At 64.9% G+C, this 115,343-nt stretch carries 89 protein-coding genes, 2 tRNA genes, 10 pseudogenes and 1 riboswitch (2 of these 102 cut by a window edge); of the genes and pseudogenes, 69 read left to right on the forward strand and 32 right to left on the reverse strand.

The window, feature by feature from the left end:
* From MSPGM_RS21960 to MSPGM_RS21990, 7 genes and pseudogenes are all read left to right on the forward strand, one after another.
* Window positions 1-104, forward strand: the 3' portion of a protein-coding gene (locus MSPGM_RS21960; RefSeq protein WP_261925913.1) for a DUF3320 domain-containing protein. The gene continues 4,384 nt to the left of window position 1, outside the view; 104 of the gene's 4,488 nt are visible here — the last part of the coding sequence; its start codon lies beyond the left edge, outside the window; its stop codon occupies window positions 102-104.
* 694 nt (window positions 105-798) lie between these two features.
* Entirely contained in the window at window positions 799-2,064 is a 1,266-nt protein-coding gene (locus MSPGM_RS21965; RefSeq protein WP_261925914.1) for a flavin monoamine oxidase family protein, read from the forward strand.
* A pseudogene (locus tag MSPGM_RS21970) lies at window positions 2,027-2,362 on the forward strand (integrase core domain-containing protein); the annotation flags it as partial. The gene MSPGM_RS21965 and the pseudogene MSPGM_RS21970, both read left to right, overlap by 38 nt.
* Window positions 2,363-2,541: 179 nt before the next feature.
* Complete coding sequence (locus MSPGM_RS21975) at window positions 2,542-2,763, forward strand: hypothetical protein (RefSeq protein ID WP_261925915.1); 222 nt, start codon at window positions 2,542-2,544, stop codon at window positions 2,761-2,763.
* Between the two features lie 517 nt (window positions 2,764-3,280).
* Window positions 3,281-3,685 carry a helix-turn-helix domain-containing protein gene (locus MSPGM_RS21980; RefSeq protein ID WP_261925916.1) on the forward strand — a complete coding sequence of 135 codons (405 nt, stop codon included), beginning with the start codon at window positions 3,281-3,283 and terminating at the stop codon, window positions 3,683-3,685.
* Between the two features lie 2,137 nt (window positions 3,686-5,822).
* Window positions 5,823-6,206, forward strand: a complete 384-nt coding sequence (locus MSPGM_RS21985; RefSeq protein WP_261925917.1) for a nuclear transport factor 2 family protein — start codon at window positions 5,823-5,825, stop codon at window positions 6,204-6,206.
* A gap of 157 nt (window positions 6,207-6,363) precedes the next feature.
* Window positions 6,364-6,636: a hypothetical protein gene (locus MSPGM_RS21990; RefSeq protein WP_261925918.1), complete on the forward strand. Its 273-nt coding sequence runs from the start codon at window positions 6,364-6,366 to the stop codon at window positions 6,634-6,636.
* Window positions 6,637-7,303: 667 nt separating this feature from the next.
* Here the strand turns inward: MSPGM_RS21990 and MSPGM_RS22000 are convergent.
* Window positions 7,304-7,792, reverse strand: a complete 489-nt coding sequence (locus tag MSPGM_RS22000) for a hypothetical protein (RefSeq protein ID WP_261926427.1) — start codon at window positions 7,790-7,792, stop codon at window positions 7,304-7,306.
* 54 nt (window positions 7,793-7,846) lie between these two features.
* On the opposite strand from MSPGM_RS22000, the gene MSPGM_RS22005 reads away from it, so the two are divergent.
* On the forward strand, window positions 7,847-8,275 hold the full coding sequence (locus tag MSPGM_RS22005) for a hypothetical protein (RefSeq protein WP_261925919.1): 429 nt from the start codon (window positions 7,847-7,849) through the stop codon (window positions 8,273-8,275).
* A gap of 84 nt (window positions 8,276-8,359) precedes the next feature.
* Here MSPGM_RS22005 and MSPGM_RS22010 read toward each other — a convergent pair whose 3' ends face one another.
* The gene (locus tag MSPGM_RS22010; RefSeq protein ID WP_261925920.1) at window positions 8,360-13,681 is read right to left on the reverse strand and encodes a beta strand repeat-containing protein; all 5,322 of its coding nucleotides are present in this window, start codon (window positions 13,679-13,681) and stop codon (window positions 8,360-8,362) included.
* An 840-nt stretch (window positions 13,682-14,521) separates the two neighbouring features.
* On the opposite strand from MSPGM_RS22010, the gene MSPGM_RS22015 reads away from it, so the two are divergent.
* Entirely contained in the window at window positions 14,522-15,550 is a 1,029-nt protein-coding gene (locus tag MSPGM_RS22015) for an IS110 family transposase (RefSeq protein WP_261925921.1), read from the forward strand.
* Window positions 15,551-16,934: 1,384 nt separating this feature from the next.
* On the opposite strand, the gene MSPGM_RS22025 is transcribed toward MSPGM_RS22015, so the two are convergent.
* The 3 genes from MSPGM_RS22025 to MSPGM_RS22035 are packed head-to-tail and all read right to left on the reverse strand — an operon-like array spanning window position 16,935 to window position 17,822.
* Window positions 16,935-17,138: a hypothetical protein gene (locus MSPGM_RS22025; protein WP_261925922.1), complete on the reverse strand. Its 204-nt coding sequence runs from the start codon at window positions 17,136-17,138 to the stop codon at window positions 16,935-16,937.
* A gap of 9 nt (window positions 17,139-17,147) precedes the next feature.
* The gene (locus MSPGM_RS22030; RefSeq protein ID WP_261925923.1) at window positions 17,148-17,324 is read right to left on the reverse strand and encodes a hypothetical protein; all 177 of its coding nucleotides are present in this window, start codon (window positions 17,322-17,324) and stop codon (window positions 17,148-17,150) included.
* A 48-nt stretch (window positions 17,325-17,372) separates the two neighbouring features.
* Entirely contained in the window at window positions 17,373-17,822 is a 450-nt protein-coding gene (locus tag MSPGM_RS22035) for a MarR family winged helix-turn-helix transcriptional regulator (protein ID WP_261925924.1), read from the reverse strand.
* A 661-nt stretch (window positions 17,823-18,483) separates the two neighbouring features.
* Between MSPGM_RS22035 and MSPGM_RS22040 the strand changes: the two genes are divergently transcribed.
* The 3 genes from MSPGM_RS22040 (at window position 18,484) to MSPGM_RS22050 (ending at window position 19,804) form a co-directional block, all read left to right on the forward strand.
* Window positions 18,484-19,227, forward strand: coding sequence for a Crp/Fnr family transcriptional regulator (locus tag MSPGM_RS22040; protein WP_261925925.1), 744 nt, complete (start codon window positions 18,484-18,486; stop codon window positions 19,225-19,227).
* Window positions 19,227-19,472, forward strand: coding sequence for a hypothetical protein (locus tag MSPGM_RS22045; RefSeq protein ID WP_261925926.1), 246 nt, complete (start codon window positions 19,227-19,229; stop codon window positions 19,470-19,472). Before MSPGM_RS22040 ends, MSPGM_RS22045 begins: the two co-directional genes overlap by 1 nt.
* A gap of 98 nt (window positions 19,473-19,570) precedes the next feature.
* On the forward strand, window positions 19,571-19,804 hold the full coding sequence (locus tag MSPGM_RS22050; RefSeq protein WP_261925927.1) for a hypothetical protein: 234 nt from the start codon (window positions 19,571-19,573) through the stop codon (window positions 19,802-19,804).
* A 33-nt stretch (window positions 19,805-19,837) separates the two neighbouring features.
* On the opposite strand, the gene MSPGM_RS22055 is transcribed toward MSPGM_RS22050, so the two are convergent.
* The gene (locus MSPGM_RS22055; protein ID WP_261925928.1) at window positions 19,838-23,113 is read right to left on the reverse strand and encodes a GAF domain-containing protein; all 3,276 of its coding nucleotides are present in this window, start codon (window positions 23,111-23,113) and stop codon (window positions 19,838-19,840) included.
* A 398-nt stretch (window positions 23,114-23,511) separates the two neighbouring features.
* Between MSPGM_RS22055 and MSPGM_RS22060 the strand changes: the two genes are divergently transcribed.
* Complete coding sequence (locus MSPGM_RS22060) at window positions 23,512-26,010, forward strand: PAS domain-containing protein (protein WP_261925929.1); 2,499 nt, start codon at window positions 23,512-23,514, stop codon at window positions 26,008-26,010.
* A gap of 170 nt (window positions 26,011-26,180) precedes the next feature.
* Window positions 26,181-28,604 (forward strand): PAS domain S-box protein, encoded by a 2,424-nt coding sequence (locus MSPGM_RS22065; protein ID WP_261925930.1) that lies wholly within the window; start codon window positions 26,181-26,183, stop codon window positions 28,602-28,604.
* Here the strand turns inward: MSPGM_RS22065 and MSPGM_RS22070 are convergent.
* Window positions 28,601-31,390 carry a PAS domain S-box protein gene (locus tag MSPGM_RS22070; RefSeq protein ID WP_261925931.1) on the reverse strand — a complete coding sequence of 930 codons (2,790 nt, stop codon included), beginning with the start codon at window positions 31,388-31,390 and terminating at the stop codon, window positions 28,601-28,603. The genes MSPGM_RS22065 and MSPGM_RS22070 overlap by 4 nt on opposite strands.
* Window positions 31,391-31,721: 331 nt before the next feature.
* Between MSPGM_RS22070 and MSPGM_RS22075 the strand changes: the two genes are divergently transcribed.
* Window positions 31,722-33,947: a CHASE3 domain-containing protein gene (locus MSPGM_RS22075; RefSeq protein WP_261925932.1), complete on the forward strand. Its 2,226-nt coding sequence runs from the start codon at window positions 31,722-31,724 to the stop codon at window positions 33,945-33,947.
* Window positions 33,948-33,950: 3 nt separating this feature from the next.
* On the opposite strand, the gene MSPGM_RS22080 is transcribed toward MSPGM_RS22075, so the two are convergent.
* The gene (locus MSPGM_RS22080; RefSeq protein WP_261925933.1) at window positions 33,951-34,913 is read right to left on the reverse strand and encodes an HWE histidine kinase domain-containing protein; all 963 of its coding nucleotides are present in this window, start codon (window positions 34,911-34,913) and stop codon (window positions 33,951-33,953) included.
* Between the two features lie 1,137 nt (window positions 34,914-36,050).
* Between MSPGM_RS22080 and MSPGM_RS22085 the strand changes: the two are divergent.
* From MSPGM_RS22085 to MSPGM_RS22140, 12 genes and pseudogenes are all read left to right on the forward strand, one after another.
* Window positions 36,051-36,357: pseudogene (locus MSPGM_RS22085) on the forward strand (ArdC family protein); the annotation flags it as partial.
* A gap of 168 nt (window positions 36,358-36,525) precedes the next feature.
* A complete protein-coding gene (locus MSPGM_RS22090; protein ID WP_261926414.1) occupies window positions 36,526-37,020 on the forward strand; it encodes a zincin-like metallopeptidase domain-containing protein in 495 nt (164 codons plus the stop codon).
* Window positions 37,017-37,616: a hypothetical protein gene (locus MSPGM_RS22095; protein WP_261925934.1), complete on the forward strand. Its 600-nt coding sequence runs from the start codon at window positions 37,017-37,019 to the stop codon at window positions 37,614-37,616. Before MSPGM_RS22090 ends, MSPGM_RS22095 begins: the two co-directional genes overlap by 4 nt.
* Window positions 37,617-37,974: 358 nt before the next feature.
* On the forward strand, window positions 37,975-38,622 hold the full coding sequence (locus tag MSPGM_RS22100) for a tetratricopeptide repeat protein (RefSeq protein WP_244413843.1): 648 nt from the start codon (window positions 37,975-37,977) through the stop codon (window positions 38,620-38,622).
* 33 nt (window positions 38,623-38,655) lie between these two features.
* Window positions 38,656-40,419 (forward strand): serine protease, encoded by a 1,764-nt coding sequence (locus MSPGM_RS22105; protein ID WP_261925935.1) that lies wholly within the window; start codon window positions 38,656-38,658, stop codon window positions 40,417-40,419.
* Between the two features lie 12 nt (window positions 40,420-40,431).
* Window positions 40,432-41,787 (forward strand): hypothetical protein, encoded by a 1,356-nt coding sequence (locus MSPGM_RS22110; protein WP_261925936.1) that lies wholly within the window; start codon window positions 40,432-40,434, stop codon window positions 41,785-41,787.
* A 50-nt stretch (window positions 41,788-41,837) separates the two neighbouring features.
* Window positions 41,838-44,948, forward strand: coding sequence for a virulence factor SrfB (locus tag MSPGM_RS22115; RefSeq protein ID WP_261925937.1), 3,111 nt, complete (start codon window positions 41,838-41,840; stop codon window positions 44,946-44,948).
* A gap of 2 nt (window positions 44,949-44,950) precedes the next feature.
* The gene (locus tag MSPGM_RS22120; RefSeq protein WP_261925938.1) at window positions 44,951-47,602 is read left to right on the forward strand and encodes a putative virulence factor; all 2,652 of its coding nucleotides are present in this window, start codon (window positions 44,951-44,953) and stop codon (window positions 47,600-47,602) included.
* A 25-nt stretch (window positions 47,603-47,627) separates the two neighbouring features.
* A complete protein-coding gene (locus tag MSPGM_RS22125) occupies window positions 47,628-48,710 on the forward strand; it encodes a hypothetical protein (protein ID WP_261925939.1) in 1,083 nt (360 codons plus the stop codon).
* Between the two features lie 233 nt (window positions 48,711-48,943).
* Window positions 48,944-50,602 (forward strand): hypothetical protein, encoded by a 1,659-nt coding sequence (locus MSPGM_RS22130; RefSeq protein WP_261925940.1) that lies wholly within the window; start codon window positions 48,944-48,946, stop codon window positions 50,600-50,602.
* A 37-nt stretch (window positions 50,603-50,639) separates the two neighbouring features.
* Entirely contained in the window at window positions 50,640-51,224 is a 585-nt protein-coding gene (locus MSPGM_RS22135) for a tetratricopeptide repeat protein (protein WP_261925941.1), read from the forward strand.
* Window positions 51,225-51,228: 4 nt separating this feature from the next.
* Complete coding sequence (locus tag MSPGM_RS22140) at window positions 51,229-51,630, forward strand: hypothetical protein (protein WP_261925942.1); 402 nt, start codon at window positions 51,229-51,231, stop codon at window positions 51,628-51,630.
* A 22-nt stretch (window positions 51,631-51,652) separates the two neighbouring features.
* Here the strand turns inward: MSPGM_RS22140 and MSPGM_RS22145 are convergent, their stop codons facing one another.
* Window positions 51,653-52,081, reverse strand: coding sequence for a hypothetical protein (locus MSPGM_RS22145; RefSeq protein ID WP_261925943.1), 429 nt, complete (start codon window positions 52,079-52,081; stop codon window positions 51,653-51,655).
* A 98-nt stretch (window positions 52,082-52,179) separates the two neighbouring features.
* Between MSPGM_RS22145 and MSPGM_RS22150 the strand changes: the two genes are divergently transcribed.
* Window positions 52,180-52,767: a hypothetical protein gene (locus MSPGM_RS22150; protein WP_261925944.1), complete on the forward strand. Its 588-nt coding sequence runs from the start codon at window positions 52,180-52,182 to the stop codon at window positions 52,765-52,767.
* Between the two features lie 4 nt (window positions 52,768-52,771).
* Here the strand turns inward: MSPGM_RS22150 and MSPGM_RS22155 are convergent, their stop codons facing one another.
* Entirely contained in the window at window positions 52,772-53,611 is an 840-nt protein-coding gene (locus tag MSPGM_RS22155) for a lytic transglycosylase domain-containing protein (RefSeq protein WP_261925945.1), read from the reverse strand.
* A 251-nt stretch (window positions 53,612-53,862) separates the two neighbouring features.
* On the opposite strand from MSPGM_RS22155, the gene MSPGM_RS22160 reads away from it, so the two are divergent.
* On the forward strand, window positions 53,863-54,255 hold the full coding sequence (locus MSPGM_RS22160; protein WP_261925946.1) for a hypothetical protein: 393 nt from the start codon (window positions 53,863-53,865) through the stop codon (window positions 54,253-54,255).
* Window positions 54,237-55,109 (forward strand): hypothetical protein, encoded by an 873-nt coding sequence (locus tag MSPGM_RS22165; RefSeq protein ID WP_261925947.1) that lies wholly within the window; start codon window positions 54,237-54,239, stop codon window positions 55,107-55,109. The genes MSPGM_RS22160 and MSPGM_RS22165 overlap by 19 nt, the downstream gene beginning before the upstream one ends.
* 30 nt (window positions 55,110-55,139) lie before the next feature.
* On the opposite strand, the gene MSPGM_RS22170 is transcribed toward MSPGM_RS22165, so the two are convergent.
* Both MSPGM_RS22170 and MSPGM_RS22175 read right to left on the reverse strand, forming a co-directional pair.
* Window positions 55,140-55,898 carry a hypothetical protein gene (locus tag MSPGM_RS22170; protein ID WP_261925948.1) on the reverse strand — a complete coding sequence of 253 codons (759 nt, stop codon included), beginning with the start codon at window positions 55,896-55,898 and terminating at the stop codon, window positions 55,140-55,142.
* A gap of 41 nt (window positions 55,899-55,939) precedes the next feature.
* Complete coding sequence (locus tag MSPGM_RS22175; protein ID WP_261925949.1) at window positions 55,940-57,349, reverse strand: hypothetical protein; 1,410 nt, start codon at window positions 57,347-57,349, stop codon at window positions 55,940-55,942.
* 1,036 nt (window positions 57,350-58,385) lie between these two features.
* Between MSPGM_RS22175 and MSPGM_RS22180 the strand changes: the two genes are divergently transcribed.
* From MSPGM_RS22180 to MSPGM_RS22210, 8 genes are all read left to right on the forward strand, one after another.
* On the forward strand, window positions 58,386-58,889 hold the full coding sequence (locus MSPGM_RS22180) for a helix-turn-helix transcriptional regulator (protein WP_261925950.1): 504 nt from the start codon (window positions 58,386-58,388) through the stop codon (window positions 58,887-58,889).
* Between the two features lie 109 nt (window positions 58,890-58,998).
* On the forward strand, window positions 58,999-59,214 hold the full coding sequence (gene csgH, locus MSPGM_RS25550; protein ID WP_410007716.1) for a curli-like amyloid fiber formation chaperone CsgH: 216 nt from the start codon (window positions 58,999-59,001) through the stop codon (window positions 59,212-59,214).
* Window positions 59,215-59,338: 124 nt separating this feature from the next.
* Window positions 59,339-60,064, forward strand: a complete 726-nt coding sequence (locus tag MSPGM_RS22185; RefSeq protein ID WP_261925951.1) for a hypothetical protein — start codon at window positions 59,339-59,341, stop codon at window positions 60,062-60,064.
* Between the two features lie 56 nt (window positions 60,065-60,120).
* Window positions 60,121-60,567 carry a curli assembly protein CsgF gene (locus MSPGM_RS22190; protein WP_261925952.1) on the forward strand — a complete coding sequence of 149 codons (447 nt, stop codon included), beginning with the start codon at window positions 60,121-60,123 and terminating at the stop codon, window positions 60,565-60,567.
* Between the two features lie 104 nt (window positions 60,568-60,671).
* On the forward strand, window positions 60,672-61,664 hold the full coding sequence (locus tag MSPGM_RS22195) for a CsgG/HfaB family protein (protein WP_261925953.1): 993 nt from the start codon (window positions 60,672-60,674) through the stop codon (window positions 61,662-61,664).
* A 59-nt stretch (window positions 61,665-61,723) separates the two neighbouring features.
* On the forward strand, window positions 61,724-62,035 hold the full coding sequence (locus tag MSPGM_RS22200) for a hypothetical protein (RefSeq protein ID WP_261925954.1): 312 nt from the start codon (window positions 61,724-61,726) through the stop codon (window positions 62,033-62,035).
* Window positions 62,036-62,515: 480 nt separating this feature from the next.
* Complete coding sequence (locus tag MSPGM_RS22205; protein ID WP_261925955.1) at window positions 62,516-62,965, forward strand: tetratricopeptide repeat protein; 450 nt, start codon at window positions 62,516-62,518, stop codon at window positions 62,963-62,965.
* A 605-nt stretch (window positions 62,966-63,570) separates the two neighbouring features.
* Complete coding sequence (locus tag MSPGM_RS22210; RefSeq protein ID WP_003600131.1) at window positions 63,571-64,581, forward strand: 2-hydroxyacid dehydrogenase; 1,011 nt, start codon at window positions 63,571-63,573, stop codon at window positions 64,579-64,581.
* Between the two features lie 28 nt (window positions 64,582-64,609).
* Here MSPGM_RS22210 and MSPGM_RS22215 read toward each other — a convergent pair whose 3' ends face one another.
* The gene (locus MSPGM_RS22215) at window positions 64,610-65,563 is read right to left on the reverse strand and encodes a LysR family transcriptional regulator (protein ID WP_015857505.1); all 954 of its coding nucleotides are present in this window, start codon (window positions 65,561-65,563) and stop codon (window positions 64,610-64,612) included.
* 173 nt (window positions 65,564-65,736) lie between these two features.
* Here MSPGM_RS22215 and MSPGM_RS22220 point away from each other — a divergent pair, with 173 nt between their 5' ends.
* Window positions 65,737-65,994, forward strand: a complete 258-nt coding sequence (locus MSPGM_RS22220) for a hypothetical protein (protein ID WP_003607233.1) — start codon at window positions 65,737-65,739, stop codon at window positions 65,992-65,994.
* A 31-nt stretch (window positions 65,995-66,025) separates the two neighbouring features.
* Complete coding sequence (locus tag MSPGM_RS22225) at window positions 66,026-66,778, forward strand: sulfite exporter TauE/SafE family protein (protein WP_003607231.1); 753 nt, start codon at window positions 66,026-66,028, stop codon at window positions 66,776-66,778.
* 69 nt (window positions 66,779-66,847) lie between these two features.
* On the opposite strand, the pseudogene MSPGM_RS22230 reads toward MSPGM_RS22225, so the two are convergent.
* Both MSPGM_RS22230 and MSPGM_RS22235 read right to left on the reverse strand, forming a co-directional pair.
* Window positions 66,848-67,770: pseudogene (locus MSPGM_RS22230) on the reverse strand (AprI/Inh family metalloprotease inhibitor).
* On the reverse strand, window positions 67,767-68,741 hold the full coding sequence (locus MSPGM_RS22235; protein WP_003604547.1) for a 2-hydroxyacid dehydrogenase: 975 nt from the start codon (window positions 68,739-68,741) through the stop codon (window positions 67,767-67,769). The pseudogene MSPGM_RS22230 and the gene MSPGM_RS22235 overlap by 4 nt, the downstream one beginning before the upstream one ends.
* Window positions 68,742-69,015: 274 nt before the next feature.
* On the opposite strand from MSPGM_RS22235, the pseudogene leuC reads away from it, so the two are divergent.
* The 3 genes and pseudogenes from leuC to MSPGM_RS22250 all read left to right on the forward strand — a co-directional run bounded on the left by leuC (window position 69,016) and on the right by MSPGM_RS22250 (window position 72,402).
* Window positions 69,016-70,424, forward strand: a pseudogene (leuC, locus tag MSPGM_RS22240) (3-isopropylmalate dehydratase large subunit).
* Window positions 70,425-70,573: 149 nt separating this feature from the next.
* Window positions 70,574-70,658: transfer RNA gene (locus tag MSPGM_RS22245), tRNA-Leu, on the forward strand.
* Between the two features lie 100 nt (window positions 70,659-70,758).
* The gene (locus tag MSPGM_RS22250; RefSeq protein ID WP_261925956.1) at window positions 70,759-72,402 is read left to right on the forward strand and encodes a DUF6538 domain-containing protein; all 1,644 of its coding nucleotides are present in this window, start codon (window positions 70,759-70,761) and stop codon (window positions 72,400-72,402) included.
* 329 nt (window positions 72,403-72,731) lie between these two features.
* Here the strand turns inward: MSPGM_RS22250 and MSPGM_RS22255 are convergent, their stop codons facing one another.
* Complete coding sequence (locus tag MSPGM_RS22255) at window positions 72,732-72,932, reverse strand: hypothetical protein (protein ID WP_012753082.1); 201 nt, start codon at window positions 72,930-72,932, stop codon at window positions 72,732-72,734.
* 233 nt (window positions 72,933-73,165) lie between these two features.
* Between MSPGM_RS22255 and MSPGM_RS22260 the strand changes: the two genes are divergently transcribed.
* The 10 genes from MSPGM_RS22260 to MSPGM_RS22300 all read left to right on the forward strand — a co-directional run bounded on the left by MSPGM_RS22260 (window position 73,166) and on the right by MSPGM_RS22300 (window position 81,740).
* On the forward strand, window positions 73,166-74,056 hold the full coding sequence (locus MSPGM_RS22260; RefSeq protein WP_261925957.1) for a 3'-5' exonuclease: 891 nt from the start codon (window positions 73,166-73,168) through the stop codon (window positions 74,054-74,056).
* Between the two features lie 113 nt (window positions 74,057-74,169).
* A complete protein-coding gene (locus MSPGM_RS25555; protein ID WP_410007698.1) occupies window positions 74,170-74,316 on the forward strand; it encodes a DUF4113 domain-containing protein in 147 nt (48 codons plus the stop codon).
* A 69-nt stretch (window positions 74,317-74,385) separates the two neighbouring features.
* The gene (locus MSPGM_RS22265) at window positions 74,386-75,231 is read left to right on the forward strand and encodes a DUF1837 domain-containing protein (protein WP_261925958.1); all 846 of its coding nucleotides are present in this window, start codon (window positions 74,386-74,388) and stop codon (window positions 75,229-75,231) included.
* Entirely contained in the window at window positions 75,228-77,351 is a 2,124-nt protein-coding gene (locus tag MSPGM_RS22270; protein WP_261925959.1) for a DEAD/DEAH box helicase, read from the forward strand. The genes MSPGM_RS22265 and MSPGM_RS22270 overlap by 4 nt, the downstream gene beginning before the upstream one ends.
* Window positions 77,352-77,749: 398 nt before the next feature.
* The gene (locus MSPGM_RS22275; protein ID WP_261925960.1) at window positions 77,750-78,451 is read left to right on the forward strand and encodes a hypothetical protein; all 702 of its coding nucleotides are present in this window, start codon (window positions 77,750-77,752) and stop codon (window positions 78,449-78,451) included.
* 45 nt (window positions 78,452-78,496) lie between these two features.
* A complete protein-coding gene (locus MSPGM_RS22280) occupies window positions 78,497-79,159 on the forward strand; it encodes a tyrosine-type recombinase/integrase (protein WP_261925961.1) in 663 nt (220 codons plus the stop codon).
* 35 nt (window positions 79,160-79,194) lie between these two features.
* Window positions 79,195-79,407, forward strand: coding sequence for a hypothetical protein (locus MSPGM_RS22285; protein ID WP_261925962.1), 213 nt, complete (start codon window positions 79,195-79,197; stop codon window positions 79,405-79,407).
* Between the two features lie 760 nt (window positions 79,408-80,167).
* Complete coding sequence (locus MSPGM_RS22290; RefSeq protein ID WP_261925963.1) at window positions 80,168-80,620, forward strand: hypothetical protein; 453 nt, start codon at window positions 80,168-80,170, stop codon at window positions 80,618-80,620.
* Between the two features lie 108 nt (window positions 80,621-80,728).
* The gene (locus tag MSPGM_RS22295; RefSeq protein ID WP_261925964.1) at window positions 80,729-81,064 is read left to right on the forward strand and encodes a DUF3768 domain-containing protein; all 336 of its coding nucleotides are present in this window, start codon (window positions 80,729-80,731) and stop codon (window positions 81,062-81,064) included.
* A 73-nt stretch (window positions 81,065-81,137) separates the two neighbouring features.
* Window positions 81,138-81,740 (forward strand): hypothetical protein, encoded by a 603-nt coding sequence (locus tag MSPGM_RS22300; RefSeq protein ID WP_261925965.1) that lies wholly within the window; start codon window positions 81,138-81,140, stop codon window positions 81,738-81,740.
* Window positions 81,741-81,748: 8 nt separating this feature from the next.
* On the opposite strand, the gene MSPGM_RS22305 is transcribed toward MSPGM_RS22300, so the two are convergent.
* Window positions 81,749-82,003, reverse strand: coding sequence for a helix-turn-helix domain-containing protein (locus tag MSPGM_RS22305; RefSeq protein ID WP_261926415.1), 255 nt, complete (start codon window positions 82,001-82,003; stop codon window positions 81,749-81,751).
* A 482-nt stretch (window positions 82,004-82,485) separates the two neighbouring features.
* Between MSPGM_RS22305 and MSPGM_RS22310 the strand changes: the two genes are divergently transcribed.
* Window positions 82,486-82,857, forward strand: coding sequence for a hypothetical protein (locus MSPGM_RS22310; protein WP_261925966.1), 372 nt, complete (start codon window positions 82,486-82,488; stop codon window positions 82,855-82,857).
* A gap of 74 nt (window positions 82,858-82,931) precedes the next feature.
* Here MSPGM_RS22310 and MSPGM_RS22315 read toward each other — a convergent pair whose 3' ends face one another.
* Window positions 82,932-83,759, reverse strand: coding sequence for a hypothetical protein (locus MSPGM_RS22315; protein WP_261925967.1), 828 nt, complete (start codon window positions 83,757-83,759; stop codon window positions 82,932-82,934).
* Between the two features lie 840 nt (window positions 83,760-84,599).
* On the opposite strand from MSPGM_RS22315, the gene MSPGM_RS22320 reads away from it, so the two are divergent.
* The 3 genes from MSPGM_RS22320 to dinB all read left to right on the forward strand — a co-directional run bounded on the left by MSPGM_RS22320 (window position 84,600) and on the right by dinB (window position 88,665).
* The gene (locus MSPGM_RS22320; protein WP_261925968.1) at window positions 84,600-85,418 is read left to right on the forward strand and encodes a hypothetical protein; all 819 of its coding nucleotides are present in this window, start codon (window positions 84,600-84,602) and stop codon (window positions 85,416-85,418) included.
* Window positions 85,419-85,640: 222 nt separating this feature from the next.
* Window positions 85,641-87,371, forward strand: coding sequence for a DUF927 domain-containing protein (locus MSPGM_RS22325; protein WP_261925969.1), 1,731 nt, complete (start codon window positions 85,641-85,643; stop codon window positions 87,369-87,371).
* A 226-nt stretch (window positions 87,372-87,597) separates the two neighbouring features.
* On the forward strand, window positions 87,598-88,665 hold the full coding sequence (gene dinB, locus MSPGM_RS22330) for a DNA polymerase IV (RefSeq protein ID WP_261925970.1): 1,068 nt from the start codon (window positions 87,598-87,600) through the stop codon (window positions 88,663-88,665).
* 221 nt (window positions 88,666-88,886) lie between these two features.
* On the opposite strand, the pseudogene MSPGM_RS22335 reads toward dinB, so the two are convergent.
* A pseudogene (locus MSPGM_RS22335) lies at window positions 88,887-89,051 on the reverse strand (metallophosphoesterase); the annotation flags it as partial.
* 315 nt (window positions 89,052-89,366) lie between these two features.
* Here MSPGM_RS22335 and MSPGM_RS22340 point away from each other — a divergent pair.
* Complete coding sequence (locus MSPGM_RS22340) at window positions 89,367-89,507, forward strand: hypothetical protein (protein WP_261925971.1); 141 nt, start codon at window positions 89,367-89,369, stop codon at window positions 89,505-89,507.
* A gap of 271 nt (window positions 89,508-89,778) precedes the next feature.
* Here MSPGM_RS22340 and MSPGM_RS22345 read toward each other — a convergent pair whose 3' ends face one another.
* The 3 genes and pseudogenes from MSPGM_RS22345 to MSPGM_RS22355 form a co-directional block, all read right to left on the reverse strand.
* Window positions 89,779-96,807, reverse strand: a complete 7,029-nt coding sequence (locus MSPGM_RS22345; protein WP_261926416.1) for a peroxidase family protein — start codon at window positions 96,805-96,807, stop codon at window positions 89,779-89,781.
* A 327-nt stretch (window positions 96,808-97,134) separates the two neighbouring features.
* Window positions 97,135-97,284: pseudogene (locus MSPGM_RS22350) on the reverse strand (transposase); the annotation flags it as partial.
* 65 nt (window positions 97,285-97,349) lie between these two features.
* A pseudogene (locus MSPGM_RS22355) lies at window positions 97,350-97,973 on the reverse strand (transposase); the annotation flags it as partial.
* Between MSPGM_RS22355 and MSPGM_RS22360 the strand changes: the two are divergent.
* On the forward strand, window positions 97,937-98,068 hold the full coding sequence (locus MSPGM_RS22360; protein ID WP_261926428.1) for a hypothetical protein: 132 nt from the start codon (window positions 97,937-97,939) through the stop codon (window positions 98,066-98,068). The pseudogene MSPGM_RS22355 and the gene MSPGM_RS22360 sit on opposite strands and share 37 nt — an antisense overlap.
* Window positions 98,020-98,211 (forward strand): annotated as a pseudogene (locus MSPGM_RS22365) (integrase core domain-containing protein); the annotation flags it as partial. The gene MSPGM_RS22360 and the pseudogene MSPGM_RS22365, both read left to right, overlap by 49 nt.
* A 115-nt stretch (window positions 98,212-98,326) precedes the next feature.
* Here the strand turns inward: MSPGM_RS22365 and MSPGM_RS22370 are convergent.
* A tRNA-Tyr gene (locus MSPGM_RS22370) sits at window positions 98,327-98,413 on the reverse strand.
* Window positions 98,414-98,695: 282 nt separating this feature from the next.
* Here MSPGM_RS22370 and MSPGM_RS22375 point away from each other — a divergent pair.
* From MSPGM_RS22375 to MSPGM_RS22390, 4 genes are all read left to right on the forward strand, one after another.
* Complete coding sequence (locus tag MSPGM_RS22375; protein ID WP_261925972.1) at window positions 98,696-99,034, forward strand: hypothetical protein; 339 nt, start codon at window positions 98,696-98,698, stop codon at window positions 99,032-99,034.
* A 187-nt stretch (window positions 99,035-99,221) separates the two neighbouring features.
* The gene (locus tag MSPGM_RS22380; protein ID WP_261925973.1) at window positions 99,222-99,629 is read left to right on the forward strand and encodes a helix-turn-helix domain-containing protein; all 408 of its coding nucleotides are present in this window, start codon (window positions 99,222-99,224) and stop codon (window positions 99,627-99,629) included.
* Window positions 99,630-99,743: 114 nt separating this feature from the next.
* The gene (locus MSPGM_RS22385; protein ID WP_155773747.1) at window positions 99,744-99,989 is read left to right on the forward strand and encodes a hypothetical protein; all 246 of its coding nucleotides are present in this window, start codon (window positions 99,744-99,746) and stop codon (window positions 99,987-99,989) included.
* Window positions 99,990-100,066: 77 nt separating this feature from the next.
* A complete protein-coding gene (locus tag MSPGM_RS22390) occupies window positions 100,067-100,996 on the forward strand; it encodes an IS1595-like element ISMdi18 family transposase (RefSeq protein WP_261925974.1) in 930 nt (309 codons plus the stop codon).
* 49 nt (window positions 100,997-101,045) lie between these two features.
* On the opposite strand, the gene MSPGM_RS22395 is transcribed toward MSPGM_RS22390, so the two are convergent.
* Both MSPGM_RS22395 and MSPGM_RS22400 read right to left on the reverse strand, forming a co-directional pair.
* On the reverse strand, window positions 101,046-101,903 hold the full coding sequence (locus MSPGM_RS22395; RefSeq protein WP_261925975.1) for a hypothetical protein: 858 nt from the start codon (window positions 101,901-101,903) through the stop codon (window positions 101,046-101,048).
* 49 nt (window positions 101,904-101,952) lie between these two features.
* Complete coding sequence (locus tag MSPGM_RS22400; RefSeq protein ID WP_261925976.1) at window positions 101,953-102,465, reverse strand: DUF6932 family protein; 513 nt, start codon at window positions 102,463-102,465, stop codon at window positions 101,953-101,955.
* 35 nt (window positions 102,466-102,500) lie between these two features.
* Here MSPGM_RS22400 and MSPGM_RS22405 point away from each other — a divergent pair, with 35 nt between their 5' ends.
* Entirely contained in the window at window positions 102,501-102,815 is a 315-nt protein-coding gene (locus tag MSPGM_RS22405; RefSeq protein WP_261925977.1) for a hypothetical protein, read from the forward strand.
* A gap of 267 nt (window positions 102,816-103,082) precedes the next feature.
* The gene (locus MSPGM_RS22410) at window positions 103,083-103,250 is read left to right on the forward strand and encodes a hypothetical protein (RefSeq protein WP_261925978.1); all 168 of its coding nucleotides are present in this window, start codon (window positions 103,083-103,085) and stop codon (window positions 103,248-103,250) included.
* A gap of 683 nt (window positions 103,251-103,933) precedes the next feature.
* Here MSPGM_RS22410 and MSPGM_RS22415 read toward each other — a convergent pair.
* The 3 genes and pseudogenes from MSPGM_RS22415 to MSPGM_RS22425 all read right to left on the reverse strand — a co-directional run.
* Window positions 103,934-104,209: pseudogene (locus MSPGM_RS22415) on the reverse strand (transposase); the annotation flags it as partial.
* A gap of 245 nt (window positions 104,210-104,454) precedes the next feature.
* Window positions 104,455-105,101, reverse strand: a pseudogene (locus MSPGM_RS22420) (response regulator).
* A 20-nt stretch (window positions 105,102-105,121) separates the two neighbouring features.
* Window positions 105,122-106,636 (reverse strand): histidine kinase, encoded by a 1,515-nt coding sequence (locus MSPGM_RS22425; RefSeq protein WP_261925979.1) that lies wholly within the window; start codon window positions 106,634-106,636, stop codon window positions 105,122-105,124.
* A gap of 185 nt (window positions 106,637-106,821) precedes the next feature.
* On the opposite strand from MSPGM_RS22425, the gene MSPGM_RS22430 reads away from it, so the two are divergent.
* From MSPGM_RS22430 to MSPGM_RS22440, 3 genes are all read left to right on the forward strand, one after another.
* Complete coding sequence (locus MSPGM_RS22430) at window positions 106,822-107,307, forward strand: cupin domain-containing protein (RefSeq protein WP_261925980.1); 486 nt, start codon at window positions 106,822-106,824, stop codon at window positions 107,305-107,307.
* A 1,112-nt stretch (window positions 107,308-108,419) separates the two neighbouring features.
* Window positions 108,420-108,776, forward strand: a complete 357-nt coding sequence (locus MSPGM_RS22435; protein WP_261925981.1) for a DUF3817 domain-containing protein — start codon at window positions 108,420-108,422, stop codon at window positions 108,774-108,776.
* On the forward strand, window positions 108,773-109,177 hold the full coding sequence (locus MSPGM_RS22440; protein ID WP_261925982.1) for a CopD family protein: 405 nt from the start codon (window positions 108,773-108,775) through the stop codon (window positions 109,175-109,177). Before MSPGM_RS22435 ends, MSPGM_RS22440 begins: the two co-directional genes overlap by 4 nt.
* 239 nt (window positions 109,178-109,416) lie before the next feature.
* Here the strand turns inward: MSPGM_RS22440 and MSPGM_RS22445 are convergent, their stop codons facing one another.
* The 4 genes from MSPGM_RS22445 to MSPGM_RS22460 form a co-directional block, all read right to left on the reverse strand.
* Window positions 109,417-110,856, reverse strand: coding sequence for a PepSY domain-containing protein (locus tag MSPGM_RS22445; RefSeq protein WP_261925983.1), 1,440 nt, complete (start codon window positions 110,854-110,856; stop codon window positions 109,417-109,419).
* A 3-nt stretch (window positions 110,857-110,859) separates the two neighbouring features.
* Window positions 110,860-113,085 (reverse strand): TonB-dependent receptor, encoded by a 2,226-nt coding sequence (locus MSPGM_RS22450; protein WP_261925984.1) that lies wholly within the window; start codon window positions 113,083-113,085, stop codon window positions 110,860-110,862.
* A 115-nt stretch (window positions 113,086-113,200) separates the two neighbouring features.
* Window positions 113,201-113,396: riboswitch (cobalamin riboswitch) on the reverse strand.
* A gap of 451 nt (window positions 113,397-113,847) precedes the next feature.
* Window positions 113,848-114,153, reverse strand: a complete 306-nt coding sequence (locus MSPGM_RS22455; protein ID WP_261925985.1) for a hypothetical protein — start codon at window positions 114,151-114,153, stop codon at window positions 113,848-113,850.
* Window positions 114,153-115,343 carry the 3' portion of a methyl-accepting chemotaxis protein gene (locus MSPGM_RS22460; RefSeq protein ID WP_261925986.1) on the reverse strand. 450 nt of this gene lie beyond the right edge of the window, so 1,191 of the gene's 1,641 nt are visible here — the last part of the coding sequence; its start codon lies off the right edge, out of view; its stop codon occupies window positions 114,153-114,155. The genes MSPGM_RS22455 and MSPGM_RS22460 overlap by 1 nt, the downstream gene beginning before the upstream one ends.

Genomic DNA, 115,343 nt, shown 5'->3' on the forward strand with positions numbered 1-115,343 from the left:
TCATCGGAGCGCAGATCGAAGGGCTGACGCAGGACTGCACGCTGACTGCGCAAGGATCGCTGCTGACAATGGCGAGCTTGTCGCCAGCGCCACAGGCGGTGTGAGCGCCGATGGTGGTCGGTAATAGGGAAGAGTTTGGAGTGGCGCGCGCCGCTGCACCCCCCTAGCTCCGGCAAGCTCCCCGCCGCCCGTAGCCGGCGTGGCGGCAGCCGACACGCTCGCTGACGTAGCAATTCGCGCCGTCGAGCTACTACTTCGCTGTGCGGTCGCAGTCGTGATCACGCAGACGACCTCGCGGCTGGACGGGCTGGCAGGTCGACGTCCACGACGCCAAGGGGCGCCGGGCGCTGCTGCGAGCGCTCACTGACGTGCGGGCGTGAGGGAGCTAGCAACGTGGCCATGAGGACGCGCTTCGTGGATCTACTTTCGCCGCCGTGAAGCAACGGCCGCTCGCCCAACAGATGGCTCCGGTCCTGCGAGCTGTAAAGTACCCCCGACCTGCCATGGGCAATCCACAACCACCCGGGAGCAATACTCCACCACGGGGCTCTCACAACACTCTAGCTTACTGCACCAAAAGGAATGCGCTGGTGGCGTCTGAGATGCGCCATGAGCGGACCTCCGACCGAAGACACTGGAATGGCCGCTTGAAGGCCAACTGCTGCCGTTAAGATCGAATGGTTGGTCCGGCGGCCACAACGTCCTCAGGTATCCACCTCGCATCGCGCCGGCACCCTCCCGTGCGCCGAGCGTCTCGCAGACCTTGGAAGCCGGGACGACCGCCCTCACCTTCGGCGCATGCATAGCGAGTACGACGTCATCATCGTGGGGGGAGGCGCCGCCGGCATCGGCGCGGCACGGCGGCTCGCGGCCAACGATGCATCGGCCTTGCTGCTGGAGGCGTCTTCACGTCTCGGAGGCCGTGCCTTCACGCAGGACCTCGGTGGGTATCCGCTCGACCTGGGCTGCGAATGGCTGCACTCGGGCGACCGCAACGCCTGGGTCGGCATCGCCGAGGCATCAGGCTTCCCGGTCAACCGCGGCGATCCGCCGTGGGCTCAGTCGCATCCCGGCATCGCCCGGACCGAGGACGACGAGCAGGCGGCCCGGAGGGCGTTCGGCGGTTGGGAGGAGCGGCTCCGCCCGGTCGCGCGTGGCAGCGACCGGGCAAGCGACGCCCTGGAGCCCGGCGGCGCCTGGAACGCTTATGTGCGGGCCATCGCCGGCTTCATGAGCGGGGTCGCACCCGAGCGCATCTCCGCCTCCGACTACCTGGCCTACGACGATGCCTCGACGGGCAAGAACTGGAACCTGCCGCTGGGCTACGGCACGCTCGTCGCCGCCAGCCTGCCCTCCTCGACGGACCTGCGCCTTGCGACCCCCGTCGAGCGGATCGACCTGACGACGGACGGCGTCGCCGTCTCGACGCGGGCCGGCACCGTCCGCGCCCGAGCCGCCATCCTCACGGTCTCGACCGCAGTCCTGGCCAGCGACGCGATCCGCCTGCCTCCCGGGACCGAGCCTTGGCGCGAGGCGGCCGTCGCCCTGCCGCTCGGCCGCAACGAGAAGGTCTTCCTTGAGATCGGGCGCGATGCCGCGTTCGAGGCGGACTCCCACGCCTACGGCAACCTGCGCGACGCGCGGTCCGCCGCCTACTCGATCCGGCCCAACGGATGGCCAGTCATCGAGGCGTTCCTCGGCGGAGATGGCGCCCGCATCTTGAAGGAGGAAGGGCCGGCCGCCGGGTTCGCTTTCGTGTCGGCCGAGCTGACCGGCCTGTTCGGCAGCGACGTGGCGTCGGCGGTCCGCCCGCTCGCGGCGACTTCCTGGAGCTGGATGGCGTCCATCGGCGGCGCCTATAGCTGTGCCCTCCCGGGCGAATCACAGGCTCGGGCGCGGTTGGCCCGGCCCTTCGAGGAGCGGCTCTTCTTCGCGGGGGAGGCGACGCACCCCCACGACTTCACGACGGCCCACGGAGCTCACGACAGCGGCCATAGGGCCGCCGACGAGGCCTTGGCGGCGCTTCGGCATCCCAGAGCATATCCGCTGCGACAACGGCCCTGAGATGATCTCGAAGGCGCTGCGCAAGTGGGTCACAAAGACCGGATCGCAGATCCAATATATCACCCCGGGCTCGCCGCGGGAGAACGGGTATTGCGAGAGCTTCAACGGCAAGCTTCGTGACGAGTGCCTACGCCAGGAGATCTTCTACTCGCTGAGAGAAGCACAGGCAGTAATTGGCCTATGGCAGAACACCTACAACCGTGTCCGGCCGCATTCGTCGCTGGGCTACCGGCCGCCCGCGCCTGTCAACTTCCCGGATCTGGCCTACCGGCTACCCATGGCCACTGCCTTGCAGTAGCCTCCCATCTGGCCCGGTCCAAAATACCGGTCAGGTCATGGTAGGGTCAGCAGATGCGGGGGGATCGGCATCAAGGCGGACCGGATCTCATTCGGCAACCTGATCCGCTATCGCGGCGTTCCGGGCACCCCGGTTGGCATGCCGATCTGGGAGTTTGTCGGTCGGGCGCGGAAGGCTTGATGTTCCCTTTGGACTACACCATCGAAGAGAGCGCCAACGGCCAGTTCATCGTGAGGGTCGGCAAGGACGTGGCAGGCCACGTGTCCAAAGATTCCGAGTACCCGGGCCTCTGGGTTCTAGAGGATGCCGACGGCCACCTCGTGGGTCGGCATCACGATCGAGAGGACGGCGCTGCGTTTCTGGCCCTGCGGTTTGCGGCAGAAGGCCAGGACCAGCAATAACCAACGACGAACGATCCGCCGCCGAAATGCGCGGCCTACTCCGGTTCGCGCAGGGCCTCGGCCTCGACGAAGCCACACAGCCTTGTGACTCGCGTTTAGCAGCGGCTTCGGCACCTAAGCAGCATGAGGCTTCTTGCGGAATATTTTCGAGCACAAGCTGAGCTCTGCCGCGAGATGGCAGATGCGCTATCCCGTCAGGACGCCCCGGTCATATCGAAGCTCCGCGACATGGCTGCCGAGTTCGACCACAACGCCGGTGCGCTTGAACGGTGGCTTGCAGAAGATGCCACGAGCGAACCCCTCCAAGGAGGTGCCCCGGGCCTTCATTGATCGCAGGCCGCGACGGCTGACGTCGGTGATGACGACCGCATGGCCGAAATCCGGAAGCGGTTGCTTGCGACGGTCATCTAACAGGTACAGCTATTAGTGGGAACAGAAATGCTCACGTTAAAGTTGTTTCTCACGGATTGCTGGCAATAGAGTTGCCGTGTAGCCCCCCGGCGCAGAGCATGCTCCTATGTATCCCCCAAACGAACCAAAACGTGTGACCGAGCAGGACCGTCGTGTTGGACAGCGCATCAAGATGCTGCGCAAGTCCAAGGGAATTTCGCAGACTGCGCTCGGCAGGGCCATCGGCGTGACGTTCCAGCAGATCCAGAAGTACGAGAATGGCGTGAACCGAGTCGGCTCCAGCCGCCTGAGCGAGGTTGGGCGGGCACTTGAGGTACCGGTCTCGACCTTCTTCGAGGAGGGAGGCGGCCTAGTCGAGCAGGACCAACAAGAAGTGTTCGAGCTCCTCCGCGTCCGCGGCGCCGTCGATATGCTGAACGCCTTCATCACGATCGAGGATGCCCGGCTACGCCGCGAGGTCCTCGCCATCGTTCAAAGCGCGGCCCGCATGGAACAGGATCAAGGCACCTGAGCCAGCGGAGCCACGAGTTAACGGCCCCGGCGAACGCCGAGAGGACGGAGATCCCCTCAGCTCGGGTCACGAAGCCATGCGAGGTGAACCGATACGACCGCATGGCCGAGGTGCGGAAGCGGATGCTCGCGGCCGTGCGGTAGCTCAGGCCAATGGCGCGCTCGAAGCAGGCGTCCTCAGTGGCTGGGCGGTTCGGACGCGAAGACTGCTCGTCGCCACAACCACTTATGGCAAACGGTTCCCGCCCGTCGATGCCCACCAAGCAGTGGAGAAGCTGGTAACAATTTGTGAACCCACGCTCGGTTCTCGGGAACGCGCGAGTCGTTTATGGTTTCGTAATGCGAGGGCGCGACCCTCGTATGGCTCAGCTTGTGACGCGGTGGAATTCTGTCAGCCGTAGCCGCAGCCTTCGGGAAGGCAGCGGAGATTGTAGGGTTTCTGACAGGCCCTACCAAGCCGAGAAATGGTGGGCGCTCCTACCCAGGGGCGCCCGCCTACCTCAATTCATCAGCGGTGATGACAGAGAAGCGGCCATTTAGCCTGGCGCTGCTTAACTTTCTTTGGGTTCGTATGATGGTAGGTAGAGATCCACAGTTCTCCCGGTCCGACACGCTTAAGGGCCAGGATGTACGGGCGCCCTGTGACGCAGCTATTATATACTACCGATAAGCATTCCGGCCTTTTTGGATCCCGATAATACTGACCTTTCTCTACTGCAAAAGTAAGAAGCATCATATCATCACCGCCTATGTCGTCGTGGCTGTCGAATATGTGCCTCGCTTCTCTCCACCCGAGATTGACAATTCCCGGAAAGCAATTGATCTTAGTTGCTACTTCACGGGGCACCGATCCAATGTGCAAGACTTTTCTCTGTCCGGCGATCAGCTGAAGCAACTGACTCAATTCAACTGACATCTATGACGCAGGCCCGCGGTGAGTATCCGCTTTTGTAGGGGCCGCTCGCCTAGGTCGGTTGTGCAGCTTCTACGGATGGAGATCCAACACTAGCGCTTGCGGCAGGGGAGGCAATCCCGAGACTCCAGCGCGTCCAGATGCCAGACACGGAAAAACCCCGCCGTGGCTGAGCCGGGCGGGGCAAGTATGGATCGATGTGAAACACCCGCTGGAGGGCGGGCATGAGGTAGACGGGTGGCGGTGGGTGGATAGTCCGCCTCAGCTCGGCGACGACCCTCCAATCGGGAGCACCCCGGTCCGCCACCAATCCCCAATGTAGGGCCGCATGCGCTCGATCGCCGAGCCAATGTCCGGCCTGGTGGCGCGCACGAAAAACCCCGCCGCGGTCGGGGGCAACCGGGCAGGGTTCTTCGAAGGTAACGACGGAGAGTCGTCACAAGTGGAACGAGGCGCACCGTAAATTGTTCAGGCTTGGTCCGACACCGGACCGTTCTCAGACACGAAAAAACTTTGCTGCGGCTGAGCCGGACGGGGTACGCGACTTATGTAGTTCGCGTGGACGCTTCGGACCGACCCCTGTTGTCGTTGGTAGCCGGAGACTCGATCGCAACCTGCGTTCGGCCATCCTTGCGCTGTGATCGCCGGATCGCTTCGGCTGTGCGGAATGAGCGTCTCTCAATCCAGGCTTCGTGACGGCGTCGCAGCACCCGCCCTTGATTTCTTTGCTCTAGGCTCATGAAGTCCGCCGTTCACGTGTCGGGATAGGAGACCTAGACAGTGACGCCGTCGGCGCGGAGTTGTGCCGTCATTTGATCAACCGGCGTCTCAAATAGTAGCCCAAGCGTCTCAGGCTCGCGGACTGAAGTCTGCACGGGGTAAGAAAATCCCCGCGCCGGCGGCCCGGGCGGGGCAAGGTAGGAGTTGATACCCGCTGGAGGGCAGGCATGATGTAGACGGGTGGCGGCGGGCGGATAGTCCGCCACGTCACCTCGGCACCGAGCCGCCGTCCCATATCTCCCCCGTCCGCCACCAATCCCCAATGTAGGGACGCGTCCGTTCAACCGCTGGGCCGATGTCCGGCCGGGCGAGTAGTGGGCACTTGCCCACTCCGTCTCGCGGTGTGCCAGTACGTCGGTCGCAGACTTTTGCGTTCTAGACGCTTCGCTTCAGCAGGCTGCAAAACGCCGCAGCCACGCCCTGCGCCGAACGTTACGGAGATGGCATGCCAGATCTTGCGCAGAACAAGCTAACCGTGATCGCCTTCTATGAGCTGATGTTCAACGCGTGTCACCCGCGCGACGCCATCGAGCTTTATGCCGGCGACGACTATATCCAACACAACCCGCATGTCGCGAGCGGCAAAGACGGCTTCATCACCTATTTCGAGCGCATGGCCCGTGAATGGCCGGGCAAGCGGGTCGAGGTGAAGCGGGCAATCGCCGAGGGCGATCTGGTTGTACTGCACTGCCTCCAGCACTGGCCGGGAGACCACGATTACGCGGCTATCGACATCTTTCGACTCGATGAGAGAGGCCGGATCGTGGAGCATTGGGACGTGCTGCAGATCCTGCCCGAGGCCTCGGCCAACTCGAACGGGATGTTCTAGATCCCGCCTGCGCTACCAATGGGCTGGGAGCGGCCCCCGCATCGATGCTTGATCGTTCCTCCTTTGGCTCATGCTCTACACAAGGTGCCCTCATCACCTCGTCCGGCGTCTCCCGCGCGAACGTCGTGATCGGCCCGATGGTGATCTCTGACCGCGCGTGCGGCCGGTCACCCTTGGTTTCTACCTTCAAGCCAGCCATGTCCCCGGTATGGCTTACCGAATCGAATTCCGAAAAGATGGCGTCGTGTCCGGCGAGATCCACGACCTTGAAGACCGCGAGACGGCGAAGCTCGTCGCCGTCGAGCAGATGGCGCGCTTCGATGCCGAGATAGCCATCGTGATCGACGTGGATGGCCGCGGGGTTGAGGTCGCATCCATAACCCGAGAGGCCATGGCCTGGGACGACGAGCAGACACCTGGACCGTTATGAGCCGCGGTCGGCTTCACGGCTTCCGCTCGAATTGGAACTTCACTGCTAATTATTGGCTCAGTGCCGGGGCCGCCCGAGATATAGCTGATACCCGAATTTTCGACCTCAACGCCACATCGTCGGCCAATCCGTGGGTTCGATTGACAGTGAGAGATTCGAACTCACGGAGGCCTTTGGCGCTCGTCAGCTGCCGGCCGCTCAGACGAGTCACTAGACCGCAACACCTCCACCATTCTTGTGAAGTGGGGCGCCGTCCTCTCCAAAACCGTCAAGGTTTGGCTATCAGGCTGATCCGGTCACCTCGTGGTTGATTGCCGTCATGCTGTCCGTCTCCCGCGCCGTCGTGTCCAAGCATCGTGAGATTTCCGCGCTGCTTGCAAACTATGCCATGTTCCTCAGCCGCATGCTGGTTCTGGCCTGGGCCGCGGCATAGGCCCGATGGTCGAATTTGACGGGGTTTCTGACGTGGCAAACCGAGCGCAACGCCCGCAGTCACGGACGGCCTTGGTCGCCTCTGTCGCCTTTGCCATCATTCTCGCCGCAGCCGCTACGGTCGGCTGGCGCTGGTACCACTACGTCACTGCCGGAGCCTCACCCTACGATGAGGTCGGGATCGAAGTGAACCGAAGGCTGCCTGAGTCCCTGCGCGACTGGGGCTGCGCACGTATCAAGGAGCGATTTCCGCGGGCAGTACCGCCCTACGGATGTCAGCCGGGGCAGGTCTGAGGCTTCGACACTTCGGCATCTTCCTCGTGAGCGTCTGCCGCAGGTTCTCTGCGATCTGCAGAGCCCTCGCCGTGGCTGCGCCGGCCTCTTCTTTGAACTCGGCATTTTCGGCCGACGTGCGCCTGTGGGTAGTTTGCCGAGGCTCTGCCTCGACCCATCGGGCTGCCACCATGCGTTCGATTTCCGCGAGCGTCGTGTAGACGCGCCCGCCGATCCTCGCATGCCCCAGATCGCCGCGCGTGGCGGCGTTCCGCAGTGAAAGCCTCGACATCGAGCCGTCAGGGAAGGCGATGCGGGCGGCCACGTCGAGCGATAGCGGCGTCGCGTCGGTGATCCCCGAACGGTCTGGGATGCGAACGCCCCGCCTCATCCGAGCCTCCCGTCCCGGCATGCTGACGGCGATTTCGGCGAGCACCTGATCGGATGACAAGGTGCCGCCGGTCGCCTACGCAGAAGCGTAGCCATTGGCCTGCGATCCCCTGCCATGCCGATCCGGCGCGAGCATCGGTTCTTCTATCCGATTGATTGGCCGCAGCTCTCCGCGGTGATCCGCTTCGGCCGCGCCAAGGGTCGGTGTGAGGCGTGCGCGTGTCCGCATGGCCGCGTGGTGTTCTGCCTCGGAGACGGGCGGTGGTGGGACGACGAAGCGGCTTCCTGGCGCTACGGTGCCGGCGGGCTCGTCTGCATCGAGGTCGGCGCGGCCGATGTGCTCGGCGAGATTTGGACGACGTGGGTTGTGCTCGCCACCGGCCACCGGAACCACGACACGGCCGACAACAGCTCGGCGAACCTCGCGGCGTGGTGCCAGCGCTGCCACATGCTGCACGACGGGCCGGAGCATCGGCGGCGGCGGTGGCTGACTCTGTTCCGGCGGAAGGCGCTCGGCGACCTGTTCCGCGGCCCCTACGGGTAGCTGGGCACGCCAGCCGGACACGAAAGGGGTGAACGCGGCGGCGGGTCGGCAGAATCGAGGCTTGCCGACGGCCGGCTTCGATCTTCAGAACTCACCCGCCATACCGGCGCGCACACCTTGCTGATTGGCTTGGCTGTAGCTGTATCCGGCCGTCACCGCGATCGGGTTTGCCGTGTCGAGCCGATGCGCGAGACCGATGCCACCGGCCCACTCTCCTCGGAACGTTGCGCCGTTGACCGTCCAGCTGGTCCGCCCAGGCTGTGAAGGCATTGAGGCTGAAGTCATTGCCATGGCCGCCGCGACGCCCTGGCGTGCCTCGCGCCGTGTCGCCGTGGCGTATTGGCCAAGGCCGCTGATCTGTGCTCCCAAATTTTCGACTTGGGTCGCCAGTCCAGCGATCTGACCCGGCCCGTAGCCCGAGGTGGCCAAGTTGCCGGAGGCATCCGCCGTCACGAATGTGGTGAGGCCGGTCTGCGCCGCCCGGCTTTGGGATGAACCGACGCCTGCCAAGGTGTAGCTGCTGCGTTGGGAGCCGATAGCAATCTGGTTGGCGCGCGTCGTCGTCACGCCGGCGCCGATGGCGACGGCGTTATCCTGCTTCGCCACGGCACCCCGTCCCAAAGCCACCGCGTCGATGCCCCCGGCGCTGGCGCTGACACCGAGGACGGTGGTGCCCGCGGCACCGGCGTTGGACGAGCGGCCGATCGCCGTGCTGTTCTCACCCGTGGCGGCGGCGAAGGCGCCGAAGGCCGAGGCCTCGTTCCCGCCCGCGAGGGTCATGTAGCCGACAGCCGTGGTCGGGTCGGCGATGGCCCGTGCGCCGTAACCGATGGCTGTCGACCCATCCCATGTCGCCTGGGAGTCCGTGCCGATGGCCGTCGTCGCGGCAGCCATCGCTTGGCTTCCCTGACCGAACGCGGTGCTATCCATGCCGCTCGCGACGCTACTCGCCCCGACCGCCGTGGTCCGGTCCCCTATGGCCGTGCTGTCGTGGCCGATGCTGGTCGTGCCAGAACCCTGCGAGGTTGTCATGGACCCGACGGCGACGCTCGCGATCCCCACGGCCGCGGCGCCGTAGCCGCTGGCATAGGCGTCGGACCCCGAAGCGACCGGCTTGGCAGCACTGCGGGTGTTGTTGGCCCGCACTGGGAAGTCCTGCATCTTCGCGTCGATGGCCTGAGCGGTCGTATTGAGCTGGCCGAGATTGACGGCGTCGCCGGCCGCCTTGCCGTTGGCCACGCCGCTCACTTGGCGCGGTCCCTCCAGGCCGGCCAGATTGACGACCGTACCGGCGGCCTGGGCCGCGACCGTGACGGTGCCGCCCGTGCCCGTGGGCTGCAGGGTGACCTGCCCTCCGGCCGAACCGACCTGCAGCGCGGCGACCTGCTGCGTCACCGCGCGAATGTCGGTGGCATTGCGGGCCAGAGCCGTGTCGACCGCGCTCAGCGCGCTACCGACGTCAGCGAATGTACTGCCGCGGATGCTGTAGCTCGGCGCAGTCCAGCCTCCGACGGCATCGAAGCGCGCGCCGCCGCCCAGCAGGGCCGCCATCTGACTGTTGGCGGCAAAGATCTGCCCACCGTTGACGGCCTCGGTCGAACCGCTGCTCAAATTGCCTGTGGCGACGTTGACGATGCGCCGCTCGGCTCCGATACGCCCGATCGAGATCGTGTCGGCCTGATCCGCGATCGAGCCGTTGCCGATCGCGACAGCACGGGTCGCCGTTGCCGTGGCGCCATGCCCGAGGGCCAGCGCGTCACGGCCCGTCACGGACGGCGCGGTCAGACCGGCTGGATTGCTCGTGGCCAGCGGCAGATCGGTGATGCGCGCGCCGACATTCGTCATCGCTGCGTTCAACTGAGCCAAATTGACTGCATCGCTGTCAGCGGTGCCGGAGGCCAAGCCGGTCAGCTTGCGGCTGCCCTGCTTGCCGGTCAGATCGACGAAGGTGCCGCCCGTGTGCCCCGCCACGGTGATATGGCCGCCGGCAGCGTTCTGTTGCACGAGACCGATGCTGCCGTCGTCCAGGCTGCCGCGCAGGGCCGTCAGCGACGTCGAGAGCGAGGCCACCTCCCGGTTCGTGCTGTGGAGCTGCCCGCCATTGACCGCATCCGTCGAGCCGGCGGCCACCGTGCCGCCGGCCACGTTCACGACGCGCCGCTCAGCCCCTACGCTGCCGACCGATACCGTGTCGGCCTGGGTCGCAACCGATCCCGCGCCGAGGGCGACCGAGCGAGACGCCCGCGCCGATGCGCCGGAACCGAGGGCGGCTGCGTCGCCTCCGGTGGCCGAGGCGGCGGGCAAGCCGGCCGCGTTGCTGAAAGCTACGGCAGGGGAACTGCCGACGCTGAGGTTGGTCAAGGCCGCGCTGAGCTGCCCGACATTGACGGCATCGTTGGCGTTGAGGCCGGTGGCGACCCCCGTCACGCGGCGGTCCCCGGCGCTCCCGGTCAGGCTCAAGACCGTGCCGTTCGTGGCGGCCCCCACGCTCAGGGTCCGGCTCGCCGGATCCTGCTGCACGAGGCCAATCGTGCCGCCCGCTAGTCCCGCGTGGAGGCTCGTCAGGCCGGCTCCGGCGGCCGTGATCGCCGTTGTGTTCGTGCCGACCTGTCCCTGAAGGCCGGCGACGGCCGTGCTGGTGCCCTGGCTCACGGTCTGCAGAGCGCTGATGTCGGCTGCGTTGAGGCCGGCGCGAAGGTCCAACGCGCCGATGGCGCCCGCCACTGTGCTGAAACCCGCCCCTCCGACCGTGAAGGCCGGTCCCGTGAACGTTCCGATGCCCGCGTCGAAGGCGGCACCTCCACCCAAGCTGTTGCCGAGGCTGGTGAGCCCCCCTTGCACCCCCGCGATGCGGCCATTCGCGGCGCCCAGAGCCTCGTTGGTGGCGTGCAATTGCCGACCCGCCACGGCATCACTTGAGGTGGCCGAGAGCGCCGCGTCACCCACGTTGACGATGCGGCGCGTCGCACCAGCCGCTCCGACGGAGACCGTGTCGGCCTGATCGGCTACCGAGCCGGCGCCGAGGGCGACACTGCGCGCGCCCATGACTTGCGAGCCGTAGCCAAGGCTGAGCCCATCGCTGCCGGTCGCGAGCGGCAGGGCGCGGCCCGAGAGGTTGTTGCTGGCAATCGCCGTCGAGCCGGCGCCGCCGATGCCCGCGACGATGGTGTTGAGCTGGGCCAGATTGACCGCGTCGTTGGCGCCGATCGCGGCTGCCACGCCCGTCAGCCGCCGATCTGCGTTGCGGCTCGCGAGGCTGACGAGGCTGCCGCCCGTATCGCCACCGATCGTGACGGGCGCAGCGCTCCCACTCTGCTGGACGAGACCGATGGTGCCGTTGGCCAGACCCGTCTGCAGGCTGGCGAGACTGCCCGCGGTGCTGGCAAGGCCACTCGTGTTCGCGGCCGTCTGACCCTGGACCGTGATCAGGCCCGCGGTAGTGCTGGCGATCTCATCGGCGTGGGCACCGACTTGGCCGCGGAGGCCGGTGAGGGCGGCGGTGTTGCTCGCGACGATCTGGTTCGTCGCGGCAAGCTGGCCGCCGTTGACGGCATCGGCAGACCCGGCAGAGAGCCTACCAGCGGCAATCCCCGTGACCTGTCGGGGACCTGCGGTGCCGGCAAGGCTGATCAAGCTTCCATCGGTCGCGCTGCCGACGGAGAGGTCGCGGCTGATCGCGTCCTGCTGGACCAGACCGATTGCTCCGTTCTGAACGGCGGAGCGCAAACTCATGAGTTCGCCCGTCGTGCTTGTGAGCGACGCCTCGGTCGAGCCGACCTGCCCCTGCAAGCTGCTCAGCGAAGCAGTGAGGCCGCTGGCTGTGGTCGTCAGCTGGCCCTGCACATTCGCGATCGCGGTGATGTTGCCCGCAACCGTCTGATTCACGGCGTGGAGCTGCGATCCGTTGACGGCTTCGGTCGAACTCGCATTCACGGAGCCCGATGCAACACCGCTGAGATGACGAGCACCGAGGGTACCGGCGAGGCTCACGCGTGTCCCGTCCGTGGCCGCCCCCACAGTCAGGGTCCGGCCGGTCGGATCCTGGCCGACAAGGCCGAGCGCGCCGCTGCCGACGAGGGTCTGCAGGGTGGCGAGGTTGGTCGTGTTCGACGCGACCTGCTGATTGGTGCTGTAGAGCTGCGCGCCGTTGACGGCATCCGTCGAGCCGCCCGCGATCAATCCCGGTGACAGGCCGCGGATGCCGACGGCCCCGAGGGTGCCGCCCTTGCTAAGATCGATCGCATTCGTTGCCGCGCCGCTGCTGCCCGGCACATACTGCACCGAAAGCGTGTCGAGAGCGCCGAGGGCACCTCCGACTGACGCGTACGGGGTGCCGCCGACGCTGTAGCTCGGCGCTTGATAGGCGCCCGTAACGGCATCGAAACCGGCACCGCCACCCAATGAGGCTGCGAGATACTGACTGGAGCCGCGCAGCTGACCGAGATTGACCGCGTCATTGCTGTCCACCGCGGCACGCACGCCGCTCAACCGACGGTCACCGGCAGATCCGGCGATGCTCATCACGGCGCCGTCCGTCCCCTTCCCGATCGTCAGCGTGCGAGAGACGGCATCCTGCTGGACAAGGTGGGGCAGGCTCGCGACGTGATCTTGCAGGGTCTGAAGGCCGGCAGCCGTGGATGTAAGCGCCGTCGTGTTGCTCGTGAGTCGAAGATCGAGTGCACCGAGAGCCCCGCCGACGTCCCTAAAGGTGCTGCCCTGAACGGTGAAGCTTGGGGCCGTAAACAGGCCGGTGGTGGCATCAAACCTGGCGCCGCCTCCGAGCCCGCTAGCGAGGTTGTTTCCAGCGGCCGCGAGCTGACGAAGGTTGACGGCATCGGTAGGCCTAGTTCCGCCGGCCACGTTAACGATTTGCCGCTCGGCGCCTGCATCGCCGACCGACACCGCGCCATGGGTCGAGGCGACGCCCGCTCCGCTGAAGCTCTCTATGGCGCCGGCAAGCCCCGACCGCGTGGCGACTGATCCGCTTCCGAGGGCAACGGCACTGGACGCGCTGGCCGTACTTCTCGCGCCGAGCGCGATGCCATCGTCGGCGACGACGCTGCTGCGTAGACCGAGGGCGAGCGCCTGATTGGCCGCCGCACTCGCGCTCGACCCCAGCGAGAGCGCGTTGACTTTGCCCACCGCGGTGACGGCACCATTGCCGAGGGCAATGGACGAGATATCGCCCGCGCTCGCGGCCGTTTCGGTGACGCTGCCAAGGCCGGTGATGTGACCTCCTCCGATCGACAAGCCCTTGCCCGCATCGAGGGTCAGACTTGAGGCGCTAAGATTGCAGTTGCCCGGGCTGTTCACACTGACGAGATGACCGTTTGCGTCGAGAACACCCACGCGCAAGGTGATGTCTGAGAGAGGCGTGATGATTCCTTGGTTGATGTCGCCAACCAAGCCCGTGAGCGTTGATGTTAATCCGCCCACCAGAGGAAACGATGATGTGACCGGCGTCGGCCCGGCAAGATGAGGCAACTGAACGCCAAGTCCAGCGCAGACATTGACGAGATTGGCCGACTGCGCCTGAGCATCGCTTGCACAAAATAAAGCTGATAGGCTCGATGATGATAGGATTGAAAGCAATAAGCGGTGCTTAGGGGCGGGCATCGATAGAGACTTCGACGCTTTTCGATTTTGGGCTCGCAAACGAAAGCTTATCATTGCCTGGCTCTAAAAACCGTTAGCGTCCCAATTCAAGCCGCGCATTCTTAACAACGGTTTAACATCAGAAGTTGAAGAGGCATAACGCTACAAATTTCCGATGACGTGCAAGATTGCAACGATACAATTGCTAATTTCTGCGCTGTCGAGCCAAGACTCTGAAATTTTCAGGAGGCGGCGAAAGGCCACCTACCTCTGAGACAATGATTGTCTATCTGCTCAATAGGCTCTGACGATTTATTTATACAGCTATCTTCATGATTGATTGCGAGGGTTCGGAATTTGATGAATTGAAAATCAAATTAATAAATTTCGTTCAAGATATCGATATGTGCCTGTCTTGAGCAGATCCGCCTTCTTAAGCATCGGACGGATGAAAGTGACGAGGTGCAGCTCGGGCTGGGTGCTGGCGTAACGCTCGCAGTCTTTGATGGGCCGGCGGGAGCAGCTGACTCAGGCGGAGGAGCGCTCGACATGCGCTGATCGCGACCCGGAGCGGGACTGAGTCGGAAGGCTGCCAACCGGTGCGCGATGCGGTCTGATGGCCGCGTCCTCAACCTACGCCGGAGCGCTGCCATGCCCCAGTATGGCGCCCTCGACGTCTCGAACGCAGAGACCACCATCCACGTCATTGATGAGACCGGTGCCGTAATCTGGCGGGGTAAGCGCGCGAGCGATCCTGATGTGTTGACGACCACATTGCGCCGCTACGCACCCGACCTCGTGCGGGTCGGCCTGGAGACGGGACCGCTCACGCCTTGGCTCTACCAGACCTGCAAGGCGCTCGGCCTTCCCATCGTCTGCCTGGACGCGCGGCATGCAAGAGCCGCCACGGCCTTGCAGCGGAACAAGACCGATGCGCGCGACGCCGAGACACTGGCGCAACTCGTGCGCATGGGCTGGTACCGCGAGGCGCGGGTCAAAAGTTACGCCGCCCATGCCGTCTGCCACCTCGTCGGCGCGCGCGCTCAGCGCATGGGCGTGGCGATCGATCTGTCCAACCAGATCCGCAGCACGCTCAAGACGTTCGGCCTGATGGCCGGCAAGGGAGCGGGGCGCGCCTTCGAGAACCGAGTGACCGAACTCATCGAGGCTCGTCCGACCATCGCCGCCATCGTCGAACCGCTTCTGGCCGCGTGGCGGGCCGTGCGTGGCCAGATCGGTGTCCTGGATCGACGGCCCATCGCCCTGGCCAAAGGGGATGCCACTTGTGGTCTGCTGATGACCTGTCCGGGCGTCGGAGTCATCGTCGCCACGAGCTTCGCAGCCGCCATCGAGGCACCCGAGCACTTCCGCCACTCGCGGTCCGTCGGCGCCAATCTCGGGCTGACACCAGCACGTCATCAGTCCGGCGAAGTCGATCGCATAGGCGGGATCTCACGACGCGGCGACCGCCTGATGAGAACCTACTTGTTCGAGGCTGCAGCCAGTCTGCTGGTACGCGTACGAGGGGACTCGGCCCTCAAGACCTGGGGGCGTGCTCTGGTCGAGCGCCTGGGGTTCAAGCATGCCGCCGTCGCGGTGGCGCGCAAGCTCGCCGTAGTGCTGCACGCGATGTGGCAGGCAGGGACGCCATTCCAGCCGTGGCCGGTCGCCACCGCATGAGGTACGGGCAGCCAGCGCGCACGCGGGCCGTTCATCGAGACCCGCCGGTGTAAGGCGGGCAGAGGCGTCCCCGCCGGGACGCGAGCAGGGTCAGCCCGGGTTGGGTCTTGCGGCCGGTGTCGAATTGGACCGCGCGCTCGACTTAGTGAGCCCCGCTTCGAGACGCATGGTGCGGCGGTCAGATGGACCGACCGCGGAAACAACCACGATCCGGCGGTGACCGCTCTCGCCCGACTTGACGCCTGCAACGCGATCAAACAACCACCCAGCGCCTGGGTAGCAGCATGAAGCCGCGCTCAGCCTCGGACAACCTCAAAACTTCCAGTTGATTTCCGAACTAACCCGCAACCTTGATCAATTTCTCGCCGATATAGCCCTGATCAACGAAGGCGACTTCAATGCGGTCGTCAGTAGCCTTCGGCTGTCGAGGATGGCTGCTGACGACCCGCCGCTGTCTTGGGATGCACGGCATCAGAGATCGCTATGCGACCATCGCGAGCTTGATCAGAAGCCTCCGAACATCGATTTGGATCCCAATTCTGAGTACCAGAATTTTAAGGGCTCTCATTCATAGACCGCTAATCATGGCACAACTGAAGCGTGAAAAAACTTCGTGAGCGCGGGAACCACTAAAATTTTACGGATCGAAATCAGGTCTCAGAACAACCACTGATCCATGTTTGCCCCATAACAAGGGGGCAACAATGCAGATCTCTAGCCAATCCAACAATGCCTTCGGTCTTAATCTGGCCGGAAACGCCGGCTCGAATGGGCACGGCAAGAGTTCAGACCGCCTGTCAGGAAGACAGATCGGTCTGCATGTGCTCGGTAAGCCCCTTGAATTGGCTCCCATTGCTGGCCACTCGGCGGCCAAGTCTGCGCAGAATGCCGCTAGTAGCAGTTTCTCGAAAGTGTCCGGCCCGTCTTCCAAGGCAGCGGCAGCGGAACAGGCTAAGGTTGTCCCGAGCCAGGCGATGAAGCAGAGCGCCAGTGCCGCTGTCGCCGCTCTTCTCACGAACGCTTCCCAGAGCACCGCCAGCAAAGCTCCGCAGGCTGCGCAGGTCCAAGCCGTTGCTCAAGCTGGGATGACCGCCAACCAGACGATCACAGCTCCGGCGAAAGTCGAGCAGCCCAGCGCCATCACACCGGCAGCGAGCGTTGCCCCGTCTGCGGCCCCGGCAACTCCCTCGCCGAGCACCAGCGCGGCACCTGCTAGCCCGGCCCCATCGGCCTCCCAGGAGGCGCCTCAACAGTCGGCACCAGCGCCGGCACCCGCGGCTGCCCCGACAAGCCCCGCTAATGCTCCTTCGACCAGCACGACCCCGGCACCCTCGACGAACTCGCTCGCCGCTTCCTCGACCACTTCGAGCAGCCCAAGCACCACTCAGCAGGCGACGGCACCCCAGGCCGTGCCGCAGAGCACCAATCCCACGACGACAACGACCAGCACGCCGGCTGCGGCTCCCGCACCGACGACTGCTCCGTCGCCCTCCACGGGCAGCACGAGTACGGTTCCCCAGACGGCCACGGGTTCCTCGACCAACACGACGCAGACCGGAGCCTCGACGTCCTCAAGCAACCAGCTCACCACCCTGGTTCAAGGAACCACTGCGGCCGTGTCCTCCACCATCAGCGGGACGATCTCGGCTCTGTCGTCGGTCACGACCAGCCTGCTCTCGCCCACCGCCACCAAGACGACGACCACGACGGCTCCGACGAGCACAGCAACGGCGCCGAGCACGTCCACTATGACAGCGACGAAGACCGCGACCACCTCGGTCGTACAGAAGTACCTGTCCTGGTAGTGTCCGCCTAGACCGTCCTACGTCAGGCGGGCCTGTAGGAGGCGGGTGATGCGCGCGACCTCATCGCGCGCCTTCAGGATCGACGCCTCGCCGTCCAGCACGGACAGAAACGCGCAACGCGCCTCCCCAACCAATGGGCGCAGTGCCTGCCCCTGATCCGTCAGTTCGACGAAGAGCTGGCGCTCGTTCTTAGGATCGCGTCCGCGTCGTAGCAGGCCCATCCCCTCTAGCTTCTTCAGCAGCGGCGTGACGGAGCCTGGATCGAGGCCGAGCCGCTCGCTGATGTCCTTGAGTGGAACGCCGTCCTTCTCCCAAAGCGCTAGGAGCACGAGAAACTGCGGGTAGGTGAGGCCGTGCGGGTCGAGGATCGGCTTGTAGGCAGCGGTGAAGGCGAGCCCCGCCGAGTAGATGGCAAAGCAGAGCTGCCTGTCGAGGCCGACGAAATCGCTGTTTGCAGAGTCGCTCAAGGCACGGCTTCCGGTGCTGTTCGGCTGGGTGAGAGAATTACCCGCGCATCGTTAGCACGCCAATCGTTGGGTCACGCATCAAAAAGGGGTGCGGCCGAGAATGTGCGCCCTTCTCCGTCTCACGAGAGGCTGGCAGACGCTGAAAAGAGAACGGCCACGGGAGCCGGAACGAAGGTGCGCGTACATCCGGCGTCACCCCAATCCCGGCATCGTGGCCGCGTCCGATCGAGCGACAGGATCGCGATCGGCATGTCCCTGAGATGGGGGCGGCATGGTTAACAATCAATGAGCAGCCCCGCCGCCCGATCTACTCACGGGCTGGCGGGGCATGACATGCCGTGTCCACACGACGGAGAGCCAATACGCAACGCGGCTCCGGTCCAGGGTGGCAGTAGCTGGTTAGTGGCGCGTCAACTGTGCTCCATTCCACATGTCTCACTTTCGTGGTGTCGCCGCATCTCTCGCCCAGAGATGTGCGCCGCCTGACTGAGGCGGCGGTCGGCTCCGGGCTACAATTTTACTAACCGCATGAAATCCCATCTTAAGCTGTCGTCATCCGAACGCATCGCCTTATGGTGGCACTCATCATCAGCGGGTCCGACACAGGCGCTGATGGCTGGGAGAGCCGAGCGCTTCCGCCTGCCATGAAAGGCGACGCTACATGACTCTGGCCCTCAATCTGGATGCCACGGCCATGCTCATCCGCAAGCTGGAGAGCATCGCCGCCCTTACGGACGAGCAGCGTCACGCTATCGAGAACCTGCCGGTGAGAACCTACAACCTCGCTGCCCGGCAGGACATCATGCGCGATGGCAACAAGCCCTCGTACTGCTGCCTGATCTTCGACGGCTGGGTTTGCCGCTACAAGCTGCTTGGCGACGGCAGGCGGCAGATCTTCTCGTTCCATGTTCCCGGCGACATCCCGGATTTGCAGAGTCTGCACATCCCCACCATGGATCACGGCCTCGCCACCATGACAAAGGCCAGCGTAGCCTTCATCCCGCACGAGAGCTTGCGCGACCTGACGCTGCGCCATCCCAGCATAGGCGCTCTTTTCTGGCGCGACACGTTAGTTGACGCGGGCACCTTCCGAGCGTGGATGATCGGTATGGGCCGGCGCTCGTCCTTCGAGCACATGGCGCACCTCTTCTGCGAGTTGTACCTAAAGCTGCAAGCGGTTGGGCTGGCCGAACACTACCGCTTTCCGTTGCCAATGACGCAGATCGATCTCGCCGATGCGCTGGGTCTCACGTGCGTACACATCAGCCGCGTGCTGAAGGAGATGCGTGGCCGGGGCCTGATCACGCTGAAGGATCACACGCTAATCATCGAGGCTTGGAATGAACTTCGAGGGATCGCGGAGTTTGACCCGACGTACTTGCACCTGGAACAGCAAGCGGCCTGATGAGCCTACGCCTGCAGCCCGTTCAAGTTGCGACGGGTAGCACAGACACCGACAGCCACCTCGTCTTTTCAGACGACTTCCTGGTGGCGGTTCTGGTTCGGCTCTCGGATGGTCACGGGGAGACCGCCGGGATGTGGTTTCTGGAGGCTGGCTTTGGCCCCGTCGATCATCCAGCCGCGCCCATCTTCGCCGACCTTGACCACGCGCAGGGCTGGATCGAGCAGCGGCTGGTAACCACGGTGTAGTCGTCAACACCGTGATTGGCGGCGAGTATGACGCCTCGCCTCGATCAACCAATGCGCAGTCCCGCCGCGCAAATGCAGCCGGTGGAGGAGTGGGCGCCATGAGCGAAGATCTGGAAGCATGCGCGGCGATGCTGGAGCTGCTGGGCTCCCTCCGCAACTGTGCCTTTGTTCTGGAAGCGCTAACGGATGAGGCCGCGCAAATCGCGTCAGAAGTCGCCGACGAACTCGGAGGCGAGGTGTGGCGCGGGATCGCGCGCACTGAGGCCATGCCTTCCAGTAGCCATATCGAACCCTGGGCGCCTCGTCGGCAATACAAGCCGCGTTCCAGATGAAGGACGGTGCCAGGCCCGGAGGCCGGAGGGACGTCACTCCTCCGCTACGAACCCGGCCAGCGGCGCTACCAGGGTGCAGCACACCCCCTCCGGCTGGTAACGCAGTTCGACCTCGCCGCCGACCGTGCTGGCAGCCACGCGCTCGATCAGGCGCGAACCGAAACCGCTGCGCCCGGGCATCGCGACCGGCGGCCCGCCCTGTTCCGTCCACGTCAGCCGGACCGTCGCGGCCTCGCCGACCCCCTCGACGTCCCAGCTCAACGACACCCGCCCGTCCGGGGCGCTCAGCGCACCGTACTTGGCGGCGTTGGTGGCGAGCTCGTGCACCATCAGGGCCAGCGACAACGCCGAGCGCGAACCGCACGGAACGAGCGGGCCGGCGATGTCGAATCGTTGGCTCTCCGGCTCCTCGTGCATGCTCAGCGCGCTCCGGATGACCCCATGGATGTCGGCGCCCTGGATCGCGCCTTCGCCGGTCATCAGGATGTCGTGCGCCTTGCCCAGCGCCACGAGGCGTCCGGCTAGGACCTCCTTGGCGGCCTCGACGTCGGTGGCGCCACGGAGCGTCTGCGTGGCGATGGCCTGCACCATGGCCAGAGTGTTCTTCATGCGGTGCGATAGCTCGTGGTTGAGGAGTTGCTGCTGTTCCTCGGCACGCACCCGCGCCACCGCCGCCTCGACCCGGTCGGCCACGGCACGGAGGAAAGCCAAGTCCTCGGCGGTCCAATCCCGGGGAACGCGGTCATGGACGAAGAACAGGGCCACGGTGCGGCCGCGCTCCCGCACCGGCATGTTAATCAGGCTGGCGACGTCGATGGCCCGGAGTGCCCCATGGTTTGCAACGGTGCGTGGGTCCTGTCTCGCGTCCCTGACGACCACCGGCTCGCCGCGCAGGAGTTCCGGGAGCAGGTCGCCGTAATCCTCGAAGCGGTGCCGGCCAGCGACGCTGCGCAGTCCCCCGGCGGTCCAGTCCGGCTCCAGGAGGACGTACTCGGCCATGGCGTCGAGCCTGCCGAAACCGGCGCGCACGGCATTCAGCGTCCGGCCGACGATGCCGGCGGCCATCAGCGTCATGTCGGGGACGAGCCCGAGGTCCCGCAGCCCGTCGCCGAGTTCCAGCAGAGCGGACTTGCGCCGCTCCTCGGCCTCGCGGGCCCGCTCGGCCAGGACGCGGTCGGTCACCTCCAGGAACAGCACCACGAAGGTCTCGTCACTGAGCTTGTGCGCCCGGCCCTCGTACCAGCGGTCCAGGGTGCCGACCTGGCGGGTGAAGGTGACGGAGCGGCCGGTCGCGACCACCAGCGCGAACTCCTGTACCCAAGCGTCCTCGATGCCCGGCAGGACCTCGCGGATCGTACGGCCGGCGGCCTGCTCGCTCGGCACCCCGACCAGCTCGCCCCAGGCCCGGTTGACCTCCTCGTAGCGCCAGTCCGTCACGCGCCCGGCGGCGTCGCGGACGACCCGCCCGAGGATGAAGCCCTCGCGCAGCTGCTCGAACAGGCTGCGCCAGTAACGCTCGCTCTCGGCCAGCGCCTCGCGCGCGACCACCTGCTCGGTGATGTCGCGCGACACGCCGGCGAAGCGGACGGGACGGCCATGCTCGTCATGTTCGAGGTCGCCTCGGCGCGCGATCCAGCGGACCTCGCCGGTGTCGGGCCGCCGAATGCGGTACTCCACGTCGCGCGGTGCCTTCCCGCTGGCGCGGGTCTCGGCGGTCGAGACGAGTTGGGCGTCCTCGGGGATGACCAACCGCTCGAAGGCGGTGGAAGGGTAGGCATCGCGCTCAGGCAGGCCGTAGAGACGGCAGAACTCCGGGGTCGGGTGTAGGACCGCGTCGGCATCGACCACGAACAGTCCGACGCCGCCCGCCTCCTGGGCACGCCGGAGCTGGTCTTCGGCCTCTTTCAGTCGCTCGAAGCCCAGGCGCTGTTCGGTGCGGTCGCGCAAGATCTTCATGAAGCCGATGGCGGTCCCGTCGTCGTCCCGCAGGGCCATCATCTCGCCGCTCGCCCAGAAACGGCTGCCGTCCCGCTTGACGTGCCAGCGCTCGTCGATGCCGCGCCCTTCGGTCAGGGCGCTGTGCATCTCCATGCTCGGGATGCCTGCCGCTCGGTCCTCGGGCGTGAAGAAGGCATCGGCGGGCCTGCCGCGCACCTCCTCCGCTCGCCAGCCCAGGATGGCGGATGCGCCCTCGTTCCAGTCGGTGACGTTGCCGTCGAGGTCGAGCAGGACGATAGCGAAGTCGCGGGCGCTGTCGAACACCGCCTTGCGCCGATGCTCGCTGCGGGCGGCCTCGCGCCGGGCGGTCGCCTCGCCGGCCTCGGCGAGGCCGGCCGAGACCGTGACGGCGAAGATCTGCGCCAATCGGACGTCGGCCTGCGTGAACGCGTCCGGCACGTTCGATTGCAGCTTGAGGACGCCGACCGGCCTCCCGCCACGCCGCACCGGGACCAGCACGCAGGAGCGTAGGCCCAGACCCTCCACGAGGTCGCGCTTGACCCGGGGGTCGGCGAGGACGTCCGGGACCAGGAAAGGCTCGTCCGCGAGCAGGCAGGCGCCGGCCAGGCTGCCCTGCAGGGGCACCCTCAGGCCGGCGTGCCGAACGAGGCTGCCCCTCGTCGCGGCATAGACGAGTTCCTTGCCCTCGCGCATCTCGATGACGGCGCCCTCGGCATGCGGGACGGCTTCCCGTGCGCCTTGCACCAGCGCGTTGAGGATCAGGCCGAGGTCGCCCCGTGCGCCCGAGACTTCGGCCTGGAGGCGGATCAGGCCCTCACGCTGTTCGACGGCGCGGCGTTGCTCGGCCAGCGCCCGGCGGAGCTCCATCTGCGCCATGACCTGGCCTGCGAGCGCGCGCAGGGATTCGGCCTGGATACAGGTCAGGCCGCCGGGCCTCGGCTCCCCGTCGATCACGCAGAGGCTGCCCAGCACCTTGCCGTCCGGCGTGCGCAGGGGGGCGCCGGCGTAGAAGCGGATGCGAGGTTCGTCGGTGACGAGCGGGTTTTCTCGGGTGCGCGGGTCCTTGGCGAGGTCGGGGATGACGAGCAGGTCGGGCTCGGCCAGGGCGTGCGCGCAAACCGAGGAGTTCAGGTCGGTCTCGCATGGGGGGAACCCGACTCGCGCCTTGAACCACTGCCGGTTGCCGGCCACGAGGCTGACGAGGGCGACCGGTGTCTGGCAGATGTTGCGGGCGAGCAGGACGACGTCGTCGAAGCCCTTCTCCGACGCGGTGTCGAGGATGTCGTAGGCGTCGAGCGCGGCGAGGCGCCCGACGTCGAGGACGTCGGGCGTGGCAGGCGGCGGGACCATGACCGCTGACCGTTCGATGACGCTTCTCCTGGCCCGGTCCCGCGGGCCCGTCGCGACATGGGATGACCGAGGCCCGACCGAGCGACGTGCTTCGATCCATATCCCACAATCGAACGTCGCCAAACACGATGTTCCCTGATTGTCCCTGGATACATCCTCCCCTCGGTCCAGCGAGTGAATACAAAATCGTGTGAATGGCTTGGCCGTTCGGGACGGGTGGGGCGGCCACCGGTACGATGCGTGAACGAGGCCGGCTTGCCTCGCACGTGCCATCCGGTCCGGTCGATGAGCGCCGGCCTCATGCTACCGATAAGACAGAACGCAGTGCCGGACCGGACGTTGAGTGACCTGCCGCCGATCTTCGGCCGCCCGTACCCAGGACAGGGATGCCTTTGAGCGTGGACATCACGACCCTCGACCATCCCGGCCTGTTCGAGGCATCGCCGAACGCCTACCTCGTCCTCGACCGCCGCCTGCACATCGTCGGGGCGAACATGGCCTACCTGGCGAGCGTCAAGCGCGACCTGTCGGACATCGTCGGCCGGTGGGCCTGGGACGCGTTCCCCACGGACCCGGAAACCCTACGGCTCGCCATCGCATCGTTTGAAACGGTGATCCGGACCAAGCGCCCCGACACCATGGCGCTCCTGCGCTTCGACGTGCCCCGGCCGGCCTCCGAGGGAGGCGGCATGGAGAAGCGCTACTGGAGCATCACGCACGTCCCGGTCCTGGGCGCCGACGGCGAGGTGCATCAGGTCCTGCAGCACCCCATCGACGTGACCGAGCTGGAGCGCCTGCGCGAGGTAGTCCAGCGCGTCGGGGACGCGACCGTCCCCGCCTTGATCCCGGCGCAGACCGGGATCTTCGAGCGGGCTCGGAGCGTCTACGCCGACAACCTCGTGCTGCGCGCCGAGCGCGAGCGCCAGCAGCACATGTTGCAGCAGATGCCCGGCTTCGTCTGCCTGCTGACGGGCCCCGACCACGTCTACGAGTACGTCAACGACGCCTATCTCGCGATCTCCGGTCCGCGCACCTTCCTGGGCCGCACGGTCCGCGAAGTGTTCCCGGAACTGGCAGGCCAAGGCTTCTACGAACTCTTGGACCAAGTCTACGCCACGGGCGCGCCCTACGCGGCCCGCTCCTTGCCGATTCGCTTGGCTGGCGAGGGAGAGGGGCGCTTCATCGACCTGCTCTACCATCCCGTCCGCGATCACGCGGGTGCGGTCTCGGGGATCTTCGTCGGTGGCTACGACGTCAGCGAGCAGGTCCGCTCGCAACGCGCCCTAGCTGAGAGCGAGGAACGCTACCGCACTTTGTTCGAGACCATCGACGTCGGCTTCTGCATCGTCGAGATGAAGTTCAAGGAAGGCCGGGCGGTGGATTACCGCATCGCCGAGGCGAATCCAGCCTTCGAGCGGCAGACCGGCGCCAAGGTTGCGGGCCTCTGGGTCAGCGAGTTCGCGCCGAACCTGGAGCGTCACTGGTTCGATACCTATGGGCGCGTCGCCCTCACGGGCGAGCCGGCCCATTTCGAGAACCACGCCGAGGTCTTCGGTCGCTGGTTCGACGTGCGCGCGCTGCGCGTCGGCGACCCGGCCGCTCACAGGGTCGCAATCTTCTTCAGCGACATCACAGAGCGCAAGTCCATGGAGGAGGCGATGCGCCGCCTGAACACGTCGCTGGAGAGCCGCGTCGAGGAGCGAACCGCCGAGCTCATGCGGGCCGAGGAGGCGTTGCGCCAGTCCCAGAAGATGGAAGCCGTGGGTCAGCTCACAGGCGGGCTTGCGCACGACTTCAACAACCTGCTGGCGGGTATCTCCGGCTCGCTGGAGCTGATGCAGACCCGGATGCAGCAAGGGCGCGTCAACGACGTCGAGCGCTACATGGCCGCCGCCCAGGGCGCGGCGAAGCGCGCCGCCGCCTTGACGCATCGGCTGCTCGCCTTCTCGCGGCGCCAGACCCTCGACCCGAAGCCAACCGACGTGAACCGGCTCGTTTCCGGCATGCACGATCTCATCCAGCGCACCATCGGCCCGGCCGTCGCCTTCGAGTTCATCGGCGTCTCGGGCGCTTGGCCCACCTTGGTCGACCCGCACCAGCTTGAGAATGCGTTGCTCAACCTTTGCATCAACGCACGCGATGCCATGCCGGAAGGCGGCGGCATCACCATCGAGACGGCCAACAAGTGGCTCGACGAGCACGCGGCGCGCCGACACGACATGCCAGAGGGCCAGCACCTGTGCCTAAGCGTGACCGACACCGGCTCCGGCATGGCGCCGGAGGTGGTGTCCCGCGTGTTCGAGCCGTTCTTCACGACGAAGCCCATCGGCCAGGGTACGGGCCTCGGGCTCTCCATGATCTACGGGTTCGTGCAGCAGTCCGGAGGGCAGGTCCGGATCTACTCGGAGGTAGGCATGGGCACGACGGTGTGCATCTACCTACCGCGCCACTACGGCGATCTCGTCGAGGAAGACGGCGCCGAACTACCAATCCGACTTCCCCGGTTGGAACAGGATGAGACCGTGCTGGTGGTGGACGACGAGCCGACGGTGCGGATGCTGGTCACAGACATCCTCGACGACCTCGGCTACACGGCCATCGAGGCCGGCGACAGCGCCGCGGGCCTCAGGATCTTGCAGTCGGACGTGCGCATCGATCTGCTTGTCACCGACGTCGGCCTGCCGGGCGGCATGAATGGCCGGCAGATGGCCGATGCGGGGCGGGTCCATCGGCCGGACCTGAAGGTGCTGTTCATCACCGGCTACGCGGAGAACGCCGCGGTCGGCAACGGCCACCTGGCGCCGGGGATGGCGGTGCTGACCAAGCCCTTCCCCGTCGAGACCATGGCCGCGCGCATTCGTTCACTGATCGAGGCACGGCAGGTAACGGCGACGTGAGGTATCGGGAGCGCGTTCGTCGACCGCATGGCCGTCCGGTCACTTTGTCAGAAGTCGGACGTGACATTCGGCCGTCCCGATTGCCGTCCGTTGATGGGAGCCGAAGTGGGGATGGCCCTGTTATGAAACTGGCGGCCAGGCTTGGGGCGACCGGCCGGGATGTAGGTTAAATGGAGACCGAAACGGAGGAGTTGCGGCGGCGGCTCCGAGAGGCGGAAGCCGAGATAGACCGGCTTCGGCGGAGGAACGAGGGGCACGTCCATGCGCCGAGCGGTAACGAGCGCACCTCGGCCGCCGGAACCGACCTGCTGTTCACGGCGGCGGAGAAGACCCGCATGCCGCAGATCGTCACTGACCCGAACCTGCCCGACAACCCCATCGTCTTCGCCAACCGCGCGTTCCAGGAACTCTGTGGCTACGGCGCCGACGAGCTGATCGGCCGGAACTGCCGCTTCCTCCAGGGGCGCGGCACGGACCCGGCTGACGTCGCCAAGGTCCGCGACGCCATCACGGCGCGCCGTGACGTCGTCGTGGAGATCCTGAACTATCACCGTGACGGCACGCCGTTCCGGAACGAGCTCTACGTCAGCCCAGTGTTCGACCCGGACGGACGCCTGCGCTACTTCTTCGCGAGCCAACTCGACGTCACCCGCTTCCGCACCGAGGAAGACCGGCTCGCCGAGAGCGAGACGCGCTACCGGACCCTGTTCGAGGCCGTGGACGCCGGGTTCTGTATCGTCGAGGTACGCTTCGACGAGGTCGGACGCGCCGCCGACTACCGCTTCGTCGAAGTGAACCCTGCCTTCGAGCGACATACTGGGCTCAGGGACGTAGCCGGAAGCTGGGTCAGCGAAGTCGTGCCCGACTTGGAGCAGTCCTGGCTGGACGCCTACGGCGAGGTCGCCATCACGGGGCAGGCCACGCGCTTCGAGAGCGGCGCCGTCTCGATTGGCCGCTGGTTCGACGTCCATGCCCTGCGCGTCGGCGAGCCGGCCCGGCGGCGGGTCGCTGTCCTGTTCAACGACATCACCGAGCGGCGCGAGGCCGAGCGGACCCTGGAAACCACCGCGCGAGATCGCGCCGACGAACGCGACATGGTTTGGCGTACGAGCCGCGACCTGTTCCTCGTCTGCGGCTTCGACGGTCGCTACCGGGCGGTGAACCCGGCGTGGACCGAGACGCTTGGATGGTCCGAGGACGATCTCGTCGGCGCTCACTTCAATGAGTTCATCTACCCGGATGACAGGTCCGCGGTGGAGGGGGTCTTCGGCGACCTCCTGAACGGCGTCGTCCTCGACGGCCTAGATGTGCGCATGCGGACGAGTGATGGCGGCTTCCGGTGGCTGTCCTGGTACGCGATCCCGCGCGGCGACCACTTCTACGCGGCTGGCCGGGACGTGACCGAACGAAAGGCTCTGGAGGAGCAGCTTCGCCAGTCGCAGAAGTTGGAGGCGGTGGGCCAACTCACCGGCGGCGTCGCGCACGACTTCAACAACCTGCTAACGGTGATCAAATCGTCCACCGACCTGTTGAAGCGGCCCAACCTCGCCGAGGAAAGACGGACCCGCTACGTCGACGCCATCTCGGATACCGTCGACCGTGCCGCCAAGCTGACGGGACAGCTTCTGGCCTTCGCACGGCGCCAAGCGCTCCAGCCTGAGGTATTCGACGTTGGGCGCGGGGTCGCTTCGGTCTCGGACATGGTGCGCACACTCACGGGTTCGCGCATCCAGGTCGAGACGCGGGTCGAACCCTTCCGGGATGGTCGAGGGAGGGAGATCCCTTGCCTTGTCGACGCCGACCCTAGCCAGTTCGACACGGCCCTGGTCAACATGGTGGTCAATGCCCGCGACGCGATGGACGGCGAAGGTCATTTGACCATCCGGGTGGCGCCGGTGAACGCGATCCCGGCGGTGAGGGCGCATCCCGCCCAGCGCGGGGACTTCGTCGCGGTGTCGGTTTCCGACACCGGCAGCGGCATCGCCCCGGGGGACCTGGAGCGGATCTTCGAGCCGTTCTTCACCACTAAGGGGGTGGGCCAAGGCACCGGCCTCGGTCTGAGCCAAGTGTTCGGCTTCGCCAAGCAGTCCGGCGGCGAGGTCGTCGCCGAGAGCCGCCTGGGCGAGGGCACGACCTTCACCCTCTACCTTCCGCGCGCCGCCGCCGCTGCCCTCCCCGAGGCGGAGGCGCAGGAGCCGGCAGACTTGGCCGAGGGGCACGGCACCTGTGTCCTGCTGGTCGAGGACAATCACGAGGTGGGAGCTTTCGCAGCACAGGCTTTGGAAGAGCTGGGTTACAGCACCGTCTGGGCGACAGACGCGGAGAAGGCCCTGAACGAGTTCGAGCGCATTCCGTACCGCTTCGAGGTCGTGTTCTCCGACGTGGTGATGCCCGGAATGAACGGGGTCGACCTCGCACGCGAACTGAGACGCCGCCGGCCCGACCTCCCGTTGGTCCTGGCGTCCGGTTACAGCGATGTGCTGGCTGCACAGGGGACGCACGGGTTCGAGCTTCTACGGAAGCCCTATTCCGTGGCTGACCTTTCGCGCATTCTCCGACGGGCTGTCGAGCGACGGGCTTGGCAGGCGCGCTAGTCGACGGCCTGGAAATTCGCCAGCGGCGCCTCGACGACGCAAGTCACGCCACCGGGCGGATAATCGAGGACGAGTTCGGCCCCAACCTGGGCCGTCAGCCCGCGCTCGATCAGCCGTGAGCCGAACCCTTTTCGCGATGGGCGCAGCACCGGCGGTCCCCCATGCTCCGTCCAGGCGATGCGCAGGCAAGGCTCGGTCTCCGTCCGGACGAGCGAGGCCGTCACCGCGACCTCGCCCTCCGGGACCGAGAGCGCTCCGTACTTCACGGCGTTCGTGGTGAGTTCGTGCAGGGCCAGGGCCAGGGAGAGCGCGGCCTTGCCGCCGATTTCGATATCGGGCCCCTCGAAGACGACCCGGCGCCCGGCCGCCTCATGGACACCGACGCCCTGCCGGACCACCGCCGTCAGGGAAGCGCTCTCCGCCGCACCTCCGAGGAGCACGTCGTGGGCCTTCCCGAGTGCCACCAACCGGCTGCCGAGCACCTCCCGCGCCGCATCGATGTCGGTTGCGCCGCGCAGCGTCGAGGTGGCGATAGCCTGAACCATCGCCAGCAGGTTCTTCATGCGGTGCGAAAGTTCGCGGTTGAGTAGGTCCTGGTGAGCTTCGGCGCGCTTCCGTTCGGCGATGTCGGCAAGCGTGACGACCGCCCCCGTGCGCCTGCCGGTCTCGTCCCGCATCGGCGCGCCGACGATCTCAACCCAGGTCAGCGTGCCGTCGCCGCGCCGGTACTCACATTCCAGCTTGGCATGCTCGACGCCGTCCCGGATGATGCGGGTGAGGGGGTACTCGGAGGGTTCGACCTGCCGCCCGTCCGCGTGGAAAGCGACCCAGTCGCGGTAGCTCTCGGAATCCGGGGAAGGCAGGATCGGATGACGCAGCAGCTCCTCGATGCGCCTGTTGCCGCCAACAATGCGCCCTGAGGGCGCTTCGGCGAACAGGATGCCAACCGGCACGGTGTCGAGCACCGCCCGCAGCGACGTCTCGCTCGCCCGCAGGGCCCGCCCGGCACGCCGCTGCTCTGTTAGGTCGAGCATGGCTCCGATCATGCGGCAGGCGCGTCCGTCCTCGCCGCGCAGCACGTAGCCGCGGTCGAGCACGTCCGCGTAGGAGCCGTCCGCCCGCAGGAAGCGATATTCGCCTGTCCAGGCGGAGCTTGTGCCGTCGATGACGGCGTGGATCGAGGCGTCGATGCGGGCGCGGTCGTCGGGGTGGATGTGCGATATCCACCAGTCGCCGGTCGGCTCGACGGCCTCGGGCGCGTGGCCGTAGGCTTCGGTCAGGGCCTCGTTCCAAAGGACATGGTTGGTAACGAGGTTCCAGTCCCAGACGGCGTCGTTCGTGGCCCGGGCCGCAAGCCGGTAGCGCTCCTGGCTCTCCTGCAGGCGGGCGACCCCTTGTTTCTGCTCTGTTCTGTCGCGCAGGATCTTCACGAAGCCGATGGCGGCGCCGTCCCCGTCGCGCAGCACCATCATCTCGCCGTTGGCCCAGAAGCGCTCGCCGTCGCGGCGCAGGTGCCAGCGCTCGTCGATGCCGCGTCCCTTCTCAAGGGCCGCCTGCATTTCCCTGGCCGGGATGCCGGCCGCGCGGTCCTCGGGCGTGAAGAAGGCGTCGGCCGGGTGGCCGCACATCTCCTCGGGCTGCCAGCCCAGGATCTCGGCCGCCCCAGAGTTCCAATCGGTAACCTTGCCTTCGAGGTCCATCAGGACGATGGCGTAGTCGCGCGCGCTGTCGAAGACTGCCTTGCGTCGGTACTCCGTCCGCGATGCCTCACGAAGCGCCTCAGCTTCGCCCGCTTCGGCGAGGCCGGCCAAGATGGTGCCGGCGAAGACCTGCGCGAGCCTGAGGTCAGCTTCCGTGAATGCCCCTAGGCGACTTGACTGAAGCTTCAGGACGCCGACCACGCTCCCGGCCCGCCGGACGGGCACCACGACGCAAGAGCGCAGGCGGAGCGCCCCGACGAGGTCACGCCTAACCCGGGGATCGGCGAGCACGTCCCGAACAAGGGCGGAGCGCCCCTCGGCGACGCAACTTCCGGAGAGCGACCCCGAGACTGGCAGGCGCAGCCCGGCGTGCCCGGCGAGCGAGCCGCGCACGGCCCGGTAGACGAGTTCGTCGCCGTCCCGGGTCTCGATGACGGCGCCCTCAGCATGGGGCATGACCTCCATCGCTCCGGCAAGCAAGGCATCGAGGATGACGTCGAGGTCCCCCTTGGCTTCCGCGACCGTGGCCTGGGTCCGGATCAGAACCTCCCGCTGGTTGAGCACCTTGCGCTGCGCCTCGTTCAGCCGCCGTAGCTCAAGCTGCGCCATGACTTGGCCGGCGAGAGCCCTCAGCGACATGGCCTGCCGGTCTGTCAGGCCGTCTGGACGAGGCTTGTGGTCGATGACGCAGAGGCTGCCGAGGACCGCGCCCTCGGGCGACCGCAACGGCGCTCCCGCGTAGAAGCGCAGGTGCGGGTCGTCCGTGACTAGCGGGTTCGCCAGTGTGCGGGGGTCGCGCGTCAAGTCGGGGATCACCAGCAGGTCGGGCGCGACGAGCGCATGCGCGCAGACGGAGGCGTCGAGGTCGGTCTCGCAACGGGGGAAGCCGGCTCTCGCCTTGAACCATTGCCGCTTGCCGGCCACGAGGCTGACGAGCGCCACCGGTGCGTCGCAGAGTTCGCGGGCAAGATGGACGATGTCGTCGAAGCCCTGCTCGGGCGGTGTGTCGAGGATGCCGTAGCTGTCCAGCACGGCGAGGCGGTCAGGTGCCTCGGCCTCCGTCGTGATCGTGTCGATTGCCGTCATGTTCAGCGGGGGATTGCAGCGGAGCGGGGCGGCAATGGGCGCACCGAATGCCGCGTACCCGCCTCCACATGACAGGAACAAGGGACGATTTCCATAGCGCGCAACCGTTGTCGTGACCTCGCCATGATAGACCTACCCGGACCGTCGTCAGGGGCGGGAAGCCAGGGTGCTGACGGGCATGCCAGGAAGGGGGCATCGTCCTTTCGGGACGTGCGGCCTCAACAATCTCGCAATGGTGAGCGATAAGGTCTGCGACGTGACACGAATGCGGGAGGCCACATGGCCCCGGCTGTCGAGCCACCGGCCACCGACACCCGCGGACCTAAGCATCATGACACGCTACCTCGTCACGCGCGCCAACTTCCTTGTGTTCGGGGTGCTCGTCGTCATCCTGGCGCTGGTCGGGGCGGTGACATGGGAGCGATTGAACGCCTCGCGTGAAGCGCGCGAGTGGTCGCAGCACAGCTACCGGGTGCTCGCCACGACGAAGGATCTCGCCATCGCTCTACGGGATGCCGAGCGGGGCCAGCGCGGCTACCTGCTGACTGGCAGGGACGAGTACCTCGGCCCCTACCATGCGGCTCGCGACCGCATCGGCCTGCTCCAGGGCGAGCTTCAGAAGCTCACCGCCGACAATGCCGCCCAGCAGGAGCGCATCCGGGGGCTCGCGCCCATCCTCCAGCACAAGCTGGAGGAACTCGCCCAGACCGTTCAGGCGCGCCGCGACGGCGGGTTCGAGACGGCCCTGCGCATCGTGAACACCGACGCCGGCCGCCACGACATGCGGGAGGCCGAGACGACGGTCGCGGGCATGCTCGCCGATGAGCAACGGTTGCTGGACGAGCGCCTCGCCCAGAACGATGCCCGGGCCAAGTGGGTACGCTGGCTCGTCATCGGCGGATCGGTGCTCGCCATCCTGACGCTGCTCTGGGCGGCGCGCCTCCTGAACCAGGCATGGTCACGCTCCCACGCGACGGAGGCCGAGCAGCGGGCGCTGGCGATGCGTCTGCGCACCACCCTCGACAGCCTCAGCCAGGGTGTCGGCGTGTTCGGGCCCGACCGCAAGCTCGCGAACTGGAACGAGTGCTTCCAGGTACTGCTCGATCTGCCCAAGGCCATGCTTCGTCCGGGCACTGCCTACGGCGTCTTCGTCGAGCACACGGGAGAGCCGGGCCGGCCAGCCCTGGAGACCGAGGACCAGGTTCGGTACGGTAGCCGGAATCCCGGCGAGGCCGTCACCTACGAGCGGGAGCGCGTCGACGGCCACCACCTGGAAATCCGTCGGACGCCTATGCCGGACGGCGGTTTCGTCCTCACGGTCTCGGACATGACTAAGCGCGCCCAGGCCGAGGGCGTGCTGCGCGAGGTCCAGAAGATGCAAGCCATCGGGCAACTGACCGGAGGCATCGCGCATGACTTTAACAACCTGTTGCAGGTCATCCTCGGGAACCTTGAATTCGTCCGGTCCAAGCTCGACGGCGATGCCAGGATGCAGCAGCGGATCGAGCGCGCGGCCTGGGCGGCGCAGCGCGGGGCAACGCTTACCGGCCAGCTCCTCGCCTTCGCCCGAAAGCAGCCGCTCGCGCCGGCCGCCATCGACCTCGCCGCGACGATGCCGGACCTCATCCCGCTGCTGCGGCGGACCCTCGGGGAGCACATCGAGGTCCGTTACGTTGAGACCGCGGGCCTGTGGCCGGCGATGGCAGACCCGGCGCAGCTTGAGAGCGCGGTCCTGAACCTGGCCCTGAACGCGCGCGACGCCATGCCGGGCGGCGGGCGCCTCACCATCGAGCTCGGCAACAAGGTCCTCGACGAGGACTATGCCAGGAACCACGTAGAGGTCGCGCCGGGCGACTACGCCATGGTGGCGGTTTCCGACACCGGCCACGGCATGACCCCCGACATCGTTAAGAGGGTGTTCGAGCCGTTCTTCACGACCAAGCCCGACGGCAAGGGCACGGGGCTCGGCCTCGCCATGGTGTTCGGCTTCGTCAAACAGTCGGGCGGGCACGTAAAGATCTACTCGGAGCCCGGCGAAGGCACGACCGTGAAGCTGTACCTGCCGCGCGCCCTGGGAACGGTCGCCGCCAATCCCCGCACGAGCGCGCCAATCGATTTGCCGCGCGGCTCCGCGACTGTGCTGGTGGTCGAGGACGAGCCGGCGGTGCGCGAGATCGCCTGCGCGATCCTTTCCGACCTCGGCTACCGCGTCCTTGAGGCCGGCGACGGCGAGGAGGCACTGCGGGTTTTCGGCGCGAACGCAGCGGCCATCGACTTGCTGCTGACCGACGTGGTGCTGCCTGGCATCGTGCGCGGTCGCGAGCTTTCGGAGCGCGTCCGGGCGCTGCGGCCGGAGGTGAAGGTGCTCTTCATGTCGGGCTACACCGAGAACAGCATCGTGCACCACGGCCGGCTCGACAACGGGGTGCAGCTCATCGGCAAGCCGTTCAAGCGCGAGCAACTCGCCCGCAAGGTCGCCGAGGCGGTCGGCGCCCCTGCGGTCCCGGCCGCGGAAGCCGGCAACGTCGTCGCGCTGCGGCCCGGCCGGGAGGCATAGCCCTCATCGGGAGGAGGGCAGCGGCATCCGGACAGAGACCCGCAGCCCATCGGGGGCGAACGCGACGTCCACCGTGGCCCCTGTCTGGGAAGCCAGGACCTTGTTGAGGAGGCGGTGGCCGAAGCCTTCTCGCGTCGGATGCCCCACCGGCGGCCCGTCGTGCTCCGCCCAGTCCCAGCGTAGGGCGCGCCCCGGTTGCCCGTCCTCGATCCACCAAGTCACCTGCAATCGCCCGTCCGGGTCGGCCAGCGAGCCGTGGCGCAGGGCGTTGGTGGTGAGTTCGTGCAAGGCCATGCCGACCGGCACGGCGAGTTCGGAGGGCAGAACCACCCTCGGTCCCTCCAGGCTAAGGCGACCCCGCTCGTCGTAGGGCCCTAGCTCGGCCCGCAGCAGCCCGTCGAAAGAGGCGACCTGGGCAAGGTCCTCGGTGATCAGTGCGTGCGTCCGGGCGAGCGACGTGATGCGCCCCGACAGGGCGCGGGTGAACTCCGGGATGGTCAGCGACGAGCGCACGGTGGCGTTCACCACGGCCTGCACCGTGGCGAGCGTGTTCTTCACCCGGTGGTGAAGCTCGCGCACCATCAGCGTCTGCCGCTCCTCGTAATCGTGCCGTTTGGTGACGTCCCTCTGGGCGGAGACCCAGTGCGCGACGTTGCCGTCGGCCTCATGCACCGGCGTGATCAACCACTCGACCACGTAGGTCGAGCCGTCCTTGCGGTAGTTTACCGCCTCTCCCCGGAACGGCTCTCCGGCGACGAAGGCGACACGCATGCTGTCCAGGATGGCGCGATCCGTGTCGGGTCCCTGAAGGACGCGCGGCGACCTACCGAGGATCTCGTGCGCCTCGTAACCGGTCATGCGCAGGAAGGCGGGGTTGGCGTACTCGATGCGGGGCCCCGGCTCGTCTAGTTCGGCCGACGTAATGATGATGGCCTCGCCCGAGGCCTCGACGGCAGCCAGAAGCACGCCCAAGTCGGGTCGAACCGAGACACTCCGGCTAGGCTGGTGCAACGGGATTTCCTTTGGCGGCGGCACGGGTTGCCGGGCTCCGTGCCCGTCCGATGTACGATGACATGGTCGTCAACCGTCCGTCCGCGTGACGGTTGCCTTGAATTTGCGATCCTCCACGAGGCCCGACGTCGCGGGGAATGGCTCGCGGCGTACTTGCAGGGGTTGCATGCATCATAGGGCCGAGAGTGATGGCCGCACGTTTGAGTGCGGTTGCTTCGGACGGGACCCGCTGGGCGCTAAGCCCAGCTACAACCACGCCCACGAAGAACCCGTACGGTCGCCAATGTGCCCATACCTGCTGATGTCGTGGCCGCCGCTGCTAGGTCCGCTTCCTCCTACTGAGCAGACCTCTGGGCCGGCACGCTTGAATGTCCGCAAGGGGTCACGTGTTCGCATTCACGGTAGTTATTTGCCAGCTCGGATGCGCCGAACACGAGGACAAAATCGATCCTCCGCCTGTACAATATAGAGCAGAGCTTCTTCCTGCCTTAGGGAAAGAGCCATGCTCCCTATGAGCCCCGAGCCTCCACCGCTAGCCATGCGGGATGGGGACCGCCGGGTCGCACGCCGAAGGGCATCGGCCACAAGCGGCTCCGCGTACGCGGGACCGTAGGATGGAGGGAACGGGTCGCCCCAGACCTCCACGACGACCTAAACGCCCAGCGGATCGAGCGAGCGGGTCCGTCGGCGCTGGCCGTCCAAGCTGACGGGAAGCGGTGCGTAAAGGCCGACAGCACAGCCCCGGCCTGCCTGTTACAAGGTTGCACTTCGATCCGCCGGTCGACCGATGGCGTGGCTCCAAGATCCACCTGCCTGGTTCGGTACGAGGCTTTGCCAGCGCCCGGCAAAGCCTTGCCTCCAGCAAGCCGGTCTCCCTCAAACGCTCACCAAGATCCAGAAACAGGCAGAGAGCATAGCACGGCCCCTCACCCAGCAGCAGGCGGGGCCGCAGTGGCACACCCTGCCGCCTCGCCCCATCAGTGACCTGCGAAGTTGTGTTCTAGAACCGATCGCTCCGGTGAACATCGCTCGCCGCTCCGGGAAACACCGACCGAGCCGCTGACGCAACGGCCACCCGGAGCCTCGTTCTTCATGTCTGCCCACGACCTACACGCTCGCGTCGCCACCGCCATCCTCGCACAGCTTGAGACCGCGGACCCTGCTTCGTGGACGCCGCCCTGGCAAGGCGCCGACCCGCTGCCGCGCAACGCTCGCACCAGTCGGCGTTACCGCGGCATCAACCTACTGGCGCTGTGGTGCGCGGCGCAGACCAATGGCTACGCCGACGCGCTGGGCGACCTACCTGCAGTGGTCCGCGCTCGGGGCGCAGGTGCGTAAAGCCGAGCGCGGCACACTGGTGCTATTCTACAAGGACTTGCCGCGCAGCGACCGCTCCGAGACCGGCGAAGCCGACCCAGCTAACGGGGCTCCCTTCGTCGCCCGCGCCGCGCACGTCTTCAACGCCGCCCAGGTAGATACCGCCCTCTCCACCGCCGGCGCCTGCACCGACCCATCTCTACCGGCTCCACTGCCGGCCTTCGATACCTTCGTTGCGAGCACCGGCGCGGTGATCCGCGAGGGCGGCACCCGCGCCTGCTACGTCCCGACCACCGATATGATCCACCTGCCGCCCCGCGCCGCCTTCCGCACGCCCACGGGCTACGCCGGCACGCTTGCCCACGAACTCGTTCACTGGACTGGTGCCCCGCACCGCCTCGCCCGCGACCTTACCGGCCGGTTCGGCGCCCGCGCCTACGCCGCCGAGGAACTGGTGGCCGAGCTCGGCGCGGCCTTCGTGCTGGCCGACCTCGGGCTCTCGCGCACGCCGCTCCCGGACCACGCCACCTACTGCGCATCCTGGGCGCCGCTGCTGCGCGCCGATCCACGCGCCCTGAGCCACGCCGCCGCGCAAGGCTCGCGGGCGGCGGACTATCTCACCGCGTCGCTGCCTGCAGCTCTCAATCAGCCTTCATTCGAGTCGTCCGTCTCTGCTGCAGCGCCGACGGATGCCAGGTCGGCCGACGTAGGGGCGGACGTCGTTCCGCGCCAAGCCACCACATGAGCGCGTTCGTCCCACCCCCCTCGCGCCGTGCGCTGACCACACTGCTCGGCGAAGTCGCCTGGAGCGCCGAGATCGAACCGGGCAATGAGCCCACCTTTGTCGAACGCGCCCTGCGTGATCTTCTCGATGCGCTCGCCGCGCACGAAGCCGCGCTCGTCGAGCTCGATCGGCTGGAGGACGCAGTCGTCGCGGCCCACGGTTACCCCCGCGTACCACTGCCGGCGGACCTTGCCAGTCCTGGGCTCGCCTACGCGGCCGACCCCAGGACTATCGAACGCCGTCTCGGTCATGGTTTGCAAGCTCGCCGCCTGAAAGCCGAACTTCGGCGACGCCAAGCTGTTACGAATGAGCGTGGCGCCAAGCAGCAATTATGGATCAAGCACCCTGCGCCCGCTTCTCATCTCCAGCGGACGATTTCCGCTGGTGAACGCCTCGACGACATAGCCGACAGTGGTCACTGCGCCGCCGAATATCAGCACGCCGGCCATCAGCGGGAACGGTCGGCGCTCCGCTGGCGCGAGGGCAACCACAGGGGCAGGGCCGTTCCCCGTCGCCGCCAGCCGGGCCGAGGCCAGCTGGATCAGATCAAGGATTAGTGGCAGCGACACCGCGAGCTGCAATCAGGCACGAAACTGCCCAGGCTAAGGCCCAGGAGCCAGGTCAGCGCGGTACCGGCAGTGGCAGTGCCGCCCCAAAACCGCACGGCCCTGGCCCACTGCGGGCACCGTGCTGGCGAACTCAGGCGCGAGAGCTGTGCCCCCGTCGCCCGTCGCGTGCTCTACCTGCTCCGCCCGGTCACTACCTGTGGCCTGGCCGCGACACCGACCAAGCCATCCCCAGCCAACGCCGATGAAACCCCGCCTCACCCTTCCCGACGATGACTTGAGATTGTAGATCTTTCGCCCTGTGGGCGACCTCGCTGAACCGTGCTGACCTCGTTCGATGGTGCTACCGTTGGCTACCCTTGAACGCTCGCGCACGTACCCGTCTGGCACCACCCAGCTTTTGTTTAGTGCGATGCTAGCAACGAGCCTCATCGGTCCGGCCGCTGCCCTCGAAGAACTTCGAGACGGCGGGGCAATTCAGATATGTGATCGATTGGCAAGCGCCCCTTGGGATCCGGACGCCCCCGACTTACAGCACGCGGTCGCCTTCCAGAGCCTGCGCGCGAGCGAGGCTATCGCGGCGTGCCGGGACGCCATCGACCACGCGCCACGCCTGCGCCGACTGCACTTTCAACTCGGCCGCAGCTTCGATCGTCTTGGGGCCAACCAGGATGCCTTCCAGGCCTATCAACGGGCCGCAAACCTCGGAAGTGGCGCGGCTAAGGTCAACATCGGTATCCTCTTCCGGCAGGGGCGTCGTTTCGAGAAGAACGACGTGAAGGCGCGTTCCTGGTTTCGCGACGCCGCCGAGTCCGGCATCCCGGAGGGCATGTACTGCTACGCCACCGCCCTCGATAACGGGATCGGCGGGCTGCCCGACGTCGCGTCGGCCAAAGTGTGGTACGCGAAGGCCGCCGAACGGGGGACTGCGAAGGCCCGCGACGCGCTCGTCCGCCTCGAGATCGACGGCGCTGGCACGGGCGCGCGCTGTGATTAAGCGCAGGCAGGGGCACGCCGTCAAGGGCCGGCCATGACCAGTTCGCCGCGCTTTGTCGCTAGCCGCACGTTGTCCGGGCTGGAGACCGTCGAGATGGACGGACGGCCCGTCGTCGAGGCCTACGAACGCCTGCGTGACCTCCTGCGGCGCCACGGCGGCGACGTCGCCGGCCTCTTCGCCGAGCCCGTGATTTCTCGCAGCAACGGCGCGGCACCGGCCCGAATCGACTGGTACACGACCCACGAGGGGCCCGTCCGGTCCTTGGCCAACCTCGACCCGCCGCTGGCCGATGCCTTGCGCCGCCGCGTCCGCGCGGCGCTCGCGGCGCTGGCTCCAACGCTGCGCGACCCCGACGGGGGCGCGCTCGTCTCTGCCTGTCTCAACCTCGCGTCGCCCAGCTCCGTCCTCGCGGTCGGGGACGCGCCGCTCTTCGTCGACTGGGGCCTGCTCCCGGTCGGTCTAGCGGCCGATGAACGCGGACGCGCGCGCCACCACGCGGAGGTCCTGCACGCGCTCGCGCCCGATGATCTGCCCGATCCCCCAATCAACCGCGACGACTGGGCAGCTAACTTCAGGCTAACGCCCCCCTCGTCCCCCGCCGGGCCCCCCAGTCCCCGGCCGCGGCGGTCGGCGCGACCGGTGGGAAGCGCGGTGACAGTGCCGATCCTCGCGACCGCGATCGCCGCCGCGCTTGTCGCGTTATCCTACGTCCCGGGCGTGCTGATTTTCCCGCAGCCCCCGCAAGCGATGACCGTCGAGGCGCGGGCTATCCAGGCGGCGTGGCTCAACGGCCTCAGGCAGCGCCGCGAGACCTTAGCCGCCGCCGAGGGCTTCGCTTGCCCCAAGCTCCGCTCCGAACTGCCGACGCTCGTCCCGCAAAGCCCGGCGGGTGTGCGCTTGCCGGCGAACGTAGTGGCGCCGCCGCAGGCCCGCTCCAGTCTGGAGGCGCTCGATGCGCCAAACTCAGCGGCCCGGTCCGATACGTCCGGGACCGACGGCCTCCTCGACCGGCTCGAGCGCGGGACCGTCCTCGTCCTAGCCGGTGAGGCCGCCGCGTCAGGCTTCTTCGTCGCGGACGATCTTGTGGTGACCAACCGACACGTCGTCGAGAACGCGCCCGTTCTTATGATCGCTGGGCGCCACGCGGGCGCTGTCCCGGCAACTCTCGTGCGGATGGGCGAACCCGGCACGTTGACCGACTTTGCCCTGCTGCGGGTGCCGCCCCGGACTGGGGGGCGCCCGCTTAGCCTGGCGCCGCCGGGCCGCCCGCTCACGCCGGTCGTCGGCTCAGGCTTTCCCGGCCTCTACCTCGGAACCGACCCGACCTTCGCCCGCCTTCGAGACGGCGATGCTGCGGCGAGCCGGGATCTCGTCCCGGTTCTCCAGACCGGGGTAATCAACCATTTGCAGCACTACGATGAGGCCGCCGTGACACTCGTCCTGCACGGCGCCGAGATCGCGCCCGGCAACAGCGGGGGGCCCCTTGTCGACTATTGCGGCCGCGTTGTCGGCGTGAACACCTTCGGTCGGACTGACGAACGCCTACCGGTAACCGCGCGCTACGCACTGGGGTCCGACGGACTGGCCGCCTTTCTGACGACGGCGGGCGTGAGCGTGAGCCTCGACCCCCGCCCCTGCGATCTCCAGGCGACCGCGCGACCGGAGGCCACGGCCGCCGCGGAGCCGACGGAGGCTGCCGCCCCGTCGAGTCCGGCTCCGGCTGCCCAGACGGCACCGCGGCCGGACGCACGCCCCGCTCCCCGTCCGGGCCCCGCCGCCCGATCGCCGGCACGCTGAAGGCCCGCAACCATGTCGGCCACCACGAAGCTCACGGAAACCCCGCGCCAGGGGCTCGACCCGGTCAACCCCAAGCTTGCCCAGCAATTCGAGCAGCTCGTCGATGTACTGACGCGCCGTTTGAGCCCGGCACATGCCCGCCTACTCTCTGAACCCGTACCTGTCGCGATGTCCGGAGGCCGCCCGGGCCTCGCCTGGTTCGCCGCGATAGACGGCGACGCGTACCCCGTTTCGGAGCTCGACGCGGCCACAGCCGACGCTCTGCGTGCCGCCGCCGCGCGGCTAACCTCCGAGATCGCGGCGCTAGCCGACGACCTCGAGCGGGAGGGTGAGGCCTCCCGCGAACTGGCCCGTCTCCTGCGCGATGCTCTCGTCGTGCCGGACAATGCGTACCTCTGGTCGGTCGACGGAGAGCCGGTCCTGGTCGCCTGGGGCTACCGCCGCGCGGGCGGGAACGGCCCTGCGGTCGCGCGCGCCGGCGTCATCACCGCGAGCACGGCCTCTACGCTGACACCTGCTACTACGAAGGCCCCCTCGCCCGCAGCACCGGTGCACGTCAAAACTCCCCCCGGGCCGCCCCCATCCCCAGTCGCGGCCGGGATGACCCGCCGCGTCTGGGTCGCACCGGTGCTGTGGCTCGTGTTCGTGCTGCTGTGCGGCGTCCTGGCCGACCGTCTGCTGCAGGCTTGCGCTGTGGGCGACGCGGGCTGGCCGTCCTGGCTGCGCGCCGTCCTCCCAGACCGCTGCCCTGCGCCGTCGGCCGCCTTCGACCCGGCGGCAGCCTCCGTGCTCGCTGCAATCCGGGCTGCCGATGGCGAGGTCCACGCTGCGGAGCTCACGCTCACACGGCGCGCGCTGTCGTGCGACGCGAGTTGCCCCGTCCCGCCGCCGCGACGGGCCGCGGTCGAGACCCCGCGGGCGATCCCGATCGATGTCGAGCGGCGGCTCGAAGGGATCGAACGCGGGCGAGGCCTCGAATTGACGCTTGCCTGGGAGGGGGCGTCCGACCTCGACCTTCAGGTGGCCTGCCCGGATCAATCGCGCATCGCGTTCAACAACCGCACGGCCTGCGGTGGGCGGCTCGTGGCCGATCAGAACCACGATGGCGGAACGGGCGCCAGCCGCCCGGTCGAGCACGTGATCTGGGACGCGGCGCCCGCGCCCGACGGCCGCTACGCGGTGGAAGTCAACCTTTTTGCCCGCCATGGTGAGACCCGACCGGAGATCCCGTTCCAGGTCGTCCTATCGCGCGGCGGGCAGGTCGTCACACAGCGTTCCGGCCGGGTCTCGGCCGAGCGCGTCGGCCTCGGCGTGCTGACCTTCGACATGCCGGCTACGATCGCGACGGGAAGCTCCTCTGTGCCCTAATCCGCCTGCCCCCGACACGTCGTCCGCCACACTCGAGACCCTTACCCGCGATGTATGTCGATCCCGTCCAATTCGGTCCCACGATACGACTGGTGCCTCACAGCGGCGTGCAGTTCGTGGAGTATGCCTTCCATGTCGATGCCGTCGGCCGCCTGTCACGCCGCTTCGTCGAGCGCGAGGTTCCGGGCGGGGTACAGGCAGACGGACGGCGGACCTACCGCCTACTCCCGACCTGGGACGAGGACGACCCCAGTGGGAATGAGGTCGAGAGCGCACGCGCTGACGACCGCGAATACGCGGTCAGCGAGCGCAGCGCCCTTGAGGTCTTCCTCGAGAAGTGGACGCCGGTACCGATGCTGCGCGTTAAGGCTGGGCTCGACGGCGGCGAGGAACTGGACCTCGGCCCAACCAACTGGGCGCGGGTGCGCGTAGTCGAGGTCGCCGATCGTGCGCCCGACAGCCCAATCAGCCACCGTGTCATCTTTGCCTTCGACACCGAACTCCTAGAGCGGCGGCCGAACCGTCCCTACACCGCACCCTGTCTCGAGGACGCTGCCAACGAGCACGAGTTCCGCTTCGCCCACCGCTTCCGCGACATCGGCTGGTTCCTGGGGGCCGCCGGGGAGGACGACGCGGGCCGCCAGCGCGCAGGCTTCCAGGAATGGGTCCCGTCCTGGTTGCTAGAGCAATTCCGCGAGTTCAAACAGGCCCAGCGCCCCGACCGGCCTTTACGTGAGACGGACTTCCCGAACGCGCTGGAGCACTACGCCCGCTACCTTGTCTTGCTCGAGTACCTGCAACGGGCGGTGCGGCCGCGGACCTTGCGCCTCACCGACACGGTGACCGCTCAACCGGCGATCCGCCCTGTCACCGTCGATCTCATCCTCGATATCGGCAACAGCCGCACCTGCGGCATCTTGATCGAGTCCCACCCCAACGAGGATCGGGTCGATCTCAACAACTCGTTCGTGCTGCAGCTGCGCGACCTCACGGAACCCGAGCAGGTCTACACCGAACCGTTCGAGAGCCACGTTGAACTGTCCCACGCCAAGTTCGGGCGCGACCACCTTTCGCGGTTGTCGGCGCGACCGCGAGCGTTCTTCTGGCCGAGCCCCGTCCGGGTGGGACCCGAAGCCGGCCGCTTCCGCGAGCTCGCGCAGGGGACGGAAGCGGTAGGCGGCCTGTCGAGCCCCAAGCGCTATCTGTGCGACGTCCGGGCCGTGAACCAGGAATGGCGCTTTCCTGACCGCGATTATGGTGCGGACGGCACGAGCCCGCTCATCGACCGCACCATCCGACAGTACGTCAACAGCCGCGGCGACGTCATCGCGCAGCTCGATGCCGATCGGAAACGCTACGGGATCCGGGTGCAGCCCGACGATCGTGTAGGGGCCTCGCGGCTCACCTTCTCGCGCTCGTCCTACTTCACGTTCATGGTGGCGGAGATCGTCTGCCACGCGCTGTCGACCATCAACAACGCCGGGGTGCGGGAACGGCGGCGCACCAAGGACGCGCCGCGCAAGCTGCGCCGGATCATCCTCACCCTGCCGCCGGCCATGCCCGTGCAGGAGCAGCGCCTGCTCCGCTCGCGCGCGGAAGGGGCGGTCAAGCTGATCTGGCAGCTCATGGGCTGGGCCGACAACCCGCCGCCCGGGCTGAGCGCGCCCGAGGTGCACGTATCCTGGGACGAAGCGAGCTGCGTCCAGTTCGTCTACCTGTACGGCGAGATCACGCAGAAACTCGGTGGCGCGGTGGACGGCTTCCTGCGCCTCGTCGGCCGCCCAAGGCCGTTCACGGAGCCAGACACGCCGCCCGCCCCGGACGCCGCGCCGGAGCCTTCGGTACGAATCGCCAGCATCGATGTCGGCGGCGGCACCACCGACCTGATGATCACGACCTACTACGCAGAGGGCAACCGCGCGATCAAACCGGTGCAGAACTTCCGCGAGGGATTCCGCATCGCAGGCGACGACATACTCAAGCGGGTCATCGAGCGCCTCGTGCTGCCCACCATCGAGGCTGCCCTACGCTCCGCTGGGCACCCCGACCCGCACGCGCTGTTGCTGGAGCGCTTCGGTGGCGACCGGGCCAACATGGCCGAGCAGGAGAAGCATCTACGGCGTCAGTTCGTGTCGCGGGTGCTGGAGCCGATCGGGCTGCGCATGCTCGGCGACGTGGAGGCGAGTGCCGAGATCACCGCGCGGCCGTTCCCCGAGTTCTTCCCCGAGCGCGGGGGGCGCACGTCGCGCCGCGCCCTGCCGCAACAACGCCTGCTCGACTTCCTGGAAGCGCCAGCCCGTGCGGGTGGCGCGGTCGGCTTCTCTCTGACGGACTGCGTCTTCGAGAGCCGCGCCGAAGTCGTTGCGACCTGCGTTATCTCAACCCTCGACCTCGTCCTCGACAACTTGTGCGAGGCCATTCACGCGCTGGATGCCGACGTGGTGCTGCTCTCAGGCAGGCCCTCGCGGCTCGATGCCTTCGTCGACCTCCTCGTCGATAAGCTGGCCGTCTCGCCGGACCGGGTGGTGCCGCTGCACCAGTATCAGGCTGGCAACTGGTACCCGTTCCGCGAGCGCGACAACCGCCGGATCGGCGATCCGAAAACCACCACGGCGGTTGGTGGCATGCTCTGCGCGCTGGCTGAGGGGCAGCTCACTAATTTCACGCTGTTCACCCGCCGCCTCGGGCTGCGCTCGACGGCCCGCTACATTGGTGAACTGGAGCTGAGCGGCCAGCTGCGCGACGCCGGTCTGTGTTTCCGCGACGTGGACCTTGATGCCCCGCCCGCCGACCGGCGCGCAGGACCGGCGATGAGCGCCAAGCTGCGCTACTATGCGCCGATGCGGCTGGGCTACCGACAGCTCCCGGTCGAGCGCTGGATCGCCACGCCGCTCTACCGGCTGCGGATGCGCGCGGGCGAGGCGGCGGCGAACCTTCGGCTGCCGATCGAAGTCGCGCTGGAGCGCGTCGGCGACGGCCGGCCCGACGACGACGGCCCAGACGCGCTGATCCGGTCAGAATCCATGAAGGAAGAGTTCGAAATTACCGACGCCTACGACGCGGACGGCCTCGACGTAAGGCGAAAGATAGAACTCGTCCTCGATACGCTGCCCTCGGAGCAGGGATACTGGCTCGACACCGGCATTCTTACCCTGGATTGAACGTGCCAGACCCGATCGAAGATGCATCGACCGCCGACATGTCGACTGAAGATCTGACGCAGGATTGCCGTGACACCCGCCGCTTGGCCGACGACGCCGAGCGCTGGCTCGGCGATGAGGCCAATGCCGGGGTCGTTGGGCGCGAGCGCGAGGATCTTGTCCGCTACGTCCGCAAGGCGGGCCACCGCGCCGATCGCCTTGCGCGTGCAGCGCAGCGTCCGATGTGCGCTGGCGTGTTCGGGCCGAGCCAGGCGGGCAAATCCTATCTCGTCGAAGTGCTGGCGCGCCCGGAAGGCGGGGCCCTACGCGCGCGCTTCGATGGGCACGCGGCCATCGATTTCCTCGCCGAGATCAACCCAATCGGCGAGAAAGAGTCGACGGGGCTCGTCACGCGTTTCAGCGCCGCCGCTCAACCAGGGACCCCGCCGGGGCTGCCAGTGCGGCTGCGCGTGTTGTCCGAGGCCGATATCGTCAAGGTCCTGTGCAACACGTTCCTGCACGACGGCGACACGACCAAGGAGAGCCCGCCCACGGCGGAAGAGATCGCCGCTCTCCTCACCAACCTGAAGCCAGCCGTCCGCGCGGGCGCCGCTCGCCTGACCGAAGCCGAGATCGACGACCTGCAGGACTACCTGCGCGACCAAGCGCGTGGCACGCGTTACCTGGACGCCCTGGCCCGCTACTGGGACGGGGCACGCGCGCTCGCCGGTGGCCTCGACCTCAACGAGCGCGCCCGGCTGTTCGCCCCGCTCTGGGGCGGACACGCGGCGTTCACCGGCCTCTACCGCCAGCTTGCAGAGGCGCTCGAACGCCTGGGCCATCCAGAGGAGATTTTCGCGCCGCTCGAAGCGCTGGTGCCGCGCGAGGGCAGCATCCTTGACGTGGCGACGCTCGCGGGACTTGGCGCGAGTGCATCGAGTGACACGCTGACCGTGCGGGCGGCCGGCGGATCGGCAGTCTCGCTGCCGCGGGCTACAGTCGCCGCGATCACGGCCGAGCTGCGCATCGAGATCGCCGACGCGCCCCGCGCCTTTCTGGGGGAGGCCGATCTCCTCGACTTCCCCGGGGCGCGCAGCCGCCAGAAGGTCGATCTTGGCCACTTCCTAACAGCTCAACCCGACGCGCTGAAGGAGACGTTCCTGCGCGGCAAGGTCGCCTACCTGTTCGATCGCTATGTCGCCGAGCAGGAACTGACGGCGATGATGCTGTGCGTCCGGCCCTCCAACCAAGAGGTCGTCACGCTGCCCGACTTGGTGGAGCGCTGGATCGCGCTCACGCACGGGGCGGCCCCGGAGGCGCGCGCGCAGCTGCCCAACCTTCTCTTCCTCGTGCTGACGTGGTTCGACAGCCACTTCGTCGACAAAGCGGGCGACGCCGGACAGGACGCAGGCCTGCGCTTTCGCAACCGGATCGAGGCGTCGCTGACGGGTTTCTTCGGCAAGGCTCATGCGTGGCCGCGTGAGTGGACACCGGGGACGCCGTTCCGCAACGCGTACTGGTTCCGCAACCCGAACTATCCAGCCGAGTCGGTGATCCGCTACGAGGGGCGGCGCGAGGTCGCCTTCTTGCCAGAGAAGCAGGGGCGGATCGCGGAGTTGCGCGCTGGGTTCAGCGCTCTGCCGGAGGCTGCTGCGCACTTCCAGGATCCAGGACGCGCCTTCGATGAGGCGCTGCGCCTCAACGACGGCGGGGTGAGCTACCTAGTCGAGAACCTCGCACGCGTCTGCCGCCCCGCTCTGAAGGCCCAGCAGATTGCTTCCCGGCTCGACGCACTGAGGGCAGAGATGCGGGAGCGGCTGGCCCGCTTCCACGTCGCCCTCGACATCGAGACGCGCCTCGCGGAGCGACGTGAGGCGGCAGGGCAGGTGTTCGATGCCCTCGACCCCGTCGTCGCTGCTGGCAGCCTCGGCTCACTCCTGCGGGCCCTCCTCGTCGATCCCGCGGCGCTTACCGACGTCCTGCATGGAACCGAGGCGGCCCCCCAGGAGGCTCACCAGTCGGCCGCGCCGCCGCCTACCGCACCGCGCGTCGTCCGACCCGGATCGATTGCGCGTCCGGGAGCACCGGCAGCCCGGCCTCAGCCAGTCGCTCCCGTACTCGATCGCGAGCGCACTATGGCGCGCGCCGCGCTCGGTGCCTGGATCGATCACCTCAATCGCACCGTCGAGGCGGAAGGATTCGGGCGCCGCTTCGCCGTGCCACTGACCGCAATGGAGATCGTGGTCGGCGAGCTGATCACACTCGCCCGCCGCGCCGATGTCGAGGGGACGATCGCCGCCGACCTTCGGACGCTGGCAACCGTCGAACGGTCCGAGCAGTCCACAGCCAAACTCGCCCTGATCGCCGCCACTCGCCTCAATCGGCTTGCAGGAGGGCTCGGCTTCAACCTCGTGCCGCCGGCCGGGGAGCGCCCGTCGATCGAAGAGGGCGAAGGCGTGCGGATCGCCTTCGCGCCGCGCCCGATAAGTTACGACGCGCGCGCGATTACGCAGGCGCCAGCGACGTTCGCGCACGCCTACGCGACCGACTGGTTCCATGGGTTCTACCGCGTGGCCGAGGACAACGCGAAGAGCGCGTCTGGCGTAACGATCGACCTGGAGCAGAACGCCAGGATCGGTGCGATCCTCTCCGGCCTCCAGCCGCGCGTGGCCTGAGTCCTCGGTCCTGGAAACACCCATCATGACAATCCGCATTACCGAGGACGAGGCCGAGACCGGCGGCTATGCCTTCGTCGACCTTGGCCGGCCCGCGCCCTCAGCGCTGCTATCGTTCCGCCGCCAGGACGCCGAGCCCCGCCACCTCGGCGCCGAAGGCTGGCAGCCGGAAGTAGCTTGGCTCGCGCCACTGTCGATTAGCGAGCGTGACGGCCGTGCCGTCGCGCGGTTTGGGCCGAACGTCGTCGATCGCATCGAGGAACTGGTCCCGATCGAGATCGTGGCGCAGGACGGCACATCGTTCGGCGTGGTTTCCTGGCCGTTCATTACGCCGGCCCCGGCCGGGTACGGAATCCTCGCCGCGGCGCCGGTCGCCCCGCCCAGCCTGACGGAGACCGCCGCACGGGACGTGTCACCGGAGGTCCCGGTTGTAGCCGACGCGGAGAATGCGCCAGCGTCGGCCCTTGATCCACCCACGCCGCCGAACGCTGCGCGGGCAAGTCTGCCGCTTGCCGAGGTGACGGTTGAAAGGCGTCCTCGGGTCTGGCCGGTGGCCGCTGCGCTGTTCCTCGGTCTGGCTCTGGCCGCGGCCGGCGGCGCCTACGTCTACCGGGACGATCTGCGCACGATCTTAGCCACCCGGGAAACGCCGCAGCCAACGTCGAGCAACACGCCGCCGCCGGTTGTGGAACAGGCACCCATGACCCTGGCTGCTCCTTCGCAGGAGGCGCCGCGCCCCTCGGCGGCGGAGCTGCGCCAGCGGTACACTCGCCTTATCGAAGCGCGCGCGTCCGCGCCCGCGTTCCTCGATCTGGGCGAGACGGCGCTCGCCGCGCACCAAGGAGGGACCGCATTCCGTGCCTTCGAGGAGGCCGACCCGGTCGCGAACGCGGACGCCGCATGGCAGCTCGCGCGCTTCTACGATCCTAGCAATCCCGACGCGGTCGCTCGCACTGCGGCGCGGCCTGACGCTGTGCGCGCCGCCTACTACTACGCCCTGTGGCGCAACCGCTCGCCCCGACACACCGATGCGCTGCGGGGGTTGTGCGATGCGAACACGGACCTCGCGGGCCGCGACGAGCGTCTGCGCACCATCTGCCGCCCGTGATGCGAACCAGCCGAGCCGCGATGAACGTCCCCTCTCACGACCCGCCCGCGATGCCGAGCACGCCCGCCGTGGCCCCACACGCCCTGATCAGCCATGCCATGATCACCCACGTTCGAGATGGCCACCGACGGATCGCCGCTGCGCTAGCAGTAGCGCTCAGCCTCACTCCCGCTATCGGGCACGCGGCCGCGCCGGGGCTCGCAATTCAAGCCGCGACGGGGCGAAGCTCCGCGGTGACCGCCCAGCGCATCGCGCTACTGATAGTGCCGCAGCCGGCAGCCGCCAGCGGCCGGGCGGCGACCGCCCATGCCGACGAGGAAGCTTACCGCAAGCGCCTGCGGGACATCGGCTTCGACGTGTGGACGCTCGGCCCCGCCGACCGCCCGCAGCTGGAGCGAGGCCTTCGGGAGGCAGTCGCCCGCCTGCCGGAGGACGTGCAGATCGCGGTGTTCGCGTTAGGCCCGAGCGTCGGCGGCACGGACGACGTCCACATTCTGCCGAAGGACGCCCCCTCGGACGCCAGCCAGCGTCCGGACATGCTCGATAGCGAGGGGCTGCGCCTGAGTGACCTGCTGCGCCGGATCTCCCAGCGCCGGGCACGCGACCTCGTGGCCGTAGTCGATGAGTGCCAGCCGGCTGCGGGCGGGCGCTGCGACTTCGACGCGGCGGCGGGCGCATCGGGCGCCAGCATCATCGGCAGCGAGCGTGCCGGGCGGCGCAGCCCCTCCGGGGCACCTCTCGCCGGGCGCGCCTCGTTGCGTGAGCCGATGCTTGGGGCGATGGCACTGGAAGGCGAGAGCTTCCTACAATCGTTTGCCTTCCTGCGCCGCGTGCTCAGCGACAGTGATCTGGAGCCGCGCGCCAGCGGCTCGCTCACCACGTCGTTCGCGTTCCTGCCGCAAGGCTTCTTCGCGGGACTGCCCACCGCTTGCAACCGCATCGACCCGAACGCAGACCCAGCGTCCTTGCGTGGAGTAAACCTCGACCCCCCGATTGGCGCCTGCGAGGCGGCGACAGCGACCTATCCCTACGCCCGCGCATTCGAGGATCGGCGCCAAGCCGGACGGGAGCAGCGTGCCTTCCAGAAGGCTACCGCCTCGTGCGAGGACGGGACCGCCATCGCGAGCTACAGCGCGGCTTACCCGGCGGGCCGCTTCCGCAGCCTCGTCGACAACTTCAGCATCGACTGCAATCGCAAGCGCGACCGCCAGGAGGCGGACGAACGGCGTCGACGCGAGGAAACGGATCGCCAGCGGGAGGCTGAGCGGCAGCGACAGGAGGTTGAGCGTCAGCGACAGGAGGATGAGCGGCGCCGAAGAGAGGAGCTGGACCGGCAAAGGGAGGCGGCTAGGCTCGAACAGGAGCGACTCGAGCGGGAGAGGCAAGCTCTGCGTACCCCCGCCAGCAGCGCTTCGGGTTGGACGCTGAACTTCGCGAGCAACCTGCTCGAGATCAGGCCGATGATGAACGACCAGTACGACGCTCAGAAGCAAACCTACACGACGATCTGGCGCTCGCGGCAGCACGGCGACCAAGTGATGATGTACGTGCAGATCAGTCCGAACGAGCGCTGCGGCAGCGCGCAGCAGTACATCGCCGAGCAGATCCGCCCCCGGCGTGGTCAGGTTAGCCGCTCACAGGAAGTCAACTCGGCGCCTGGGCGGGCGGGCTTCGTCCTCGAGGGACGCGGGACCGCCGTCGCCCAGGGCAGCTTTGACGACCGCAGCTTCTACGACTTCGCCACCGTGCGGCGCGACGATCGCAGTACGATCACCAACATCGGGGCGCGCTTCCCAGCCGAGTACAGCGATGTGTATCGGGCTGAGCTGCTGCGGATGATGAACTCGATGCAATTGCCCACCCGCGACATCTTCACGAACCGGTGCGGCTAGTAACAGCACCGGACGACACCGAAGCGAGGGATCGGACGTGCTGGCTTCACGAATAACCGCGATCATCGCAACCGGTATGGTGCTGGTGGCATCCGGACGCCTCGGATCGCCAGCGCTCGCCGACGCCACGCAGGATTGCCGCTCGGGTACACCGGACATGCGCGTCGCCGGGTGCAGCCGTCTCCTGTCAGAGGCGCGCACGCCACGGCAGCGGGCCATTGCGTTCGATGGACGCTGTTGGGCGCAGATCGATCGTGGTGCGTTCTCCGACGCGCTGGCTGACTGCAACAGGGCCATCCGCGCCGACGACGAGTACCCGTACGCTTACCACAACCGTGGCGTCGCCCTCGCTGGGCTGCAGAATCCGTCGGCGGCGATCGCGGACTTCGACCACGCCCTTGCGATGCGCCCCAACTTCTCGAACACGCTTCTCAATCGGGCGAAGGCCTACATCGCCCTGGGAAACACTTCCGCCGCCATCCGCGATTTCGAGGAAGTCCTGCGGCAGAAGCCTGACAACGAGGAGGCTCGGTCGAACCTTTCTCTGCTGCGAGGTGGACTGTCCGTCGGTGGCGGCTCACTCGTCTCCAATACGCTCTGCGGCTCCGTCGGCTGCAACTGACGCGATGCGCGATGCTGCTGAACAGGTCGGGCTCGCAGCGGACGGCACCGAAGATGCGAGCGCACGATGCCGCTCGACCGCCCGCGTCGGGCGCAGCGCCCAAGCCCAACGCCGCGCTTTCGCCGGCGGATCGATGCCACCGCCGGCACGTAATGGGTCGGCGTTGGCCATCGTCTCTGTCGTCGCGCTCACCCTGCTCGGCATGGGCATGGCCGTGCACGCCCGTGAAGCTGCCGCAGACGAGGCCAGCGAACGAAGCCACAACGCAGTTGAGGCGCGCAACCTTGTGTCCGGCTGCGCAAACTTAGAGTATGTTTCATCACAGGAATGGATCTGCAAAACTAGCTTGGCGACGCTAATTCTTCCACTGTCCCATTCTCGAAACAATCAGTGCGACGCGCTATAATATCTAGCTGAAAAATTAATCGCTATTTGGACTTAGAGATATCAATCTGCTCGATATGAGTGATCGTATCCTTTGGATTTGGCCGTGGCAGGGGCGGCGTTTGTGGTGATAGCGTGGGCTGAAGCGTCGCGACAGGTGGCTTCAACGCGCCTCCTTTTTCTGTTCGCTTGCCGGGCGGCATCGCGCGTCTCGCCGGCGTCGAAGGAACCTCGACGATCTCGTCACTCGGATCTGCCGCAGGATTCGTCTGCGTCACGGAGGGGGGAAGTGTGCTTTCGATCGTTGCTGGCGGCTGCGTGCGCACGTTTCCATAACGAAGTATGCAATTACGCAATGCAATGGGGTCTTGGATCAACGTGCAGTCATTGACGTTGCCGAGCGCTGCCTGCGCAGCGAGCTGCGTTGGAAGGGCAAGGCTGGCAAAGAGGATTGGGAACCGCGGCAGCGCCATTGATAGATTACCAATCAACGAGGTCGATTAAGGGATTCTAGGGATACCGCAGGCGAACATCGGACGTCCACCGTCTCCAGCCTGTAGCGACAATCCTCATGCATTCCCTCTGGCTCATCCTGCTCGCCTTCAGCGCCATTGCCTTATCCACAAATCGAGCGTGTGCTGACGACGGCGTCTGGATCAGTCAAGTCTCCACGACGCGCGCAGCGGCGTCCCTTCCTTCGGCCGGTCGCGGAGAGTACGACGCGCTGGTCATCGGAGGTCGAGCTTTCCGCCCGACCACCGCACAAAGCAACCTGCACATCGTCGCGGTCCATGAGCCGTTCCTCGATCGACAGATCTCTCAGTCCGGCGAGGGCAACTGGATCGTCGGCGTTCTAACTGCATCTATGAGCAGCGTCCGCATCGAGCAATCCGGGTTCGGCAACGGGGTCGGCGTCCAGCAGGACGGCTCCGGTCATCAACTGACGGCGATCCAGGCTGACCGCGGAAACGAGATGCTCCTGACGCAGAGTGGCGATTCGCACCGACTGAGCGCGATGCAGTCCGGTCAGCAGAACGTAATGATGCTGCAGCAGAGCGGAAGCAACAACGTCATGACGGCCGTGCAAGCGGGAGCGATGAACACTATGGGCGTGGTTCAGAGCGGCAACGGCAACCGACTCGCGGCCTACCAGCGCTGATCCATCAGTACACGGCCGCGACGATGCAGCCGCGGCCCATGCTGGCGCACAGCGCCTTCTCGCCCGTGACGGCGGCAGCGGTGGTTCCGCGGTTCACGCGCAAGGGTCCAGCTCGGCGCCCGGACGGGGCGCCGGAACTGTCAAGCAGCGCCGTCAGCCCGCTCTGGCTGCCCAGCAGCTTGGCCCCCAGTTGCCATTCAGCCGATTGCAGGCGTGTGAATGCCGGAAGCGCCGGGTTGCTCATACCTGGAAGCGATGCGTAGCTTGTTGAGGGCAGCGGCGTCGTTCCGACAGGCGCCCATTCGTGCGCAGGGCGACCGGTGATCGCCCGGACATAGTTTTGCGTCTCCAGCGGCAGCCCGGATCGACCGGCGAGCCAAGCCCGCACGCGCCCCTCTCCGGCGTTGTAGGCGGCCGCCGCGAGCCCCTCGTTGCCCAGGCGCCGCCGCAGGTCGGCGATGTGTTCGGCCGATTTTGGCAGCGCCTTCACCGGATCGAACGGGTCGTCGAGCCCAACCTTGGCGGCCGTCGCCGGCATGAACTGCGCGATTCCCTGTGCGCCTGCGAAGCTGACGGCGAAGGGGTTATAGCCGCTCTCCTGGCGAATCAGCCGTTTGAAGAAATCGACCGAAACGCCGTGCTGCAACGCGGCCGCCTCGGCGATCGGCTCGAGCGCGCGCCGTTCTCGCGAGGTCGGACCGGATCGCGCCGGCACGGTGTACGCCGGGAGCGCCGGACGGATGGCGACCGTCACCACATCGCGTGCGCCCTGCGCGCTCGTGAGTTGCGACAGGAGCGAAGCTTCTGCCTCGCTCGTCGGCGAAGCCGATGCCGGTGCGGACAAGAGGCAAGCCGCGGCGAGCGGGCCGATTCGCAGGCGATACCCTCTACGACGGCTAAATCTCATGCGCGCGTGCCCCCACCCGTTGCCCAGGCTCATTTTCAGTGCAGCGAATACACAGGGGCCGAGCGTAAGCAATAGATTGAGGCGAAAGTCGTGACGTCGGCCGCGCGGATTGCGTAGTTTGCTTGCATGGTGTGGCATCTGCGTTTACCGATCGTTAACGCCGCGATGTTGCGTCGTCGGATTTCGCCATGGACACTTTCATTCACTCGCTCGGTATCCTTGGATTTGCAGTCGTGATCGGTACTCCGACGCAGGCGCAGACGGTCGCAGCAAACAATCAGGCGTTCATCGATCAGCAGAGCGCTGCGGGACGAGCCATCATCGTCAACGACACGACGTTCGTTCAGAGCGGGCTCGGCAACCGGCTGGGATCGGCCACGAACAACGTCTCCCAATCGGCAAGTGCGGAGGGCTCCGCGAACAGGCTGGATGTTCAGCAGACCTCGAGCAACAACCTGATCGGCTTCGATTTCAATGGCGGTGAACTGCCGGTCCGCCAGCAGGGCAGCGGCAACGCCGTGCAGCTAACGCAGGAGTTCGGCAACGGCAACGTCGTCGGGGGGTGCGCCAACGCAGCTTAGGCTCGGCGGACGTCGCCAACGAGTTCGTCATCTTGCAATCGGGGCGCGAGAACTACGTTTTCGACGTTGATCAGCAGAGCACCGGCCTCACCCGCAACACGGTGCGCGTGATCCTAACGGGTAATCGCAACGGCTTTGCGGGCGGCACGGTCCTGCGCGGTGAGACGCACTCGGGAGCCCTCAGCGGCCTCTCCGGGCTCAGCGAGCTGCGCACTATCGCCGCTGCCGATGCGCCGCTGCCGTTTTACGCCGCTTTCGACGGGCCGGCGGCCTATGCGTTACCCGCCAGCCGACCAGGCGCGAGCGTACTGCAGGTCGGTTCGGCTAACCGCGCCGACCTGAACGTGACGGGCGACGACAACAGCTTTCAGATCGATCAGAACAGTCGCTCGGCGCTGGGCGCACAGACCACGAATTTGACGAACGCGGTCGCCTGGACTGTGTCAGGCAGCAGCAACTATCTCTACGCGCTGCAGGTCGGCGCCGGGAATTCGGCCACCAACGTGGTCGTCGGGCAGCAGAACACACTGGCCGTCTATCAGGCCAGCGAGGCAGGGGCCGGCCAGTCGGGCTACGGCAACATCGTCGAATGGCGTCAGGGCACCGGGTTCGGCGACATCCAGAACAGCGCCGAACTCGTCCAGCTCGGCATCAACAACACGCTGACGGGAGCCCAGCTCGGCAGCCTCAACGTGGTCCACAGTCTTCAGCGCGGCGCCGGCAACGAGGTCTACGCGATGCAAATCGGCAGCGGGCAGCTCGCCAACGTTGCCCAGGCAGGGGTAGGCAACATGACGAACGTGCAGCAGAGCACGTTCGCCCCAGCGCCCGGAACCTCCGCGCTGCGGCGCTGAACGTAAGCGAACCGCATCGCGGGCGCGGCGCTACCGCGCCTTCGAGGACGGCTTGATCTGCAGGACGGACACCTCGTCCATCTCGCCGACGCGGCGACGGTCGCTCGTCGGCGCTACCGGCTGCGCCGGACTGGCGGCTTGCGCTTGTCCAGCGGTCGGCTGTGCAGGAGAAGCCGGCTGCGCGGGAACGGTTTGGCGCGCGCGGGCCTGCGGCGCAGGCGTCGGGAGGACCGGAACGGCGCTCGCCTTGCCAAGGACGCCGACCCTCACATTCACATACGCGACTTCCTGCTTCGCAGTGTCGTATCCGCATTCGTAGATGGCGCGAACCCACTCCCTCTGCGGGCTAAGGATGCGAATCGAGTCGCCGCGATACCGTACGACGGGGGAGGTGGGCTGCTCGGGCGAATCTGCTTCCTGGAAGATGCTGCCGTAAGGCCGCATCAGCCAATCGTAGTCGCCGGGCGCCTGTGCCTCGACGCGCGGGGCGCAGGCCTGAACGGCACGGTCGGCGTTCCCCCGGATGCACGCGTTGTTGCAGACGGGCGCCTGTGCGGCCTGAGCCGGCGGAGGTGCTGCGGGGCCGGTCTGCCCAGGCGCGGCGGGAACAGGAGTTTGCGGCGTCGTCTGCGCCAGCGCACTGCTGGAGCCGATCGCAAGTACGGCTAGGGACCGAAGCACCACTCTCATCACCTCACCCTGTTTCTTATGGAACAGAAACGGCTCGCCCGAAGGCGAGCCGCTGCGTTGCTCAATAAGCCCGATCGATCGAGCGACCGTTTGAAGCAAGCGAAGCTGCGGGAACGGGCGATCCGTTCCCGCATCCTTACTTACCGCGTACGGTTCTGAGTGATCGTCGCGACATTGCTCACGCCGTTCTGCAGCACGTTCGCGATGTTGCCGTTTGCACCCTGGAGAACGTTGGCGCTGTTGGTCATTCCGGTCTGCACGCCGATGTACTGGTTCGAGAAGCCGTTCTGATCGACAATGGCGGCGTTCCCCGTCCCCGACTGTGTCGACGTAGCAAGGAGCAGATACCCGTCCTGGCGCACGGTCAAGCTGTTGCCGCCCACTCCACTGCCATTGTCCTGCCTATTCGTAACGGTATTTCCAAGCCGAATTTGGCTGTTGTTCTGCGTCACGTCCAAAACTTGGCCAGTGCCACTCTGTCCGTTATCGATGGAGTTGTAGAAACCAGTCTGCGAGGTGGTTGCTCGGTTTCCGATTCCAGCCTGAACACTCGTTAGACTGTTCACAGCACCATTCTGAACCGCCACAAGGTACTGATCGCTGCCGGACTGGTTGGCCGTAACGACGTTCTCAAACCCAACACCACCAGTGTAAGCATTCTGGAAGATCGACATCGTGCTGCCAGAGCCAGTCTGTGTCGTGTTAGAAATATTTCCGTCGCCGGTCTGGTTGGCAAATAAGGCGAGAGAAGAGCCGGTCTGACTTGCAGTTACGCGAGAATTGTTTGCAGCGTTATTGCTATCAGACTGGCGGACGTCAACAAAGTTGGCTACCGGACCGTTGTTCTGCTGCGTAACCGAGGCGCTGTTGTTGAAGCCGCCAAACTGAGCGAAATACGCGTAGTTAGCTTCACCGCCGCCCGAATTTTGAGTCAGGTCAATGCTCGAGTCCGTTGAATTCTGGCGAATGATGAGGCCATTCCCCGTGCCCCCCGTGGAGTCTTGGAAGACGCTAACAGAGCTCCGGGTGCCCGCCTGCTGTATATAGTCTCCACGCCCAGTCGGTGTTTCGCCAGCATAGGCAGCACCACCGCCGTTGTTGGCCGTTGGCAGTCCACCAGTATAAGGGCTATTGAAGGAGTTCGGGCCAGCATACCCGTTCGGTACAGGTACGACACCGTTGCCATTGCCACGCTGCTGATAGCGAGCCTGATTGCTGGTGCCGCTCTGATCAATCCGCAGAAAGTTCCCATTACCGGTCTGGTCGGCGCCGTAGTTCGGGTTGCCGGAACCTACCCCCGTGAAGTTCGTCGCGCCGACAACGTTATTCGAGCCACCTTGATTGACGGTGAGGGTGTTATTATTGCCAATCTGATTGGCGCGAAGGTTGGCGTCGAACCCGACGTAGCCGTTCGAACCCGACTGATCGATGTTCAGTTGATTGCCGTCGCCAACTTGGCCTGTGTACAACTGGTTCGCCTGCGCGAAGGCGGTCGTCGAAAAGGCGAGCGTCGCCACACTGGCGGCAAGCGCCAGAAGATGCTTGTGCATGATGCTTCCCCTTAAGGCGTCGACGCACGACCTGGCGCCCCGCCATTGTTTCATCACGCGGCTTGCGCCGCATTGCTCGTTGCGGCGTCTCGTTCCGGCCCTTGCGCCGCTCCGTCGCCTTAACGATTCGTTTACTAACGGTCGATTTCAAAGTTCGCATCATTCATTTGGATGAACTGTTCGGTGCAATCAGCGGATTTTCTGAAATCAACCGTTCATATCAGTGTTAATGTTACCGATGGTACGGCCGTGGTCAAATCGAACGCATAACAAAACGGTCTATGTTGCGATTAGCGACAATTAATGCTGCCATAAGCAACTCGTAACTCCTATAATCAAAGTATTACCGGGACTGGCAATATCGAAGGCCGCGCCAACACGCTCAAGTGCGGCATCGCCGGTGTCTCGAAACCATGCGGGCGGGCGAGCTCGGCATCTTTCGCTGCGGCTGCCTGAAGCGCGTCGACGAAGATCGTCCTTGTACGATTCGGTTACCCGCTCATCCGAACGAATGATGCGTCGCTCGAACCGTCATGGTTAACCATTGCGGTGAGGCGCATCTAACGGGTGCCGCTTCAAATGGATCACGCGAATGCTACAGGTTAAGATCGAGCCGATCCGAGCCATGACCAATGGAGCGTGTGAGGCGGGTCATCTCGTATGGCTCAGCGGCTGTCTTGCAGCCCTCGTCGTGGAGGCTGAAGGGGGGTGGTATCTGCATAGCGGTCTCGGCCCGTTCGAAGGCGAGGGTATTTTCTTTCCCACGGTTGCGGCAATCGAGGCATGGATTTGCACTCACCTGTCTGCGGCCGGGGTGGAGCAATGAAACCGCCTACGCAGAACGCCCTGGGGATGAGGAAGCACAATATTAATCAGGTCGGTTATAAAACTTCACCGGATCGTTGCAGAATGCTGCCAACGAGTGCGGTAGCGGCAAGCAGCAGTGTGGCCAACGGCAGTGCAGACACAGATACCATGGCTCAGGACGCTGGAGAGGATGAGTTGTGGCGGGCTTATCATCGACACGCAGGGGGCCGTGATCGAAATCAACGACACCGCCGAACAGATCTTGAGTCGCGAGCTGCTGCTGGAAGCGCAGAATTGTCGCGATGGTTGGCGGCGCGATGCCTTGAAACGTCTGTTGGCTCGCGCCGACTCACGCTTCCGGATCGATCACGAGGCCTGGATCACCGTTCATCACGAGGATGGCGCGCCGCTGATTCTCCACGCGATCCCGCTCGCGTCACCGGCGATGTCCACGCAGGCGGCGAGCGCGCACACCATGCTAGTGATGGTCGATTTGCGCGAGCGGCCGCGGCCGTCGGTCGCCGTGCTCCAGCGCTTGTTCGACCTCACGCCGGCCGAGGCGCGGTTGGCGCTGGCCATCGGTGCGGGGCGAACGCTGCAGGAAATTTCGGACGAGACCCGCCTCAGCAATGCGACGCTGCGCAGCCAACTCTCCTCTGCCTTCCACAAGACCGGTACGCGGCGCCAGCCCGAACTCGTCTCGCTCCTGTCGCGAGTTGCCATCTTGCCCTGAGAGCATGGGCTGCAAATCGCTTCCGCCGGCAAGGAGCCTTTTCATGAAGCACGCGATCGCTTGGCTTCTCGGACTAGCTGGAGGTGCGACTGGTGGCGTTGTCGGCTCGATGCCGGCGCAGGCTCAGGACGGTCTCACGTGCGCGATCGACCTCGCGATCAGGGACGGTATGGCGGAGATTCAAGGTATCGTCGTGTCGCAGGCGGGTGGGAAGGGCACATACCAGCTAATCGTGATGAAGGCCGGCCGCGCAGGCGCATCCAACGTGTCTCAGGGGGGCAGGTCACACTCGAACCAGGCGCACGGACAGGCGTTGGGATTATGAATCTATCAGTCGAGGCCGGCGCACGCTACGAAGCTGTGTTAACGCTCGAAGTCGGCGGCGCTCGTCGGGAATGCCGAGCTGTTGGCACGACTGATCTCAAATTGTGAAGTGCGGGAGTTTGCTCATGAAAGTCCGTCATCCTATTCTCGCCCTCGCCGCAGTTATGTCGTTTGAGCCGATATCCGCAGTTGCGCAAGAGAGCAGCGTGTACATCACGCAGGTCAATCAGGGCGCATTGCTCACGAATTCCCGTCGGCCGGCTTCGCCGGAGGTTTATTCGCGCATTCTCGGCAATTCGAGCGCGCCGACGAGCACGCGGCCGACCGCCGCGCCGGACACGTTGGGCGTCGATCTCACGACGCTGAACGGCAACCCCAACACGGTGCGCAATGCCGTCGCCGCAGCCTCAGTCGCTGGGAGCGGTGCGGGCAGCCTTACGAACAACGTTGCGGTCCTCAACCAGTTCGGAATCGGAAACGTCGGGACGATCGACCAAACCGGATTCAACAACAGCGCAACCACTAGCATCACCGGCGATCGCAACGTGACGAGCCAGACTCAAAGTGGCGGCAGCAGCAACCAGTCAGTCATCGGCGTCAGTGGTTCGGACAATCGTATAACTTCAGGACAGACCGGTAGCGGAAATTCGACGAACCTGTCGTTAGTTGGGAGCGGTTATACGATCAACTCCCAGCAGAATGGATTGAACTTGAGCTATACGCTGACTTCCGACATGCTTAGTTCTAGTGGTAAAACTATCACAGTGGAGCAAACAGGTGTCGGATCGGCTCGCAATTCAATCCTGACCACGTTGCCAGCTGGATCATTCCCCGCCATACCCCGTCGGTAGTGGGTGGTCGCTAACGCGATACGAGTTATAGCCGTATTATATATTGGGGAAGGCGCGTGAAAACAACTGTTTTGGGAGTTTGCGCCGCCTTTACCCTGGCAAGTTCGGCCGCTGCGGGTCCGCTGAACTATCAGCCGGTAAACCCGTCCTTTGGCGGCTCGCCGCTGAACGGCGGTTGGCTGCAGTCGCAGGCGACCGCCCAAAATATCTTCGTGCGCAAGCGTCAACTGGCCGACGCAGTAGCACAGGCCGCACTGCAAGCTCAGCAACGGCAGACAGCAACTTCGCCGGCTTCAAATTTTGCGGCGATCATCAACGCACGCCTGCTTGCAGCCGTCGCCGACCGGATCACGAACGCGATCTTCGGCGAAAATGCTCAGCCAAGCGGCACCTTCGTCGTGCAGGGAACGACTATCTCGTTCCAGCAAGTTGCCGGGAACGTTCAGATCACCGTCAATGACGGTGCGAGCTCCTCGACGGTGACTGTTCCGCTTGGCTTCTGAAATGTGCCCCATCTGAATCATCGCGTCGCCTCTATTGTGAAAATTTCGTTCAACCTAGAGCCCGCCGCAGTCAATTGCTGCAGGCTTCGAGGATACGTGTCTCGATGATCGTCAAGCTTGCTCAGGTCGCCCTTCTCAGTTTCGCGGTCGCCGGCTGTGAATACGTGGCCGGAACTCGCGAGCCTTTGGAGATGGCACCTCAGGTCACGCCGTCATCGCCAACGGGGATCGGCCTTGAATCACTGCCGCCACCGAAGCGGCCTATCGACATCGCGCTGTACGCGTTCCCGGATCTAACGGGCCAGAATAAGCCCAGCGATAATTTTGCGGAGTTCTCGCGTGCCGTGACGCAAGGCGGCTCGGCTTTCGTAATTGATGCATTGAACCGCGCTGGTGGAGGAAAGTGGTTCAACGTCATCGAGCGCGGCGGCTTGCAAGCGCTACTTCAAGAGCGACAATTGATTCGGGCGACGCGGCAAGAGTTTGAGGGCGCGAATGCCAAACCTCTGCCGCCTCTCCGATTCGCTGGATTGATTCTGGACGGCGGCATCCTTGCCTACGATGCAAACACTATCACTGGTGGGATAGGTGCCCGCTTTCTCGGTATCGGCGGGGACACTAAGTACCGCCGTGATATGGTAACTGTCGCATTGCGTGTTGTATCGGTCCAAAGCGGTCAAGTTCTTCTTAGCGTAACCACTACCAAGACTATTTACTCTGTGCTGCTTGCGTCTAGTCTGTACCGGTTTGTCGCGCTTGATCGGATTGCTGAGGTTGAAGGCGGATTCTCTCGCAACGAGCCAACTCAACTCGCAGTTCGTGAGGCGATCGAGCTGGCGCTTTATTCCCTCATTATGGAAGGCGCTGAGAAGAAACTCTGGAATTTTCGTTCCGATGAGCTTTCTGAGCCCTTGAGGCGTCGGTACAAGGAGCGGCCCCTGACCGTTAAGGCGGAACTTACCGAGCAGCAGACGCCGCAATATACGAGTGCCTCCCGTGCCTTGCCCTGGTTGAAGTCGGATGAGGGCAGCGAGACCGCTACGGTTCCGGAAGTCGTGCCCTCTGCGCAAGCTGTCGCCTCGGTGGCATCACATTGAAAAATGAGTTTTGTCGAAAGCTCGGGCTCTCCTGGTCAACAGAAAAGGAAAACTGACCTATGCGGAACCTGATCGGCATAAGTGTCGCGTCGTTGCTTTGCATTGTAGAATGCCAAGCAGATCCTATCGAGACACCGCACGTGGAGTTCGTCACCGATCTCGCTAAAGTTGCAGGTTGTCAGTTCCTCGGGACGGTAAAGTCGCCACGAGCAACACTTGGTTCTCGACGGGCAGAAGATTTCGATCGGTACAACTCTATGATGCAAACCATCGCAGCGAGCCACGGTGCGACGCATCTGTACGTCTTGAATCGTGCGGCAGGTTGGGGTGGTGCTGCAGCTTTTGGCGCCGCTTACAGTTGCCAATACTAGGTAAATTTGCTGACAAAAATTCTCATGGTTCGGGCTGCTATTTTATAATTCTATAAGCGGCGGTGTCGTAGACCTATAGCCTCCGTGAGGGCTATAGATGGGTCGATTTAAGCATTTGAATCGGCCGGCACCTCGGAAAGTTTCGGCGAAGAGAGAAGCTGGGAAAGAATTAAGTAAAGGATCGATTCGGGTCCACATCAACACACGAGTGGCAAGCGCAACGCACGCAAGGTCGTTGCGCGCGAGCTGGCAGCGGATCGTACCGGACAATATTTTGCGCGCTCTGACGTGCTGACCGGGACGTGCGAAAAGTCTAAAATTGGGAAAGCGTACAATCGACGCGGCCACGTCAACGCGGCACTGTAGAACTGCGACGCGGCGGCTCGATACGTCGCCGAGGTTGCCCGGCTAAACCCGACCGTCGCGGCTATCAAAACAATCGCGAAGGCGCTGCGGCTGACTAGGCGTCTCGTCGAGGCGTTGGACGCGTCCGATACCGCCGTGCGGCTCGCCCCTGGTCAGGCCTTCGTCCTTCGCGGGCAGGCCATGGTCCAAGAGGAGATGGGGCGGCTCGATCTAGCCGTCATCGACATCAGCCGCGGTATGGCGATCGACCCTCGCGACCCGGGGCTGCCGGCTACCCGCCGCCAGCTCTACGTGAAAATGATCAGGGACGAGGATGCCATACGGAATTTCACTGTGGCTCTCGAACTGGACCTGACGCGGACGGACCCGTTGCTGAATCGCGGTCTAGCTTGCATCCGAATGGGGCGGACCGATGCGGCACTTGCGGATCTCGCCGCCTACGCCGCGGACCATCCCGACCACGCGCAGGTCGCGGCGGTCCTGAGCATCCAAAAGCAGGCGTCTGCACCGGGCGGGCGGTCGTCGCTGATCACCGACACGGCAGAGACTGGTGGATTGCCTTAAGGGGCCGGTCCGACAGCCAGGAGGAGCGGGCCTTGAGACGGTTCGACCCAAGCAGAGGGTGGAGCCGTGCTCCACGTCTCGGTGGGGGCCAACGGCCAGACGATGTCCGTGGCCGCGATCGGCATCACGAACGTAGGCTCGCCCCGTTGCGGATGAAGCATGGGTCTTGCAGCCTGCACCACGTCCCTGCTACACATCCTGTGACGGCAGCGAAGCTAACCGTCTGCAGTTCATCAGGTTTTTTCGTGGCAGTCTGGTGGATCCGTATCCAGGTCCCCCAGCCATCGGTTTTCGCCCGCCCGGTCCGTGACCCGGCGGGTTTTTTGTTTCTGGCGTCCCATCCGCGGGCCTGCTCGTCCTGCAGCGCGCTTCCTGCTTCGAGGGCGCACGACGCTCGGTATCGGTGATCCGCATGACCGGCTCGGAGCGTGGTTCCTAGGCGGTTCGGTGTCGGTCCTGATCCAGAGCGCGCAAGGCGGCAGGGCAAGGCGGCAGGGGTTATGTGCTGTTTGAGGCAGCGCGCGCCGCGGACATCGGCGATCACCGGGCGCCCGGCATGCGGGACCGAGCGCATGGTCAGATCGCAGCGCGCGAGATGAGGTCGCATGGACGTCACGATCTTCAGCACCAAGGCCTATGATCGGCGGTTCCTGGACGGGGCCAACGCGGCGGCGGGAGAGCCGCACCGGCTGCGCTATCTCGAAGCCCGGTTGACCCATGAGAGCGCGCCGCTGACGCAGGGAGCGCAGGCCGTGTGCGCCTTCGTCAACGATGTGCTCGACCGGCCCGTTCTGGAGGTGCTGGCCGCCTCGGGCACGCGGATGGTGGCCCTTCGCAGCGCCGGCTTCAACAATGTCGATCTTCCCGCCGCCGCGGAACTCGGCATCGCGGGCGGCCGCGTCCCGGCCTATTCGCCGGACGCGGTCGCCGAGCATACGGTGGCCCTGATCCTCGCGCTCAATCGCAAGACCCACCGGGCCTATGCCCGCGTCCGCGAGGGGAATTTCGCGCTCGAGGGGTTGCTGGGCTTCGATCTCAAGGGGCGCACGGTCGGCATCGTCGGAACCGGCAAGATCGGTCGCGCGGTCGCGCGCATCCTCGCCGGCTTCGGCTGCCGCGTGCTGGCCTATGATCCCATGCCCTCGGCCGAACTCGCCGACTTCGGCGCGGAGGCCGTGGGCCTCGACCGACTTCTGGCCGAGGCGGACATCGTCTCCCTGCACTGTCCGCTGACGCCCGACACGCATCACATGATCGACCGTGCCGCGCTGGCGCGGATGAAGCGTGGCGTGATGCTGATCAATACGGGGCGCGGGGCGCTCGTCGATACCGCGGCGCTGATCGAGGGTTTGAAATCAGGGGTGATCGGCGATCTCGGCCTCGACGTCTACGAGGAGGAAGGCGGCCTCTTCTTCGAGGATCTGTCGAACCAGATCATCCGGGACGACGTCTTCTCGCGCCTGCTGACCTTCCCGAATGTGATCGTGACGGGGCATCAGGCCTTCTTCACCGCCGAGGCGCTGGCGGCGATTGCCGCGACCACCATCGAGAACCTGTCCTGCTTCGAGACGCAGGGCGTTCCGCGGCATCCCGTATCGGTCGAGCGCCTCGCCTGATCGCGACCGGTGACGTCGAGCACGGATGTCAGCCAGGGCTCTGCCCAGGACCCGCGAAAGGACTTGTCCTTTCGAAACCTGGACTCTCGCTCGCGCCGAGATGCTCCACCAAGTGCTCGGCGAGTTGGCGGGCGTGCGGGGGAAGCGCTGCGAAGCTGCGGGCGCAGAGCCTGAGCTGGCGCACGGTCCAGGGTTCGTCGATCGGAATCGCGCGGATCGCCAGCGTCTCCGCCGCGCGCTGCGCTGCCGCCTCGGGGACGATCGCCACGCCGACGCCGCGCTCGACCATGCGGCAGACCGCATCGAGCCCGTTCAGGCGCACCCGCAGCTTGAACGGGCGGCCGGCGCGGGCGGCGTGGGTCGCGAGATGCGCCTGCAGCGCCCGGCCGTGGCTGAGGCCGACCAGAGGCTCGTCCAGCACCTCCCGGAACGCGACGCCGCTCCGCTGCGCCAGGGCATGGCCCGCCGGCACGGCGAGCACGATCCGGTCGAGAAGGAGCGGCCGGGTTTCGAGCGCGCCGAGATCGGTCGTGTCGGCGACGATGCCGAGATCGGCAAGCCCGCCCGCCAGGGCATCGACGGTCTCGCGGCTGGTGCGCTCTTCGAGATCGATGTCGACGCTCGGATGGGACGCAAGGAAGCCGGACAGCGCATCGGGCAGGAAGGCGGCGACCGCCGCGGTGATCGACAGGAGCCGGACATGACCGCGCAGGCCCCTGGCGTACTGGCCGAGTTCGCCGCGCATCTGTTCGAGCTGGCCGAGCACGAGCCGGGCGTGATGCACCACGGCGAGGCCCGCCGGCGTCGGGCGCACCCCGCGGGGATGGCGCTCCAGCAGCGGCACGCCGCCATCCGCCTCCATGCCGCGGATGCGCTCGCTCGCCGAGGCGAGCGCCAGCCCGGCCCGCTCGGCCCCGCGGGTGATGCTCTCCGCCTCGACGACGTGGAGGAACAGGCGCAGGTCGGTCAGGTCGAAGCGCATGGAGCATCGTCGCGAAAGGTGGCTGCCGGCTTTCGGAAGAAGACGATGCAGGGACGAAAAGCCAGAGCCTCGTCGGCGAGGCCGCATCCCGCGGCAAAGGCTTCGGCTCAGCCGAAGGCTGACACGGGCCACTTCCGCATTGTCGCGCGCCGTCACGCTGCGAAACTCAAGCTATGCCACGCGACGCACAAACCACTTTCCGCTCGGGCGATGCTCGCCTCGAAGCCGCCGCCCTTCTGCTGGCGGCCTTTACCGCGCTGGTCGCCATCGCCCGCTCCGATGCGGCTGCGCCCGCCTGCGCCGCACCGCCCCCGGCAATCGCCCGACCGGCCCCGGCCGTCATGCTCGTCACCGCGCCGCCCTCCGCGCAGGAGGCCGAGGCGGAGGCCGCGCGGCAGGCGATCCTGCGCGACATGCGGCTCCACGACTGACCCTTGCCCCCTCCCCCGATCGAACGTGCTCATGACGTTTTCCATGGACCCCCTCCCCCTCGCAGTCGCTGCGTCGGCCTTCCTGCTTGCGGGCTTCGTCAAGGGCATGGTCGGGCTCGGCCTGCCGCCCGTCGCCATGGGCCTGTTGAGTCTCGTCATGGCGCCGGTCCAGGCCGCGGCCCTGCTCGTGGTGCCCGCCTTCGTCACCAATGTCTGGCAACTCGCCGCGGGCCCGCGCTTCGGCACGCTGCTGCGCCGGCTCTGGCCGATGCTGGCGGCGAGCGTCGTCGGCACCCTGGTTGCGGCGGGGATCCTTCACGGGAATTACGGCGCGGAAGCCACGGTCTTCCTCGGCCTCGCTTTGATCGCCTACGCCGTGATCGGCCTCGCCGCCCTGCGGCTCCACGTTCCGCCGGGCATGGAACGCTGGCTCGGGCCGCTCATCGGCGCGGCGACGGGGCTGGTAACGGCGGCCACCGCCGTGTCCTCGTTCCCCTCCGCGCCCTATCTCGGGGCGCTGGGCCTGACCAAGGACGACCTGATCCAGGCGCTGGGGCTCTCCTTCACCGTCTCCACCGTCGCGCTCGCCATCGCCCTGGCCGGCGGCGGCGCCCTCTCGCTCAGCGTCGCGGGCACATCCCTCATCGCCCTCGTGCCGGCCCTGCTCGGCATGGCGCTCGGCGGCTGGGTGCGGGGGCGCGTCAGCGAGCGGGCGTTCCGCCGCTGCTTCTTCGTCGGCCTGCTGGGCCTCGGGCTCCATCTCGTCCTGCGGCCGCTGTTCTGAAGCGTCGTCCCGAACGGTGGTGGCCGGCTTTCGGGAAAAGACGAGGCGGAAAGCTCAGCGCGCCGCGCCCTAGGGCTCGACCTTCCGTAGCACGAGGGGCACGCCGATCTCGGGGTCGCGGCGCCAGCGCCCCTCCCCGATCGCCACGAGGCTCACCGCGTGGCCGCGCCGCGCCTTCAGCGTCAGATGCCCGTTGGCGAAGCGCCAGCTCACCGGATCGAACACCGTGATCCCGCTGTCGCGGCAATCCGCCAGCACCCGCACGGGGGCGGTGTCCTTCCCGGCTTCGGGGGCAGCGCGAATTCGAGGCGGCAGACATCCTTCTGCTCGGCGCGGTCGAGGGCGTAGAGGCCCGAAGCCGGACCCTCCGCCGGCTTCTCCGGCACGGCGGCCGAGGCGGGCGTGTCGCTCTCCACCGCATTCGCCGCGGGCGTGACGGTGGCCGCGCCGGGGGCCGCGGGCGGCAGCATCGCCGCGATCTGCAATGGTACGAGGTTGTAGCGCTCGCCGTTCTCGGCGGAGGCCCCGAGGCTCATCCCGTCCGGGTTCTTGGCGAAGGCCAGCACCGGCCGCAGGTTCCGGTCCACGAGGCGCAGGCCCTCCCCCGTGAACAGCCAGCCGCCGATGCCGGCCATGAGCGGCAGGGCCCGGCGGCAGCCGGCCGGAAAGCGCGCCACGCGCCCGCTCGGACCGGTCTCCATGGCGAGGGTCAGCACGCAGCGCCGCCGTCCGCCCTCCAGGGACAGATCCCAGGTGCCCGCCGCTCCTGCCAGGGTCTCGGGCAGGGTCGCGAGCCCGGCCGGCGCGCCGCCTCCGCCCTCGGCCGGCATGACCGCGGGCGCGGGCTCCGTAGCGGGTGGACTCTCCTGCGCCCAGGCCGCGCTCGGCGGCAGGGCCACCAGGGCGGCGGCCAACGCTCCGGCCAAAGCTCCTGCCCAAGCTCTTGCCCAAGCGCCTGACCATGCCATGCGCGTCATCGTCGGGCCCCTCATCGCTGGCCCTTCCAGGGCGTTTCCGGCACCGGCGTCACCGGCCCCTTGCCGTCGAACCACGAAAACAGATTGTCGGTGAGCAGCCGGCCCATCGCCGCACGGGTGTGGTGCGAGCCCGAGCCGACATGCGGCAGCAGCACGGTCCGATCGAGATCGATCAGCGCCTGCGGCACCTGCGGCTCGTTCGCGAACACGTCGAGCCCCGCCCCGAGGATCGTCCCCGCCTGAAGCGCGGCGATCAGCGCCGCCTCGTCGATGACGCTGCCGCGGGCGATGTTGATCACGACGCCGTCAGCCCCGAGCGCCGCCAGCACCCCGGCATCGACGATCCCGTTCGTGCCCGGCCCGCCGGGTGCGGCCACGATCAGCGTATCGACCGCCTGCGCCAGCCCGAGCAGGCTGTCGTGGTAGGTGTAGGCAACGTCGGCCTGCGGCGTGCGCCCGTGATAGGCGATCCTCACGCCGAACCCTTCGAGCCGCTGGGCGATCGCCCGTCCGATCCGGCCGAGCCCGAGGATGCCGACCCGGCGCTCCCGCAGGCTCGTGGTGAGCGGGAAGCTGCCCTCCCGCCAGCGCCCGGCGCGCAGGTAGCGGTCGGCCTGCGGGATCTGGCGGAGGGTGGCGAGCAGGAGGCCCAGCGCGAGGTCGGCCACCTCGTCGGAGAGCACGTCCGGCGTGTGGGTGACGACGATGCCGCGGCGATGCGCCTCGCCCGCATCGATCGTATCGTAGCCGACGCCGAAGCTCGCCACGATCTCGAGCTGCGGCAGCCGGTCGAACAGCCTCGCATCGATCGGGCACATCGCGCCGACCGCGAGCCCGCGGATGCGCGGTCCCACCGCGTCGAGGAACGCCTCGCGGTCGGGCGCCTCCTCCAGGCGGTGCAGGCGGAAGCGCTCGGCGAGCCGCCCGGCCACGTCGGGGCGGGTCTGCCGGATCAGGAGGATGTCGGGCGTCTCGGCTGGTGGCACCGGCTCACGGCCTCCCAGAGGTCGGCAAGGAAGAGGTCAACAAAGGATAGGCCGGGAGTATCGCTGCGCCGCGCGCCGGTCCAGCCGGTGAGGCGAGCGGGCTGCAAAAGTGTCATGCGCGCCGCATGTGCGCGGCCGCCCTTCCGAAATCGCCCGAGGAGCATTACACAAGAGGTCTTCCGGATACTCCCCACGATCCGGCCGCATGGTTTCCCGCGGCCCGGTCGAGGCGTTTTCCGCGATGGAGCCTTCAACCCGTCAGAATAGCTGCATCATGACCGCGCCGCGCACCCTCTACGACAAGATCTGGGACGACCACGTCGTCGATGTCGAGCCGGATGGCTCCGCCCTCCTCTACATCGACCGCCACCTCGTGCACGAGGTGACGAGCCCCCAGGCGTTCGAGGGGCTTCGCGTCGCCGGCCGCACGGTGCGCGCGCCGCACAAGACGCTGGCCGTCGTCGATCACAACGTCCAGACCTCGGACCGCTCCAAGGGCATCGAGGATCCCGAGAGCCGCACCCAGCTCGAGGCGCTCGCCGAGAACGTGCGCGACTTCGGCATCGAGTTCTACGATGCCCTCGACCAGCGCCAGGGCATCGTCCACATCATCGGGCCGGAGCAGGGCTTCACCCTGCCGGGCCAGACGATCGTGTGCGGCGATTCCCACACCTCGACCCACGGCGCCTTCGGCGCACTGGCCCACGGCATCGGCACGTCGGAGGTCGAGCACGTGCTCGCCACGCAGACGCTGATCCAGCGCAAGGCCAAGAACATGCGGGTGACGGTCGACGGCACCCTGCCGCGGGCGTCAGCGCCAAGGACATCGTGCTCGCCATCATCGGCGAGATCGGCACCGCCGGCGGCACCGGCCACGTCATCGAGTATGCCGGCGAGGCGATCCGCGCCCTCTCGATGGAGGGCCGGATGACGATCTGCAACATGTCGATCGAGGGCGGTGCCCGCGCCGGCATGGTCGCGCCCGACGAGACCACCTACGCCTACGTCAAGGGCCGCCCGAAGGCGCCGAAGGGCGCGGCGTTCGACGCGGCCCGCCGCTACTGGGAGAGCCTGGCCACGGACGAGGGCGCGCATTTCGACCGCGAGATCCGTCTCGACGCCGCCAACCTCCCCCCGCTGGTCTCCTGGGGCACGAGCCCTGAGGACATCGTCTCGATCCTCGGCACGGTGCCGGATCCGGCCCAGATCGCGGACGAGAACAAGCGCCAGTCCAAGGAGAAGGCCCTGGCCTATATGGGCCTGACGCCGGGAACGCGGATGACCGACGTCACCCTCGACCGGGTGTTCATCGGCTCCTGCACCAATGGCCGCATCGAGGATCTGCGGATCGTCGCCAAGATGGTCGAGGGCCGCAAGGTGCATGACAGCGTCTCGGCGATGGTGGTGCCGGGCTCCGGCCTCGTGAAGGCGCAGGCGGAAGCCGAGGGGATCGACCGCATCCTGAAGGATGCCGGCTTCGACTGGCGCGAACCCGGCTGCTCGATGTGCCTCGGCATGAACCCGGACAAGCTGCGACCGGGCGAGCGCTGTGCCTCGACCTCCAACCGCAACTTCGAGGGCCGCCAGGGCCCGCGCGGCCGCACCCACCTCGTCTCCCCGGCGATGGCGGCGGCGGCGGCGGTGGCCGGCCGCTTCGTCGACATCCGCGAGTGGCGCGGCTGAGCGTTGCTCCGGCGCGGCAGGCTTGTGTTGCCTCCGCGCCGCGCGAATCTCCCGCTTCGGGATTTTTGACCGGCGGCGGCGAAACAGCGATTGACGCCTTCGCCGCCGCCCCCTAAACGAACCCCATCGCCGACCGGCAACGGTCCGGCGCCCAGGTGGCGGAATTGGTAGACGCGCTGGTTTCAGGTACCAGTCTTGCAAGAGGTGAAGGTTCGAGTCCTTTCCTGGGCACCATCAGCGACCTAATGCGCTGATCCGCAAAGAAGTTCAGGCAAATCATCGTGTTAGCCAGCCCGTGTGGTACACAGGGGTGGTACACACTATGGTCCTGGCAATGTCCCGACCCCAGCTTCGCAAGGGCGCGCGCACTTACCGGCTGCGCAAGCGCGTCCCAGCCGACCTCGTCGCTGTCGTCGGGCGGCGTGAGGTTGTTGTAAGCCTAGGTACAAAAGATCCGGCCGAGGCCAAAAGGCGGCTGCCAGACGAACTTGCGAAGCTTGAAGCGCACTGGGTGGAGCTTCGGCGAGGCCAGTCCTCCACTCTGTCTGCTGCAGACGTGCTCGGCGAGGACAAGAGCGCCGTTTATCACAGCCTGAACGAGCGCGAGGCGGCCGAGCGGGCGCAATGGATGTATGCGCACTGGCTCGGACTACACCGCGACAATCCTAGTCAGCAGCGTTTCTGGCCGACGGATCTTTACCGCCATCTCTGGCGCCCCTCCTCCGCGCGTCTTGAGAAGGGAAAGGATGGTCGGATCAGCGTGAAGGCCGACCTCGACGCCGCGCGCGCCGAGAGGGTCGATGAGCTCGAGGGCTGGTGCCGGCTCCAAGCCGAGACGGTGCTCGACCTGCATGACATCCATGCCGACGAAGCGAGCATCCTCCGGGTTGCCAGAGCCATTGCAGCCCAGGTTCAGCGCGCGAGCCTGACGCTCGCAGCCCTTGCGCGAGGTGAGCCCGAGGCCGTATCCGCGATGTCTCAGGCAACTGCGCGCCCATCACGACCGGCAGTCAAGCCTGTGCGGCTAAGCGAACTCGTCGAGGCGTGGTGGCAGGAGGCGGAGCAGACAGGCAAGTCCGAGTCGACACGCGAATCCTACACCAACACAATTCGGCAGCTCCACGCCTTTCTCGAGCATGAAGAGGCTCATCGCATCACTCCCGATGACATTCGCCGATTCAAGGACTTTCGCCTCAGCAGCAAGAAACGTAATGGCGAGTTTGTCTCCGCGACTACGGTCAAGAACAGCGATCTCGCCGCACTAAAGTCGGTGTTCGGCTGGGCGGTTACCCATGGCTACTTGTCCAAGAATCCGGCGGCGGAAGTGTCAGTATCGAAGGTCGCTAAAGTCAAGCTGCGTGAGCGCGAATTTTCGGACGAGGAGGCACATGCCATCCTACGAGCGGCCTCGCAACTCCAGCCGGGCAAAGAGCTCCCGCAGACCTATGCCGCCAAACGCTGGATTCCTTGGTTGCTGGCCTTCACAGGCGCGCGCGTAGGCGAGATCGCGCAGATGCGGCGGCAGGATTTACGGTGGGTAGCTGTTGAGGGCTTTCCCAATGGGGTATGGGTTCTCAGGATCACGCCCGAGGCCGGTCCGGTGAAAACGAAGCAGGCGCGTGAGGTTCCGCTGCACCGACAACTCGTGGAGCTCGGCTTCCCGGCGTTCGTTGACGGAGTGCGGCAGGAGCGGCTCTTCCTCGTGCCGGACGACGAGGGCAAGATCACGGGGCCGCTCCAGGCGCTGAAGAACCGCACAGCCGAATTTTCGCGTAAGCATGTCAGCGACCGCGGTGTCAGTCCTAATCACGGCTGGCGCCACCGTTTTCGAACAGTCGCAACAGAGGCCGGTGTAGCCAGCAACGTCATCGACGCGCTGTGCGGCTGGTCGGCTCGAAGCGTAGGCGAACGCTACGGCAGCGTTTCACTGAAAGCACGCGCTGACGCCATCGCACGCTTGCCGCAGATCACTCTGTAATGGCTGTGCACGATATGAAGCCGGCAGCCTCTGAGCACTGCATCTTGGCGTAATCGGAGCAGCTGTAAATCGGGAGCATCGAACCCCGACGGGTATCCCTGCTAGTTACCGAAAACCGGCTACCTATCATGGTTCACCGCACCGGCGCGGGTGCAGGAGAACGGTCCGGTCGCCTTGGTCCTGCAGTGTTTGGACGCCGAGGCCTCCGGGCCGGCATGGGCGCAGGCTGAAATCAATTGGCAGCAGCTCAGCCTATTCGGCTGAGTCCCGCCTACAAAAAGGGGCCAGCCTCCCGGCTGGCCCCTTCGTCGCTCGCGCGACGTCCCGCCTTACTCGGCGGCGGTCATCTCGGGCGTGTAGTGCCCGCACCAGTCGGTCGCGCCGACCACAGGCCAGAGGCCGTGCGCGTCCGGACCGGGCTGATTCACCGGTGGGTTGAAGCGGCACAGACCCTCGTCGTGCTGCGCGGCCGCGCCGTTGACCTTGTGCTCGTCGAAAAACTTACAGCTCTCACACTTGGCGTTCGCCATGGGGATGCTCCTGCAGCTGGCGGGCGGCCCTGCCGCCCTGGTGCGAATTAGAACAGATCCAATCTGGCTGTTCAACGAACAGGCCACAGCCGTGTTCCACCACCCGTTCATGCCTTGTGGACGGGCGGGCCATACCGCTGGTCAGCGTGTCGCAGGCCCGTTTAAGCTCGCCAGCACAGCCGCACGGCAGATCCGCCGTCGGCCAGGGAGAACCAAGCCGGGACCGTGCCGCCGTGAACCAGCCCCTCGACAGCATCGCGAGCGTTCTCGAAAGCACGGGGGACTACCGCGTGCTGCGCCGGCTGGTGCCGCTGGCTGACGTCCCAGAGCCGCCCAACGAGCCGACGTTCATCGGCCTGGTGCTCGACGTCGAAACCACCGGCACCAACTTCGCCACAGACGAGGTGATCGAACTCGGCATCCTCAAGTTCGAGTACGGCGCCAGCGGGCGCATCTACCGGGTGCTCGAGACGTTCAACCAGTTGCACCAGCCTCAGAAGCCGATCCCGCCGGAAATCACCCGCCTGACCGGGATCACCGATGCCGATGTGGCCGCCAAGCGCATCGACGATTCCGCCGTGCAGGCGTTGGCGGCCGACGCCGCGGTGATCATTGCCCACAACGCCAGCTTCGACCGGCAGATGTGCGAGAGCCGCTGGCCGGTGTTTGCCGAGAAGAACTGGGCTTGCTCCTGCCACCAGATCCCGTGGCGGGCCGAGGGCCATGAGGGCATGAAGCTCGGCTACCTGCTGATCGACCACGGGTTCTTCCACCAGGGTCACCGGGCGATCGACGACTGCCACGCCCTGCTCAGGCTGCTCGACACCCCGCTGCGAACCTCCGGGCGCCTAGCCCTGTCATGCCTGCTGGAAACCGCCCGCCGGCCCACCGTGCGCCTGTGGGCACAGGGCTCGCCAATCGAGACCAAGGATCTGCTGAAAGCCCGCCGCTACCGCTGGAGCGGGGCGCGGCGCTGCTGGTACATCGACCTTGAGGAAGACCAGATCGAGATTGAGCGTTCATTCCTCAGCGAAATCGTCTACCGCCAGCCGTGCGGCGAGCTGCCAGCCGATCGGTTTACGGCCAGGGACCGGTTCTCCGCGCGGACTAACCCCGAGGTCTAGCCGGTCATTCCTCTAGGTCCGGGCCCTCCCCAGTCGTCGCGTAGGGTCAGCTGGACGACAGCGCGCAGGGCTCGTTCTTTCAAAAATCCGACAGCCGTCACCGGGAGGGGCAGATGCTGACGGTGGACGCGATCAACCGCCGGTATGGCCGCGACCGGGTACGGTTTGCGACCAGTGGCCTCGAGCTACCGTCGAAGCTCAAGGCCGAGTTCCATTCGCTCAGATACACGGCGCGATGGAGTGAGCTTCTAAGCGTATGAAGAGGTTAGTGCGGCAACCTCATGTTGAAATTGCTTGATTGTTGACTCCATCCCGTCGAGAACGGACTTATGCCTCTCACGTATCCCGATCCGTTCTTAGAGATCAGGGTTGACCACCTTAATCTCCCTTTGCCTGTCCAAGGCCTTTGTGCAGGCTACGACGGAGGCACATGGCGGAGCTCTCAACTCGCGGACCATTTGTTTAATTGGCTGCCTTATGCAGCCTTGAATCAAGAGCATCAGTTATCGTTCGGGCCGGCAAACTTTTTAGAACTACTTAAGTTGGCCGCTGCTCACATCTACCATACTAAAAAGACCTCTACTCGCGGAGAACTGGGAGAGCTTCTGTTCCACCTGATATGCGTTCTTCACTACGGAACGGTTCCAGTAGTCTGTAAGCTCATTCTGAAAACCTCTTCCAACGACACTGTGAAAGGGTTCGACGGGGTTCATCTAGTCCCTTTGGACGATGATTTTGAGCTCTGGCTAGGCGAGTCTAAGTTTTACAAAGACGGAAAGGGTGCTATCAAGGAGGCTGTTGCTTCTATTGAGCAGCATATCGCGCCGACCTTTCTCAAAACAGAGAAAGCTATGCTCATTGGGCACGTTGCAGAGGATATCCCGCACCGAGATCAAGTTATAAAGCTATTTAAATCACAAACGTCGTCGGACAAACTTATTGAAAAATCGGTTTTTCCTATCCTGATCGCCTACGAGAGCAAGTCTGTTGCAGACTTTAAGTCTCTTTGTCAGGGCTATATCAGCAGCTTAACGTCAGAGATTGAGAGCCTTCGTAGCCATTTCACGGATAGGGCGTCTGGTATAAGGCTAAGATTTCGACTGATATTCGTTCCAATGGGTAAAAAGCAGGACGTTATCAAAAGTTTTGACCAAAAATTGGTGCCTTTCTTATGACGGCTCTGGACAACCTCCGTTCGCTTAGAAATGGCGGCCGTCTCTCTGCAGACGACGTTTTTGAGGCTATCTTTGCTGCCGGGGCAATGTTGAACGACAACGATCGCGAGGCTGATGAAGCCCTTGAGCTATCAATCCGCCTCTTGGAAGCGCGTCGAAACGGGCAAATCCCGGAAGGCTGCGTTGACGCTGTTGAGTATCTTGCCGAGGAATGTGGTCTTTATCCTTACGTGAATATCGACCGGTTCAGTCATCTGACACAATCGGTCATTGAAGCTCACGCCGTGGAACTAGAAGAGAAACTATATCTGCATTCAAAGCAGATGAAAGTTCTGCTATGGCTGCTCGCCGGGGATAATGTCATTCTTAGCGCGCCAACCAGTTTTGGCAAAAGTTTACTCGTTGACGCTTTTCTTTCGCGGAAGCGTCCAAACGTTGTCGTTATGATACTTCCCACGATAGCCCTGATTGACGAAGCTCGTCGCAGATTGTCACGGACGTTTAGAGGCAAGTATCGACTGATAACTACGGTCACCGAACATTATGATGAAGCTCAGCCGACGATTTTCATTCTCACACAAGAGCGATTTTTGCAGCGTGAAGACAACCTGCGGATTGGTTTTCTCTTCGTTGACGAATTCTACAAGCTCGACCCAGGTAGGGAGGATGGCCGCTACGAAACTCTAAATCTGGCTGTTTACCGAGCTCTCCCTAAGTCACGGCAAGTTTTTATGGCAGGGCCTCACATAAGGAACATCGACTTAGGGCCGAACTGGACCGGAAGCTTTCGGTTCTCGCAAACGAACTATCGGACCGTGACGGTCAACATCGTTGATCGTTCCGCTAAAGAAGAAAAACTTCAGACATTTTTGGCCGACCTTCGTGGAGTTGGTGAGCAGAATTCGTTAGTGTTCACCGCTGTGCCTGCCAGCGCGCAGAACTTAATGGGCAATATCATCGAGGCAGGGATAACTCATCCTTCCGACCTTGGGGCAAAGCTTGGTCAGTGGATTGCGGATAACTACCACCAAGATTGGCAGGTTGGTCGTGGCGCTGCAAACGGGATTGCGGTCCATCACGGACGTTTGCCGCGCTCACTAGGGCAGATATTCGTACGTATGTTCGACGATGGTCACTTAAAGATTCTGATCTGCACATCAACGCTTATTGAAGGTGTAAACACGTCCGCCGCCAACGTGTTTATCTATGACAAGAAAATAAACAAAACGGATTTCGATTTCTTTTCGTTCGCTAACATACGTGGACGCGTTGGCCGGATGATGCGTCATTTTGTTGGCAACGCTTACCTCTACCATGAACCCCCGGCTGAAGTTGAAACGCGGGTAGATGTCCCCGTCTTGTCAGACCCCGGAAGTTCAACCGATTTCATCGTCATGAACGTCGCTAGGGCAGAGCTGTCAGCGGATGGTAAGGAGCGACAAGATAGGCTGCCGGTGGAGAGTGGCTTGAGCCGAGAGATCTTGCAGAAACATGGCGTTCTGGGTGTCGATCTTTTAAGCGAAGTTTACAGTCGACTGCAAGTCGAGTTGCGGGAGCGGCCAGATGATTTCATTTGGACGGGGCATCCAAATAAACAGCAACGTAAAGCCTTGGCTGAATTTGTACTGCATATTGCGCATGCGAGGCGGGACACGCCGGGCCTTCACTCAGCCGCGCAGGTCGGCTGGGCTTGGTCTCAATTAGGACAAATCCATACATTCCCATCTTATCTCCGGTGGTTCTCCCGGACTTTTGGCAAAGATGGTAATCTCTCAGCTGGAGTAGATACAGCCTTTCAGTTCTTGCAAGCTTGCGAGTTTATTTTTCCCCGGTCGATTGCCGCTATCGAGGCTTTAGTTGGGCATGCCATGCCGCGTGCAAAGATTGCGTATAGTCCGTTTATTGTTTCTCTGGAGAATTGGTACAGACCTGTCTGGCTGAAGCAATTAGATGAGGCTGGTGTTCCCATACCTCTTTCTGAACGCCTTCGGAAGCGCATTGGGGACGTTGACGATAGGGCTGGGGCGATTGCTGCCATCAAAAACTTGGACTTCAACAACTTGCTAGAATTTGGCGAAATCGACCGGTTCATCATCGAGCAAGCGTTGGCATCTACCTGAACCAAATTGGCCTCGCTCATAACTCGCCAGATGTGAGCAGTAGACAAGTTCCTGCAACCGCACCGCTTCCCTCTCCAAAACTCACGTGCAAATCGCCCACCCTGCACATCGTACGTGCGGTGCCGTGATATATACATGATAATGTCCTTCGTCGAATATATCGAAGAGGGGATTGAGATGGCTATGGACGAACGAGATCACGCTAGGGCTGCCTACGACGAAACACGGAAGGAGATTGCTCGCCTTGAGGCACGAAAGGGTACCTTGCAGTCCATGCCGTCAAATACCGTGCGAAATTCATAGCTCGAATCGACACAGCGTTTCTTGGAGGAGGCGCGCCAAGAGGCCGGGGAGCTGGAACGCCTCGGCTGGCGTGTATGAATTGGTAGGAGGGGGCGATGGATTGGGTCGGTCCAGCTGTTACAGCAGCTGTGGTGTCGGGTATTATCTCGATAGTCAGCCTTTTTATAGGAAGATCGACAACGCTTATTACCCACAGACAAAAACTGGATGCTGACCGACAGCTTGCTGAAAGAAAAGTCGAGGCTGATATTGCTCTTGCAAGAGCAAAGTTTGAATACGACCGCGAACAGGCTATATTTAAGCGGAAATTCGAACTAGCTGAACATATGTTGTCTGATGCTTATCAGCTACGATCCCTTATGGAATACGTCCGCAATGGGTTTTCATTCAGTGGAGAAGCTACCTCAAGGGTAAGTGATGGTGCCGAACGTGAAGAAATAAAAAGACTGCGCGATAGTTATTTTGTGCCTCAGGCCAGATTACAAGCAGAAAACAAATTTTTGAGCAATATGCTCGCCCGTAGAACGGCTTGCCATGCTCATTTCGGATTAGAGGCAGACAAAGCGTTTGAGTTGTTTCATCAATCACTACACCAAACACGTGTTGCATCGCAGCTTCTTGTCGAATGGACTGCCCCTGGGGAAGATGTTGACAAAGAGACGATGAACAATCTCAAGGCTGATATTTGGAAAGGATATGCCGAGCATAAGGGAAAGGATAATATTGGCCGGAAGATAGAGGAGGCGGTTGGCATCTGCGAGAAGTTGTGTCAGCCAGTGCTAGGGTCGTCGGTTTGACGTGAACCGGTTCGCCGCTCTCGGCAGCTTCCTGCCCCGGCCTTCGTGGCTGCGGCGGGCGACCGCGCCGCCTACCGCTTCCTAAAGTTCTTCACGGCGCAGATCCGCAATCCCAACACGTGTCGCGCCTACGTTATGGCGGTGGGCAAGTTCTGCACTTGGTTGAAGCGGTATGGCCTGCGCTCAATCACCGACGTCAGCTCCATCCACATTGCCGTCTACGTTGAGGAGCTGGGACGCAGCCACAGCGCCTCCACGGTCGAGCAGCGGTTGGCCGCGATCCGGATGATGTTCGATTGGCTGGCGACGGGCGGCGTGCTGCCGTTCAACCCGGTCAGCGGCGTGCGAGGGTCGAAGCATGTGGTGAAGCGGGGCAAGCCCCCTGTGCTCCCACCGGACGAGGCGCGTGCGATCCTCGACGCCATCGACGTGAGCACGCCCATCGGCCTGCGCGACCGGGCATTGATCGAGCTGATGGTCTACAGCTTCGCCCGGATCGGCGCGGCCACCGCAATGCGGGTCGAGGACGTGTACGTGCAGAACCGCCGCCTCTGGGGCGGCTGCACGAGAAGGACAGCAAGGCGGTGGACCTGCCCTGCCACCACAACTTGGAAACCTACCTGCACGCCAACCTGGACGGCACCGGCATCGCCGGCGACGGTAGCGGGCCGCTGTTTCGCACGATCCGGCGCGGTACGGGCGAACTGACCCGTACCGCCCTCCCCGCCGCCAACGCCTACGCGATGGTGCAGCGGAGGGCGAAGGCGGCCGACATCGCCACCCGGATCGGCAACCACACCTTCCGGGCCACCGGCATCACCGCCTACCCTAAGAACGGAGGTACGCTGGAATGCGCCGCTGCCATCGCCAGCCACGCCTCGACCCGGACCACGCAGCTCTATGACCGGCGCTCCGACGAGGTGAACCTCGACGAGATCGAGCGCATCCTGATCTGACGGCAGGCCCGCACAGCTTGCCGTATCCGGCGGTCGTGGGCGTAGACCAGGATCGGCGAGCCACTCCGTAACCGAAACGTCAGACGCGGGATCGGCACGCTCGGCGACCACCGCATCGACGACGAGTTTAACGACGTAGAGCATCCCTGCCGGCACGCCCGCCCGGACGATGCGCAGGCTGAAGCTGGCAAGCGTGAGCGTGGGATTGGTTGATCATGCCAAACGATGCAGAGCCGGCAGGTGCCGCAAAGGGCCAACGCGTCCGGCCAAAGATGATAGCAGCCGATTGAAAAGGGGTAGTCGCAGCATAACTTCCGTGATGCGATATAGGATTATAATCTTGATTTAGCGATCGTTTCGACTATACTGCTGGTGTTGACCGGTTGTGCCGTTCGCGCCCGTTGCCTCAGTCAATGAGCACGAGGAGACGTCCAATGTATCGGCGATCACGACGAGCACGACGACCGCGGCCCCGGCCACTCACGCGCCAGGTTCGCAATAACGCGTTCCTCCCTCGCTGCCACACCTGCCAGAAGGCCCCCACTCCGGGGGCCTTCGTCGTTTCTGGAGATCCTCGATGACCCGCCACGTTCCCACCAAGCGCCCCTCGAAGACAGCGAAGCCTCTCGGCTGCGCTCCGACGCCCTCGTTGCAAGGGGAGTCCGCGAGGCATTCCACCCCGTCCGCATCGTTGTCGTGCCCGACCTCCGCTGCGCTGCGAGTAATCGCTGGCAAGGAACCGGAAGCGACATCGTCCACGGTGCACGAACTGAGCGCAGCCGAGATCATGGCCCAGCCGGCAAGCGGGGACGACCGCAAGACCGATGAGGACGGTCTAATCAGCACAACCACCTCCACGTCATTCAGCACCGAGAGGAAGGGCGGCGCTGCCGATGCAAAGGCCAGCGTGTCCGGTATGGTCGGTACGGCAGCGGCCAAGCCCGAGTCCCACTTGCCCCCTGCCGCGGCATCGAACGCGCCCCGTCCCGGTAATCGCACCTTCGTCGGCGAAGCCATGCCGCGTGACCCCACTGAGATTGGCCTCGGCAGCGTCGTGCTTGCCCATGAGGGTGAGGATGAAGGCTGGTGGGAGGCCGAGGTGATCGGCATCAACGGCCGGGTTTTCTCGCTGCGCTGGCGCGACTACCCCACTCAGCCGACCATTCTGCGCAAGGCGACCGAGCTCGCCCTGCTGCCGCCCGGCGAGGCGTAGCCCAGGCCAGGAGAGCCGCGCCCAGGCCGCCTGATGGCCTGGGTCGCTCAGCGGCAATGCCGCCGCGGCTGCCGGAATACCCCTCCCCTCCCTTCCTGAAGGCTACTCATGACCGACATCCTCGATGTGGGGCGCGTCGCTGCGCTCAACGACATCCTGCGTCGCTCGCTCAGCGGCGGGACGCTGGTCCTCACCGCCGGCATTGTCGCGCTCGGCCGCGAGCGCCAGCAGGTCATCCTCGACACCATCGCCGCCTTCGACCGGTTCGATGCCGACAACGATCCGCACGGCGAGCACGACTTCGGCGCGCTCGAGGCGGCCGGCGAGTGGGTGATGTTCAAGATCGACTGCTTCGACCGCTCGGGGCGCTTCGCCTGGCCCGATCCCGCCGACACCAGCGTCACCACCCGCGTGCTCACCGTCATGCTCGCTGGGGAGTATTGAGGTGAGCTGCTGCGATGGGACGCCCCCCGTCGGCGACGCTTCCTCGATGCGGGGTTCGCCGACGCGGCGGCGCTTGCTCGCGCTGCTGAGTCGCCTGCCCATCATCGCCGTACAGTTCGAGGCCACCGATCAGCGTCGCGCCGGCCGAATGGACGTTGTGGCCGACGCCGATCCGATGCCACGGCTATTTGCCGAGTTTCAGGCACTTCTCGACCGGCACGCTGCCGCGATCGTGACCCGCGACGGCATCGAGGCGGCTCTCGTCGACCGGATTGGCTGGCCGCGCGTGGCGCTGCCGGGTGGTTCGGACAGCGAACCGCGCTACGCGGCTGAGCTCGCAGAGATCGCGCGAACTGTGCCACCGGGGCGTCGCCGTGAGCGGCTCGAGCAACGCCTGCGGCGTCAACAGCGGCGGTGGGACGAAGCGGCCGCAACGGTGGGTCTCGCGGAGGCCGATCTGCATGAAGCGACACTCGACGGCGCCGTCCTGGCGGCGGCTCAGGCATTCCTGGTCACGCCCGCCTGGACCATCCACGCGCTCGTCCTCAAGCTCCTCGTGCTGCTCAGCGTGCACGCGCCTGGTCCGGCATCCGACGAGACCAGCCCCTGGCGCGAACTCCGGCTGATCCTGGCCGACCTCAGCCGCCTCACAGCCGCAGAGCGAGCCATCCGGTAAGCGCGCGGCTAGTGCGCCGGCTTGCGGCCAGCCTTCGAGGACGCCGGCCGTTCAGCCTCGCCATCCAGCTCGACGAGCAGGTGCGCCACCGGCACGGACAACGCCCGGGCCATCGCCTCGAGCGTCGAGATCGCCACGTTCTCCGAACCGCGCCCGACCCGTCCGACATAGGCACGGTCGATGCCGGCCGCGAGCGCCAACCGCTCCTGCAACAGGCCTTGCGCGACCCGCAGCCGCCGCAGGTTCCAGTCACGGCGTAGCAGGCGCCCAAGAGCGCCCCGTACCGGCACCACGACGCCGCCGAGCTGTGATGCCTGCCAGCGCGAGCGCGTTCGTGGTGGCCCCGAGATGCCGATGACGCGCCCCCTTCCTTCCCCTCCGGTTGGCATCATCTCGTCGTGCGGCGCTATGACCTTTGAGCGCCACCTGGCCTTTCACCAGTGCCGCATTCGGGCCTACGCGAATGCTCAGAGGTTCGGGTCGTGAGAGCCGCCGTTGATCCATGATGGGCGCCGTCGGCGACTCCTTGGTTGTCGAAGTCGTGCAACCTGTGGGTCTGCCGATGCCATGCGTCGAGAAGATCCCTCCCCCTTTGACGCAACCTCGGTAATCGACGCGCCAATTGTCTGCCTGCGGCTATTACCGAGCCACCTGATGCGCCATCCATGGATGCGCTCGGCCACTTCAACTTTCAGCACACGCTGTACCGAGCGCAGCATGCCATGAGCAAAGAGGTGAATCGGGAATGAAAATTAAAGAAATTCAAACCGAAGATGGTGACTATGAGGTGCGCATCAAAAGTAATCAGCCGATTTTGCTTACCTTTGATGATTTGGTTCAGCTTGCCGGCGAGGAAAATGTCGACGCAATCCCTTATGCGTTGGCCCATCCTCGCTTCCCGCCGCCTATCAATCATCCCTTCGGTAATGACGGGTCGCAAGAGGATAGCGTGTGGATCTATGAGCGCGCTTGGCCCGTCTTCATGGAAGTCGCGGAAATGCTGCGCTGCTACCATCAGCGCAACGCGGATGAGCTGAGCCGAAGGAACTGGCGGCGTCGCCAGCGCGAATCTCTCCGCCTGTCGTCCGCCGAAGCCAGCAACGGGGTGGCCGACTAAATCACAACCAACCGTGTGTCCGGAGCAGGCAACTGCTTCGGGCGCATGTGGCCCAAGTCCGTGCACATGGCAGATCACTTTTGCAAAAAAACGCTACGGTTCAGCCGTTCAGCAATCAATTGCCGCAATTCGGCTTTGTGGTGCTCCTGAATCTTGAGCACAGTCACTTTACGCCCGGCTTTCGACTGGCGGGTTTTCCACGCATAAGCCTTGAATGCCCGTACGGACATTTTCTTCCGATGCTGCGTGGCGACGTCATTTACGAGATCTATCGCCTCCTGACGTGTGATGTCGTATCCGCTCTTCTGCTCATGATCAACGATGATCTGCCCAATGTCTTTCAACACCTTTGGGCTTGCAAAATTCGCGTTTTCCCGCCCCCAATCCTTGAGCCATTTCTCGAAGTCGGTTTGTTTGAAGAGCACGTCGGCGATCACGTCGGGCTGGGGAGGATCACGCAGCACCACCTTGCCGGTGAAAAAGACGAGATAGGCTTGCTTTGTCCAAATCCCTGGCCGGTCGAGCGGCGACTCGTTCCCCGAGCCGTGATGCACCGCCACGGCTTTCAAGCGTCTGGTTGCCAAGGCATGTTGGAGCGGCGCTCGAACGCTTTTGTAGAGTCTGGTACAGGCTCGGCGCTCATCCCGCTTCAAGTCGAGCTTCAGCGGGATGCTGTGCAGAGTGCCTCTCCGGCCAACCAGCGTGAGCGTGTGACGGACCCAGATCCGCTTCCCCTTCTTGTCGCGCAGTTTATTGGAACGTCGAAATGGCATCTGCTCCCAACCCGGAAGTTGGGCCCACACGTCCGGGTGATCCTGACGCCCGAGTGCGTTGACGGCGTCCTCCACCCGCAAATAGCCTGGAAGCGCGGTCGCAGGTCCATCGGAGAGACGTAAATCCATAGGCCCCGCCCTAGCTATCTGACGTCATCACCGCACGAGACCGAATTCACCACGCAGCAACGCCCGGACAATGCGTGAGCGGGCACTGGCCCGAGGGGAGGCGCAGAGTACCACTGCGGGTGAGCAGGTGCCATGATGGAGGCGCTCGTCGCGAATGCTTCAATCACTGTCGGTTGCTCGAACCCATCGGCAACATGCCTCTCGCCGAAGCGGAAGCACGCTACGGCAATCCAGCCGAGGTCCAACGCTTGGCCGCTTGTCTCAAACCCGATGGCCTCCGGGAAACCCGGCGCGGCTCAGTCGGACGTTGATGCGAGAGGGGGCTGAACCGGCTCGCCGCTGTGATTAGGGCGCACGCTGTCGTCAAGCACGGGATGACGACGTGCGGGTGGGAGCCCGTAACGACCGCACGCGACGCGATGATGGACCGGGCCGGCGAGCTCATCGAAGGGCACGCGCAAACTCGACGATGCCATCATGCGCGCCGAAATGCCTGATTTGGTCGAGGCGGCACCACGGCCGGGCGTCGTCCCGATGACCATTTAAAAGGTTCGTCTGCGTACCGCGTGGATCCAAAGCTCGTCTCAGGACAAAGATCCAGAGGGCGGTTCGAGGTCTCGCAGGCAGGGTGAGCCCGGTGAGACGGTGAGATGCGGGCGAAAACCCGACCGTGTCTGTCACGGCGGCTCAGCCGGCCGTGCACCGATTGCAAAAAAGCGCAGCCCGCTCAGCGACATAAATCCGGGCGGGTAATCGGGACGGAGAATACCCAGCGTTTGTATTCACCCTGAAAATGACCCTGTAGATGGAAGGGCTTCGCCATTGAAAGCGAGGCCCTTTGTGACCCACTTCCGCCCTCCCGATCCGCCTGACTGCCTCGTGGCACTCGGGCTCGACAACTTCGAGACTGCCGAGGACGCCGCCCGCCGTCAGCACGCCATGGTTCAGGCCCTGGCCCGAGCCGGCGCCCCGCCGAGCCTGATCCGCGGTCTCAGTCAGTGCACGACCGATGAGTGCGGCCTACGGCGCTGCCGCGACGGCTGCCATCATGGTCAGCGCAAGCAGCGCCTCGCGCTCACCCTGCAGGCCGATACGCTGCTTCGCAGCAAGCCTGGCCCCCTTCTTGCCGTGAGCCTCGTCCACCCGCTGTGGGCGGTGCCCTACAAGGCAGCACCGGGGGCGATCTCGATCCCGGCCGTCAAGCAGCACGTGAAGCGCGGCTTCATGCGCCTCACCGCGCGCATCGGGAAGCGCCCGACGGCGGTGGGCGCTTTCGAGGTTTGCCTGAATCGTGACTCAAAGGGGACGAAGACCTGGGCTGGGCAGGTTCACCTCGTTGTGGCGGGCGCGACCCGGGACGAGCTCCATGCGGCGCTCGGGGTGGGCAAACGCTACCCGCTGCCGCCCTACGCCAAGCCCCTCGTTGTCGAGGACGTCGGCAACACGGTGCGTCAGCAGGCCTACGCGCTGAAGCGGTACGCCGAGCAGCGCATCGCCTACGTCGCGGCGAATGGCCGCCAAGCCCGCCGTCACCTCCCGCTCGACGCCAGCGATCAGCGGACCTTCGACCGCTGGCTGTGCCGCCTCAGTCTCGGCGAGCGCGTGATCCTGGTCGGCTGTAAGCGCCTCAACGGTCAGCTGGCGAGCGTTGCGCCATGAGCTGTGTACTCACGACAGTGCGTCATAAGCCGCCATGATTGACGTTTTTCAGCAGGAAATTACCAGAATCACGGATGATTTACATCGAAAATAACTAAAGCTGCAAAGGAGGGCCCAGTGGGCCGCTATAAGAGCTATCTCAAATCTTCCACGGTCTCAATCGACCGTATCAATCATGTGAGACGGCGAGACGGTGAGACGAACCTGTCTCACCGGGCTCACGTGCCTCACAGCGAAAAGCGCACGGCGACGACCATCAAGGCCTCCCGCGCTGCGCGGCGCGCTGCTGCCCGCCACTCCGGCGCGCCGATCCGCATGATTCGCATCCGCAAGGAGGCCGACCATACCCTGCACTTCCTCGTGACCATCGATCTCGACCGCGGGCGCACGAAGATGCTGACGATTAGCCAGATGAGTTCACTGGGCCAGATCGCCAAGGAAATCGGCGCTGTCTCGGAGCACCTCTCCCGTGACCTCGACGTGGCCAAGGAACAGGTCGCGGCGCTCATCGCCGCCGCTCCCAATGAGACCAGGACGGCGGTCGAGTACGGCGGCTGGAAGGACCGCGAGGCCTACATCGGCCCCGACCTGCGCCGCGGGCGCGGCTGGGACCGCTATGTCTGGAGCGGTACAGTCTCTCCGAGCGCCATCCTCGCGGCGGGCACGTTCTGGGGCTGGCGCCGAGAGGTGGCGGCCCTGTGCGCGGAGTCGAGCTACCTTGCCTTTGCGCAGCTCGTGGCGCTCGCCGGCCCGGTCCTGTACTGGGCCGACCTGCCCGAGGGAGCGGTGTTCCACTTGGCCGGCCAGTCCTCCACCGGCAAGACCACGACCGCGCGGGTTGCCGCCTCCTTCGACGGCCCGCCTGACAGCCACGGCAACTGGCATCAGAGCGATCGTCGTACCGGTGAGAACGCCGCCATCCGCTGCGACCGCGCGTACATTCTCAACGCGGCCGAGAAGGCCAAGCGGGAGGATTTGCGTGCGGTCCTCTCGAGCATTACGCACGGCCTCGTCGAGGGCGGCAGCAAGCGGTACGCGGCTGCGGTTAAGGCGACCCTGCCGGACCTGCGCATTCGTTCGCCCATCCTCAGCAACGGCAACCGGTCCGGGGCGGAGATGGCTCGAACCGCGCGCTTGCCGTGGGATGAGCAGGAGGCGGCCCGCTTCATCACCATCCCGGTGCCGCCGCGCGAAGAGGGCGGCATCGTCGACCGGCCGAAGGGCTCGGAGCCGGGCTACGCCGCCGACCTCATTGCGCGGCTGGAGGACGGCATGAAGCATCATCACGGCCGCGCCCTGGGACGTTGGCTCGATCACGTCTGGGCACACCGCGGGCGCGTCAACGGGCTGATCGAGGAGTTCGTCGAGACGGTGCAGCCGGCCGACGCCTACCATGGCCGCATCGCGCGCAAGTTCGGGCTGATCTACGCCACCGGTACTATCGCGGTGGGGACCGGCTTCCTGCCCTGGAAGGCGGGCCTGCCCCTGAGCGTGGTGCGCCGCCTCTACCGTCGGGCGTTGGCGGCTCTGCAGGAAGGCTGCCCGGTCGAGGCGCTGGTCGCCTTGCGCGAGGCGCTCCTTGACCCCGCGGTGTTCCCGGACATCGGCGCAGCCAAGGAGCTCGTCCTCGACGACGACCGCGTGGCCGGCTTCCGCTTCAGCCGCGCGGAGGGCGAGTTCGTGGCGATCCGTCAGGAGAAGCTGAGCGCGGTGTTGGGCAAGACGACGGCGCCGGCGGTGCTGATCGCTGCGCTTGAGGAGGCGGGCGTGATCGAGGGTGGGCACGGGGCACGCCGGGGTAAGCAACTCCACGTCCGCCTCATCAGCCGCGCCAACGGCTGCATCGTGACAAAGCCGCGCTGCCTGGTGATGAAAGCGGACGCGCTTGCCGCCTTCGTCGAGGCGGCGGGCCGGGGTCGTCGCAGCGACGAGGACGCCATCGTGTTGGCCTGACGATCAGGAGCTATGACCGTATCCCCCACGGGCTTCGCGTCCGTGGGGGATACCAGCACCACGCCTTCTTGCTCCCAGTCTGAACGGCGCTCTGCACGCCAAGAAGCTAGGGGACGCCGACCTGCACCCGCTTGACCTCAGTGGCCCCGGGCGCGAACAAACACTGAACATACGAGCGTGAGGCGCCTGAGGGCGTGCGCGCCGGTTCATTTCCGGATCGACGCCGATGCGCAAGATCATCCACATCGACATGGACGCGTTCTATGCGTCCGTCGAGCAGCGCGACGACCCGAGCCTCCGCCATCGCCCGCTGGCAGTCGGCGGGTCACGCGAGCGCGGCGTCGTGATGGCGGCAAGCTACGAGGCGAGGGCCTTCGGCGTGCGCTCGGCCATGCCGTCGGCCACCGCGCGCCGGCTCTGCCCCGATCTCGTGTTCGTGCGCCCGCGATTCGAGGCCTATAAGGCCGTCTCATCGGAGATCCGCGCCGTGTTCGAAGAGCATACGCCCATCATCGAGCCGGTTGCGCTCGATGAGGCCTACCTCGATGTCACGGAGAACCTGAAGTGCCTGCCGACCGCGACCGACGTCGCGCGGGACATTCGCGCCACGATCCTTGCCCGAACCGGGCTCACGGCTTCAGCAGGCGTGTCCTACAACAAATTTTTGGCCAAAGTCGCCTCGGACCATCGCAAGCCCGACGCGCTGTTCGTCATCACGCCGGCCATGGGCCCCGGCTTCGTGGAAGCCTTGCCCATCGGCCAGTTTCGCGGCGTCGGGCCAGCGACCGAGGCGAAGATGCAGCGGCTGGGCATCCGTACGGGCGCCGATCTGAAAGCACGCTCACTCGACGAACTGCGGGCGGCCTTCGGCAGAGCAGGCGATTACTACTACCGAGTGGCTCGGGGAGTCGACGAGCGGCCGGTGCGAGCGCACCGCGAGCGCAAGTCCATCGGTGCGGAGACGACATTCTCCGACGACACAAGCGAGCACGCGGTGCTGGCCGAGCGCCTGCAGCCGCTCCTCGATAAGGTCTGGGCGGTGGCGACAGCGAAGGCGGTGGTGGCACGCACCGTGACGCTGAAGTTGAAGTTCTCGGACTTCGCTCAGATCACGCGGGCGCGCTCCCTCACGCAACCGCTCGCGGATCGTGCGATGCTGGAGCAGGTCAGTCTCGGGTTGTTGCGCGACGCGTTCCCCCTGCGCCGGAGCGTGCGGCTGATCGGGACGGCGCTCTCTTCGTTGCAAGCGCAGTCTGGCGAAAGTGGACCGCAGCAACTTGATTTCGCCATGTGATGAGGCGGCCAGCCATTGTCGCCAACCCTGAGGCACCCCTTCGTCCACCGCGAGCCACCTCCTGCATCGATCCGTCTGACAAGGGGGCCTCGCCGCAGCCCTTCCCCAGATAATGGGTGCGAGGTGCGACTCAGACCGGTCTGCTGGCCTGACGCGATGGCCGTCGTTCGAGAGCGAGTCGCTTCTTCGAACCCTGAAGGCAGAGCCAGACCTAGTTTCCGTCAGTTCGTGCGAGGCCGAACTTTGGCTCGGAGCGTGATACGCGTCAGCTCGGACGGAGGACCTAGTCGGAGGGCAAAGCCTGGCCACAGCGCCGTGCCGTTGTTGACGTAGAGCGTCATCCCACCGAACGCGGTCGCGCCCGAGACGAAGCCGCCGTTCCCCCGCAACCGCGCCCAGGCCGTCGGAGCGGCGTGGGTCGCTCAGCGGCAGCGCCGCCGCGGCCTCCGAAACCCCCTCCCCTTTCTTCCCAAAGGCTTGCCCAGACCGACATCATCGATGTGGCGCGCGTCGCTGCGCTCAAGATGATGAAGGGAATCATACCGACCACTGCGCTGAACGACCCAGCGCGGCCGGGGTACTTCGTGCCATTGAAGGACATCGCAGCGATACGGCGGATGGAGTCACAGGGTACGGTTCGCACGCAACGGTCCGGGGTATCCCGGACGCTACACCAACTCAGCCAGAGGCGGCGGCGAGCCGTGACGGGGCTGCCGGAGAACGCGTTGCGCGCGGGCGCGACGAACTTCCACGAGCTGTTCGACGACCGCTACTATGAATGGTCGCAGCAGGACGAGAACCGGCGTCGGACCGAGGAGCTGCTGAAGACACTGGTGATCTGAGAGTGGGTTCAGGCCCGGATGAAGAAACGGAGCGACCGACCCCGGAAACGGAAGGGCCGGCCGCTTTTGTGAGTTGAGGCAACGAATTACAGGGAGCGTCGTGAACCGACAACTGTCCGCAGCGATTCTTGGCGTGAACCTGCAATTGTACGGGAGGTTATGTCCCTTACAGTCTGTACCCAAACGATTCTGAATGCGGAGCGAAGTGCCTTCAATACATCGATCCGCATACTGAATCGCTAACCGAAATGTTACTTCAAAGCCTCCACGTTCATCCAATGATCCCGGCGCCGAAGCTGGCGTCGCTCTGTGGTAAGCGGCCCTCATAGAAACCGTACTGCAGGTAGTGGAGCATCGGATTGAGGCCAGCGGCCTGAACGTCCTGGTTGGTCGCCAGATACGCCGTCGTGTCGAACTCAACCGACGGATCGCGGCCCTCACGGGCGCCGTACTGGATGTAGTGCGTCAGCGGATTGATGCCGGCCGCCTGAACGTCGGCGTAGGCGTCGAGATAGCTGTCGGTGTCGAACACCGCGTTCGGATCACGGCCCTCGGCAATCCCGTACCTGCTGTAGTGGTTGAGCGCGAAAGCGAAGCTGTCGCCGCCGGCCGCGATCGCCGCCTCAGCCACGTCCAGATTGCCGAGCAGGTAGAATTCCGCGTCGAAGCCCTGCGCGGCGCTGAGATCCGCCACACGGCCGACCGCTTCGTCGGCGCTGCGGCCTTCGCCTTGACCGTACTCCAAGTAGTGACGCAGCGGGTTGAGGCCGGCCGCTTTCACATCCGGATTGGCGGCATAGTAGGCTTCGTTGTCGAAGTTCACGCCGGGATCGCGGCCCTCGCGGAAGCCGTACTGATCGTAGTGGGACAGGGGGTTGAGGCCGGCGGCCTGCACGTCCGAATTTGCCGCGAGATAGCCCTTCGTCGAGAAGAAGGCGTTGGGATCGCGCCCTTCGCGGAAGCCGTACTCGGCATAATGCGTATCAGCATCAATGCCCGCCGCAGCCACGTCGCCGTAGCGGCTGAAGTAAAACAGGTCGTCCACCAGCGGTGAGCCATCGGCGTTGTCGATGGTGCGGTCGCTGAATTGATACACTTCGATGCCGCGGAAGGTGTCGCTCCCGTCGGGCCCGGTGATCACCGTGGCGCCGTCGGCCGCAACGCTGACGAGGGCCGCACCGAAGGCGAAGTTGAGGATCGCCCGATCCGTTCCGCCGCCACCGTTGAAGCTGTCATTTCTGGCGGTGCCCGTGAATGTGTTGTTCTCCGCGCCGCCGACGAAGATCGCGCCGACCGGGCTCGGTTGGCCGGTTCCGGGCCCGTCCGTCCCCGGTGGGTTCATCGGGGGCTGACCGGTGACGGGGTCGTGCGGGCCGTCTTCCGGCCCATAATCGTCCTCGTCGTCATGATCGCCGTGATGATCGTCTTCGTAATCCGCTTCGATGAATTCGTCGTCATCGTCGTGCTTCCGGCCGGATCCGAAATGCGGCAGGCCGCCCGGACTGGTGAAGGAGACGCTGTCATCCCCCCTGGTCATCGTGGTGACGCCGCTCGTCGCATCGGTCCTGATCTCGTATTCGGCCGAGGTCGCGCCGTCCGGCAGTTCAATCATGTCCTGAGGGCGCAGGTTGCCGACGAGCGTGTCGTTGCCGCCGTTCGACCGGAAGACGACGCGGTGGGCCGACGAGAGCGCGGTGATATCGACCGTGTCGTCGCCCTCGGAGCCTTCCAGCGTGATCGTACTGGTTAGCAGGCTCGTGCCGGTGAAATCACCGACCGGCACGAAGAGGTCGCCGCCGCCCCGACCGTTGATCACGATTTCCTCGATGTTGTCGAGTTCGGCGACGACTGAGGCGCTGCCGGTGCCGTTGCGGGTGATGACGATTTCGGTGTTGCCGTTGAGATCGGCGATCCCGACCTCCAGCGCGGCGGCCCGCGTGTAGATCCGGAACGCCTCGGCCGTGGTGTCGCCGATGACCTTCATCGTGTCGACGCTGCCTACGATGTTCGTGGCGGTCGTGTCGCCATTGACCAAGTCGCGGCCGTCGCCCGCCGTCCAGTAGATGGTGTCGCCGCCAGCATCACCCCTGATGGTATCGTTGCCCTGGCCACCGACGAGATGGTCGCTGGCCGCGCCGCCGTTGAGCGTGTCGGCCCCGGCAAAGCCGAACACCGCCTGCGATCCGGCCGCGCCGTTGGCCCCGTTCAGGCCGGTATTGTTGCCGGTGGTGCCCGCCACCACCGTGTAGTTGGCGCCGGCAAAGCGCAGCGTCTCGATCGTGCTGAGGGTATCCGTCCCCTCGGCTCCGGTCAGGTCCGTCACGACCAGATTGGTGCCGCTGGAGCCGAGGGCGAAATTGGCCACGGGACCGGCGAAGACCGCCACGTCGGTGCCCGTGCCGCCGTCCAGGCGATCGTCACCAGCGCCACCGTTCAAGGTGTCGTTACCCCCGGCCCCATTGAGGATGTCGTTGCCGGCATTGCCGTTCAGCGTGTCGTTGGCGCCCAGGCCGAAGAACCCGCTCGTCCCGTCGGCGATGTCGTCGCCTGCCGTCCCGTTGAAGGTGTTGGCCACGACCGGGATGGCATCCCAGTTTTCGCCGACGATGCCGGTCGGCGCGGAGAAGAGTACCTCCTGATGCCCGGCCCCGTCCGTGAAGCTGACACGGACCCTGAGGATCTCGCCGACTTGGCTGCCGACACCGAGGACGCCGTCGTTGGGCGTGAAGGAATTCCCGTTCGCGCTGACCTGAAGGTCGCGCCACGTGCTGCCGCCGTTGGCCGAAGCCTGCCACTGGTAGTTGAACATGCCCAGCCCGTTCACGTCCTGGATCGCGCTCGTATCGACTGTGAGCGTGAGCCCTTCCGTCGGCGAAGCCCGGCCATTGGTCGGCGTCGGATCGACGATGACGGGTGCTCCCGTGGCCGGGAACGGCAGCTGGTTGAGGAAGTACTCGACCGTGCCGCCGTTGCCGTCGGAGAAGCGCAGCTTCTCGATGTTGGACAGCCGGTCGATGCCGTCGGAGTTGGCGTCGGGCTCGGCTTCGCCCTCCGGTGTCTCGCCGGCCGGGTCGTCCTCCGGCGTCGGATCGACAGTCGCGGCCACCCGGTGCGCGACGGTGATGCTGCCGTCCGCGTTCTGGGTGAAGTCGTAGTTCGCCAGCACGTCGCGATAGACGGCGATATCGACGGCACTGTTCGACGCGTCGCCGTCCACGATTTCGCGAACGATGGCGAGCTGCCCGGGATTGATCGTGCGATCGAACATCAGATCGGTAAGCGGCCGGCCACCGAACTGGGGCACCGCATTCGGCGCCGGAGCGCCGTTCACGTACTCGGCTTCGAGATAGACCTGACCGGCCATCTCATCGACCGTGTAGGCGATCCCCTCCTCGACGAAGCGGATGCGCACGTTGAGCCAGCGGTCGCCGTCGATGATATCGTTGCCGGCCAGGCCCGTGATGACGTCACTGCCGCCGCCGCCCAGGAGGATGTCCGAGGCATCGGCCGTGGAGAAGACGACACGCTCCTGAACACCGTTCTCGTCCAGGATTGGCACCGTCTGGCCGTTGACGACCCGCGTCACCGGGACGCCGGCGCCGAGATGGGCGACCAGCGGGGCGAGACCGCTGATGAGGGCGACGTTCTTGGCCAGAAGGTCGTTGGAGTAGGAGTCGAGCGGCGCGTTCGGGCCGGGGATGGCCGCCGTGCCCTCAAGCTCGGCACGGGTGTTCACGGCAGTGATGCGCCCGGTGAGGACGTCGTCCTGCTTCCAGCCCGAGAGGCCCTCGACCAGATCGAAGCGGTCGCGCAGGATGAAGGCTTCCTGCGTCGCGAAGATCGGAATGCCGAGATTCGAGTTGGCGGCCTGGCTGTCGCCTTTGTGGACGGCCCAGTCAAAGCCGGCCATGCCGTTGCTGCGCTGAATGCCCTCGCTGTTCTGGAACATGATGTCGTCGCCCGACTCACCGTCGTAGTCGGTGTCGCCGCTGCCACCGTTCAGGACATCGTGGCCGATGATCGTCGAGTTGAAGAACAGCTCGGAATTCTCTCCCGACAGGCTGTCGAAGCGTTGGCCGCCCTCGAGCCAGTCGTCGCCCTCGTTGCCCAGAAGCACGTCGCCGCCGCTTCCGCCGAGGACGAAGTCGTCGCCGGTCCCGGCGAAGGCTTCCTTGCCGTCGGGGCCCGTCACGATGAAATCGTTGCCCTGGTTGCCGAAGAGCAGCGACAGGCCCGAGCCGCCGTGGATGACGTCGTTGCCTTCGTTGCCGTGCAGGAAGTCCGCCTCGCCGATATCCGTGCCGGCATTGGTGATGATGTCGTCGCCTGCCCCGCCGAAGACTTTGTCGACGCCGTAGCCGGCCTCGATCCGGTCATCGCCCGCCTTGCCCCAGATCGCATCGTCGCCGCCGCCGGACACGATGATGTCGTTGCCCTCCGTGCCGCCGATCGTGAAATGCTCGTTGCTGTTCACGCGAATCGACTCGGCAATCCCGTCGCCGTTGGCATCGACGCGCTCGATCAGCTTGGAGAAGCCGCCCAGGAACGGATCGTCCGAAACCGGATCGGCGCCCAGTTGCTTGCTGATGTCCAGTTCCAGAGTCGGCATCTGGAAGGCCGAGAACAGGTTGCCGGGCAGCGCCGTCGAGTGCGCGTCGCCGAGATCGGTGTTGCGCATCACGAGTTCGGCGAACGTGTTGTTCTCGAGTTCGTTGAGCAGGTTCAGCCCTTGCGTGCGCGACAGGTAGTAGAACCGGTCAGCATCCTGCAGGTTCTCCATCGTCATCTGGAAGACGAAGCTGAACGTCGAGCCCAGCATGCCGCCGAACGCCATCTTCTTCTCGGCAAGCCCCCCCATCCAGAAATCGACCGTGTTCAGGCCGCCGAGGCTGCCGTCGCCGGCATAGGCACCGGTATGATTGAGGAAATCGAGCCGGTCGGCGTCGAAGGCGGCTTTGGCATCGCCCGTCAGGGCAGAATCGCCGAGCACGAGCTTGGTTGCGGCTGCGCGCAAGTCGGCGACCGTGCGCGGAGCATCGGCCGTGTTCAGCACCGAGGCGTGGTTCCCGTAGGCCGCGATGAAGTTGATGATCGAGGCCGGATTTTTGAGGTTGAGCGCGAAATCGGCCCAGCTCTCATAGGGCTTGAGCAGCGTATCGCCGGTCTCCTCGAAGAACCGCTCGCGGGCCACGTTCAGCGTCGGGGTGCCAACATCGCGACCGCGCGCGAGATTGATGGTGGCCAGATCCAGCGGGATTCCGAGGAGCTGATTGCGCAGGACGTCGGTGACGAACTCGTCGATCTCGCTGCCGGTCTGGCGGCTCATGCCCCGGATGATGGCCCCCGAGGCGGCTTCGGCATCGCCGAGCGAGTCGTACATGATCGGGTTGAGGAAGCCGTCGAACAGGCTGATGTCGTTCTGAACCGGCTTGCCGTCCGCATCCATTCCGATGACGGCAATGTCCTGCCGCAGCATCGAGTGACCGAAGCGGTAGACGACGTGCGCAAACTCCGCCGCGATGCTCGGATTGATGTCGGCCGAGGGCTCGAACACGAAGGCGTCGATGTCGGGCTGCATCATGCGGCCGAACTCTTCGAACACGAGATGTTGGTACTCCATCTCGTTGGTGAAGCGCCCGGCCTGGAACAGGCGCTCACCGTCCCACACCAACGCCGCCCGTTCGGCCTCGGTGGTCGGCATGGCCTCGACATCGACCAGCAGCCACTGGTTGAGGAAGGCGAGATCGCCTGAATCGAGCGCGATCTGCTTCGTCATTTCGACGACGCGATTGTGCTCGGAATGGAACACTTGGTGGACGGCGGTCAGCGCGATGTTCTCGTTGGCGCGGCCATCGCCGGCGACGAAATGCCGGTCTAGCAGTTCGTTGTCGTAGGCGGTGGCGCCCCGCGGGCCCTGAGGACCAGGCGTTCCGTCGGCATTGGCATAGCCGAGCGCCGCATCGCCGTCCGCCTGAAGCACGCCGCCGGCAATGACAGGCACGGCCGCATGGGCGATGTCGTCGAGGAAGGCGTGTCCGGTCAGGACCACGCCCTGTGCGCTGACCGGTGCGGCGGGATTGCCCTCGCGCAGCACGTCGTCGGCCGTGCCGAGCAGACTGTCGGGGCCCATGCCCACGACGAGTTGCGGATAGCCGTTAGGGCCAGGGATGAAGTTGCCGTAGGGATCTGCCGCGACCAGCGGGATATTGCCGACGTTGAGGTCGGTCAACTCGATGCCGAGGACGGTCTTCGCCTGCGCCTTGATGTCGGCCCATGTGGCGAGGCCACCGTTGCTGCCCTCCAGCAGGTGTCCGGAGGCGATTGGTTTGCCGTCGGGTCCGGGAATATACTCCCGCATGAAGACCTGCTTCGATGCGGTCGAGGCATAGGTCTGGTTCTGATCGACCCAGGGCGTAGTCAGGTTCTTGGGGCCGGCACCGTCGTCGGCTGTTCCGAGAATCCCGTCCGCGCCGGCCTCGACGGTGACGCGGGTCAGCGGAATGTAGTTCTGCCCGCCGGGCACGTAGAGCCGGTCGTCGGGGGACAGCGGCACGTAGACGGTGCCGTTTCCACCCTTGGCGACAAGGTCGAGGCCGTGATCGAAGAACTGGCCGAAGATCGTCATCCAGCCGTTGAACGGTGACGACAATCCTTCGTCGGGCGAGACATTCGGCAGAAAGACGGTGTTCCCGTCCATCTCCACGCCGTACTGAGCCAACTTGGCGTCGAGAGCTGCTGTGGCAGCCGGATCATTCGGGGTTATCTTCGCTGCATTGTGCGCGCCGACGATCTCGCTCAGCGCCGTCATCAGCGGCTGACCTGTCAGACCGGCATGGGTCAGCGCCGCCGCGATCGCGGCCGGATTGTCCAGGGTCTGATCCACGATCAGGTTCGAGATGATCCGCGGATCAGCGTCGATGACCGTGCCGCTACCGGGACCGGGCTGAGATCCGGACCGGACGCCGGCATTGGCGTAGTCGTTGTTGGAGTACCACGTCTCGACGTTGGGCAGCGGATTGAAGTCGTAGCGGTCGCCATCCGCGTCGTTGATGTAGGTGGGGGTGAAGAGGCCGGGAAAGCTCTGATCCGAGGCGCCCCAATTCTCGCGTCCCGGAAGCAGATTGTTGTAGCTTCCATCGACGGTGCGGAGGCCATAGGGGAGCAGATGCGCCTGGGTCAGCCCATCATTACCGTTATATCCTGCAACCAGTTCGGCCAGAACGCCACCTTGAGCGTGCGCTTCCGCGATTTCAATCTGTCTGAGAATGAACTCGAGATCGTGCTTGACGAGCGCAACCATTATAGCCCCCATGATAACGAGCGTCCGCATCGCGGAAAGCGAACGCCGATTGTCAAAAGACCAAAGACGCCGCTTCATCAAAGCTTGAGCGCCAGATCCTATAGTCAGAGCGACTATGGCTATCGAGTAATTTCTGCATAAATTTCAGTCAATATTGGCGAGGAAATATCCAGGGAACTAGTACTGAAGGCCATAATTCCTACGAACTTGGGTGACTGCGTCGACTATTGCGCGTCGGTGCTCTACTCCGAAAGGCGCAGTTCAGGACATTAATCCGCCTTGCATGCTTGCTGCTTTCGCGGCAGCGCCTGATAGCAGCGAACCGGAGTCACAGATGGTCTTGAGGTCGGGTGCGAGGCGGTCGATCAGCCACATCAGTTCCACGTTGGGGCCGGCCTCACGATCCAAGCCGCGGCTTGAGATGGTTTGGTTGAGGTAGCCGTAGATGTAGAGCTTCAGCAGCGTCGTGGGATGATAATCGCGCTGTCAGGTTGACCTGACCGGTATTTTGGACCGAGCCGAGTGAGCGACTGTCTTGCTGGTCAAGCGGGTTGCCATGGCGTTCCGTCTCTCAGGAAGGCGTTGAGGATGGTGATCAGCTTCCGAGCGGTGGCAATCAGGGCGACGAGCTTGGGCTTACCGGCTGCGATGAACCGATCACGGAAGGTTTTCAGCGCGGCGTTGTGACGGCGGGCCACCATGGCCCCCATGAACAGCGCCGTGCGAACAGGTGCGCGGCCGCCTGCGATGAAGCTCCTCCCTCGCCACTGACCAGATTGTCGCGTTCAAGGGGCCAAGCCGACCAGCGCGGCGACTTGCTTTCCGTTGAGGCTTCCAAGCTCGGGCAGCTCCGCGATCAGGGCTCGTGCGATCGTCGGTCCAACACCGGGAACGGAGGTCAGGAGGGTCTCCTTCCTGCGCCATTCAAGCGACCAGTCTACCTCTGCAGCGATCGAGCGGTCGATCATACTCTGCTCCTGTTCCAACGCCTCTATGACGCGCCGGACGCTGTCTCGAATGCACGATGTGACCTGACCGGCTGGCTTTGGGCCGGGCTGATTGAGAGGATCAGCCTGGATCAGAGGAGTTGGGAATGAAGCGAGGACAGAGGCCGAGCGCGGAGCAGGTCGTGCTGATGCTGCGCCAAATCGAGGTACAGACGGCGCAAGGCAAGAGTATCGCCGTCGCGTGCAAGGAGGCGGATGTCTCCGAGCAAAGCTTCGTGACGAGTGCCTACGCCAGGAGATCTTCTACTCGCTGAGAGAAGCACAGGTCGTGATTGGCCGATGGCAGAACACATACAACCGTGTCCGGCCGCATTCGTCGCTGGGCTACCGGCCGCCCGCGCCTGTCAGCTTCCCGGATCTGGCCTTCCGGCTACCCATGGCAACTATCGTGCAGTAGCCTCCCATCCGGCCCGGCCCAAAATACCGGTCAGGTCAGTCTGCGCCGCCGCCGACTAGAGGGAACCCAACCGTCGCCTGCTTCACCCGCGTTCTTACCAGACGAGCGCAAAGAATGGTGGGGGGGGGGTAGGACTCGAACCTACGTAGGCATTGCCAGCGGAGTTACGGTCCGCCCCCTTTGCCGCTCGGGCACCGCCCCCATGCAGAAGATGATAGCCTGTGCGCCGACTCGCACTAACTCGCTTTTCGGATTGCCTCGATCGAGTAGGAGCACCCGACACCTGCGGGGCCACGGCATCTTGATCCGATCTTAGGGACGGAAGCGGGGGAGGAGCGGTTGGGCATCGGAGCGAAGCTGATCGTGGCCGCCGCACTCATTCTCGCCGTGCTCCTCCTGATGCGGGTGCTCTCCCCGAATAAGGGCTGCCCTAACGGACAGGTGCCTGTGTCCACGATTGCTGGCACCGCCTGTATGCCTCGCGATGGCTGATCCGGTCTCCGAACGCTGCGCCGCCGAGATGCGCGGCCTGCTCCGGTTCGCGCAGGGCCTCGGCAGGACGAGGAAACACAGCCTTTTGACTCCCGTTTTACGCCAGCTTTGGCTCCTAAGCAGCATGAAGATCCTGGCGGCATATTTTCGAACGCAGGCTGATCTCTGCCGGGAGATAGCAGACGCGCTGGCCCATCAGGACGATCCGGTCATATCGAAGCTTCGCGACATGGCTGATGAGTTCGACCACAACGCCAGTGCGCTTGAGCGGTGGCTTGCTGAAGAGGCCTCAAGCGAACCCGTCCGAGCAGGCACCCCGTGCCTTCATTGATCGCAGGCCGCAGCAGTTGGCGTCGGTGATGACGACCGTATGGCCGAAGTCTGTAAGTGGATGCTCGCGGCCTCCATCTGATTTTAACTTATGATTGCCTAAGCTAAATGCATTGCTTAGGGGACTGTTGGCAGCGATCGAGTCGCAATAGAGTTGCCCCGCCGCTCGCAATGCAGAGCATGAACCCATGACCGACTATAATGCATCGCCAAAGCAGGCAACCAAGGAGGACGTTATCGTCGGCCTGCGCATCCAGACGCTGCGTAAATCCACGGGCCTCTCACAAACTGCGCTCGGCATCGCCATCGGCGTGTCGTTCCAGCAGATCCAGAAATATGAGAATGGCGCGAACCGTGTCGGCGCCGGCCGCTTGAGCGACATCGCTCGGGTACTTGGAGCGCCGGTCTCCGTCTTCTTTGAGGAAGGGGATGCCGCCGCCGCGCAGGAGAAAACAGAGGTCTTCGATTTGCTGCGTGCCCCGGGCGCCGTCGATCTGCTGAACGCCTTCGTCACGATCGAGGATGACCGGCTACGCCGCGAGGTTCTGGCCCTCGTTCGCAGCGCGGCTCGCATGGAGCAGGTTCAGAGCACCTAAGCCAGCGGAGCCGAGAATGGCTTAACTGTGCGAACACCGAGGCGACCGCACGGCCGACGTGCGGAAGCGGATGCTCGCGGCGGCGCGCGGGGCTAATAAGTGCAGGAGGACACAATGCCGGAAGCCATTGAACACCTGGAAAACTGGTGCACCGATCAGCACAAGCTCTTGTCCAAAAACCTCGACCTCATGGAGAGGGGATTGCTCCATACGAGCGAGGGCCGCGTCGGCGGTGGCGTCGTCAATACAACAGACGCATCGATTGCTCGAACGAAGGAGTCGCTCGCCGAACTTGAGAGTGTGCTTCAGATCATTCGCGATGATTCGGCGGAGTTGGCGGCGGACGGACCGAGCGAGTAACGCCTGAAACGAAAGGCGATTATATCGTTGACACATACGGCAACCGGAGGTAGGTTTTAGCTCTAGGAGCTAAACCGATGTCCGCCCTTTCCGCCGCCTTCTTCCACGACGAAGCCGCCGCTTTCGCCAAGCTGGAAAGCCTCCTGTGGCCGGAAGGTCCGGTCTGCCCCCACTGCGGTGGCATGGGCCGGATCACCAACGTCAAGGGCGGTCGCATGGGCCTGCGCCGCTGCGGCGACTGCAAGAAGCAGTTCACCGTCACAGTCGGCACGGTGTTCGAGTCCAGCCATGTGAAGCTGCACCTGTGGCTCCAGGCTGCGCACCTTCTCGCGTCCAGCAAGAAGGGCTTCTCCGCGCATCAACTGCACCGGACCCTTGGCGTCACCTACAAGACCGCGTGGTTCATGTTCCACCGCCTGCGTGAGGCGATGCGCGATGGCGCCCTTGCCCCGATGGGCGGTCTGGACGGCCCGGCCGGTGGCGCTGGCATTGTCGAGGCTGACGAGACGTTCATTGGCCGTGAGCCCGGCAAGCCGAAGAAGCGCGCCTATCACCACAAGATGAAGGTGCTGAGCCTCGTTGACCGGGACACGAAGCAGGTTCGCTCCGTCGTTGTCGATGACCTCAAGCCCGACACGGTGAAGCCGATCCTTGCCGCGAACATCGCCAAGGAAGCCAGCCTCTTCACCGATGAGGCGGGCCACTATGTGAAGCTCGGCAAGGACTTCATCGAGCACCAGATCACGTCCCACGGCAAAGGCGAGTACGTGCGCGGCATCGTCCACACGAACACCGTCGAGGGCTACTTCTCCGTGTTCAAGCGCGGCATGAAGGGCGTCTATCAGCACTGCGGCAAGCAGCACCTGCACCGCTACCTCGCGGAGTTCGACTTCCGGTACAACAATCGGGTGAAGCTCGGCTGTGGTGACGGTGAGCGCGCTGATCGGGCACTTCGGGGCGTCGTTGGTAAGCGCCTTACGTATCGAACGACTGGTGAGGGGCTATAAGCATCGTTGAGGAAAGGGCCGATACGAAGCATAGATCGGCCGCTTCCGCTTACGTAAGATCAGATAGACCGAGCAGAGTGTGCTGGCGACGCGTCTGCTCGGTCGAATAGATTGTAGTACGCGTCTCTAAGACCTTAGCTGCATAAGCTCGGTTAACTGGCCATTCGCGAGCGCGGTCAAAGTCTGGCCCTAGAAGACCCTTGAAGTCATCTCCGTTGGGCACGACGAGGTGAAACGAGCCAGTTTTTACGTCCAATCCAACGAGAGTTCCAATTACTGGAATGGTTTCACTAGCCTCGTCCGACGCTGCTTCGATAATTCCAACGATGCGCTCCATACGAGCGCGATCAACGATTTGGCCAAGCTGACGGCCATCAGATCGGTTCCACCGCACATCTGCATCGAAGCCGCCCTTGACGTTGGCGGCTGACCAATCGTGGACGCGTTTAACAACCGCGTTTCCCAGAGCTTGTGCGATCTGCCGAACAGCAGGACGACTATCGATCTCCACCACGTCGAAAAAGGCATCTATCGAGGCGTCTAGGGCGCCATGCTGGAACATGTCGCGCTGGGCAGGTGCCAATAGGACCACGCCAAGCGAGCCGGCATAGGTGTATCCGACCTCTAGCATGCTTTCTTCGAGCGCCTCGTTGCCGAACGTTGCCTTAGCTTTCGGCCCGTTTTTCTTGGCGTCGTGAACCTGCGTAAAAAGGTTCTGGTAGGTCAGCATCGACTCCGATACGTAGGCAAGGCCGTATCGGCGGCTTTCGACTTGGACGAGACGATAGTTGCAGACCTCGATCTGAGTTTCCTGGGCGAGTTCTAAAAGCCGCGAGCGTAGCTGCCTGACAAGCTTTTGCTTGGCAGCAAGGTTCATGCGCAAAGCCTTGCTGTCCGGCTCCCTCATGGAAGCCGCCTCTAGCCTCGCCACAGACGCGATTGCGCGTCTCGTTTCTTCAGCGACGGATGCGTAGCCCGACATCTGTCTCGCCCACTCTCAAAACCGCGATCCCTTTGAGGTAAACACCATTGTGCTCACTGCCGTACTGCTCACTCCATAGCCTTTCGTTTCCATCGAGCCGGAATGAAGCATGGCCGATCGGGAATAGAGTTTCGGCGAAAGCATCGACCTTGTCAATAAAAATGTTGTCGTTTATAGCATCTACTAGAGCTTCCTGATCTGCATTCAAACTTTCTGCAACATCCGGGTCCATCAATAGCGCGACATCTACATCGCTTGGATCATTTTTTACGGTAAGGAAGCTTCCGTTGACAAGAATTTCGCAGCAAATGTCGGCAGACTTAATGGCTTGGACGAATGTGCAGAGGCGAGCAAAAAGGTTGGGGCGCATCGCAGATTTGAGAAACGGCCTAACGCACAGATCCTCGATTTCGGTTAGCTGCCGATAATGACGTCCTGGCGCCAGCAATGGTGCATAATCAAATTTCGTGCCCGCCATGCTGCGCATGGTACCTGCGGCTCGGCCAACCGCAATAGCTAAGCTTGCCGCTCGGCTTGGGAAGTTTGGCGCTGCGCCCGGTAGGCTTCAGTCAGCTCGGTTGGCTCCGGCGGCTTTTTGCTGTTCGCGCGTCGAGCGCCTACATTGAAGGCGATCCGAGGGCTGCACTGATGCCGACAGACACCCCCACCAAAACCAAGACTGCCAAGCTCGGCGCTGAGAAGCTGACGCCCGAGGAGCAGAAGCGCCGCTTCATTGAGGCCGCTCAGGAGGCGGGAGCAAGCGAGAACGAGGCCGACTTCGATGCCGCGCTGAAGCAGATCGCAAATCCGAAGCAGCCCAACTCCGGCCAAGGGTAGAGTGTGGCACTCTCACGCTAGTCCACGTCGCGCGGTCGCGTTAGCAGCGCCGTAGAAAGGGGCTGCGAAATGTTAACGAACTCGATCATCGGCATGATACGCCGCCGCTGGCGGACTGAGCGCCCGTTTGAGGGCAGCACGAAGGAGAGCTTGGAGCGCAAGATCCAAAGCGGTGCGGTCCGTGAGGACGTGAAGGAACAGGCGCGTCGCGAGCTACAGCTTCGCAAAGATCAGCGCCTAATCGGCTGAGCTGAGCACTGCCGCCATTTGTCGATGCAGGTCGCCGGCAACCGACTGGGGAAGCAGCACGACCGCCTCAGTTCCGTCCGCCTTCTCCAGGCGAACACCCAGCGTCCGGCCGCCGTCGATCAACTCGACGCTGATAACCCGACCAACCGCAAACGCGTCGGGGCGGCATCACTCGACATGAACTGAACTCCACGAGGGGCGAAACTCGCCCAACGGTCGTGGTCGGTCAAGATGTATGTGCGAACGATATAATCGCCAAACGAAAAACCCCGCCGCGGCTGAGCCGGGCGAGGTGAGTCTTGGGAGGAACGACAGGGGTCGTCAGGGCGGAACGGCTGAAAGTGCCGGCGGTTCTAGCTTGGTCCGAAACCGGACCAAGCCGCTCAACTCGGCACTGGCCCGCCCGACCCAAGCTCCCCAGTTCGCCACCAACCCCCGATCCAGGGCCGGCTGCGCTCGATTGCCTGGCATTACTCACTAAGGCGATGGCCTCACATGAGGCAAAAAATCTCTATCTATGATTATTTGCTTGCGAATCATGGGTTCGTATGATGAGGAATGTGTTGAGGTAGCAGGTCGCTGTTTCTGTTTCTATCCTCGGTTGCTTATATAGGCGCAATTCTACCTCTCGGATGACTATGGTGGATGCCATGAGATTGTCGCCGAGTCTGTATCGAGATATTATGCACTGCTCTTGTCCGTCTTGTGGGACAATACACGAGAAAAGCGGCAAATGGTTTGCGACGGTTGCTAAGTATATTTGTCTAGGTTGCGGCAAGACAGTATTTCTAAACTATCCCAAAAAACTTCACATATTTGTTATGCACTCAGAGGCAAAAGCACGGGACGCAACTTAGAGCTGCATCCGATCAGGTTGCGTCGTAGCCGGCAGCAGCCAAATAGGCTCGACACTCCGCTGGCGCAGAGCGGTTCAGGCTCTGCTTTATGGCCTCTCAGAGGTCCAGGATGGTCCGCGCCGCGGCGCTACGCAGGAAGCTCTTCAGCTTCGCGAAGGCCAGCTCTATGGGGTTGAAGTCGGGCGAGCAGGCCGGGAGGTAGAGGAGCCGTGCTCCCACCGCCTCGATGTGCTCGCAGATGCCGCTGACCTTGTGGGCCGGCAGGTTGTCCATGACGACCGTGTCGCCAGACTGACACCGAAGCGTTCGGCTGCTTGGTGTCGCGACGCGCCGGTCTCGACCGCATGAACCACCCGCTGACGCAGATGGATGGACACCCAAGCGGTCTTCTGCGCCGCGGCTGGCAGAGGTCCGAATGGGGGGAAAGCAGTAGTTCGGCGGGCGGATGCCGCGTGACCGGAAGCGCCAACAGCCGACATTAGCTCAATGTCCGAAAGAGGACGCTCGCCGGTCACCCTCGCATCGCGAGCGATTCAGCCCGATAGCGTGGCGTACTCCGCCAGCGAGGAGACTACGCCGTAGCGCATGCAATAATAGACGAGGTCAATGTCGGAAGACACACCGAGCTTTGTCTTCACGGCGTAATGGTAATTCGCAACGGTCTTGGGTGTCACGTTGAGCGCGCTCGCGATCTCCTCGGTCGATTGAGCGTCGAGCAGCATCCTCAGCACCTCGAATTCGCGCGGCGATAGGCGCTCGAGGGCAGAAGCCTCCTCCTCAAGCCGCGTCAACGCAAGCGCGGACGCGATTTCCGGGCACATCGCCGTCTTGTTCTTCGCGACGTTCCTGACGGCCCCGCCAGTAGCTCCGGCGCGCTGCTTTTCGTCATGTAACCTTTGGCGCCGGCGCGGAAGGCCTGGAGCGCGTAGCTCGCATTGGCGTGCATGCTGAAGACAAGGATGCGCGCGTGCGGGTCCCACTGGCGTATCTGCCGGATCACGTCGATCCCGCCGCGGCCGGGCATGCTGATGTCCATGATGACGACGTCGGGAGCGGCCTCCTTGTAGAGCCGATAGGCCCCGATTCCATCGCCGGCCTCCGCGATCACCGCGATGTCGCCTTCCTTGTGGAGAAGCCGCCGATAGCCTTCGCGCACGATGGCGTGGTCGTCGACCAGCATAACCCGGATCACGGCATCCATCAGATCTGCTCCCGCGGTTCGAGGGGGACCGAAAAGCTTACCCTCAGCTCGACGCCCCCTTCGGGGCGCTGAGCGAGGCTGAACGCGCCGCCGAGCGCGACAACCCGCTCGCGCATGCCGACCAATCCGACGCCGCTCGACGGACCGGGGGATGCTGCAGGCGGCAGGCCGACACCATCGTCCGTCACGCTGAGCGCGATCAGACGCGACCGCTCTCCCGTCCGCGACGCCGATACCGGTCCTCCGCGAAGGAGGACTTCGACGTTTGCGGCTGCCGCGTGGCGCGCAGCATTGTTCAAGGCCTCCTGCACGATCCGGTAGATATGGCCGGCTGCCTCCGCCGGAACGTCATCGAAGCAACCTTGCCACCGGAATACGAAAGCCGCGCTCCCCTGCCTGGCATGACAGGCGGTCAAGGCTTGAAGGCTGGCGATGAGCCCGAGGTCGTCAAGTTCTGGTGGCCTCAGATGGGCAAGCGTTTCGCGAAGCGCCCTCATCGTGCCTGACGCGAGAGCGACTAACTCCTGGCTTTCTTGGGCAGCCTCTGGCGCGGTCGCGCGGACCGTTTTGCTGATGGAGGTCGCCAAACAACTGAGCGCCGTCAATCGCTGCGCGATGTCGTCATGGAGTTCGAGCGTGATCATGCGCCGCTCGCGTTCTTGAGCGTCCACCAGCCTACGGGCAAATTCGGCACGCTCGGAGGTCGTCGCCTGAAGCGATTGCGCAAGATCGTTGAACACGTCTGCGATGCGCTGCAGCTCGCGCAGTCGGAAGGAAGGCAGGCGGCTTGAGAGGTCGCCGTCAGATAGACGATTGACGCCTGCGAGGACCTCGGCCGCCGGCCGAAGCGCGTGATCGACCACAACATAGACGAGCACGCACAACGCGCCGATCGTCATCACCAACAGGCCAAGCGTTCGCGTCAGCTCCATCCAAGCTGTGCGTGCGATCGTTGTCGGATCCAGCGTGGTGCGGATCGTCCCCCAGCTCTCGCTGCGATAAACAAGACGTCGTTCCGTCTGCGAGCGACGGACGAATAGCGCGTGGGAGGCGGCCACGAACCAAGCCGGCGGGCTGGAGACGCGCTCGTCGCTGCCGACGCAGCTCGCGTTGCGGACCTCGGTGACCGGGCCGAGCAGCTGGATGCATTGTCCGGCGCCAAGTGAAAATTTCAGGACAGAGTCCCAGTCGGGAAAGCGGTCGGCGCGATCGAGGCCTCGAGTGATCCGGATGATCTGAACCATCAGCTGTCGTTCGACGGCTTCCACCACATCCTCGTTCCGGCGATCGGCTTCCGCGGCGACATGACGGACGGTCAGCGCCGCGCCGCCTACGAGGCAGAGCATGGCCATCAGGACGATGCGCCCGACCAAGGTCCATTTGAGGTCGAGCCCGCTTTGGCGGCGCGTTTCCCCAAGCGTATCGATCGCCACGGAAACCGATGTCTTCGTGGCGGCGGCCTTGCCCGCCGAACCCGGCCGGAGCTCGCCGAGGAAAAATGCCCAAGGGTTCATGTGCCGATCGCCATTCCAGCCGGGCCTGAAAAGCTCATCATGCCGCCGTCACACGATGCCTCCAAACGGCTTCGGAAAAAACAATCGGGTGAACGAGAAATCACCGTTTCGCCCAGTTAAAGTCAGTCTGAGCCAATGTACTCAAATGAATGTCGGCTTGCTCGCCGATAATGTAGGGTATCACAATGAAGAATAGTTTTACTTCCGCCGCTGTGCTGGCTGCAGGTCTGGCGTCGACCGCTGCGGTCGCAGATCCTTCGAGCCACAAGCAGATGATCACCATTTCGGATGCTGCTGCTGTGAAGTGGAAGCCTGCCCCAGCCGCTCTGCCCAAAGGCATTGAGATCAGCGTCATCATGGGCGATCCGGAGAAATCCGGTCCGTTCGCGTTGAGGCTCAAGATACCACCCGCGACGACCATCGCTCCGCATACCCACGCGACCGACGAAACCGTAACACTGCTCAACGGCGCTCTCATCCACGACATGGGTGAGAAGATCGTCGAAAGCCGCGGTGAGCCGTTCCGCGAAGGCGGCTTCCTCTACCTGCCGGCCCACATGCCCCATTCCCTGTGGACCAAGGATCAGCCGGCGGTCATCCAAGTCAATGGCACGGGCCCCTTTGGACTGAACTACATCAACCCGGCCGACGATCCTTCGAAGGCACGCTGATAGGGCACACCCGTCATCCTCGAAAATCACAAGCGGCTCGAAGTGAAGGGCCCCGACCGGGGGCAGAAGCCCGTTGCACTCTCGCTCGCTGGTGGCGCACTGCGCGCGTTGGCGGCGGATCCAGCCTACGCCAAGCCCATCCGAAACCTGGTCATCGTCCACGACATGCTCGAGGATGGGTCCGGCCGGCGCAAGATTCACGATTGTCTCAACGCTGAGAGCGATCGCGTGTCGGAGAGGCAACCAACGCTGACATCGTTCAAGAATGACGTGGCTTGGTCTCGGCACTCATCCTGGCGTGCACTGGAGCGTCAATCAGGCCTGGCGACATCGGTTCGATGCGTACGGACGCCAATCCCAACGTGAGGCCACGGGCGACGACGGCGGCACCTATCACGCCCAGGCCTCCCTTGTCGGCGCCAGCGGGCTCGGGGCGTACTTCCTGCAGCCGTGCCGATTTGAAGGCCCGGTCGAGGATTGGTCATCGACTTAGAGTGCTTCGCAAGTCTCCCGCGGCGCTGCCGTCTTCCCTTCGGTACCGGCAGCGCAGCGGGAGGTTTGTGGAAGACACCGGGATATCCGGCGTCGGGAACGTAGGCGCACGTAGGTAGCAGTGATCAAGCGTGTAGGGCGGCAGCACGCCTGTCGGTGGTGCGGATCGCCGCGCCCGAACCAGAAACTATACGCGATAAATTCATCGCCAGTGCCACCTTAGCGATATGCTGGATTGCTCGCATCGCCGCGCTTTCGGCGAAATATCGAACGTGCGCCGTCGCTTTGATCGTGCGGCTTCAATCTAACTCTGGTCTAAGCCTCTGATTTGAGCAGCAGCACGGCGTCAACGGCTCCATCGAGATAGATGCGAGCGAAGCGAACACCGAACAGGTGGTCCAGCTCGTTCCCGCGAGCAATCTCCGCAACTGGTCCGTCGCCCATTATGCGCCCTCGCCCCAGCAGCACGAGCCGATCGCAATCGCGCACGGCCTGCTCGATGTCATGTAAGACGAGGACGACGATCCGGTTGCGGGCATACCCACGATCGGCATCGAACGCAGGGACAGATCGTGAGCATGGATCGTCGGCGAAATAGTTGGCTAGACGGGCTCGAACCGATGGGATCGGCCGTCCCGACCGTCGAGAGCGGACATGCCGACCTTGAGCCGCTGCGATGGCTAGGGGTCGCCGCTATCGTGGAGGCGACGACGCTGCTGCTCCTCGTCGGCGTGGCAGTCCCCTTGAAGCACCTCGGCGACTGGCCCCTGGCGGTCCGTGTCCTCGGTCCGGTCCACGGCTTCGCCTTCGTGGCCTACCTCTGGCTGCTCCTCCGGTTGCTCGGCACCGGCCTCCTGTCGCGCGGCGAGGCGGCCCGGCTTGCCGTCTCCGCGCTCGTTCCCCTGGCTGGCTACCTCGCGGCCCGCTTCCTCGCTCGCCGTGTCTCGGGACGGCCCGATCGGGGTTTGGCAAGATGATCCCGCTGGACGCCTACCCATGGCTCAAGGCGCTGCATGTCGCGTGCGCGTTGCTGTTCGTCGGCGGTGTCGTCGCGAACAGTTTGCTCCTTGCCGCAGGGCGTGCGGCAGGAGCCCGGACCGCGCCGGTCCTGAGGCAATGGGATCGCACGGTCACGGTGCCGGCGATGCTGGGCGTCTGGGCCTTCGGCATCGGCCTTGCGGTCTCGGGCGGCTGGTTCACGCACGGCTGGCTTCAGACGAAGCTGGTTCCGGTCGTGCTTCTGTCTGCCATCCACGGCCTGCAATCGGGACAGATCCGAAGGCTTGTCGAGGGGATGGACTTCAAGCCCGTGTGGGCTGCCGGTCTCATTGTCCCATCCGTGATCGCGATAGCCGTTCTGGCAGTGATCAAGCCGTAGAGGAAGCCGGACCGACGGCGCCGGTATCCGCATGCTGCCCGCCCGGGAGCGCACCATGGCACATTCACCGGCCCCGACCGCGAGGTTCCTGGCCGGCCGAGGGCCGGCATGCGGACGTCTCCGACAGCCGCAACGGGTGGAAAGCAGGCCTTGTACCTTGCTGCAGCAAGGGTCGGCTTTGCCGTCGATAGCAGACAGTCGATGACCAGCGATCACGGCTGCCAGAGGTGCTCGCACCTTCAGCGCAAGCGACGCCATCCGAGCACAAAGCCTGACAGCGAGATGATCAGGCCAGCTGTTGAGAGAAGCCATACCACGACATCCCAAACAGGCCGCCGCGCGAGCAACACGACGAAGTCCAGCGTGTGAAGGCCGTTGAAAAGCCAGCGGCGGATGCGGCCTGAGTGGTCAAGCCCACCAAGAACTTCGCCGGTCGCCGGATCGATGTGAAACCATGTGCTCTCGGGATCCGCGAACTCCACGCGCAGCACCGGAAGTTGCCGCGTCTGGTGGTGCGAGTACCAGTAGGCGTCCTCAGCCTCCAAGAGCGTTGTGCGCGCAATCGGAGCGTCCTGCAGGAGTTGCCGGGCCGCCGTGAGCAACCGCTCGCGCGGCACCGGTGCATCTCTGCAGCAGGAGTTCTGATCGCTGTCACGACAGAGCGGTATCACCTGGGGCCGTCCACCGACGTGGTACAGGCGAAGCTCGACCGCTGAGGTGCAGGTAGCCGCTTTCAGGTCTTGAACAGCAAGGGCAAATTTCGGCTCGGTCGTGCCCGCGTAACGTTCCAGCTTGGCTTGTGAGGCGGCCCTCGAACTGAACCAACGGTTGGGGTTCATGGATAGCCAGCCGCTCACGACGAAGGTGATCAGTGTCACTCCACCGATCACGCCCGCGAGGTGATGCCAGGCGGGCCAGCCCCGGTAGGGCGTGACCCGGCCCGAGCTATAGCGGTCCCTCAGCCGCAACCGCAGAACGCCGATCCAGAAACCAGTCATTGCCGTGACGATGCTGATGCCGGACACCCAGAGCACGACCTCGCGCCACAACTCGGCCTGCGCTCTCAGTGGCGTCAGGTAGATCCAGTGCGGAATGGCTCCGAGCCAGTTCCACACGCGCTCGGTGCGGCTGGTGTCGAGGGCGACCTCACCTGTACGAGCCGAGACGTAGAGACGTGTCCCAGCCGGATCTCCCAAAGCGATCAGGTGGAACGGTCTCAGGGGATCATAGCGCGCGGTGACCGACCACTGATCGCGCGTGACCTCGCCGACGATGGACGGCCGCACGGCACGCGGATCCTTGGCAGCAACTGCGAGTGCCTGTTCCCCGCCGACGTTGTCGATGAGGCGCCCGTTCTGTGCGGATACGATGGTTCGCGCCCCGTTCCAGGCTGTGACTCGGTAGACGGGCTCCGTGCCGAGCATCTGGAGGCGAAGATCTTGGGGAAACCGAGACTGACTTGCCGCGGTCAGAGCATCGGATGGACTGATTTGAACCCCATCCCAGCGCAGAGGCTGGAGCCCGGCACGACGCTCCGCATCGCTCAGCGCAGGGAAGCCGACATACATCATTACGACGCCGGACACGAACCAGATCGCGAAGAGTAGGCAGGTCACGATTCCAAGCCAGCGGTGGCCGAGATACAGCCACCGCTTCAGGATCTTCAGGGGCCTGGCCACGGCTCAAAACGCGATGTTGTAGGCCACCTCGACCGAGCGCGGCCGCCCCAGCAGCCACGTGTTGGCGCTGCCGGTCACGGGGTAGATCTCATCAAGCAGGTTGTAGACTCGCACGCTGAAGCGGGAGTTGTCGGTCACGCGATAATCGACGCTACCGTTTACCACCTCATAGGAGGGTCGACGCACCGTGTTGGCAAAGTCGCTGAAGGTCTCCCCCACGAACTGCACACCCACCCGGGCCTCCCAATGCGGCGCAAAGGCCCAGGACAGCCACAGGTTGGCCACCCGCTCAGGCACCGAGATTGGCTGGTTGCCGGCGTAGTTGACGGCCACGCCACCTGCGGATTGCTGGAAGTTGTCGTACTGGGCGTGCAGCAGCGCTAAGTTCCCCTCGATGCGCCAGTTCTCCCAGAGACCGAGCGAGGCGAACGCCTCGACGCCGTGCGAGGATTGGCTGCCGACCTGGATCGATACGGTCGGCCGCAGCGGGTCGACCGTCAGCAGGTTGTCCTTCGTGATCCGGTAGCCGGCGAGTGTGAACTCTCCGCGCCCGCCCCAGAACATCTGCTTGTATCCGACCTCGATCTGTTCACCGGTCGAGAGTTCGAAATCCTTCTGCGCGAGCGAGAGGGTAATCAGCGAGTTCACCGGGTCGACGGCCGTGGCGTAGCTTACATACAGCGAGCTATCTGGGGTCGGATTGTAAACCGCCCCGAAGCGGTAGCTGACGGCACTGAAGTCCTTCGTGAACCCGGAGAAGGGCGCTCGCAAGGTCTGCTGTCGGACCGTCGGTGCATCGTAACGCACGCCAGCGATCAGAGAGAGCTCATCGGTGAGGACGAGGCGGTTCTCAGCGAAGAACGAGTACTGGTCGGACGATGTCGCATAGCCTGGCGTCGTGGCGTCGAAGCTGGAGAAGAGGCCGGGGCTGAAGATAAACGGATTGACGCTGCTCTCGCCGCGATAAGGCGAGTTGTTGGTGTGTCGGAACGTGATGTGGTTGACGTCGAAGCCCGCCACGAACTCGTTGCGGAAGCCGAAGAACGAGCCGCGGAAGGCGGCGTCGAATCGGTTCCCAATCTGCTCCTGGTCGTGAAAAATTTCGATTGGCGAGGTGCGGCGAATGAGGCCCGTCGCCGGCACGAAGGCGTAGCTCTCGACGTTGCGCCAATGCCGGTCTGAGACCAGCCGGTAAGCGGTGTTGCGGATGGTGATGTCCGCGGTTGGGGTCCATTCCGTCCTGAACTGTGTCCAGTTGTCCTGGAACACGATCCTGCTGTCGTCGACGTTGTAGTTCTGGAACCGCAGGCGCGGATCGAGCCGACCACCAGTCAGCGGCGTCCCGAAGTAGCGCAGCGGCGCTTGATAGCCGTAATCGTGTGAGAGGCTGAAGGCGAGATCCGGGGTGGCCTGGTAGAGGATCGAGCCAGACACCGCGAGGTTGGCAAAATCCCCGTTCTGCCTAAGCCACCCGTTGGCCTGGTTGCCGCTGACGTTGAGGCGGTAGAAGACGTTCTCGCCGATCGGACCACCGCTATCGAAGGCCAGACGTTTCACACCGTCCGAGCCCAACGCGGCGCGCGCGGCATTGATCGGCACAGCGACGGGCTTTTTGGGAACCACGTTGATCACGCCACCGATCGCTCCATCCCCGTACAGGACGGAAGCAGGCCCGCGCAGCACCTCGATGCGATCAACGTTCCAGGTGTCGAACGGGTAGGTGATCGTGCCGGCGCCGACATACAGCCTAGTCCCGTCGTAGAGCTGCATCACCGAGTTTACGCCCGAGAAGCCGCGGGAGGTGTACGACTGGAAGCCGTTGCCCGGCGCGCCGATCGTCGTGATGCCGGCCGCGTTCTGGGTGACCGCCTCTTGGACGGTCTCCTGCCCCCGTTCGCGGATCTTCTGACCTGGGATGACCTCGATGCTGGCTGGCGTTTGCAGCGGCGACAGGTCGAGACGGCTGCCGCTCCGGTTTGGCGTTGCGAGGTTCAGTCCTGTGGCCGCCGCAGTGTAGGGGGTCGACGCAAGGAGGCGCGTGCCCGACCCTGCACCGGTGACAGTTAGCTCTTCCAGCGTGACTGCATGTCCGTTGTCCGCAGCCTCCCCACGCTCCTGAGCGGCAAGAGGATACGAGGCCAGAACAAGGGTGCTCGTGGACACTAGCAGAGCAGTGGCCGAACGTGAGCGCTCGATTGACGAGCGCGTGCGTCGGAAAGCAATGAACATGGAGCCTCGGGCAACGGCAGTGGCACGTCACCGCGAACGAGGCCTCAGCTCACCGCCTCCTCGCAGGAAGGCAGCGCTTCGACACCCGCCAGGACACCCCGCCCGACGCGTTTCGCGTGTGACCACGACTGACGGCAGGTCTCCTGGCTCGCGGGTCGCTGCCCTCTCACCGTCTTCCCGGGCGAGGCTGCCCAGTGACATGGTGGCGGAAGGCTCGCCGCTTACAGTTGCGGGGGCAGCCGCGGCATCGGGTTACCCCTCACCGCGTTCCCTTTTGATCCCCGAGGGGAACCGTCACGCGCATGGTAACGCCATCGTCAGCGCAATCCGTCGCTTTGGAGCAACACCAAACACTAAACCCTTTTTTGTGCCCAACCATAGGGAACGGTTCGACCGGGTCCCCTGCGGAGATCCTCGAACGTCTACTTTTACCTTGATAGCGGCCTTGCTCTCAGACGGCTTCGTAGGGCTGCTTGGGGTCGAGAGCGGCCATACCGGCCTAACGAGTTGAATGTCGGCTGCTGGCGCACAGCAGCGGTCAAGCCTCCGCCTGCTCAACTGCCGTTTCTCATCCCGAGCCGCCCTCTCGTTGCGCGATCAGACATGCGAGAAAAATGACCGTTTTTTAGCCGCTTAGATGTGTGCAGAAACCGACTAAGAGAAATCAGATTCCAAGGAGCGGGACCGTTAGGTGGTTATAAGGGATCTGCTGCGCGCCGGTCAGAGCTCGGGAGCGTCGTCTGCTGACCACGAGTCTTGGCCCTAGTGCGGGTAGCGGCGGGCCAGATCGGCGAGCTGCCGAACCTCTTCCAGCAACTGCTGCAGCACCGCCCCAACGTGTCGGCCCCGCCCACCGAGTTGCTCCAATGCCGACGGTAGGCCAGCAATCTCGCGCTCCAGGTTGTCGTGCAGGGTCAGGAGCGCGTCGCTGTTGGCTTGGATGTGCGGGACCCGTGAGCCGAGATCCACCCCTGCCGCATGCGCCTCGGTCAGCTCGGTGACGATGCGGCTGACCTGCGGTGTCGCGAGACGCATGGTCGGCAGGACGTGGATCTCGGCGTCGCTCATCAGGCGGCCCGCACCGTGTTGAGGAAGCGCGCGACCTCTGCACCGAGATGCTCGGACTGGCGCGAAAGCTCGGAGGCCGCTGACAGCACCTGGCTGGCGGCGGCCCCTGTCTCCTCGGAGGCCTGTGCAACGCCTGCGATGTTGCTCGTCACCTCGCCCGTGCCGGTGGCGGCCTGCGAGACATTGCGCACGATCTCATGTGTGGCCGCACCCTGCTCCTCGACAGCGGCGGCGATCGTCGCCGTTACCGCGTTGATCTCGCGGATCCGGCTCGTGATCGTCCCGATCGCCGTCACAGCCTGACCCGTCGCACCCTGGATCTGCGCGATCTGCCCCGAGATCTCGTCGGTGGCCCGCGCGGTCTGGGCCGCGAGTTCCTTGACCTCGCTCGCCACGACCGCGAAGCCGCGACCGGCCTCACCGGCGCGTGCCGCCTCGATCGTGGCATTGAGCGCCAGCAGGTTCGTCTGTCCGGCGATGTTCGAGATCAGGCTCACGACATCGCCGATCCGGGTTGCGGCTTGGCTCAGTTCGCCGACGAGATGGGCTGTCTGGTCCGCTTCGCCCGCGGCGGTCTGCGCGAGGTTGGCCGAACCGCAGACCTGGCGTCCAATCTCCTGGACGGAGGCGCCGAGCTCCTCAGCGGCGGCGGCGACGGTGCTGACGTTGGAGGCGGCCTCTTCAGCAGCCGCCGCGACGGTGGTGGACTGGCTCGCGGTCTCGGTCGCGGTGGCGGTCATCGTGCTGGCCGTCGCCTGCAGCTCGGTGGCGGACGACGAGACCATGCCGACAATGCCGCCGACAGCACGCTCGAAGCCATCAGCCAGCTCCAGCATCGTGCGCTTGCGCTCGACGGCGGCAGCCTCATCGGCGATGCGCTTGACCTCGGCCTGCTCGGCCGCCTTCTGCGCAACCATGGCCTTGATGCCTTCCACGGCCTTGCCGATGGCGCCGATCTCGTCGCCGCGGCGGGCCTCTGCGATCTCGGCATCGATGTCGCCCTTGGCCATACGCTGGAGGACGTCGACGAGACGGCCCATCGGCCGGACGGCGCCCCACACAGCGATGGCGCCGAGCAGGCCGAACGCCGTCAGCAGGCCCGCCACGGCAAGGCTGGTGAGAGTGACGGAGGCCGCCCCGGCGATCTCCGCCGCCTGCGCCTTTGCTGCTTCAAGGTCGCGCAGATTGGC

This window comes from Methylorubrum sp. GM97, from assembly GCF_024347855.1.
GTDB classification, from domain to species: Bacteria; Pseudomonadota; Alphaproteobacteria; order Rhizobiales; family Beijerinckiaceae; genus Methylobacterium; species Methylobacterium extorquens.

Bases quoted from the DNA above. Each gene is read 5' to 3' on its own strand.
- MSPGM_RS21965 (WP_261925914.1), top strand. From the start codon at position 799: ATGCATAGCGAGTACGACGTCATCATCGTGGGGGGAGGCGCCGCCGGC.
- MSPGM_RS21975 (WP_261925915.1), top strand. From the start codon at position 2,542: ATGTTCCCTTTGGACTACACCATCGAAGAGAGCGCCAACGGCCAGTTC.
- MSPGM_RS21980 (WP_261925916.1), top strand. From the start codon at position 3,281: ATGTATCCCCCAAACGAACCAAAACGTGTGACCGAGCAGGACCGTCGT.
- MSPGM_RS21985 (WP_261925917.1), top strand. From the start codon at position 5,823: ATGCCAGATCTTGCGCAGAACAAGCTAACCGTGATCGCCTTCTATGAG.
- MSPGM_RS22005 (WP_261925919.1), top strand. From the start codon at position 7,847: ATGCCGATCCGGCGCGAGCATCGGTTCTTCTATCCGATTGATTGGCCG.
- MSPGM_RS22015 (WP_261925921.1), top strand. From the start codon at position 14,522: ATGCCCCAGTATGGCGCCCTCGACGTCTCGAACGCAGAGACCACCATC.
- MSPGM_RS22040 (WP_261925925.1), top strand. From the start codon at position 18,484: ATGACTCTGGCCCTCAATCTGGATGCCACGGCCATGCTCATCCGCAAG.
- MSPGM_RS22045 (WP_261925926.1), top strand. From the start codon at position 19,227: ATGAGCCTACGCCTGCAGCCCGTTCAAGTTGCGACGGGTAGCACAGAC.
- MSPGM_RS22050 (WP_261925927.1), top strand. From the start codon at position 19,571: ATGAGCGAAGATCTGGAAGCATGCGCGGCGATGCTGGAGCTGCTGGGC.
- MSPGM_RS22055 (WP_261925928.1), bottom strand. From the start codon at position 23,113: ATGGTCCCGCCGCCTGCCACGCCCGACGTCCTCGACGTCGGGCGCCTC.
- MSPGM_RS22065 (WP_261925930.1), top strand. From the start codon at position 26,181: ATGGAGACCGAAACGGAGGAGTTGCGGCGGCGGCTCCGAGAGGCGGAA.
- MSPGM_RS22070 (WP_261925931.1), bottom strand. From the start codon at position 31,390: ATGACGGCAATCGACACGATCACGACGGAGGCCGAGGCACCTGACCGC.
- MSPGM_RS22075 (WP_261925932.1), top strand. From the start codon at position 31,722: ATGACACGCTACCTCGTCACGCGCGCCAACTTCCTTGTGTTCGGGGTG.
- MSPGM_RS22095 (WP_261925934.1), top strand. From the start codon at position 37,017: ATGAGCGCGTTCGTCCCACCCCCCTCGCGCCGTGCGCTGACCACACTG.
- MSPGM_RS22105 (WP_261925935.1), top strand. From the start codon at position 38,656: ATGACCAGTTCGCCGCGCTTTGTCGCTAGCCGCACGTTGTCCGGGCTG.
- MSPGM_RS22110 (WP_261925936.1), top strand. From the start codon at position 40,432: ATGTCGGCCACCACGAAGCTCACGGAAACCCCGCGCCAGGGGCTCGAC.
- MSPGM_RS22115 (WP_261925937.1), top strand. From the start codon at position 41,838: ATGTATGTCGATCCCGTCCAATTCGGTCCCACGATACGACTGGTGCCT.
- MSPGM_RS22125 (WP_261925939.1), top strand. From the start codon at position 47,628: ATGACAATCCGCATTACCGAGGACGAGGCCGAGACCGGCGGCTATGCC.
- MSPGM_RS22140 (WP_261925942.1), top strand. From the start codon at position 51,229: ATGCGCGATGCTGCTGAACAGGTCGGGCTCGCAGCGGACGGCACCGAA.
- MSPGM_RS22145 (WP_261925943.1), bottom strand. From the start codon at position 52,081: ATGGCGCTGCCGCGGTTCCCAATCCTCTTTGCCAGCCTTGCCCTTCCA.
- MSPGM_RS22150 (WP_261925944.1), top strand. From the start codon at position 52,180: ATGCATTCCCTCTGGCTCATCCTGCTCGCCTTCAGCGCCATTGCCTTA.
- MSPGM_RS22160 (WP_261925946.1), top strand. From the start codon at position 53,863: ATGGACACTTTCATTCACTCGCTCGGTATCCTTGGATTTGCAGTCGTG.
- MSPGM_RS22175 (WP_261925949.1), bottom strand. From the start codon at position 57,349: ATGCACAAGCATCTTCTGGCGCTTGCCGCCAGTGTGGCGACGCTCGCC.
- csgH (WP_410007716.1), top strand. From the start codon at position 58,999: ATGCCGGCGCAGGCTCAGGACGGTCTCACGTGCGCGATCGACCTCGCG.
- MSPGM_RS22185 (WP_261925951.1), top strand. From the start codon at position 59,339: ATGAAAGTCCGTCATCCTATTCTCGCCCTCGCCGCAGTTATGTCGTTT.
- MSPGM_RS22195 (WP_261925953.1), top strand. From the start codon at position 60,672: ATGATCGTCAAGCTTGCTCAGGTCGCCCTTCTCAGTTTCGCGGTCGCC.
- MSPGM_RS22200 (WP_261925954.1), top strand. From the start codon at position 61,724: ATGCGGAACCTGATCGGCATAAGTGTCGCGTCGTTGCTTTGCATTGTA.
- MSPGM_RS22210 (WP_003600131.1), top strand. From the start codon at position 63,571: ATGGACGTCACGATCTTCAGCACCAAGGCCTATGATCGGCGGTTCCTG.
- MSPGM_RS22215 (WP_015857505.1), bottom strand. From the start codon at position 65,563: ATGCGCTTCGACCTGACCGACCTGCGCCTGTTCCTCCACGTCGTCGAG.
- MSPGM_RS22220 (WP_003607233.1), top strand. From the start codon at position 65,737: ATGCCACGCGACGCACAAACCACTTTCCGCTCGGGCGATGCTCGCCTC.
- MSPGM_RS22225 (WP_003607231.1), top strand. From the start codon at position 66,026: ATGACGTTTTCCATGGACCCCCTCCCCCTCGCAGTCGCTGCGTCGGCC.
- MSPGM_RS22250 (WP_261925956.1), top strand. From the start codon at position 70,759: ATGTCCCGACCCCAGCTTCGCAAGGGCGCGCGCACTTACCGGCTGCGC.
- MSPGM_RS22255 (WP_012753082.1), bottom strand. From the start codon at position 72,932: ATGGCGAACGCCAAGTGTGAGAGCTGTAAGTTTTTCGACGAGCACAAG.
- MSPGM_RS25555 (WP_410007698.1), top strand. From the start codon at position 74,170: ATGCTGACGGTGGACGCGATCAACCGCCGGTATGGCCGCGACCGGGTA.
- MSPGM_RS22265 (WP_261925958.1), top strand. From the start codon at position 74,386: ATGCCTCTCACGTATCCCGATCCGTTCTTAGAGATCAGGGTTGACCAC.
- MSPGM_RS22270 (WP_261925959.1), top strand. From the start codon at position 75,228: ATGACGGCTCTGGACAACCTCCGTTCGCTTAGAAATGGCGGCCGTCTC.
- MSPGM_RS22275 (WP_261925960.1), top strand. From the start codon at position 77,750: ATGGATTGGGTCGGTCCAGCTGTTACAGCAGCTGTGGTGTCGGGTATT.
- MSPGM_RS22285 (WP_261925962.1), top strand. From the start codon at position 79,195: ATGGTGCAGCGGAGGGCGAAGGCGGCCGACATCGCCACCCGGATCGGC.
- MSPGM_RS22295 (WP_261925964.1), top strand. From the start codon at position 80,729: ATGACCGACATCCTCGATGTGGGGCGCGTCGCTGCGCTCAACGACATC.
- MSPGM_RS22310 (WP_261925966.1), top strand. From the start codon at position 82,486: ATGAAAATTAAAGAAATTCAAACCGAAGATGGTGACTATGAGGTGCGC.
- MSPGM_RS22315 (WP_261925967.1), bottom strand. From the start codon at position 83,759: ATGGATTTACGTCTCTCCGATGGACCTGCGACCGCGCTTCCAGGCTAT.
- dinB (WP_261925970.1), top strand. From the start codon at position 87,598: ATGCGCAAGATCATCCACATCGACATGGACGCGTTCTATGCGTCCGTC.
- MSPGM_RS22345 (WP_261926416.1), bottom strand. From the start codon at position 96,807: ATGGTTGCGCTCGTCAAGCACGATCTCGAGTTCATTCTCAGACAGATT.
- MSPGM_RS22375 (WP_261925972.1), top strand. From the start codon at position 98,696: ATGGCTGATCCGGTCTCCGAACGCTGCGCCGCCGAGATGCGCGGCCTG.
- MSPGM_RS22380 (WP_261925973.1), top strand. From the start codon at position 99,222: ATGACCGACTATAATGCATCGCCAAAGCAGGCAACCAAGGAGGACGTT.
- MSPGM_RS22385 (WP_155773747.1), top strand. From the start codon at position 99,744: ATGCCGGAAGCCATTGAACACCTGGAAAACTGGTGCACCGATCAGCAC.
- MSPGM_RS22390 (WP_261925974.1), top strand. From the start codon at position 100,067: ATGTCCGCCCTTTCCGCCGCCTTCTTCCACGACGAAGCCGCCGCTTTC.
- MSPGM_RS22395 (WP_261925975.1), bottom strand. From the start codon at position 101,903: ATGAGGGAGCCGGACAGCAAGGCTTTGCGCATGAACCTTGCTGCCAAG.
- MSPGM_RS22400 (WP_261925976.1), bottom strand. From the start codon at position 102,465: ATGCGCAGCATGGCGGGCACGAAATTTGATTATGCACCATTGCTGGCG.
- MSPGM_RS22425 (WP_261925979.1), bottom strand. From the start codon at position 106,636: ATGAACCCTTGGGCATTTTTCCTCGGCGAGCTCCGGCCGGGTTCGGCG.
- MSPGM_RS22430 (WP_261925980.1), top strand. From the start codon at position 106,822: ATGAAGAATAGTTTTACTTCCGCCGCTGTGCTGGCTGCAGGTCTGGCG.
- MSPGM_RS22435 (WP_261925981.1), top strand. From the start codon at position 108,420: ATGGGATCGGCCGTCCCGACCGTCGAGAGCGGACATGCCGACCTTGAG.
- MSPGM_RS22440 (WP_261925982.1), top strand. From the start codon at position 108,773: ATGATCCCGCTGGACGCCTACCCATGGCTCAAGGCGCTGCATGTCGCG.
- MSPGM_RS22450 (WP_261925984.1), bottom strand. From the start codon at position 113,085: ATGTTCATTGCTTTCCGACGCACGCGCTCGTCAATCGAGCGCTCACGT.
- MSPGM_RS22455 (WP_261925985.1), bottom strand. From the start codon at position 114,153: ATGAGCGACGCCGAGATCCACGTCCTGCCGACCATGCGTCTCGCGACA.